The organism is Salmonella sp. SA15303 (genome assembly GCF_029962125.1).
Lineage (GTDB): Bacteria > Pseudomonadota > Gammaproteobacteria > Enterobacterales > Enterobacteriaceae > Salmonella > Salmonella enterica.
Genome location: NZ_CP123924.1, coordinates 4,025,579 through 4,140,921, shown reverse-complemented (window position 1 = coordinate 4,140,921; position 115,343 = coordinate 4,025,579). Strand labels below are relative to the sequence as shown.

General features: G+C 51.6%; 108 protein-coding genes, 3 tRNA genes, 3 pseudogenes and 1 other annotated feature (2 of these 115 running past the window's edge). Of the genes and pseudogenes, 53 read left to right on the top strand and 61 right to left on the bottom strand.

The genetic code is table 11. The annotated features are described in order from the left end of the window. From brxC to QEN31_RS20335, 7 genes are all read right to left on the bottom strand, one after another. Positions 1-1,709, bottom strand: the 5' portion of a protein-coding gene (gene brxC, locus QEN31_RS20365; protein ID WP_001019652.1) for a BREX system P-loop protein BrxC. 1,933 nt of this gene lie to the left of the window's left edge; the window shows 1,709 of its 3,642 coding nt (coding positions 1-1,709); it begins with the start codon at positions 1,707-1,709; the stop codon falls past the left edge of the window. 11 nt (positions 1,710-1,720) lie between these two features. Beyond that, entirely contained in the window at positions 1,721-2,323 is a 603-nt protein-coding gene (gene brxB / locus QEN31_RS20360; RefSeq protein ID WP_000566905.1) for a BREX-1 system protein BrxB, read from the bottom strand. Continuing rightward, the gene (gene brxA, locus QEN31_RS20355) at positions 2,320-2,922 is read right to left on the bottom strand and encodes a BREX-1 system protein BrxA (protein ID WP_001740084.1); all 603 of its coding nucleotides are present in this window, start codon (positions 2,920-2,922) and stop codon (positions 2,320-2,322) included. Before brxA ends, brxB begins: the two co-directional genes overlap by 4 nt. A gap of 192 nt (positions 2,923-3,114) precedes the next feature. Then, entirely contained in the window at positions 3,115-3,429 is a 315-nt protein-coding gene (locus QEN31_RS20350; protein WP_099949727.1) for a hypothetical protein, read from the bottom strand. 318 nt (positions 3,430-3,747) lie between these two features. Further along, positions 3,748-4,464, bottom strand: a complete 717-nt coding sequence (locus tag QEN31_RS20345; RefSeq protein WP_000532937.1) for a YebC/PmpR family DNA-binding transcriptional regulator — start codon at positions 4,462-4,464, stop codon at positions 3,748-3,750. 559 nt (positions 4,465-5,023) lie between these two features. Continuing rightward, on the bottom strand, positions 5,024-6,655 hold the full coding sequence (locus QEN31_RS20340; RefSeq protein ID WP_000979786.1) for a class I SAM-dependent methyltransferase: 1,632 nt from the start codon (positions 6,653-6,655) through the stop codon (positions 5,024-5,026). A gap of 4 nt (positions 6,656-6,659) precedes the next feature. Further along, on the bottom strand, positions 6,660-6,917 hold the full coding sequence (locus tag QEN31_RS20335; protein ID WP_001054380.1) for a YjhX family toxin: 258 nt from the start codon (positions 6,915-6,917) through the stop codon (positions 6,660-6,662). A 488-nt stretch (positions 6,918-7,405) separates the two neighbouring features. On the opposite strand from QEN31_RS20335, the gene QEN31_RS20330 reads away from it, so the two are divergent. From QEN31_RS20330 to QEN31_RS20315, 4 genes are all read left to right on the top strand, one after another. Further along, the gene (locus QEN31_RS20330) at positions 7,406-8,014 is read left to right on the top strand and encodes a DUF1062 domain-containing protein (protein WP_000864857.1); all 609 of its coding nucleotides are present in this window, start codon (positions 7,406-7,408) and stop codon (positions 8,012-8,014) included. A gap of 251 nt (positions 8,015-8,265) precedes the next feature. Then, positions 8,266-9,261: a hypothetical protein gene (locus tag QEN31_RS20325; RefSeq protein WP_099949726.1), complete on the top strand. Its 996-nt coding sequence runs from the start codon at positions 8,266-8,268 to the stop codon at positions 9,259-9,261. A 275-nt stretch (positions 9,262-9,536) separates the two neighbouring features. Continuing rightward, complete coding sequence (locus QEN31_RS20320) at positions 9,537-10,448, top strand: STM4504/CBY_0614 family protein (RefSeq protein WP_000556777.1); 912 nt, start codon at positions 9,537-9,539, stop codon at positions 10,446-10,448. Positions 10,449-10,652: 204 nt separating this feature from the next. After that, positions 10,653-11,114, top strand: coding sequence for a DUF302 domain-containing protein (locus QEN31_RS20315; RefSeq protein WP_001654330.1), 462 nt, complete (start codon positions 10,653-10,655; stop codon positions 11,112-11,114). On the opposite strand, the gene QEN31_RS20310 is transcribed toward QEN31_RS20315, so the two are convergent. Beyond that, positions 11,111-11,785, bottom strand: coding sequence for a dienelactone hydrolase family protein (locus tag QEN31_RS20310; RefSeq protein ID WP_000588691.1), 675 nt, complete (start codon positions 11,783-11,785; stop codon positions 11,111-11,113). The genes QEN31_RS20315 and QEN31_RS20310 overlap by 4 nt on opposite strands. A 349-nt stretch (positions 11,786-12,134) precedes the next feature. Here QEN31_RS20310 and uxuR point away from each other — a divergent pair, with 349 nt between their 5' ends. Next, a complete protein-coding gene (uxuR, locus tag QEN31_RS20305) occupies positions 12,135-12,908 on the top strand; it encodes a Uxu operon transcriptional regulator (protein WP_000841654.1) in 774 nt (257 codons plus the stop codon). Here uxuR and trpS read toward each other — a convergent pair whose 3' ends face one another. Continuing rightward, the gene (trpS, locus tag QEN31_RS20300; protein ID WP_001094622.1) at positions 12,909-13,922 is read right to left on the bottom strand and encodes a tryptophan--tRNA ligase; all 1,014 of its coding nucleotides are present in this window, start codon (positions 13,920-13,922) and stop codon (positions 12,909-12,911) included. A 717-nt stretch (positions 13,923-14,639) separates the two neighbouring features. On the opposite strand from trpS, the gene QEN31_RS20295 reads away from it, so the two are divergent. Then, on the top strand, positions 14,640-15,170 hold the full coding sequence (locus QEN31_RS20295; protein WP_000907671.1) for an Hcp family type VI secretion system effector: 531 nt from the start codon (positions 14,640-14,642) through the stop codon (positions 15,168-15,170). 238 nt (positions 15,171-15,408) lie between these two features. Then, complete coding sequence (locus tag QEN31_RS20290) at positions 15,409-16,143, top strand: aspartate/glutamate racemase family protein (protein WP_000683247.1); 735 nt, start codon at positions 15,409-15,411, stop codon at positions 16,141-16,143. A 5-nt stretch (positions 16,144-16,148) separates the two neighbouring features. Here QEN31_RS20290 and hypT read toward each other — a convergent pair whose 3' ends face one another. From hypT to mdtM, 7 genes are all read right to left on the bottom strand, one after another. Beyond that, positions 16,149-17,057 (bottom strand): hypochlorite stress DNA-binding transcriptional regulator HypT, encoded by a 909-nt coding sequence (gene hypT / locus QEN31_RS20285; protein ID WP_000383509.1) that lies wholly within the window; start codon positions 17,055-17,057, stop codon positions 16,149-16,151. A gap of 118 nt (positions 17,058-17,175) precedes the next feature. Then, the gene (gene iadA, locus QEN31_RS20280; RefSeq protein ID WP_001113069.1) at positions 17,176-18,348 is read right to left on the bottom strand and encodes a beta-aspartyl-peptidase; all 1,173 of its coding nucleotides are present in this window, start codon (positions 18,346-18,348) and stop codon (positions 17,176-17,178) included. Positions 18,349-18,360: 12 nt separating this feature from the next. Then, entirely contained in the window at positions 18,361-18,822 is a 462-nt protein-coding gene (locus tag QEN31_RS20275; protein ID WP_000211979.1) for a YjiG family protein, read from the bottom strand. Continuing rightward, entirely contained in the window at positions 18,819-19,490 is a 672-nt protein-coding gene (locus tag QEN31_RS20270; protein ID WP_000068750.1) for a nucleoside recognition domain-containing protein, read from the bottom strand. The genes QEN31_RS20275 and QEN31_RS20270 overlap by 4 nt, the downstream gene beginning before the upstream one ends. An 872-nt stretch (positions 19,491-20,362) precedes the next feature. Further along, the gene (locus QEN31_RS20265) at positions 20,363-21,547 is read right to left on the bottom strand and encodes an MFS transporter (RefSeq protein ID WP_000233260.1); all 1,185 of its coding nucleotides are present in this window, start codon (positions 21,545-21,547) and stop codon (positions 20,363-20,365) included. 219 nt (positions 21,548-21,766) lie between these two features. Beyond that, entirely contained in the window at positions 21,767-23,038 is a 1,272-nt protein-coding gene (locus QEN31_RS20260) for a DUF445 domain-containing protein (protein WP_001033021.1), read from the bottom strand. Between the two features lie 86 nt (positions 23,039-23,124). Next, a complete protein-coding gene (gene mdtM, locus QEN31_RS20255; protein WP_001188918.1) occupies positions 23,125-24,366 on the bottom strand; it encodes a multidrug efflux MFS transporter MdtM in 1,242 nt (413 codons plus the stop codon). A 478-nt stretch (positions 24,367-24,844) separates the two neighbouring features. Between mdtM and QEN31_RS20250 the strand changes: the two are divergent. Continuing rightward, positions 24,845-24,970: pseudogene (locus tag QEN31_RS20250) on the top strand (Rpn family recombination-promoting nuclease/putative transposase); the annotation flags it as partial. 558 nt (positions 24,971-25,528) lie between these two features. Beyond that, complete coding sequence (locus QEN31_RS20245; RefSeq protein WP_000331411.1) at positions 25,529-26,899, top strand: NAD-dependent succinate-semialdehyde dehydrogenase; 1,371 nt, start codon at positions 25,529-25,531, stop codon at positions 26,897-26,899. A 94-nt stretch (positions 26,900-26,993) separates the two neighbouring features. Here the strand turns inward: QEN31_RS20245 and QEN31_RS20240 are convergent, their stop codons facing one another. Beyond that, on the bottom strand, positions 26,994-27,137 hold the full coding sequence (locus QEN31_RS20240; protein WP_001595639.1) for a hypothetical protein: 144 nt from the start codon (positions 27,135-27,137) through the stop codon (positions 26,994-26,996). On the opposite strand from QEN31_RS20240, the gene yjiS reads away from it, so the two are divergent. Then, a complete protein-coding gene (gene yjiS / locus QEN31_RS20235) occupies positions 27,104-27,268 on the top strand; it encodes a DUF1127 domain-containing protein YjiS (RefSeq protein ID WP_000397917.1) in 165 nt (54 codons plus the stop codon). The genes QEN31_RS20240 and yjiS overlap by 34 nt on opposite strands. A gap of 74 nt (positions 27,269-27,342) precedes the next feature. Here yjiS and QEN31_RS20230 read toward each other — a convergent pair whose 3' ends face one another. Beyond that, positions 27,343-28,044 (bottom strand): hypothetical protein, encoded by a 702-nt coding sequence (locus QEN31_RS20230; protein ID WP_001237610.1) that lies wholly within the window; start codon positions 28,042-28,044, stop codon positions 27,343-27,345. A 211-nt stretch (positions 28,045-28,255) separates the two neighbouring features. On the opposite strand from QEN31_RS20230, the gene tnpA reads away from it, so the two are divergent. Beyond that, positions 28,256-28,714: an IS200/IS605-like element IS200F family transposase gene (gene tnpA / locus QEN31_RS20225; protein ID WP_000502119.1), complete on the top strand. Its 459-nt coding sequence runs from the start codon at positions 28,256-28,258 to the stop codon at positions 28,712-28,714. A 117-nt stretch (positions 28,715-28,831) separates the two neighbouring features. Here tnpA and symE read toward each other — a convergent pair whose 3' ends face one another. The 4 genes from symE to hsdR all read right to left on the bottom strand — a co-directional run bounded on the left by symE (position 28,832) and on the right by hsdR (position 36,053). Further along, positions 28,832-29,164, bottom strand: a complete 333-nt coding sequence (symE, locus tag QEN31_RS20220) for an endoribonuclease SymE (protein WP_001520547.1) — start codon at positions 29,162-29,164, stop codon at positions 28,832-28,834. A gap of 226 nt (positions 29,165-29,390) precedes the next feature. Beyond that, positions 29,391-30,800 (bottom strand): restriction endonuclease subunit S, encoded by a 1,410-nt coding sequence (locus QEN31_RS20215; RefSeq protein ID WP_000014001.1) that lies wholly within the window; start codon positions 30,798-30,800, stop codon positions 29,391-29,393. Continuing rightward, positions 30,797-32,386: a type I restriction-modification system methyltransferase gene (hsdM, locus tag QEN31_RS20210; RefSeq protein ID WP_001063190.1), complete on the bottom strand. Its 1,590-nt coding sequence runs from the start codon at positions 32,384-32,386 to the stop codon at positions 30,797-30,799. The genes QEN31_RS20215 and hsdM overlap by 4 nt, the downstream gene beginning before the upstream one ends. Before the next feature lie 157 nt (positions 32,387-32,543). Further along, positions 32,544-36,053 carry a type I restriction-modification system endonuclease gene (gene hsdR, locus QEN31_RS20205; RefSeq protein ID WP_001043484.1) on the bottom strand — a complete coding sequence of 1,170 codons (3,510 nt, stop codon included), beginning with the start codon at positions 36,051-36,053 and terminating at the stop codon, positions 32,544-32,546. A 197-nt stretch (positions 36,054-36,250) separates the two neighbouring features. On the opposite strand from hsdR, the gene QEN31_RS20200 reads away from it, so the two are divergent. From QEN31_RS20200 to QEN31_RS20190, 3 genes are all read left to right on the top strand, one after another. Beyond that, a complete protein-coding gene (locus QEN31_RS20200) occupies positions 36,251-37,165 on the top strand; it encodes a restriction endonuclease (RefSeq protein ID WP_000290512.1) in 915 nt (304 codons plus the stop codon). Positions 37,166-37,433: 268 nt separating this feature from the next. Then, positions 37,434-37,721, top strand: a complete 288-nt coding sequence (locus QEN31_RS20195) for a BrnT family toxin (RefSeq protein WP_001131963.1) — start codon at positions 37,434-37,436, stop codon at positions 37,719-37,721. Then, positions 37,708-38,010 carry a BrnA antitoxin family protein gene (locus QEN31_RS20190; protein WP_000063142.1) on the top strand — a complete coding sequence of 101 codons (303 nt, stop codon included), beginning with the start codon at positions 37,708-37,710 and terminating at the stop codon, positions 38,008-38,010. The genes QEN31_RS20195 and QEN31_RS20190 overlap by 14 nt, the downstream gene beginning before the upstream one ends. A 74-nt stretch (positions 38,011-38,084) precedes the next feature. Here QEN31_RS20190 and yjiA read toward each other — a convergent pair whose 3' ends face one another. From yjiA to btsT, 3 genes are all read right to left on the bottom strand, one after another. Next, entirely contained in the window at positions 38,085-39,041 is a 957-nt protein-coding gene (gene yjiA, locus QEN31_RS20185) for a GTPase (protein ID WP_000187839.1), read from the bottom strand. Positions 39,042-39,051: 10 nt separating this feature from the next. Further along, the gene (locus tag QEN31_RS20180) at positions 39,052-39,255 is read right to left on the bottom strand and encodes a YbdD/YjiX family protein (RefSeq protein ID WP_000460616.1); all 204 of its coding nucleotides are present in this window, start codon (positions 39,253-39,255) and stop codon (positions 39,052-39,054) included. A gap of 94 nt (positions 39,256-39,349) precedes the next feature. After that, positions 39,350-41,500 (bottom strand): pyruvate/proton symporter BtsT, encoded by a 2,151-nt coding sequence (gene btsT, locus QEN31_RS20175; RefSeq protein WP_000379927.1) that lies wholly within the window; start codon positions 41,498-41,500, stop codon positions 39,350-39,352. A 366-nt stretch (positions 41,501-41,866) separates the two neighbouring features. Between btsT and tsr the strand changes: the two genes are divergently transcribed. Further along, positions 41,867-43,528 (top strand): methyl-accepting chemotaxis protein, encoded by a 1,662-nt coding sequence (gene tsr, locus QEN31_RS20170; RefSeq protein ID WP_000919519.1) that lies wholly within the window; start codon positions 41,867-41,869, stop codon positions 43,526-43,528. 112 nt (positions 43,529-43,640) lie between these two features. Here tsr and QEN31_RS25475 read toward each other — a convergent pair. Continuing rightward, a pseudogene (locus QEN31_RS25475) lies at positions 43,641-43,715 on the bottom strand (GNAT family N-acetyltransferase); the annotation flags it as partial. A 136-nt stretch (positions 43,716-43,851) separates the two neighbouring features. Between QEN31_RS25475 and QEN31_RS20165 the strand changes: the two are divergent. From QEN31_RS20165 to QEN31_RS20135, 7 genes are all read left to right on the top strand, one after another. Then, positions 43,852-46,617 (top strand): sigma 54-interacting transcriptional regulator, encoded by a 2,766-nt coding sequence (locus QEN31_RS20165; RefSeq protein WP_001224211.1) that lies wholly within the window; start codon positions 43,852-43,854, stop codon positions 46,615-46,617. Positions 46,618-46,718: 101 nt separating this feature from the next. After that, positions 46,719-47,141: a PTS sugar transporter subunit IIA gene (locus QEN31_RS20160; RefSeq protein ID WP_000820693.1), complete on the top strand. Its 423-nt coding sequence runs from the start codon at positions 46,719-46,721 to the stop codon at positions 47,139-47,141. Between the two features lie 14 nt (positions 47,142-47,155). Beyond that, positions 47,156-47,617 (top strand): PTS sugar transporter subunit IIB, encoded by a 462-nt coding sequence (locus QEN31_RS20155; protein WP_000634729.1) that lies wholly within the window; start codon positions 47,156-47,158, stop codon positions 47,615-47,617. Positions 47,618-47,642: 25 nt separating this feature from the next. After that, entirely contained in the window at positions 47,643-48,422 is a 780-nt protein-coding gene (locus tag QEN31_RS20150) for a PTS mannose/fructose/sorbose/N-acetylgalactosamine transporter subunit IIC (RefSeq protein ID WP_000228865.1), read from the top strand. Then, positions 48,400-49,248, top strand: a complete 849-nt coding sequence (locus QEN31_RS20145) for a PTS system mannose/fructose/sorbose family transporter subunit IID (protein ID WP_000178065.1) — start codon at positions 48,400-48,402, stop codon at positions 49,246-49,248. The genes QEN31_RS20150 and QEN31_RS20145 overlap by 23 nt, the downstream gene beginning before the upstream one ends. 12 nt (positions 49,249-49,260) lie before the next feature. Beyond that, positions 49,261-50,322 carry an SIS domain-containing protein gene (locus QEN31_RS20140; RefSeq protein ID WP_000075429.1) on the top strand — a complete coding sequence of 354 codons (1,062 nt, stop codon included), beginning with the start codon at positions 49,261-49,263 and terminating at the stop codon, positions 50,320-50,322. Between the two features lie 17 nt (positions 50,323-50,339). Then, the gene (locus tag QEN31_RS20135) at positions 50,340-51,350 is read left to right on the top strand and encodes an SIS domain-containing protein (protein ID WP_000900307.1); all 1,011 of its coding nucleotides are present in this window, start codon (positions 50,340-50,342) and stop codon (positions 51,348-51,350) included. A gap of 133 nt (positions 51,351-51,483) precedes the next feature. Here the strand turns inward: QEN31_RS20135 and opgB are convergent, their stop codons facing one another. The 6 genes from opgB to QEN31_RS20105 form a co-directional block, all read right to left on the bottom strand. Then, a complete protein-coding gene (opgB, locus tag QEN31_RS20130) occupies positions 51,484-53,775 on the bottom strand; it encodes a phosphatidylglycerol--membrane-oligosaccharide glycerophosphotransferase (protein ID WP_001292726.1) in 2,292 nt (763 codons plus the stop codon). A 282-nt stretch (positions 53,776-54,057) separates the two neighbouring features. Then, positions 54,058-54,519: a DUF2501 domain-containing protein gene (locus QEN31_RS20125; protein WP_001090314.1), complete on the bottom strand. Its 462-nt coding sequence runs from the start codon at positions 54,517-54,519 to the stop codon at positions 54,058-54,060. Between the two features lie 57 nt (positions 54,520-54,576). After that, the gene (dnaC, locus tag QEN31_RS20120) at positions 54,577-55,314 is read right to left on the bottom strand and encodes a DNA replication protein DnaC (protein WP_000799924.1); all 738 of its coding nucleotides are present in this window, start codon (positions 55,312-55,314) and stop codon (positions 54,577-54,579) included. Positions 55,315-55,316: 2 nt separating this feature from the next. Then, positions 55,317-55,856: a primosomal protein DnaT gene (gene dnaT / locus QEN31_RS20115; protein WP_000098578.1), complete on the bottom strand. Its 540-nt coding sequence runs from the start codon at positions 55,854-55,856 to the stop codon at positions 55,317-55,319. A 92-nt stretch (positions 55,857-55,948) separates the two neighbouring features. Then, on the bottom strand, positions 55,949-56,422 hold the full coding sequence (locus QEN31_RS20110) for a threonine/serine exporter (protein ID WP_000511329.1): 474 nt from the start codon (positions 56,420-56,422) through the stop codon (positions 55,949-55,951). Further along, positions 56,413-57,189, bottom strand: coding sequence for a threonine/serine ThrE exporter family protein (locus tag QEN31_RS20105; RefSeq protein WP_001674846.1), 777 nt, complete (start codon positions 57,187-57,189; stop codon positions 56,413-56,415). Before QEN31_RS20105 ends, QEN31_RS20110 begins: the two co-directional genes overlap by 10 nt. 712 nt (positions 57,190-57,901) lie before the next feature. Here QEN31_RS20105 and QEN31_RS20100 point away from each other — a divergent pair. Both QEN31_RS20100 and bglJ read left to right on the top strand, forming a co-directional pair. Beyond that, positions 57,902-58,627: a response regulator transcription factor gene (locus QEN31_RS20100; protein ID WP_000936657.1), complete on the top strand. Its 726-nt coding sequence runs from the start codon at positions 57,902-57,904 to the stop codon at positions 58,625-58,627. Next, positions 58,588-59,262, top strand: coding sequence for a DNA-binding transcriptional activator BglJ (bglJ, locus tag QEN31_RS20095; RefSeq protein WP_000431550.1), 675 nt, complete (start codon positions 58,588-58,590; stop codon positions 59,260-59,262). The genes QEN31_RS20100 and bglJ overlap by 40 nt, the downstream gene beginning before the upstream one ends. A gap of 50 nt (positions 59,263-59,312) precedes the next feature. Here bglJ and QEN31_RS20090 read toward each other — a convergent pair whose 3' ends face one another. The 3 genes from QEN31_RS20090 to QEN31_RS20080 form a co-directional block, all read right to left on the bottom strand. Beyond that, positions 59,313-59,771, bottom strand: a complete 459-nt coding sequence (locus QEN31_RS20090; RefSeq protein WP_000058276.1) for a YbaK/EbsC family protein — start codon at positions 59,769-59,771, stop codon at positions 59,313-59,315. A 150-nt stretch (positions 59,772-59,921) separates the two neighbouring features. Then, positions 59,922-60,710, bottom strand: a complete 789-nt coding sequence (gene fhuF / locus QEN31_RS20085; RefSeq protein ID WP_000331539.1) for a siderophore-iron reductase FhuF — start codon at positions 60,708-60,710, stop codon at positions 59,922-59,924. A 120-nt stretch (positions 60,711-60,830) separates the two neighbouring features. Next, complete coding sequence (locus QEN31_RS20080) at positions 60,831-61,895, bottom strand: GGDEF domain-containing protein (protein ID WP_000211207.1); 1,065 nt, start codon at positions 61,893-61,895, stop codon at positions 60,831-60,833. 254 nt (positions 61,896-62,149) lie between these two features. Here QEN31_RS20080 and QEN31_RS20075 point away from each other — a divergent pair, with 254 nt between their 5' ends. Beyond that, on the top strand, positions 62,150-62,386 hold the full coding sequence (locus tag QEN31_RS20075; protein ID WP_000941876.1) for a DUF1435 domain-containing protein: 237 nt from the start codon (positions 62,150-62,152) through the stop codon (positions 62,384-62,386). Positions 62,387-62,417: 31 nt separating this feature from the next. Here the strand turns inward: QEN31_RS20075 and QEN31_RS20070 are convergent. From QEN31_RS20070 to rsmC, 4 genes are all read right to left on the bottom strand, one after another. After that, a tRNA-Leu gene (locus QEN31_RS20070) sits at positions 62,418-62,504 on the bottom strand. 31 nt (positions 62,505-62,535) lie between these two features. Further along, positions 62,536-62,622 (bottom strand) — tRNA-Leu (locus QEN31_RS20065). Between the two features lie 27 nt (positions 62,623-62,649). Then, a tRNA-Leu gene (locus tag QEN31_RS20060) sits at positions 62,650-62,736 on the bottom strand. A gap of 190 nt (positions 62,737-62,926) precedes the next feature. Beyond that, a complete protein-coding gene (gene rsmC / locus QEN31_RS20055) occupies positions 62,927-63,955 on the bottom strand; it encodes a 16S rRNA (guanine(1207)-N(2))-methyltransferase RsmC (protein ID WP_001272276.1) in 1,029 nt (342 codons plus the stop codon). A gap of 102 nt (positions 63,956-64,057) precedes the next feature. Between rsmC and QEN31_RS20050 the strand changes: the two genes are divergently transcribed. The 8 genes from QEN31_RS20050 to QEN31_RS20015 all read left to right on the top strand — a co-directional run bounded on the left by QEN31_RS20050 (position 64,058) and on the right by QEN31_RS20015 (position 70,542). After that, positions 64,058-64,495 carry a DNA polymerase III subunit psi gene (locus QEN31_RS20050; protein WP_099949725.1) on the top strand — a complete coding sequence of 146 codons (438 nt, stop codon included), beginning with the start codon at positions 64,058-64,060 and terminating at the stop codon, positions 64,493-64,495. Next, complete coding sequence (gene rimI, locus QEN31_RS20045; protein ID WP_064239833.1) at positions 64,440-64,886, top strand: ribosomal protein S18-alanine N-acetyltransferase; 447 nt, start codon at positions 64,440-64,442, stop codon at positions 64,884-64,886. Before QEN31_RS20050 ends, rimI begins: the two co-directional genes overlap by 56 nt. 21 nt (positions 64,887-64,907) lie before the next feature. Beyond that, positions 64,908-65,585 (top strand): pyrimidine 5'-nucleotidase, encoded by a 678-nt coding sequence (gene yjjG / locus QEN31_RS20040; RefSeq protein ID WP_000870686.1) that lies wholly within the window; start codon positions 64,908-64,910, stop codon positions 65,583-65,585. Between the two features lie 91 nt (positions 65,586-65,676). Further along, a complete protein-coding gene (gene prfC, locus QEN31_RS20035; protein ID WP_000175966.1) occupies positions 65,677-67,266 on the top strand; it encodes a peptide chain release factor 3 in 1,590 nt (529 codons plus the stop codon). Between the two features lie 401 nt (positions 67,267-67,667). Next, entirely contained in the window at positions 67,668-68,285 is a 618-nt protein-coding gene (gene osmY / locus QEN31_RS20030) for a molecular chaperone OsmY (RefSeq protein ID WP_000178963.1), read from the top strand. Between the two features lie 128 nt (positions 68,286-68,413). After that, positions 68,414-68,575: a DUF1328 domain-containing protein gene (locus QEN31_RS20025; RefSeq protein WP_000490276.1), complete on the top strand. Its 162-nt coding sequence runs from the start codon at positions 68,414-68,416 to the stop codon at positions 68,573-68,575. A 123-nt stretch (positions 68,576-68,698) separates the two neighbouring features. Beyond that, complete coding sequence (locus tag QEN31_RS20020; RefSeq protein WP_000531538.1) at positions 68,699-69,772, top strand: patatin-like phospholipase family protein; 1,074 nt, start codon at positions 68,699-68,701, stop codon at positions 69,770-69,772. Further along, positions 69,769-70,542, top strand: coding sequence for a metal-dependent hydrolase (locus tag QEN31_RS20015; RefSeq protein ID WP_099949724.1), 774 nt, complete (start codon positions 69,769-69,771; stop codon positions 70,540-70,542). The genes QEN31_RS20020 and QEN31_RS20015 overlap by 4 nt, the downstream gene beginning before the upstream one ends. Positions 70,543-70,574: 32 nt before the next feature. Here QEN31_RS20015 and QEN31_RS20010 read toward each other — a convergent pair whose 3' ends face one another. Beyond that, positions 70,575-71,438 carry a YjjW family glycine radical enzyme activase gene (locus QEN31_RS20010; RefSeq protein WP_001064945.1) on the bottom strand — a complete coding sequence of 288 codons (864 nt, stop codon included), beginning with the start codon at positions 71,436-71,438 and terminating at the stop codon, positions 70,575-70,577. Then, on the bottom strand, positions 71,410-72,960 hold the full coding sequence (locus QEN31_RS20005) for a YjjI family glycine radical enzyme (protein WP_064239834.1): 1,551 nt from the start codon (positions 72,958-72,960) through the stop codon (positions 71,410-71,412). Before QEN31_RS20005 ends, QEN31_RS20010 begins: the two co-directional genes overlap by 29 nt. A 259-nt stretch (positions 72,961-73,219) precedes the next feature. Between QEN31_RS20005 and deoC the strand changes: the two genes are divergently transcribed. The 4 genes from deoC (at position 73,220) to deoD (ending at position 77,649) form a co-directional block, all read left to right on the top strand. After that, the gene (gene deoC / locus QEN31_RS20000; RefSeq protein ID WP_001519713.1) at positions 73,220-73,999 is read left to right on the top strand and encodes a deoxyribose-phosphate aldolase; all 780 of its coding nucleotides are present in this window, start codon (positions 73,220-73,222) and stop codon (positions 73,997-73,999) included. A 123-nt stretch (positions 74,000-74,122) separates the two neighbouring features. Further along, complete coding sequence (gene deoA, locus QEN31_RS19995) at positions 74,123-75,445, top strand: thymidine phosphorylase (RefSeq protein WP_000477838.1); 1,323 nt, start codon at positions 74,123-74,125, stop codon at positions 75,443-75,445. A gap of 51 nt (positions 75,446-75,496) precedes the next feature. After that, entirely contained in the window at positions 75,497-76,720 is a 1,224-nt protein-coding gene (deoB, locus tag QEN31_RS19990) for a phosphopentomutase (protein WP_000816454.1), read from the top strand. A gap of 209 nt (positions 76,721-76,929) precedes the next feature. Next, positions 76,930-77,649, top strand: coding sequence for a purine-nucleoside phosphorylase (deoD, locus tag QEN31_RS19985; RefSeq protein WP_000224870.1), 720 nt, complete (start codon positions 76,930-76,932; stop codon positions 77,647-77,649). 37 nt (positions 77,650-77,686) lie between these two features. On the opposite strand, the gene QEN31_RS19980 is transcribed toward deoD, so the two are convergent. The 7 genes from QEN31_RS19980 to QEN31_RS19950 all read right to left on the bottom strand — a co-directional run bounded on the left by QEN31_RS19980 (position 77,687) and on the right by QEN31_RS19950 (position 84,896). After that, the gene (locus tag QEN31_RS19980; RefSeq protein WP_000841604.1) at positions 77,687-78,259 is read right to left on the bottom strand and encodes an outer membrane protein; all 573 of its coding nucleotides are present in this window, start codon (positions 78,257-78,259) and stop codon (positions 77,687-77,689) included. Beyond that, positions 78,256-80,664, bottom strand: a complete 2,409-nt coding sequence (locus QEN31_RS19975) for a fimbrial biogenesis outer membrane usher protein (RefSeq protein ID WP_000876250.1) — start codon at positions 80,662-80,664, stop codon at positions 78,256-78,258. The genes QEN31_RS19980 and QEN31_RS19975 overlap by 4 nt, the downstream gene beginning before the upstream one ends. A 13-nt stretch (positions 80,665-80,677) precedes the next feature. Beyond that, positions 80,678-81,385: a fimbrial biogenesis chaperone StjC gene (gene stjC, locus QEN31_RS19970; RefSeq protein ID WP_001112032.1), complete on the bottom strand. Its 708-nt coding sequence runs from the start codon at positions 81,383-81,385 to the stop codon at positions 80,678-80,680. A gap of 77 nt (positions 81,386-81,462) precedes the next feature. Continuing rightward, complete coding sequence (locus QEN31_RS19965; RefSeq protein ID WP_000722276.1) at positions 81,463-82,152, bottom strand: DUF1120 domain-containing protein; 690 nt, start codon at positions 82,150-82,152, stop codon at positions 81,463-81,465. Between the two features lie 47 nt (positions 82,153-82,199). Then, positions 82,200-82,889 carry a DUF1120 domain-containing protein gene (locus QEN31_RS19960; protein ID WP_000734706.1) on the bottom strand — a complete coding sequence of 230 codons (690 nt, stop codon included), beginning with the start codon at positions 82,887-82,889 and terminating at the stop codon, positions 82,200-82,202. A 312-nt stretch (positions 82,890-83,201) separates the two neighbouring features. After that, on the bottom strand, positions 83,202-84,218 hold the full coding sequence (lplA, locus tag QEN31_RS19955) for a lipoate--protein ligase LplA (protein WP_000209756.1): 1,017 nt from the start codon (positions 84,216-84,218) through the stop codon (positions 83,202-83,204). Positions 84,219-84,251: 33 nt separating this feature from the next. After that, positions 84,252-84,896, bottom strand: a complete 645-nt coding sequence (locus QEN31_RS19950; protein WP_000090067.1) for a YtjB family periplasmic protein — start codon at positions 84,894-84,896, stop codon at positions 84,252-84,254. Positions 84,897-85,012: 116 nt separating this feature from the next. Between QEN31_RS19950 and serB the strand changes: the two genes are divergently transcribed. From serB to nadR, 3 genes are all read left to right on the top strand, one after another. Beyond that, a complete protein-coding gene (serB, locus tag QEN31_RS19945) occupies positions 85,013-85,981 on the top strand; it encodes a phosphoserine phosphatase (protein WP_001132983.1) in 969 nt (322 codons plus the stop codon). Positions 85,982-86,064: 83 nt separating this feature from the next. Then, positions 86,065-87,447: a DNA repair protein RadA gene (radA, locus tag QEN31_RS19940; protein WP_001029709.1), complete on the top strand. Its 1,383-nt coding sequence runs from the start codon at positions 86,065-86,067 to the stop codon at positions 87,445-87,447. Between the two features lie 150 nt (positions 87,448-87,597). After that, positions 87,598-88,830, top strand: coding sequence for a multifunctional transcriptional regulator/nicotinamide-nucleotide adenylyltransferase/ribosylnicotinamide kinase NadR (nadR, locus tag QEN31_RS19935; RefSeq protein WP_000093829.1), 1,233 nt, complete (start codon positions 87,598-87,600; stop codon positions 88,828-88,830). A 117-nt stretch (positions 88,831-88,947) separates the two neighbouring features. On the opposite strand, the gene ettA is transcribed toward nadR, so the two are convergent. After that, positions 88,948-90,615, bottom strand: coding sequence for an energy-dependent translational throttle protein EttA (gene ettA / locus QEN31_RS19930; RefSeq protein WP_000046770.1), 1,668 nt, complete (start codon positions 90,613-90,615; stop codon positions 88,948-88,950). Between the two features lie 208 nt (positions 90,616-90,823). On the opposite strand from ettA, the gene sltY reads away from it, so the two are divergent. Both sltY and trpR read left to right on the top strand, forming a co-directional pair. Further along, positions 90,824-92,761 carry a murein transglycosylase gene (gene sltY, locus QEN31_RS19925; protein WP_000373268.1) on the top strand — a complete coding sequence of 646 codons (1,938 nt, stop codon included), beginning with the start codon at positions 90,824-90,826 and terminating at the stop codon, positions 92,759-92,761. A 57-nt stretch (positions 92,762-92,818) separates the two neighbouring features. Next, positions 92,819-93,145: a trp operon repressor gene (gene trpR, locus QEN31_RS19920; RefSeq protein WP_000192003.1), complete on the top strand. Its 327-nt coding sequence runs from the start codon at positions 92,819-92,821 to the stop codon at positions 93,143-93,145. Between the two features lie 101 nt (positions 93,146-93,246). Here trpR and yjjX read toward each other — a convergent pair whose 3' ends face one another. Then, positions 93,247-93,762 (bottom strand): inosine/xanthosine triphosphatase, encoded by a 516-nt coding sequence (yjjX, locus tag QEN31_RS19915; RefSeq protein WP_000554311.1) that lies wholly within the window; start codon positions 93,760-93,762, stop codon positions 93,247-93,249. A gap of 48 nt (positions 93,763-93,810) precedes the next feature. On the opposite strand from yjjX, the gene gpmB reads away from it, so the two are divergent. Then, positions 93,811-94,458, top strand: coding sequence for a 2,3-diphosphoglycerate-dependent phosphoglycerate mutase GpmB (gene gpmB / locus QEN31_RS19910; protein ID WP_000942363.1), 648 nt, complete (start codon positions 93,811-93,813; stop codon positions 94,456-94,458). Here gpmB and robA read toward each other — a convergent pair. Then, positions 94,455-95,324, bottom strand: a complete 870-nt coding sequence (gene robA, locus QEN31_RS19905) for an MDR efflux pump AcrAB transcriptional activator RobA (RefSeq protein WP_000371685.1) — start codon at positions 95,322-95,324, stop codon at positions 94,455-94,457. The genes gpmB and robA overlap by 4 nt on opposite strands. 211 nt (positions 95,325-95,535) lie before the next feature. Here robA and creA point away from each other — a divergent pair, with 211 nt between their 5' ends. Genes creA through creD form a run of 4 tightly spaced genes read left to right on the top strand, consistent with a single transcriptional unit; the run spans position 95,536 to position 99,542 of the window. Beyond that, positions 95,536-96,009 (top strand): protein CreA, encoded by a 474-nt coding sequence (creA, locus tag QEN31_RS19900; RefSeq protein ID WP_000875811.1) that lies wholly within the window; start codon positions 95,536-95,538, stop codon positions 96,007-96,009. A gap of 12 nt (positions 96,010-96,021) precedes the next feature. Then, on the top strand, positions 96,022-96,711 hold the full coding sequence (gene creB / locus QEN31_RS19895) for a two-component system response regulator CreB (RefSeq protein WP_001187047.1): 690 nt from the start codon (positions 96,022-96,024) through the stop codon (positions 96,709-96,711). Continuing rightward, positions 96,711-98,135, top strand: coding sequence for a two-component system sensor histidine kinase CreC (gene creC, locus QEN31_RS19890; protein WP_001219537.1), 1,425 nt, complete (start codon positions 96,711-96,713; stop codon positions 98,133-98,135). The genes creB and creC overlap by 1 nt, the downstream gene beginning before the upstream one ends. A 57-nt stretch (positions 98,136-98,192) precedes the next feature. Beyond that, positions 98,193-99,542 carry a cell envelope integrity protein CreD gene (creD, locus tag QEN31_RS19885; protein WP_064239835.1) on the top strand — a complete coding sequence of 450 codons (1,350 nt, stop codon included), beginning with the start codon at positions 98,193-98,195 and terminating at the stop codon, positions 99,540-99,542. A 57-nt stretch (positions 99,543-99,599) separates the two neighbouring features. Here the strand turns inward: creD and sthE are convergent, their stop codons facing one another. The 8 genes and pseudogenes from sthE to arcA form a co-directional block, all read right to left on the bottom strand. Next, positions 99,600-100,685 (bottom strand): fimbrial major subunit SthE, encoded by a 1,086-nt coding sequence (gene sthE / locus QEN31_RS19880; protein WP_099949723.1) that lies wholly within the window; start codon positions 100,683-100,685, stop codon positions 99,600-99,602. Positions 100,686-100,725: 40 nt separating this feature from the next. Continuing rightward, entirely contained in the window at positions 100,726-101,283 is a 558-nt protein-coding gene (locus QEN31_RS19875) for a fimbrial protein (RefSeq protein WP_001056984.1), read from the bottom strand. A gap of 17 nt (positions 101,284-101,300) precedes the next feature. After that, positions 101,301-103,838, bottom strand: coding sequence for a fimbrial outer membrane usher protein (locus tag QEN31_RS19870; protein ID WP_099949722.1), 2,538 nt, complete (start codon positions 103,836-103,838; stop codon positions 101,301-101,303). Between the two features lie 45 nt (positions 103,839-103,883). Further along, positions 103,884-104,567, bottom strand: a complete 684-nt coding sequence (gene sthA, locus QEN31_RS19865) for a fimbrial biogenesis chaperone SthA (RefSeq protein ID WP_000680512.1) — start codon at positions 104,565-104,567, stop codon at positions 103,884-103,886. A gap of 70 nt (positions 104,568-104,637) precedes the next feature. Then, a complete protein-coding gene (locus tag QEN31_RS19860) occupies positions 104,638-105,183 on the bottom strand; it encodes a fimbrial protein (RefSeq protein ID WP_000482241.1) in 546 nt (181 codons plus the stop codon). A gap of 338 nt (positions 105,184-105,521) precedes the next feature. Continuing rightward, positions 105,522-106,193: pseudogene (locus tag QEN31_RS19855) on the bottom strand (helix-turn-helix domain-containing protein). A 383-nt stretch (positions 106,194-106,576) separates the two neighbouring features. Next, positions 106,577-106,891, bottom strand: coding sequence for a hypothetical protein (locus tag QEN31_RS19850; protein ID WP_000749515.1), 315 nt, complete (start codon positions 106,889-106,891; stop codon positions 106,577-106,579). A 266-nt stretch (positions 106,892-107,157) separates the two neighbouring features. Continuing rightward, positions 107,158-107,874 (bottom strand): two-component system response regulator ArcA, encoded by a 717-nt coding sequence (arcA, locus tag QEN31_RS19845; protein ID WP_001194359.1) that lies wholly within the window; start codon positions 107,872-107,874, stop codon positions 107,158-107,160. A gap of 95 nt (positions 107,875-107,969) precedes the next feature. On the opposite strand from arcA, the gene yjjY reads away from it, so the two are divergent. The 6 genes from yjjY (at position 107,970) to thrC (ending at position 114,240) form a co-directional block, all read left to right on the top strand. After that, positions 107,970-108,110, top strand: coding sequence for a protein YjjY (yjjY, locus tag QEN31_RS19840; protein WP_001541509.1), 141 nt, complete (start codon positions 107,970-107,972; stop codon positions 108,108-108,110). Positions 108,111-108,509: 399 nt separating this feature from the next. Continuing rightward, complete coding sequence (locus tag QEN31_RS19835; protein WP_099949721.1) at positions 108,510-109,196, top strand: tRNA/rRNA methyltransferase; 687 nt, start codon at positions 108,510-108,512, stop codon at positions 109,194-109,196. A 213-nt stretch (positions 109,197-109,409) separates the two neighbouring features. Beyond that, a complete protein-coding gene (gene thrL, locus QEN31_RS19830; RefSeq protein ID WP_001575544.1) occupies positions 109,410-109,475 on the top strand; it encodes a thr operon leader peptide in 66 nt (21 codons plus the stop codon). Beyond that, positions 109,411-109,531: a sequence feature (Thr leader region), on the top strand. (Overlaps the previous gene by 65 nt.) Positions 109,532-109,556: 25 nt before the next feature. Beyond that, the gene (gene thrA / locus QEN31_RS19825) at positions 109,557-112,019 is read left to right on the top strand and encodes a bifunctional aspartate kinase/homoserine dehydrogenase I (RefSeq protein ID WP_001264677.1); all 2,463 of its coding nucleotides are present in this window, start codon (positions 109,557-109,559) and stop codon (positions 112,017-112,019) included. Position 112,020: 1 nt separating this feature from the next. After that, on the top strand, positions 112,021-112,950 hold the full coding sequence (gene thrB, locus QEN31_RS19820; RefSeq protein WP_000241685.1) for a homoserine kinase: 930 nt from the start codon (positions 112,021-112,023) through the stop codon (positions 112,948-112,950). Between the two features lie 3 nt (positions 112,951-112,953). Then, on the top strand, positions 112,954-114,240 hold the full coding sequence (gene thrC, locus QEN31_RS19815; protein ID WP_023197801.1) for a threonine synthase: 1,287 nt from the start codon (positions 112,954-112,956) through the stop codon (positions 114,238-114,240). Between the two features lie 93 nt (positions 114,241-114,333). Here the strand turns inward: thrC and yaaA are convergent, their stop codons facing one another. Next, positions 114,334-115,107 carry a peroxide stress protein YaaA gene (gene yaaA, locus QEN31_RS19810; protein ID WP_000906175.1) on the bottom strand — a complete coding sequence of 258 codons (774 nt, stop codon included), beginning with the start codon at positions 115,105-115,107 and terminating at the stop codon, positions 114,334-114,336. 78 nt (positions 115,108-115,185) lie between these two features. Continuing rightward, a protein-coding gene (locus QEN31_RS19805) for an alanine/glycine:cation symporter family protein (RefSeq protein WP_001748842.1) crosses the window boundary here: on the bottom strand, positions 115,186-115,343 show its 3' end. It continues 1,273 nt past the right edge of the window; only the last 158 of its 1,431 coding nucleotides appear in the window; its start codon lies beyond the right edge, outside the window; its stop codon occupies positions 115,186-115,188.

Below are 115,343 nucleotides of genomic sequence, written 5' to 3'. Positions count from 1 at the left end.
GCGGAGAAGTCGACTTCGACGTTACGGATCTCGTTCTCGATCTCTTTTTCTTCGTTGGTCAGAAACACGTATTTGTCTTCAACACGTGCAATCAACATTTCTCGTTCCAGCTTATTCAGGCTTTTTTCAACGCGACGGCGTAGTTCGACTTTATCGGTATCGATTTTGTCTATCGAAAGGGTAACCAGGTTATCTAATGTACTTTTCAGCACATCGACGTAGCGGATCAGGAACAGTGTTTTCAGTAAGTTGCCATCGAACTCATCAAGAATGCCATTCTGGCAGGCCTGAGTGATGGTGCGGCTGACGGCCGGCTCCAGGAAGCTTTCAATCGCGGCATAAAAACGCCAGAAGGGAACCAGAGAATCCAGACCCTGCGGGGAGATCTGCTGTGCCGCAGTCTGGAAGGCTTCTAACTGTGAGCGTTCACCCATGGCTAACTGTTTACCGGCGGCACCTTTGGTCCGGATAGACTCAAAAACCTTCTGCAGAATCTGGTAGTGCCACGGGACAAACGGGTAGTTATCAATAAATTCTTCTTCGCTGGTGTAGGGGCGCAAAGAAGCGGTGGTTGTGGGATCAAAAGCAAGCTGGTTACGTAGAATGTCGCCTTTTTCCTGCCAGACTTTCGCCAGCGCGGGTTTTGCGGCATCGGTTTTCACCAGCAAACGTTTTTGGATAACTTCGGAGGTGTTGGAGCTTGAAAGCTGCAAACGGGTAGAGAAACGGCCTTGAATTTTAGAGAAATCTTGTCCGTCACGGCTGCTCATCCCACCAATGGCCGCATTAATATCCGCCTGGGAAGTAACAATAACCCATGCGCGTCCACCACAGATAACACCCAGATTTTCAGTGATAGTCTGCAGCTTCAACATCATCTGCGTATTTTTACCGATGAACTGGCCGACTTCATCCACCATGAAGAGGATATTTTTGCCGTTTTCATCCAGCCACTCTTTGACCCACTGGCAAAAATTATTGATATCTAATGGGAAATTCTTATCCAGCTGTTCCACCCATTGACGCGAAGCGTCAACGCTTTGACCGGTGGCCTGGCTTAGGGCTTCTGCCATTTCATCGCTGATGAAATAGTAGGAATCGCGCTCTTTTTCCCAGCTTGAGTCAGTGATAGTGGCGAATGCGGTCTTAAACGCGTCGTATTGGCCGCGTTTAGCCAGCTCACGCTCCAGATGGGCGATGTGCGGAAAATCAGCACAGTAGCCAACCCGTTCGTTAAATACCTTCAGGAAGACTTTAAGGATGGCGTCTTCTTTGTCATCGACGTTAGCACGAGAATCAATATTGAACAGAATCACTTCCGTCGGATGATGGACCGCTTTGTTGATATCAGCGAGGAACAGAGCATCTTTGATTTTGTCTTCAAAGAAGGAGTAAGCATGACGTTCTGTACCGTTATGGCTGACTTTGCGGTTAGACAACAGATACGACAGAATCTTGATAAAGTGTGATTTACCTGAGCCAAAGAACCCTGACACCCATACGCCAATTTTGTTTTCCATGCGTATGCGATCCGGACCGGTTGCCGGAACATAAGATTCAAAGAAGTGGCGAAGATGCCCTTCCAGTTCCCGGGTGATGACGTATTCATCAAGCTCAATCCAGGCACTGGCATCGTCCGTCTGTTCGGCTTTCACAACGCCATTAATATTTCGGTCCAGACGTTTCTCAAAGATCTGTTCAATATTCATTGCTGTGCTCTTTAACGAGGATTCAATGTCGCCGCAGGCCCGCTTTCGGGTACCAGCCTGAAGGCGCGATAATAATTTCGGGAATCAATGCCCGCCAATGGGGAGAGATCGTGTCCGCTATAGGTTCCCGGATAAAACATCAGCAGGGGGGTAAAACCCATCACGTCCTGCAAGGCGCTCATCAGCTCATGGCCACGAACCAGCGGCCAGGCGTTACCCATTCCTGTCAGAATGACAAACTCTTGATTCTGAAGATCGACTTTTTTTGCTATGTAATCCGCGATCTTTTTCTGATTCAATAAGCCAACGAGTTGTTTTTTCAGCGCTTCGGTACCGACTTTCACTTCCTGCTGACAGACGCGGTCAAATAACCCACGTTCAGTGAGCATGTCGACGATGATCTGAAAGATGTTGAGGTGCGCGAACTTGTGGTCCTTTTCCAGATTACGCAACAGATACTTCAGGTGTTCACGCACCTGCAGCTCATTCTGAGCAGGATAATCAAAAATCCAGAACCCAATCTCATTACCGGAGCCGTTGTTTTTGAGAAAGCGCTCTTCGCTAATGCGGCTCTGAACCTGTGACAGGCGGTATTCAAGCACGGGATCGATCACCGTTGTCCCTCCAGAATAGAAACTAATTCTTGTTGTCCAAGGCGCTGCAAGGTCGCCTGAGTTTCTGGTAAAAGAAAGACCGACTGGAGATTACGCCGACGAGGTGTATCCAGATAACCAGCTTCAGCCAGTGCTTTGATCAAGTTGTTACCCATTTTTTTGATGGATGAATCTGAGTAACTGGTGAGTACGGGCTGCTGACGAAGATGGTTAGCCACAAACTCATCCCAGCTATCCATAGGGAGCTTTTCTTTAAATTGTCTGCACAGGTCGTTCACCACTTCAGCCAGGAAGTCTTTAACAACCGGTGAATGGAGGATCAGAGCGACGAACAGCAATTGCTGACGCTCGCGCTCGCTCCCTTCAGCAATAAGCGACCACGCCACTTTATCAAGCGTATTCAGGCGTAGTTTTATCGTTGTAGCATAGCGCTTCGCCGTATTGGCAGAGGAAGCCTGGAGAATGTTATGACCCACGATCTGCTCTTGCCAGGTTTGTTCATTGGGAGCGGTAAGCATGAGCTCAGCGATGATTCGACTTTCCCTGCTCATCAGCGGCCCGCCTAGCAGGTCTCCAATCCATGCCTTGTCGTTTTTCATCGTCATATCTACCCTCTGAAGACTGCTATGCAGCTCGCAAAAAAACAAACGATGATTGTAATGGGGGAAGGGGCGGGATGCCATGAGAAAAGGCAATTTGTGAGATGAAAGCCATTACGGAGACCGGTATTTATCCATCCCTTTGAAAAAATGATTTTTACAGTTTGTTCATTGAGTTACTGATTTGACAGATTATTCGGGACGGTAAGTCATATAAATCTTTTGTACTTCGGGGTCATCCAGGCTTTCATAAGAGATGTTCTTTTTATCTAAACCATCCAGCCCCTTGATCCCGCCAATAATAGCCAGCCAGGCACTCCGGTCTGTGATGCTCACAACGAATGGTTCCAGGTAACGATCAAGGTGCTTTTTGGATGGTTCTCCGATTTCGTCGCTGAGTGCCTTCAAATAGTAGGTAATCGGCCACGGTTCTCGCACTATGGTCTGTAGCGCGCTGGTGGAGTCACACCTGTAGTCAAGTGACGCGTAGAGCGCCAGATGAACCATTACGAGCGCAAGCAGAATTTATAAGGGCGGTGCCTTAAAGAGCACAGGGAGATTGTAAGTAGCCCGATATTGCTGGCTTTTGCTTAGCTTGCTGACGGGATTCGTCGTATGAAACATGAAAATTACCTCATGTTTTATATAAGGATTCGACACTATATCAAAACCGGTAACTCTCAATCTTTCAAAGCTATGTGTCAGATCAGGTCGTGATAAGACACATAAATTTAAAGATCTATATATCTGGCCAGATAGACTTTTTTATAACAGCTTTATAAATTAAACAAATCTGCCATAGAGACAGATTTGTTTAATTTATAATTAGAGGTTTGCAACGTTATGATATACTTTTTGCACATCATCATCATCTTCAAGGGCATCAACAAGTCCTTCAAAGATTTCTAAATCTTCTGGTGAAAGTTCAACTTCTGATTGAGCAATCATTTCTAATTCTGTTGTTGAAAATTCAGAAATTCCAGCTGCTTTTAGCGCTGCGATTCCTTTATGCAGGTCTGTAGCTTCAGTATAAATAACGATGTTTCCTTCTTCTTCGGTTACATCACGAACATCAACTTCAGCATCAAGCAAAATTTCAAAAATATGGTCAGGGTCTGTTCCTTTAAATACAATCACTCCAGTATTGTCAAACATATAGCTGACAGCACCTGCCGCTCCGATATTCCCGCCTTTTTTATTAAAAATTGTGCGGATATTAGCAATCGTACGGTTAACATTAGACGTCAACGTTTCAGCGATAACCATTGAACCATTGGGTCCAAAGCCTTCATAACGCCCTTGCACGAACGTTTCATCTCCGCCACCTTTGGCTTTATCAATAGCTTTATCAATAACATGTTTTGGAACCTGTGCTTGTTTCGCACGTTCAATAACGAATTTTAAAGCTGAGTTTGATTCCGGGTCTGGTTCACCTTGTTTAGCAGCAGCATAGATTTCTACACCAAATTTTGCATATACTTTAGACGTTGCACCGTCTTTAGCTGTTTTCTTAGCAACAATATTTGCCCATTTACGTCCCACTGGAAACATCTCCTCAAAAAATTATTTACATTAATGGCAGGTTAATAACCTGCATGTTTTTCTGCCGTATTATATCATAATATATAAATTCTCGTCTATGAGAAATAAAAACATCCAGCTTTTACGGGGGGTTACTTTGATTTTAACAATGGCTAATATGGTGGGTAAGCCATTTTTTAATTTTCTTCTGGTTCTTTTTTTATTTTTAATAATTGAATTGCAGCAATAACGTCTTATTGATGGTGGTGTCGCTCATCAGGTGAGGTGGAACGCTTGCACGTCTTGCGACATATTGTGGCAGAAACTTAATGGCGAAATTAAGAGCCTATCCCATTAGGGCTATTTTACTTGCCATTTTGGACCTGGGCAGTGCTCAAAATCCTCACGTACTACGTGTACGCTCCGGTTTTTGTGCGCTGTCCGTGTCCAAACTGGCTGCGCCAATAACGCCTGGTGGGATAGTCTCTAAGGCGATATATTCCCGCCTTGAGCCGTGTTAATTTGTTGGATACTTTTAAATGGAGGTATACCTCTTGTAGGCTATACCTCCTGCTTCACGTTATCGCGCGATTAACGCAAATACGCCCCAGCCAAAGTATTCTCGCGTCCAGGTGACGTGACGTTTGGGGGCTACCGTCAGTTCTGTTCGAACCTCTTGCGCAAACTCATCGTCAGGGTTTTCCTCCAGCCAGCGGCGCATGGTCATCCACTTCGCGGCTTCATATCTGTCCCAGCCTTGCGGGTCCGCCAGCACCATTTCCACTACGTCATAGCCGAGTTGGTCAAAAAAGGCGACCAGCTCGGGCAGGGGACGGAAATCGGCGACGGATGAGACGCCACAGGCGTGGGCGATCTCTTCCGTTGCGGGGATCCGACGCCAGTACGGTTCACCGATGAGAATGATCCCGCCAGGTTTGAGGCTTTTGGCCAGCAGATCTATTGTCCCCGCGACACCGCCCGCAATCCAGGTAGCGCCTACGCAGGCCGCCACGTCATATTTTTCCTCATCAATATAACCGGCCGCGTCGTTATGAATAAAATGTACATATTCACTGACGCCGAGCTCTTCTGCACGTTGTTTTGCCTGTGTGGTGAAGAGCGGGCTTATGTCAATGCCAGTACCTGTAACACCGTAATCGCGAGCCCAGGTGCAGAGCATCTCACCCGAACCGCTACCGAGATCGAGAATCCGCATGCCTGGTTTCATGCGTAACGCATGGCCCAGCGTGGCGTACTTTTCCGCTGTAAACGGATTATGGATACGGTGTTCGCTTTCGCTAATGGTAAAAATACGTGGGATATCCATTGGGTTATTCCTTTTACTGAGGGCAATACCCTCAGAAGTGGATACTTTTTCAACCAGCAGCGCAAACAGCTTGCCTGCAAAAGTCTCGCCGACCGGCCAGGTGTGACTGTCCGGGCGCTGCAACACAGTGAAGCCAGCATCACCAAGCAGGCTGATATATTCATCATCGCGCCAGGCCTTCATTTGACTGCCGAAACGGGTGGTACAGCCGTTTTCCGCTATCGCCCAGAACTGCGTTGAGCTGGTTTGGGCCTCTTCATCCCAGGCATTTTCCGTTAACAGCAGATGAGGCTCGGCAAGAAACAGGCCGTGCGGACAACGCTGCCAGCCTGGCTGCGCCATGCCCTGGCGTTTAACTTCATCGAAGGTATGCACTTCAACAAGCAGTTTGCCATCGGGTTTCAACCACTGAGCGCAATGACTGATGAGGCTTTGCGCATCAGCAGCGCTAAAGACATTCAGTTCCCCAAACGTCATCATAATGAAATCAAAAGGTTCCGTGGGGTGGTATGTACGAATATCCTGCTGAATGTAGTCAATATTCAGGTTTGCGGCTTGCGCCTGCTGGCGAGCCCATGTGATGGATGCCGGAGAGAAATCTACGCCTGTGCAGTGAAACCCACGCTCCGCTAACAGGCGGGTATAAAAACCGGGGCCACAGCCGAGATCCAGAATGCGGGCGCCAGCGGGTAACTGACGGGTAATCCATGTTACCTGTTGCTCAATCACGGTTAGCCGGCGGCTGGCCCAGTCGTGGTCCTGCGACAGATGATTTTCCAGCATGCGTTGGCTGAAGGCTGGCTCGTCCCAGGGGATTTTGCCTTCATCGGGTAATAGCCGAATGCGATGCGTTGCAAAAATAACGGCGCTGATATCCATCATCATCTCCTTAGCGATTGTCAGGCTGGGCGCGAACGTTGTTCAGCCCGGTTGTATTAATGCGGTAGGGCTGACCGTTAACGGATTTGATCAGCTTTTTGGTTTTGAGTTTTTTGAATACAGCGAGCGTGCAATCGGCGAGCAACAGCCCTTCGCGGCTATAGCACTCAACGGCGGTGACGCGGCCTGACGCATCGCGGATGTGCGTAATGCGTCCGCCTTTGGCGAGAACGTGTAAGGTACGTTGTTCCTGACGGGATAAATTCATACTGAAGAACCTGTTTAATCATCATAGGCTAAACGTGCAAACACACTGCGGTGTCCGCATTCGATTTCGGCGCATTGATAATCAGTCCGGCCTGAAAAGGTCGGGTAACTGATTATCAGATGATGACATTCTCCAGCATCAAAGCCTCGGGTTGAGTTGAAAGGTATTTACGTCGTGAATGATAACACCTGATTTCTGTAAGTGAATAACCGGGAGTGAAAAGTGTGATCTCAAAGGGAGGCTCATGACGTTTAGCGTATCAGATGAATAGCTCCCGCAATTACCATAATGAATATTGATTAAACTCATATACCCGATAATGACCGCTTTGATAGTCTCGGCGTATCTTTTTAGCCATTGACAGGGTTGTTGCGTTGGAAATCTTTTTTTAACCAACTGAAAAATATCACTTAAATATTTTTCATACATAAACATTTATGGTCCGCTGAGTTCGGATCCGGTTTTGTATGGGTTAAAAAAGGTACGTTATGAAAGTCATATGGACTGTCACTCCTGTGGGGTATCAGCGCATAGCGAAACGTTGCCCTTCATGTAGCGTAAAACGGGACTTCACGCCTTCTGGGGCATTTCGGGTTAATTCGCAAAAGAAGGTACTCGATGTCTGGAGTATCTATAAATGCACACACTGCGATTACACCTGGAATATCTCCCTGTTCTCACGCCTACCAGTCAGCAAAATTAACCGCGATCTTTATTGCCGGCTGATGGCGAATGATGCTGCCACGGTGCAATATTTTGCTTATGACAACGCGATCCTGAAGCGAAACAATGCTGAATTATCGGGGCAGCCTGATTTTCACATTCAGGAACGGTGGCTGGTCAGTATCGCCTCCCACAAGCAGGTCAGTGTTAGCGTCAGGATTTCCCGTTCTTTTCAGGTCAGCCTGCTGTCGATTTTGAAGAAGCAACTCCTGCTAAGCGCAGCCGAAATCAAGAGACGGATTGAAACAGGGCAAATAAGTGGCGTCACGATGAAAATGCTTAAATCGCGAAAACTGAAGAATGCGAAATATGATTTGCAGCTCTCAGTTGAAACACTGTATGACCGGCGAAGGATTGTTCTGACCTGTCGATAAAAATAATAAGCTCACCTTACGTTTAAGTGTGCTGGTATGGCAACGACGCAACGGAATGAAAGAAGGATTAAGGGACAGGTGAGCTTTAGTTGAATAACGCTTGTCTGTGGCATTCAGTGAAGGCTGAATGCCATGGATAATCCAGATTTTCGCACCAGTGATGATATTGTATGGATTCTTTGCGCAAGCCAGCAGAATGACAAAGGGCGATGGGTTACAATTATCTGTAGAGTAAACAAAAGGAATATAATGTGGCGCTATACAATATCTCTGAGAAAATACTGACTACCCTTGAAAAAACATCTTTCACCATCGAAAGGCTGCAGGAACGCTATGATCTTCAGGAGGCTATCAAGAAGAATATTGATATTGTCGCGCCGGGCTGCCTTGTCATATCCGAAGAATTCTCTGATTGGGAGGATAGTCGGCGGAGGATTGATTTATTAGCGATTGACAAGCAGGCCAATTTGGTTGTCATTGAACTGAAACGTGATGAAATCGGCGCGCATATGGAACTGCAGGCGCTAAGGTATGCGGCAATGATTTCAACGATGAGTTTTGCGAAAGCATGCGAATATTATCAGGCATATCTTTGGAAGCATGGGATCGATGAGAATGCAAAAGAGAAGTTACTGGATTTTGTGGAGTTAGAAGAAAACGAACTCGCTGATTTTGGTAAAGATATTCGCATCGTTCTGGCATCAGCGGATTTCAGTAAAGAATTAACGACAACCGCAATATGGCTAAGAGATAAAGGTGTCGATATTCGCTGTGTTCGCTTAACGCCTTACAACTTTAAGGGTGAAGTGCTGATTAATGCTGAACAAATAATACCAGTCCCTGAACTGGAAGAATATCCGGTCAGATTCAGAGAGAAACGCACGGAACAAATTATTAGCAGTCAAAAGTCGGAGAGGGATTATTCCTTATATAAATATAAAGGAAAAACCTTCAATAAACGGAAGCTTGCACTTGAACTTTTCACTGACTGGATTAATAAACATAATCCTGCGAATATAGATGATCTCAAGAATAAATTGAGTGAAGACTTACAGAAAAGAACAGTAGCACTGGTTGAGCAGATCCCTGAAAAAAGGAAAAACAGATATCATATGCAGGAAGATGCGTTGATTGAGTTGCCGTCCGGTGAGCGTATTGCTATATCGAATCAATGGGGGTTAGGGACTATAGAACTGCTTATTGATTTTGTTCGTCAGGATAATTTTGTAGTTGAAAAAGTGGGTTGACAGGAAGTAATAATAAAATAGATCCCATTCATTAATGGGATCTCACGTTTCATCCGATACGAAGACCATGGTCTCTTTGTCAGTAGCGTCATAATTACGCAAGCCTCTTTACTTTGCTTATCATTTATATTTAATGTAAATATTCACGCAACACCATTAAAAAATAAGAAAAAATGGCTCACTGTTGAACTGATATTAATACCTGAACCACTGAATTAGAGTAATGTGGCGCTATTCATAGCGTAATTTTTTCTGTTGCGGTTACAGGGGGAGGAATGCACACCTTTAGACCATACTCACTAAGGCATAGCGATCTGTTATATGAAGATATTCCGTTAGAAATACGCGAGCAAATAATCTTATTGATTATCAATACGCTAGGAAACTGCTCCTCTTTTTATGATATGACATTATACTGCTATCATAATAGTCATTCTGACGAAGTTTATCGAAGAATATGTAAAACGTTGCGCAAAGAGTATGGCTTATTCACCTTATATGCGCATTCAACGTCATATCTGGATGAAATGAGTAATCTGTTATTAAAAACAGATGATAAAAGAAAGCATATTGATACCATTGAGCTTGCTTTTAACTATATAGATACCTACCTTCGGACCTATGAAGTTACGCTTGGGTTAGAACCGGATAAGGCGATTAGTGAATTAAATAATATATTTCATGAGCATAGTTTAAAATATCGATATGAAAATGGTAGGATTGTAAGGTTGCGCAGAATAAAACGGCTTAAAAACATATGTTATTATTTGTACTCCCCTGGAGAGTATGGCTTTGTCGAATATGATCTTATGGAAGCGTATAATCGCCTGATGCTTAATGATTTTGCCTGTGTCGTAAAGGAATGTCATGCAGTCTTCAGAAGCGTTCTTCTCAGAATTCATGAGAGAAAAGGTATCGTATATCATGAACAAGATAGTTTAAATACCTTAATGACTAATCTGATGGCGAGAGGCGTTATATCTGCTGAATATGCACATAAATTTCATTTTTTAAGTAACGTGCTGGAGTCAGAAATATTTCTGCCGATGGCGCCAGAAAAATCGCATCATCACTACGCAATGATGCTCCGTATCTCTGAAGAGTTGGCCTGTAGTATCTATTATCTTACTGAGCGGAGTATATTTTTTCTTACCCAGCGGGCTGAAGAAGACAGTGTCGCGCCATAATAATGATCGCGCTGTCGCTCAGTCAGACTGGATCATCGTTATTTAAATTTGTTCAGACGTCGGAATTTTTTGTTCTGCCGTCTGTTTTTTTAGTGATGAGCTGTTCAGTGCAATAATAAGGGGTACAGTACGATGACTGATTTTTAAACTGCATATCATCTGTGTCGCATTTACTCATGGGTATTGGGTCAGGGAGAGAGAAGAATGAGCACTATTTTAAAGCCTTTTTTATTGGCGGTAACCCTGATGTTAATCTTAATAAGGCCTGGCTTTGCAACGGAGGATGGAGCGATAACCATGGTTAAAACCTACAGCGCTTATGACTATTTGCAGACCCGAGCGCGGTTGATGCACGCTGTCGCCGATCACGGTCTGGTGTTATTTGGGGAATTTGACCATGCCAGAGCGGCACAGAATGTTAACCTGAAAATGCCGCCGACAACGGTTCTGGTCTTTGGCAATCCTAAAGGCGGAACGCCTCTCATGCTGGCGCATCCCGAACTGGCGCTGGATTTACCGTTTCGGGTGCTCATTAGCCAGCAAGCCGATGGGCGAACGTTAGTCAGTTATCATCCCGCTGAAACGCTGCAACGTTATGGTCTTGATGCCGCAGACATACAGGCTTTGAAAAAACTGGAACAGCTCGTTGAAAAAAGTCTCCACTAAAGCTGAAAATCGGGCGATGTGTTTGCACAAGTGATGTCGCGAATAAATGCGGTCACATCGTCCATTACCTGATGCGATAAGGCGGCATCGAAGGTGGCGCTATCAGCATCACAGAACCCGTGCCGCGCATCGTACATTTTACACTGCACCCGGGGGCGCTTTTCCAGCGCCTGCCGCATGGCGAGGGGATCAAACGCTGGCTCATAACGCGCGACAATAACCAGTGTCGGACAGAGAGGCGCAAGATGAAGGTACTGGCGTATACGGGAACCGTAATAGCAAACGACGCCATCGCATAACCCACTGGCTGCACTTAGCCATGCGAGCGTTGCGCCGACGCTATATCCTACGACGATTAGCGTCTCGTACTGCGTTCTGAGATCGTGGAGTAATGTGGTAACGACGGCGGGATCAAAGCCGACATTTGCTGAAAAGTGACGGTAAGCCTCCTCCTGCTGTTCATAGCGAAAGGGGGTATGGTGAGGAAACAGCGCGGGAATATAGATGTCGAATCCGCGCGTCATCCATTCATGGCCTGCGCGTTGGATATGAGCGTTAATACCATAAATTTCATGCAGAATAATCGCTGCCCGGCGATGGCGGCTCGACAAACTGGAGGCGTTGCTTCCCCCGGATACGCCTGGGGCGAAAAACACGGTGTCTTTTATCATAACGCGTTCTTGATACAAAGAGAGCGGCTGGATTTTCGCCGATCACGCTATGTCAGAGGCATTATTCCTGTCAATGTACAGACACATTTTATGGCCTGATTTTTGGTTGATAAATTTTATATTGGTAAACCAATATGCTGTTCATATTCAGGCATCAGGGCTAAAGGTGGAACATCAGTCGTGTATTGTCTATTGCCTTTCCTTTCATCTGGCCTCACTAGCGAAACGGCGCGCATTATTATTTTGTTGGTTGACCAGTTTCGCGTTTTTGGTGTGCTACGCGTGCTATCCCTCTTTACAAATGCTATAGTCTGATACCGGGAAATCGCATCGGACGGGCACGACCAATATGAAATCAAACACTTCTCAGCAAAGACCTTACCAGGAAGTGGGCGCAATGATACGGGATCTGATTGTTCAGACGCCGTACCGCCCCGGGGAGCGCTTGCCGCCGGAAAGAGAGATCGCTGAGAGGCTCAATGTGACGCGTACCGTCGTGCGTGAAGCGCTGATCATGCTGGAAATTAAAGGTCTGGTTGAAGTCCGCCGCGGCGCCGGGATCTACGTGCTCGACAGCGCGGATAATAACGAGATGGAAGGCGCTGACGTCAATCACTGTAATGACGCCGGGCCTTTTGAACTGTTGCAGGCGCGTCAGTTGCTGGAAAGCAATATCGCTGAATTTGCCGCTCTGCAGGCCACCCGCGAAGACATCATTAAAATGCGCCAGGCGTTACAACTGGAAGAGCGAGAGCTCGCCTCCAGCGCGCCGGGCGGCTCAGAAAGCGGCGATATGCAGTTTCATCTGGCCATTGCCGAAGCGACCCATAACAGTATGTTGGTAGAGCTCTTCCGTCAGTCCTGGCAATGGCGTGAAAATAATCCGATGTGGCTCCAGCTTCATAGCCATCTGGGCGATACGCTTTACCGTAAGGAGTGGCTGGTCGATCATAAGCAGATCCTCGCGGCGTTAATTAAGAAAGACGCCCGCGCAGCGAAGCTGGCGATGTGGCAGCACCTGGAAAACGTGAAGCAGCGTCTGCTGGAGTTTTCCAATGTTGATGACATCTACTTTGATGGCTATCTGTTTGAGTCATGGCCGCTGGACAACGTTGATGCCTGATTATACCTGGAATAGCGTGGGCAGACCCAGTCCACGTTTTACTTCCTGTAGCGTCTTTTGAGTGACCTCATGGGCCCGCTCGCTACCTTTTTTCAGTAATTCCATTAGCATTCCCTTATCTGCAATAAAGGTTGCCCGTCGTTCGCGTATGGGCGCGATCAGTTCTTGCAGGCAGGTCTCCAGCTCATTTTTACAGACACGGTCGCCTAATCCGCCTTGTTGATAATGTGCTTTCATCGCCGCGACTTTGGCTTTATCCGGATGAAACGCATCCAGCCACGTAAAGACGACGTTACCTTCTATTTTTCCCGGATCGCTAATTTTTAAATGATTGGGATCGGTGTACATCGCGCTGACCGCACGGTGGATGGTCTCTTCGCTGGCGGAAAGAAGCAGGGTATTGCCGAGCGATTTCGACATCTTGGCGCTGCCGTCAATGCCGGGCAGACGACCCGTATCGCTCAGGAGCGCCTGACAGGGTCGCAATACCGGCGAGGAGAAAAGACTATTCATCTTATGAACGATCTCATTCGTTTGCTCAATCATGGGCAATTGGTCGTCGCCAACCGGTACCATTTCGGCCTTAAAGGCGGTGATATCTGCCGCCTGGCTAATGGGATACGCCATGAACCCGACCGGCAGGGAACGGGTAAAGCCTTTTTGGGCAATCTCATTTTTTACCGTAGGATTACGCTCCACTCGGGCGACGGTAACAATATTCATATACAGCACCGTTAATTCGGCGAGGGCGGGTAACGCGGATTGCAGGCAGATCGTCGTCAGCGTGGGATCGATGCCGACGGCCAGATAGTCAGCTAACACTTGCGGAATATTATCGCGGATTTTTTGCGGATTACTGCCGTTATCGGTGAGTCCCTGCAGGTCGGCAATCAGGACATACTGTTGGTGATCCTGCTGTAGCGCGACGCGCTGGCGCAGTGAACCGACATAATGGCCGAGGTGCAGCGAGCCGGTGGGGCGATCGCCAGTCAGAATGATAGGAAGGGTGTTCATTAAGGACTCCTTTATGCTTACTGTAAAGCCGAAAGACGTCCCGAAACGCAGTAGCCGCCTTTCGGCGGCTACTTAAAGAGGGATAGTGATCCGTGCCGCCTTCAGGAAGGCAGCCACCAGCGGAGATGACGTTGCGTAGCGTTGGATCGTTTCGTGTTCATGTGATCTAACGTATCACGACTAAACGTAAGGGTAAAGCGGCTGGCGTATCGTCCGGGCATAAAGTCATATCGCCTGAACAGATAACATCTCACTGACTTTGAAACGCGATTTTATAATTTGCTGCCCAAAAATACGTGGCGCTGAAAGGCGCATTTTTGATGCAAATCATTTATTACTGTGATAACACTGCGCGCGATAAAAACATTAAATATATTCACATAGTAAATATGTTCTATTGGAATGGTTGTTTTCGATATGACAAAAGTCTAAAAAACCCATTGATGTGAAAAGGAATAAGAATTGTCTATATTCCGATTCGGTGGAATTAAGTAATTTCTCGGATAAAAATAAGAAATGATATTGATATTTCTTTTTTGATATGGTTCTTATAGCGGCTATGGTTATTCAGGAAACGATGCTTGAATGCCTGGCGTAATAGATTTCAGGTCAGTAGCGCTATTGTAAAATGGATTGTTGATGGCAGAAGGTATTTAGCAAGAATCCAGTTATAGCAGATTGTCGGTATTTAATCTGGTATACAGAGACACCAACGAAATGGCTGGAAAATGGAACGTTCTTTCATTGTTGGCGTTCCGTCCTTGTCAGCCTGCTTTGCCGCATGATAATCACGGAGGGGGGATGGACGCCATCTATTTAAAACTGGACGGTATTGAAGGCGAAAGCCGGATCAAAGGTTTTGAAAACCAAATAAAACTTATTGCTTACAACCACAACCCGACAAAACGGGAGTCCGGCGAAGCGAGAGGGACATATATTGGAGGGTTGACGCTGACAAAGCCAGTCGATCTTGCTACACCAGGCCTCTATGAGCACTATTGTAACGGGAAAACGGTGAAAGAAGGCGTGCTGACATTATGCCGTCGTGATAAGGGCGCAATGCTGCCATTTATTATTTATACGCTCACCAATGTGCGAATTTCACGCATGAGCAATCATGGAGACGCCGAAGGCAGCGCCACGGAGACCGTGGATTTGGTTTATAGCCATATTCGCTGGGATATTCCCGCATTAGCGTCGAAAAGCAAAACACGGCGGCCTCTTCACCGACAGGCGCTGTGGCGATGAGGACAAAACAAGCTTGCGGACTCGCAGTGGGCGATGCTGTATAGCGAAATGGCATTTAGCGGCTTGCGAAGGCTGATGAGCGCTCATGTAACCAATCGATTGCCTGAAAAGGCGATAACGCGTGGCCCTTACACCCGTTATGATTTTTACGCATAGCCGCTAATAAAACGGCATTTTTTATATACACATCAAGTTGATAGTGTGTTTCTGACCTTGACGTAAATAAGCGGGAAAAGCGATGAAACACACCATTGGGATACTGGGGGGGATGGGACCTGCGGCAACGGCGGATATGTTGGAAAAATTTGTTGAATTGCGACATGCCAGTTGTGATCAACAACACATCCCGCTCATTGTCAGCTCTATCCCTGATATTCCCGATCGTACAGCATGTCTGTTATCCGGCGGGCCTTCGCCATACCGTTATCTGGAGCGTTATCTGCATATGCTGGAAGACGCCGGGGCGGAGTGTATCGTTATCCCATGCAACACTGCGCATTATTGGTTTGATGATTTACAGAACGTCGCGAAAGCGCGAATGATCAGCATCCTGGACGCTACCCTGGGGGATATTCCGCCATCGGCGCGGCACGTTGGGCTGCTGGCGACCAATGCGACGCTGGCGACCGGGTTATATCAAAAGAAAGCGCTGGCGCGGGGGCTGACGTTAATTCAGCCAGAAGACGCGGGGCAGGCGTTGGTAATGCAGGCTATTTATACGCTTAAACGTGGCGATAAAACTGCGGCGCAAGCGCTGCTGCTGCCGCAAATCGATAGCCTTATTGCCCGTGGCGCTCAGGCAATTATTATGGGGTGTACCGAAATTCCGCTTATTGTGGCCGGACATGAACGCGCGATAGCGTGCCCGATGATTGATTCCACAGCGTCGCTGGTGCGCGCGGCGATTCGTTGGTATGAGTCCTGGCCAGACACCCGCGCCTCTTTGACCGGGGAGCAACGCCTTACCGCCTGAGGTGTTTACAGCGCGGCCTGAAGCCCACGCAGGTCGCGCCAAAATGTTTCGGCTACCTGACTCATGCGGGTATTCATGCGATAAGCATAAGCCTGGATCGGGATAACCAGTTCGTCGGCATCAAGCACTATCAGGCGCCCGTCGGTAATCTCCTGACGGATAGCATACTCGGGCAACCAGGCGATTCCGCAGCCGTCCATCGCAACCTGTTTTAACAATTCACTCATCGAAGAGACGAAAAATGTACTGAAACTCAGTTCAGCATGGCGAGTCAGGGTACGATTTATCAATCGGCCCATATAGGAGTTCTGACTGTAATTAAGCAGGGGAAAGTGCGGCTGCTCAAGCGTATAGCGCGGCTCGCCCCGGCCATTGTTGGCGCAAACCGGAAACAGTCTCGACTCAAACAGGCGGATATTATCAAACGGCGCTTGTTGCAGGTTTTCATCGTGATAAGAAAAGATAAAATCGCTTTGCCCCTCACGTAACATATCCACCGCCTGGTCGACATCTATCGCCTCAACGGCGTAGGTAAACTGCGTAGGCATCTGCTTAACGATGGTCGGCAACAGGCCGAGGGAGAGCGAGTGGGCGGCGGCAATCTTGATTTTACGCAGCGTATAATCGCTGCCGCCGCGCAGTTCGGTCAGATTACTTTCCAGCTGCTGTAACAGGTGGCGAACCTGGGAGTGAAAGATTTTACCCTGTTCGGAAAGCTGTAGCGGCGAGACCTGTCGGTTAAACAGTTCAACGCCCACGGCATGTTCCAGGGCGCGAATCCGCCGGCTAAAAGCGGGTTGCGATACGTTGCGGATAATGGCGGCCTGAGAGAAATTGCGGCACTTTTCCAGCGTCAGAAAATCATATAGCCATTTTGTCTCAATATTGTGCAAACCTGCTCCAGTTACATCCATTTACCGTTATCCTGTCAGCCGCCCGAAGGGGCATTCTACGTCCATTCGGGCGGCTGACAACCGCTTATCCCATCCTCTTTCAGAATGCCGTGATGGGGCAGCCTGAAACTAGCGGGAATTACGCCGGTTCAAAGGTACCTTTTACGCAGGCTTTCCCCTCATTGACCATGCGTTTGCCGCGCGCATACACCTGCTCAATGCGTAAATCTGCGCTAAAGACGAGCAGATCCGCATCGTTACCGGGACGGATTTCGCCTTTGCCGTCCAGACTGAGGAAGGCGGCTACGCTGGTCGTCAGCGGACGCAGAGCATTGGCCAGGCTGAATCCGTAGTGGTTAACCAGCGTCTGCAACGTCTCCAGCAAACTTTCGAAGCCCGCGACGCCGATACCCGTCAGATTTCCGGCAGCGTCAAATAGCGGCTGGCTGCCGTTACCGTCTGAACTGAGCGTCACCCGGGAAAGCGGGACGCCGGCTTTTACCGCTCTGGCAATGCCCTCCGCCGGCGCGACGGGATCCGGAATACTGGTGGTAATGTCGATCACGCCGCCTTTAAGCGCAAACGCCAGCGCCTGCTCGAAAAGAGATTCGCTACGGTTGACGTGGGTAGGCAGCAGTTTACCGATCGGCACGTCGCTGTTTTCCAGGATGTCATACAGCGGCTGTAACCCTTTTTTGCTGCTGCCCATATGAAAAACGCTGACACCAGGTTTGCCCCCCAGCAGGCCGCCAACGCGTGATTCGGCGGCCATGCTGGCGAGTTGATTCCCGCTGGGCGCGGCGGAACGGTGGTCGGAGACTGCGCATTTCACGCCAATGACGCGGTCGATCAGCGCGACGTCTTTTTCTACCGAGCCAGTAATGGTCGGCGACGGAACGTGATAAGCGCCCGTGAGCATCCAGGCGGTGATCCCCTCCTCATTTAGCGCTCGCGTTTTGGCTAACAGCGACGCGGGATGACGGCTGACGGAGTCGGTGCCAAGCAGGCCGACGACCGTTGTTATCCCGGCTTCCGTCAGGCGGCTCAGAGAGACTTCCGGCGTCCGCGTCGTCGGCCCCGCTTCGCCGCCGCCGCCGATCAGATGAACGTGTTGGTCGATAAAGCCCGGGCACAGCATACGGCCGCTAAGATTAATCACCGTACAGTCCGGTACGATATCGCCGGGGATGCCAGCGCCGACGGCAATAATTTTGCCATTCGCGAGTAGAACATCGCAGATGCCCCGGTCTTCTGGCGCAAACAGGTGCGCACCCTGTAATAAGGTAAACTCCGCGGCGGATAAATCAGGCATGATAACTCCTTATTAAACAATAAGCTGCATGACCCAGATCGACAGCAGCGCATTGATGGCGCAGACTGCGATAATATGCGGGTAATATTTGGCGTTGACTTCGGCAGTACCGAGACAGCGGCCGACATTCTGTACCGGGTTTCCCATCAGGTAAATGGCTGGCAGTAGTACGGTAACATCGTGGCCGCTTAGCGCGCCGGCGGTAGCCAGACTGGCCGCCACGCCAACGGCGCCGCCCATACTCATCAGCGAAGCCAGAAGCACCGTAGCCGCTTCGCCGGGAAGCCCCCACAACGCCATCACGGGCTGGCAGATATGGCCTACCCAGTCGAGCAGACCGGTAATTTTCAGCGCCTGAATAATGACAAATGCCATGACCACATTGGGTAACAGGTTGGTCGTGGCGATGGTAAAACCGCGGCGTGCGCCATCGATAAACATATCCATGACATTCTTACGTACCTGAGTCGTCATGATTGGGCTCCTTGCGCAGGGTGACGGCGTTCTTCGATGTTAATCCAGATGCGCAAAAGGTTTGCGCCGATAAATTTGAATAGCAGAATGACCACCAGCGGAATGATGACTGACGTTCCCAGAAAGGCGAATACCGCAACGCCGGAGGAGAAATAGTTGGTGATAATAGCGCTGCCGCTGGTCTGCCAGGCGGCAAAAATCACTTTATCGCGTTCAGTGATTTCGCCTTCCTGCGCCAGTTCTTTGGTCATACCCGCCGCGGCGTCGGTATTTTGCAGGTTGGCGATCAGCGCCAGTGAGCAAATGCCAGGAATGCCAAGCAACGGTTTCAGGATGGGCGTCATCAGTTGCTGCGCCGCCCGCAGACCGCCCAGTCCATCCGTAATCGCGATGATACCCAGAGAAAGGATAACCGACGGTGCCAGCTCCAGCGCAAAAAGGAAGCCATCTTTCGCGCCCGTTCCGCCCGCGCCACGAAAGGTCTGCGTACCGGTCACATGACCGAATGACCCGTTGAGTACGGTAAAATCAAAAACGCGCCACCAGCCTTCGCTTCCGGAAAATACGCCGGAAAAGAAAATAATGGTGAGAAAAAACGCCAGGTATCCCTTTATCCCGACCTTTTCTGTATCAAGCGGCATGGCCGCCCCGTCCACTTGTTGCGCCATAGCGATCCCCGAATTTTTTTGATGATGTGTTGGTTGTAGCCACAGGCCAAAAAGCCCGAAACAGAAAGACCTTATCAGCCATAAGGGTAAGGACAAAATGCAAGTATGTATCGTGCTATGCGTTTCTTGCATAGCAGCGCGAAAAATCACCATCCTCGCTACTGCCGGAGGCGCGGGGAACCGTGGACGGTATAACGCGAGGTAAAAAAGCAAAGAAACAGGTGTTGACGCAGGCCGGAGCTGGGAGCAGGAAAAAAGGAGAAATAAATTTGACGTTAGTCAATTTCACGCCACTTAATTATCGTTGTTAAAAAATAGGATTTTTTAACCTAAATTTTACTTTTTTACTGTAATTTTTCACGCCTTAAGAGGAATTGTCACGGTCAGGTCAGTAGCCGCTGATAGGTCAGCTTGCGCCCTAAGAATCCTACGGGCAGGTAATAAAAAACGAATAATCGAATTAATTTCATGATGTGATTTATTTATAATTGTGATGATTTGAGAGGGAGCGATAATCATCATAATGGAATATATAGCCAAAATAATTCGAGTTGCTTAAAGGCGGCAAGGGAGTGAGTCCCCAGGAGCATAGATAACGATGTGACTGGGGTGAGCAACGGCCCGTCAGGGCGAGGCCCATGGATGGGCCGGGTAATCCGTAGCCAACACATAAGCCACTTGAAGTAGGAAGGGTATATAAAATAATAGGCAGATTAATAACACTAAAAACCATAGAATAAGTATAGTTTTTAGTGGCATCTTTACCTTGAAATAACGTGTTGAGGATGTGCTATTAAAAACAGATCCTCATTGCGCCGCGAATAGCATTAAAGATACAACCCGGTGCGGAGAGCGTGGGTTTACTCTACCGCTTATTCACGTATCACAAACCGTTTTTGTTTTATCTGCTGCACAGCGCTGATCAGCGCGGCAAAAAAGAGCGCCGCGGCGCCGCAAAGCGTGGCGTTGATAATTGCCGACGCGCCATTGCCTGACAGACTGGCGGCGAGCGGACCGAGAATTTGCCCAATACCATACGTTAGCGTCACCAGGCCTAACAAATTAATATTACCCGGCGCGCTGAGTTGTCGGGCAAGCGGCATCACCAGCGAGGTTGTGCCCATAAACGTGGCGCCAAAACCAATACTGCTCAGTATTAACAGCAACAACGAGTCGCTGGCGAGAGACAGCAGCACGCAGGCGCTCTGGATCAACAGGTTCGCGGTCAGGCATGGCAGGACGCCCCAATGTTTTGCCGCCCACAGCCAGCCGAAGCAGCCGGGAATGATCGCCAGGCCGACCAACGACCAAAGGTGCGCCGTGAGTAGCGGAGAGCCCGCGCTTTTCGCCATCAGCGGCAAATAGGTAGCGACAATGATGTAGCCGAATCCGGCGAAACCGTACAACAGCGCCAGTTGCCACCAGGGCATAGGCTGATTTTCGATTCTTGCTAAGGGCGCAGGCGGCAGCGCATGAGCGCGGGGGGGAATCAATATTGCCACGATTAATAGCAATATACCGGCGAGCGCCCCGGCCCCCAGCCATAGCGAATGGGCCGAAAGCGCATAATGTAAACCGCCAATGACATATTCGTTGCCCAGTGCAATCCCGGCCCCGACGCCGGAAAAGAGCGCGGCGATCACAAACGGATGGCGGGTATGATGCAACACAATCATTGATCCAAAAATCATCATTCCCGCGCTCGCGACGCCTGCCAGGAAGCGCACCAACATGACGACCGCGGGTTGGGTAAATATCGCCATGGCCAGAATAAGAATACCGGTGGCGACCGCCGAAGCCAGCAGCATGGGGCGTAGACGAGAGGGGAGATGAAAAAGGCCAAAGGAAAACAGTAAGCTTCCCGCCAGGTACCCTGCATAATTGGCGCTGGCAATCCAGGAGAGTTGGTTAAACGTTAGCTGCTTTTCCGCCAGCATTACCGGCAGCATGGGCGTATACAGAAAGCGGCCAACTCCCATCCCCAGCGTCAATACCATCATACCGAAAAGCGCCGTAAAAATGGGATGGCGAGGTGAAGCGCTCTGAGCATGAACCATGGTTTTTCTCTTTGCTAAAGTAAGGCAAGAATGCCTGATTGTTGTTGCAAATGATAATAAAAAGTAAAATTAATGTTTCAAATTTGCAAGAAAAGAAAGTGAAGCGCAGGCGAATAACGGATTGAGAAGAGGGGCATCGGTGGGAAATGGCATTAAATTAATGCCTCCCACGTGCGGGGTTTGGCAGTTAATCTGAACGAGAATTGCGCCTTCCCCTTCTTAGATACTGAGCAGTGCCGGTATTTGCGACAGTAAATATAACACCAGACCGATAGCGCCGCCGACCAGCGTGCCGTTCACGCGGATAAACTGCAAATCTTTACCGATATTAAGCTCAATCTGCTGCGACATATCGCGCGCATCCCAGCCTTTTACGGTATCGCTGATGTGGCGCGTCAGGAAGGCGGCGAATTCCGGCGCGACGCGGTGCGCGGCCTGTTCCAGATGACCGTTAAGCGAAGCGCGTAATGCGTCGTCGGCGATCAGCGTCTCGCCAAACCATTGTCCGGCATGGGCGATGCGCTGCTTCACCTTTGAGTCTTCGGCGTTGATATCTGTTTTTAACCACTGGCGTAGATCCGCCCAGATTTCGCCGAGATAACGGTTAAACGCCTCATCTTCCTTCAGGTAACTTTTAATGTTTTCTGCCCGGGCAGCCATTTCCGGATCATGTTTAAGTTTATCGATCAGCTTATACGTCGCGCGATCGAAGGCATGACGAATCTGATGCGCGCGGTCGTGACTGATATCATCCAGCAGAGAATTCACCGCGTCGGAGACCAGTTCAGCGCTGTGTTCTCCCAGCCATTCGGTCGGCAGAATCTTCGCTTTTAACGGATGTTCGGTCTCCAGCCAGCGTATGATCTGTCTGGCGATAAATGTTCGGGAGCTGTCACGCTGTAACAGGGCGATAAGCTGGGCGATCAGCGTATCGAGTAACACCTGGTGACGATCGTTTTTGGTCATGCTTTCCAGCATCAGGGCGCTGGTGCCGGAAAGATCCACTTTATCAATCGCCTTATGTACCGCTCGCTTGAGCAGCCGCTGAATACGGGCGTCATCGGTTAGTTCCAGAAAGCCGCTCATAATTTGCAGCAGATGCTGCCCGACCCGGCTGGCGTTGTCCGGCTGGCTGAACCAGTTTCCGATAAGCAGCGCGGGTTCATGGCGGCGGATTAGCGCGATCAGCGACTGCGTATCAAGGAACTTCTCCTGCACAAATTGCCCAAGATTTTCGCCGATTCGGTCTTTATTACGGGGAATAATCGCCGTATGTCGTGAAATAAACGGAATGGGAATGCGGCGAAACAGCGCCACCACGGCAAACCAGTCCGCCAGCGCGCCAACCATCGCCGCTTCGGCAATAGCTTTTGCGCCCAGCACCCAAAAACTGGGCGGCAGGAAAAGCGTGGTCACAAACGTCGCGGCGGCTATCAGCAACAGTGAGAGCGCCAGGCGTTTGGCGCGTTTGAGTTCGGCGATTTTATTCATAGGGTTAAGGATAGAGCCAGACGGCAGGAACGTGCAAAAAACATCAGATTATCCTGTGCCGGATAAGCCTCTATCCGGCAGAGTGTTTACTTCTCAGCGGCCAGTTCTGCCGCCTCATGCTGGCGCACGCGCTGTAATAGTGTCGCCAGAGTGAAGACCACAATCACCCCGGCCACCGCTGCCAGCAGGTGAAACGGCAGTCTCCCGCCGTGAAACCACAGCCAGCGGCCAACTTCGACCGACACCGCCATCACCGTCAGAATCACCATGTTCAGCGAGGCCGAAACCGTCCCTTTTGGCAAGTTGTTGGAAAAAAGCGTGAAGCGAAACAGCGTCGGGAAAATCATGCCAATGCCGAACGCGTACAGGCTGGTGCCCAGCACAGACCAAAGCCAGACGTGCGGCAGAAGAAGATTACCGAGGAGTAATGTCGCCAGCCCGCTTAACTGGATTGGTACGGCGCGCCAGATAAAACGCGGTCGGGTCGGATCTTTCACCAGGCGCACAACGATCATATTGGCCACGATCACCGCGCCGAATACGGGCACCTGCGCCCAGGCGAATTGCGAAGTACTCATCCCGCCAGCATCGATCAGGATCACCGGCGACACCGCCACCCAGCTCATCATCGGGATGTAGCTCAACGACAGCGTCGCCGCCCCGGTGAGAAAAATCGGGTTGCGAAACACATTACGAAAATCGCGCAGTACGCTCACCGCGCTGAACGGCACCGCGCCGCGTTGCACCGTTTCCGGCATCGCCAGCAGCAGGCCGCACAACGCCAACAGTCCCATCACCGCAATAATACCGAACAGCACCTTCCAGTGAACGAAGTGCATCAGCGCGGCGCCGGAGAGCGGGCCGATAACCGGAGCGACCAGCACAATGGAGGTAATAATCGCCATCAGCTTAATGGCTTTGGTTTGACCGAAGGCCTCCTGTACCGTGACGTAGCCGACCGTTGCGATAAAGCAAATGCTGGTGCCCTGCACAAAACGGGCAACCAGAAACTGCGTCATTGAGGTCGTCAACAGCGTTGCCGCGCAGGCGAGAGTAAAAATTAATGCCCCTGCAATCAGCACTGGCCGGCGGCCAATCCTGTCGGATAGCGGCCCCAGAAGCCATTGCAACGCCATTCCGCCCGCCAGATAGAGACTGACCGAGGCCGGCGCAAGACTGACGTCAGCATTAAAATCGCGCACGACGTTAATGATGCCAGGCTGAATCAGATCCGTCGTCAGATAGGCGGCAAAATCGTACAAAATCAGCGCCATCGGGAAAAATAACGTTGTGGCGCGTTGGGAGAAAAACTGAATAATCCGTTGCATAAAAAATGCGCTCCATGTCGGAGAACCCCATGATGGGATAGCGAAACTCAATACCGTCATCGTGACGTCAGGCAGGCGATAGAAACAGCGGCTGCGGATGTACTGAATTTCATGTAATCAAAAACGCTGCCGGTGAAAACACAGACAGGAAGAGACGCGTTCTGAATCTCGTCAGAACGTGTGGCGATTACAGATAACAATCAGCACATCACACCTCGGGAAATTTACGTTGCACGGAAAATATACACATTAAGTGTAATTAAATTTTGATGTTAATCAAAAGAGTTTGTCTGGTTAATAAAGATAAAGGCAGGGTGCGCAGGCTGGTATTTTGCGTGCTCAGTTCCGAAAATGCATGTGCATTACAGATAACAGGATTTATCTTCCGTCGCGCCTCGCAATGCTGAAAAGGTACGGATGAGAAAGGAATTTTCAGGAGGTAGAGTCGCAGCATCCTGGTTTGGGGGGACGGAGCGCCATGAAAAAATCGACGACCTCAACACCGCATGATGCGGTGTTTAAAACCTTTTTGCGCCACCCGGAAACCGCCCGCGATTTTATGGAGATTCATCTGCCGGTGTCGTTACGCCAGCTTTGCGACCTGCTGGGACTGGTTGAACGAATTGCTTCGCTGTTAGTTACTGGTTGCGCTAATGACAGGCAGCTTAAAGCGCTGTTTAATTATCTTATGATTCAGCACGGACATACGCCTCGTTTCACCACGTTTATTCGTGATGTGGTAGGGCATGTCCCGCACACTAAGGAGAGACTGATGACGCTGATAGAGAGGATCCGCGCAGCGGATCGCAGAAAAGGGGAACGGCAAGGAAGACAGGTTGGTCTGGAGGAAGGGCTGGAAAAAGGTCAGCGCGTTGCCGCATTGCGTATCGCCAAACAGATGCTGGCGGACGGACTTGACCGCGAGACTGTCCAGCGGTTCACCGGCCTTACGGCTGAAGAGCTTCAGGATGTTAGCCACTAACGCGGTTCCAGTCTGAATGTTGCAGGCCCGGTGCCCGCCGGGCAACGCTCTCTATAATTATCGCTGATAACCTCACGAATATACCGAACTTTACCGATAGCGCCAGCCATCTCTACTACCCTTATTGTTCTGAGCGGCATTTACGGCTGCCTTAATGACGATAACAAGGAGACATGTGATATGGCTTACCAGACAGTGAATCCTGCCAATAATCAGCTCATTAAAGAGTACCCCCCGCACACGGACGCGGATATTGAAGCCGCGCTGCAAAAAGCTGACGCGCTCTATCACTCCGATTGGTCCAAAGGAGAGATTGACCAACGTCTGCCGGTACTGCATAAGCTGGCTGACTTGATCGACAGCCGTGTTGAAGAACTGGCAAAAATCGCCAGCCAGGAGATGGGCAAGCTCATCGAGCAGAGCCGTGGCGAAGTCAAACTGTGTGCGCAGATCGCTCGCTATTATGCGGATAAAGCGAAGCAGTTTCTTGCCCCGGTGCCTTATAAAACCGAGTTTGGCGACGCGTGGGTAGAACATCATCCGATTGGCGTCATCATGGCTGTTGAGCCGTGGAACTTCCCGTACTATCAGTTGATGCGTGTGCTGGCGCCGAACCTGGCCGCAGGTAACCCGGTGCTGGCGAAACATGCCAGCATCGTACCGCACTGCGCCGAGACGTTTGCCCATCTGGTGCGTGAAGCCGGCGCGCCGGAAGGCGCATGGACCAACCTGTTTATTTCCTCCGATCAGGTGGCGAACATCATCGCCGACCCGCGCGTGCAGGGCGCGGCGCTCACCGGATCTGAAAAAGCGGGGAGCGCCGTGGCGGCACAGGCGGCGAAGCACATTAAAAAATCGACGCTGGAACTGGGCGGGAACGATGTGTTCGTCGTGCTGGACGATGCCGATCTTGAGAAAGCGGTGAAAATTGGCGTGCAGGCACGGCTCACTAATGCGGGGCAGGTATGTACGGCGGCGAAGCGCTTTATCCTGCATGAGAAAATCGCCGATCAATTCCTCAGCCAGTTCACCGAGGCGTTCAGGAAGGTGAAGGTGGGGGATCAGATGGACGCTTCTACCGAACTGGGGCCGCTGTCGTCGAAAGATGCGCTGGAAACATTGACCAGACAGGTCGAGGAAGCGGTGAAAAATGGCGCGACGCTGCACGTTGGTGGCAAGCCGCTGGAAAGCAAAGGCAACTTCTTTGAGCCGACCATTCTGACCCATATTACGCGTGACAACCCGGCGTACTTTGAAGAGTTCTTCGGCCCGGTGGCGCAGATGTATGTGGTGAAAGACGATGACGAGGCGGTAAAACTCGCCAACGATTCCCACTACGGCCTGGGCGGTGCGGTGTTTAGTCAGAATATCGAACGCGCTAAACGCATGGCCTCCCGGATTGAAACCGGGATGGTTTATATCAACTGGCTGACCGACACCGCAGCGGAGCTGCCGTTCGGCGGCGTTAAGCGTTCGGGCTTCGGACGCGAGCTATCGGATCTGGGGATTAAGGAGTTTGTGAACCAGAAGCTGGTAGTGGTGCGCCGCTAATCCCTGTTGCCCCTCTGAAATCGGGAGGGGCCTGGCTTTTTGCAGCGAAGGACGCGGATCTTAAATCAGAACGAAATAAGCGAACAAAACCCCCTCAATTGCCCTCCTTATTTATCCACGTTGCACTAACCGTGCTTTTTATCCCGGTATTGTTTGTACAGACATTCATGATGCCCGCATTTTCTGTTCTATGCGGAGGCCGGTATGGAATTTTACGAGAACCGCCCCAGACAACCATTCATTGGCTTTGTGCAGCTCAGACGGGCGCTAAAAAGGTGGTGGCTGCGTAAGCGGGCCTGTCAGGCGCTGCGACGAATGAGTGACGAGCAGTTAAGGGATATCGGGTTGGAAAGGAAGGATGTGGAATAGTGAATCTATTCAAGGGCAATAGTAATTAAAGGATTTTATGATATATTACTATGCCCTTATGTTATGCGTGCTCACTATTTTATATCATTTATATTAATATCATTAATCTTTTTCTCAATGTATTTTTCTGGTTTTATTTTGGTTTTTTGCTCAATCGCATGATATTTTTCCTTATCAATGGTTATAGTCATTTTTTCTTTTTTGTTAAATATGCCAGGGATGATAATCGCTGCTGCAATTATCAATAATATTATTATTGCTGCATGAATTTTGTGTTTGGGAAATGCTTTTAATAGAGTACACAGGATTGTTATACCCTTATGTATAAGATAAGGAAAAGATAGAAATAAAACAAATGGGCAAGCAAAATTTATGACATGTTTCCCATAGTAATTATTATTTATTGTTAGCGAACCAATACAGAATGCCATCACACAAAATAGAAATATTCCGAAGCATAAGAAGGATATAATGAAAGAACCTTGCATAATTCTTTTATGCAACTCTTGCAAAATACTATTTGTGATCTTTTCCAGTTTAGTGTTATGACAAATAACTACCAACATCGCAAAAAAAATCTCAGATAAAGCAAGCGAAAATAACGTATTGAAGGCCATGTAGCTCATCAGCGTTTCGAAAAATATACTTTGCTGAAGATAGTATGGTAATAGAGCGTTGACCTCCATAAAAAAAGTACATAGAAATCCAAGGGCGACATAAGCAATTAAACCTTCATTTCTCCAAAGCGTAATGTTTTCTTTTACTTTTAGCCGCATGATTTTCCTTCACTCATTGATATGAATTATAATTAAAGCTGGCAAGGGTTCTTTGCCAGCTTATTGTTGTCTATGGAAAACCCCCAGCTAGGCTGGGGGTTCCGGAAAGCTTTCAGCTTTAAGCCAGTTATTAAAACCCCTTTTGATTTGTTAAAACATCTTGCGGTCTGGCAACTGCAAAAGTTCAACAAGAAATCAAAAGGGGGTCCCAATGGGGGACGAAAAGAGCTTAGCGCACACCCGATGGAACTGTAAATATCACATAGTTTTCGCGCCCAAATACCGAAGACAAGCGTTCTATGGAGAGAAGCGTAGGGCAGTAGGCAGCATATTAAGAAAATTGTGTGAATGGAAAAACGTACGAATTCTGGAAGCAGAATGTTGTGCAGATCATATTCACATGCTTCTGGAGATCCCGCCGAAGATGAGTGTGTCGAGTTTCATGGGATATCTGAAGGGTAAAAGTAGTCTGATGCTTTACGAGCAGTTTGGGGATCTAAAATTCAAATACAGGAACAGGGAGTTCTGGTGCAGAGGGTACTATGTCGATACGGTGGGTAAGAACACGGCGAAGATACAGGACTACATAAAGCACCAGCTTGAAGAGGATAAAATGGGTGAGCAATTATCGATCCCGTATCCGGGCAGCCCGTTTACGGGCCGTAAGTAACGAAGTTTGATGCAAATGTCAGATCGTATGCGCCTGTTAGGGCGCGGCTGGTAAGAGAGCCTTATAGGCGCATCTGAAAAACCTCCGGCTATGCCGGAGGATATTTATTTTATGCGTTTACTTAGAACCTGCCATCACGTCGATAAACGCCTGCACCTGCTTTTGCTTACGCGCCGATAGCTTGCTCACCTGGCGCAGCGACTGCATCAACTCGCTTTCTTCTGGTTGCGGCTGCTGTGCCGTCAGCACAATACAGCCGTTCATCACCCTCACATCCACCTCGGTACCGGTGGCGAAACCGGCGGCTTCCAGCCACTGGCCCTTCATGGTGAGGGCGGGAATGCGGGTATAATCCGGATAACGACTCGCATAACTCACGGTAAGGTGACGGTTATTTGTTGGGGAGACTTCTGGATCGCACGGATCTGCAATAGAATGGACGGTAGTCATGATGGCTATTCCCTAAAATAGTGATTGTGATGAGCGATATGGCCGTGTTCCCGCACGGCCATATCGCGCTAAATACCTGTACATAACATCAGTAAATAAAAGAAAAGTCCAGCTGAAAATAGACTGTAATGGGAATGTTCAGGAATAAACTGGATATATTTTTGATGGTTATGATTGCGGGGAAATAATAAAAAGCGCACCGGGAAGGTGCGCTTGAAAATAAAGGTCAGGCTTTTTTACGCGAGGTTTTTTTACCGCCGCTGGCGGCGCGTTCGGCCTTAATTTTTTCCAGCAGGGCGGCGGCGCTGTTTTCACCGCTGATAAGTTCAGGGTTTTCCGCACGCCACTGGGCGGTCAGCTCGCCGCGGAAGGCCTTCGCCAGGATCGACTGGGTGAGGCTGTTGACGCGGGTCAGGGCGTTGTTGACCTGCTTTTCAATGGTGTCGGCGTAGGCGAAGAGTTGTTCGACGCGGCGGACGATTTCGTGTTGTTCTTGGAGTGGTGGTAGTATCAATGGGAGTGATTTTATCCTTGCCAAAGCCAACTTCCCTTGAGCTCCTGATTTTATTTCTGAATTGATAATATCCTGAAGATAACTACTTCTCAGCCATAAAGAAAGAAATCTATTGAAAATATTTTCGTTTAAATTACATATCTTGGCAGCATTTTCAGTTAAATTTGCATTATTATAAACATCTGGAATTATACCAGCATCACCAATACATGCACCAACAATAGTTATATAAAGATCTCCAGATGAGACTGTATATCTAGAAATACTTTTTTGTATATATTCTTCTAAGTATAGTTGTCCTTCAGGAAGAACAGTTCCATTTTTTAGCTGCCCTGCTCTAATATATGGAAACCCTGTATTCTCAGCTATTAATGATTCACCTTTAGGTAATCTCTTGCCACCTTTGACATCAGCAAATTGACCAATCTCACTGATTTTCCATAAAGATGGAATAGAAATATTCAATTCTGTTAACTTGAATTTATTTTTTTTATGAAGTTCTTTTGTCAGTTGCCCGTTTACTGCTGCAACTATCACTGATTGGCGAAAACGTTTCAGGATTTGTGGGATTTGCTCAAGACGTGCTTTGGTGCTGTCTACCTGCGCCAGCAGCGTATCGAGTTTTTCGGCGATGACTTTTTGTTCGGCAAGAGGTGGGACAGGAACACCATAGTTCTCAAGAAATTCTTTAGTAACACGTTTATGTCCGACTGAACCGGACATATTAAGTGCTCCATTAGTTAAAAAATCTTTAGTTTTAACTAAAGCAAACAACCAATGGGGATTAATTAACCCATTAATAGACCGAAGAACATAATATTCAGTGCTACCGGCACCATAGCCGTTAGGGAATTCTTTGATTACAACAGCTTTTCCATTTTCGAAGCATGGCGTGATTTTGGCAAAAATAACATCATCGTTCTGAAATTGAGTAAATCCTTTTTTTACTTCACTCCACTTTTTGGTTTCAAAGTTACATTTACCTAAATAGGTTGTTGGAACACCGGCCATCGGCATAAATCCAACATCTAAATCATCATCAAGTTTAAGTTTGGGATTGAGGTTGCACATTTCATTGATTGTGCTTGTAGCCCACCCCTCCGGCAATTTCCCCCCACTCATGCCTTCACCTCGCCAAACGCTTCATTCAGCAACTGACGCTGAGCATCCGCTTCATCGCCCGCGCCCAGCTCGCGCATCAGCGCATCCAGTTCGCCCAGCGCCTGTACCAGCTCGCCCATCGCTTCTGCCGCCAGCACGTCCGGCTCCGGCAGACTGTCGGCGTCGATGCTGTCTTTATCCTTCAGCCAGGAGATATCCAGCGAATCGGATTTTGCGCTGCGGATCCACTCGCGGCTGAACTTGCGCCAGCGGCTGGTGGCCTGGTGCTGGTCAGTGTTCTTGTTCTCTTCGCTGTCGGCGACTTCGCTCTCTTCGGCGTTAAAGCTCCACTCCCCTTCTTCACGCGGACTTAAGCCGTGTGGATCTTCGCCGTAGACAGTTTCAAACGGCTGCAGATGCTGCTCGGTAAACGGCGTGCGCTTGCCGAAGCTCGGCATATTGGTCCGCAGGTCATACACCCACACGTCATCGGTGCAGTTTTTATCCTGATGCGGATTGGTGACCGTGCCTTTGGTAAAGAACAGCACGTTGGTTTTGACGCCCTGGGCGTAAAAGATACCGGTCGGCAGACGCAGGATGGTGTGCAGATGGCATTTGTCCATCAGGTCGCGACGAATATCGGTGCCCTTACCGCCTTCAAACAGCACGTTATCCGGCACCACCACCGCCGCGCGGCCGCCGGGGTGCAGGGTTTCAATAATATGCTGCATAAAGCACAGCTGTTTGTTGCTGGTCGGGTGCACGAAGGTACGGGTAATGTTGGTGCCCGCGGCGCTGCCAAACGGCGGGTTGGTGGCGACGATATGTGCCTTCGGCAGGTTTTCACCGTCGCTGCCCAGCGTGTTGCCCAGACGGATAGCGCCGCCGTGGTCGAGGTTGCCTTCAATATCGTGCAGCAGACAGTTCATCAGCGCCAGACGGCGGGTGCCGGGCACCAGTTCGAGGCCGATAAACGCGCGGTGGATCTGGAAATCCTGAGTGTCGCCATCAAGGTCATCCAGATCGTTAGTCTGTGATTTCACGTAACGGTCAGCTTCAATCAAAAAGCCCGCCGTACCCGCCGCCGGGTCCTGCACCACTTCACGCGGCTGCGGTTTCAGCAGATGGATAATGGTTTTGATCAGCGGGCGTGGGGTGAAGTACTGGCCCGCGCCAGATTTGGTTTCGTTGGCGTTCTTCTGCAGCAGCCCTTCGTACATATCGCCGAAGTCGTCGCGGGATTTCCCGTGGTTGCCATTGTACCAGTCCAGCGCATCCATATAGCTGACCAGCTCAGTCAGCTGTTTGGGTTGCTCAATGGTGGTGCTGACATTATGGAATACCGCCTGCACCAGCTTTTTCTCATCTGAGCCTAACTGAACCAGCAGGTTGCGGTAGAACTGCATCTGATCCTGGCCAATACGCGATTTCAGGTCATCCCAGCGGTAGCCTTCCGGCAGGTAGTCCGCTTCCTGGCCGGTCTCTTTGCACATTTTCAAAAACAGCAGCGAGGCGAGTTCATTGACGTAGTTTTGATAGGAGACGCCGCCGTCACGCAGGTTGTCGCACAGTTTCCACAGCTTGGCGACCAGATCGTTATTGTTCATTGAAGATCCTATTTGACATGGCGACCACCATTGTGGGTCGCAAAAGTGATTGAGCGTTTCAGATGCCTGATGGCGCTTCGCTTATCAGGCCTACAGGGTTAGGTGTAGGCCGGATAAGGCATCGCCGCCATCCGGCGAAAACGGGGATGATACCCTCTTAAGCCAGTTCGTCCCAGATGTAATCGCTGAACTTATCCAGCACGCTGTCGAGGTTGTCATCAAAGGTGCGCTGTAACATTGGCTTACCGCCTCGACGGTGGAAATTGCCGGTTTTGAAGACGTCGTCGTCGAGCACCACTTTCTCTTTCAGCGCCTGCGCTAAACGGTCGAGCCAGTTTATCTGCTCGTCGCTCCAGTCGTTCTCGGCCTTGATACGCGCCAGCGCGTGATCGACACGCTCGTCAAACGGTTTGAGCGCATCGCCCACCGCCGCGCGGCGGATATGGCCGATCAGGCGGGCGGCAATATCTTCGTTGCGCGTCGCTTTCCACGCGCTGCGCAGGGACGACTCTTCAAAATGCTGGCGGTCAAACCACTCCTGCAATTCCACCAGCCCTTTACGGGTGAGGTCACGCGGGCGATTGATCACCGCCTGCAACGCGGGCTGGGCGTTCGGGGCGTGCTGCACCAGCGCATCGAACGCTTCGAGGAAATCCTGCGGTGTGTCGTAGTCGCCGTACAGCGATTTGACGCTTACCACCTCATCGTCAATATCGAGGAAAATGGGGGCCTCACGCAGGGCGTTGATATCGGTTTTCAGCCTTTCGAGACGGGCGATAAAGCCGGGAAGCTTATTGAAAATCTCGGCGCTCCAGTGCGGCCCTTTTTCCCGCAGGCGCGAAGCCAGACCACCAAAGTTAACGCCCGCGGCATCCAGGCACAGTTCGTCCAGACGGCGGACCTGCTTATCTACCGCTTCGCTGCGATCGCGGTTATAGATGGCAAGACCGATAATCCGCTGCAGCTTAGCGACCAGCTGTTCATGGCTGTGTTCGGCAAAACTGCGGCCATCCGCTTCGATGGTTTTGTAGGTTTCTGAGTCGGTAATTTCGTTGACCAGCGTTTGCAGCTCCACCTGCGGACGCACAACCACCGGGCGCATGGTATCGACGCTTTCCAGCGAGCTGTAGATATCCACGCAGTCGAAAATCTTAAAGCTGGTTTTCCCTACTGACGGACACAGACGCGTGGCGCGGCCCTTCATCTGCTCGTAGAGAATGCGGCTTTTGACTTTGCGCAGGAACACAATATTACAGATAGACGGGATATCCACGCCGGTGGTCAGCAGGTCGACGGTGACTACGATATTGGGCAGCCGCTCTTTGTTAAAGCGGACGATCATGCTTTGCACTTTCTTCGCGTCTTTATCGGCATCACCGGTGATCTTGATGATCGCGTCGTGCTCAAGCTGCGGATACTTTTTCTTAAACGCGCTACGCAGCTCGTCAACCACCATATCGGCATGGGCGTTGGTGACGCAGAACACCAGCGTTTTTTGCTGCCCGGTGGGATCCAGGTATTTGGTGAGCTCGCCGCATACCGCGCGGTTAAACGCCGGGATCACCAGGCCACGGTTAAAATCGGCGACCTCAAAATCCTGATCGTCGGCCAGCGTGTCGTTGATCAGCTCGCCCTGTGGGTTCAGGCGTTCCACCTGTTCACCCTCGGAAAGATAGACCCCGTCCTGTGCGTTGCGGGTGACGATCTGAATAGGGGGATCCTGATCGATCAGGTAACCGTCGATTACCGCCGTACGGTAGGTGTAGCGGTAAACCGGCTCGCCGAAAATATCCACCGTGTGCAGCGCTGGCGTGGCGGTCAGGGCGATTTTTACCGCGTCGAAATGATCGAGAATGCGACGGTAGGCGGAAACGTAATCCAGCTGGCTACGGAACTGCAGCTCGCCTTCGGTCTGCTCTTTATCGAGAATGTAGCCACGGTGCGCTTCATCGACCACGATACAGTCGTAGCGGCCAACCGGCATCGGTTCATCGGATTGCAGCGTGCGCTTGACCAGTGACTGCACCGTGGCGACGTGAATTTTGGTGCTGTCTTCCGGGAATTTGTCGGTTAACCCTTTGATATCAAAAATGCTGTTAAAGGTGTCGCCGTTAATGCGCGTGTCTTCAAACGCCCCCAGCGCCTGTTCGCCGAGCGAGCGACGGTCAACCAGGAACAGCACGCGTTTGAAACGCTGCGACTGGATCAGGCGGAACATTAAAGCAATGGCGGTACGGGTTTTACCGGTACCGGTCGCCATTGCCAGCAGGATGTGTTGCTGACCGTTTACGATAGCCTGTTCCACCGCGCGGACGGCATCTTCCTGGTAATAGCGCAGGCCGAGTTCGCTCATTCCGGGATTTTCGGCAAACCACTGATTTTGTTTCTGCGGATCGCTGCCCAGCATATCCAGCAGCTCTTCCGGGCGATGCCATTCCGGCAGCGCTTTCGACATGTTGGTGGTGTGGCGGACGTCGCGATACCAGATACCGCTCTTGGTCTTCATCGCCGCGCGGTATTCGCGCCCGTTGGTGGAGTAGCAGAAGGGGATTTTAAAGCGCTGTTTACCGCTGGTGTCCTGCCAGCTGATTTCATACTCCGGCACGGCGTCATGCACTTCGTCGGGAGCGTAGTGCTCCAGCAGCGTGTCGCGTAAAAATCCGTTATCGAAGTATTTACTGTAGCGGTAAGACTCGTTGAGCTTGCTGGAGACATCGGTATTTTTGCGTTTCGCTTCAACGACGGCGATGGGCTTCAGGCCAATGAACAATACGTAATCGGCAAAGCCTGTTTTTCCCGTTTCATCTGTACCTGTTGGCCATTCGGCAATCGCTTTATTGACGCCGGGTTCCGGGCGAGCGCCTTTGGCAAAGCGTAACGTTTTGCTATCTGCCTGCCAGCCCGCTTTACGCAACTGGGCGTCGATCAGGAAGCGACTCTCTTCTTCATTGAGTTCCAACGTGCGTTTGACAGCCTGGTCGGTGATTTCTTTATGATAGGCCTTACGTTCCTGTTCGGTTTGCTTCGCCAGTTCGGCATCTTTTGCTGCAAGCTGTGCCTCCAGCGCGGCCAGACGCGCTTTGGTCTGGGCTTCGGTTTCCTGCTGTTTGCCCTCAAGGATGGCAATGTAGCCGTTGAGCGCAACCAGTCTTTGCTGCTGAGCTTCCAGTTCGGCCTGGCTTTGTACTTTCTCTTGCGCCTGACGTTCCAGCTGTTGTTTCAGCGTCAGCACTTCCTGGTGATAAAGATTCTCGCCGTGTTCTGGCAGAACAAACATCGGCACCGGGAAATCGTAATCTTTGGTCACCAGCCGGTAGTACCAGACGCTGAGGCGGAACCCGAGCCGCAGGCACATCTGGGCATCGTCCAGATCGTTATGAAATTCGTGGACGGCCAGGTTACCGATACGGCGCAGCTTATGGAAAACAGAAAGGATGCTGTCATCAATAAACGCAATCTTGCCCAGTTCGCGCAGCAGGTCATGCTGGTTTTCGCAGGCCGGTATATCCAGCAACTGGCCGAGATGTTTCGCGGTGGCTTCGCCAAACATGCGCATTTTTATCAGAGTGGTATTAGGATCGTCCGGATAGTTGTTTTCCGCCGCGCAGGCGATGGCGTAAATGAAGTCGTTGACGCCTTTGAGAAAGTCGAAGTTAGATTTGTTCATTTTTATCTATCCGGTTCCTGAGCGGGAAGACGTTATTACCCTGTGCCGTAAAGGGAAAATAACAGACCCATGGTAGACTTCATATTGTGTGTGATCAACGAACAATCAGAGAGTAACTGCTTCTTTCCTAATGTTTTCCTGAAGAGTATCGTTCTCCGGCGGGGTATCTAATCTATATCAATAGCAGGGATGGATTTATGGCTGTTCCAACATATGACAAATTTATTGAACCAGTGTTGCGTTTTCTGGCCACTCGACCCGAGGGCGCTTTGGTCAGAGAAGTGCGTGAAGCTGCAGCCGAAATGCTTGGGTTAGATGAGCAGCAGCGTGCAGAGGTGATTACCAGTGGACAACTGACGTACCAGAACCGCACCGGTTGGGCGCACGATCGTCTCAAACGCGCCGGGTTATCGCAGAGCCTATCCCGGGGAAAATGGTGTTTAACACCAGCGGGAATGAGCTGGGTTGCCTCGCATCCGCAGCCGATGACCGAGCTGGAAGTGAGTCATTTTGCTTGTGATTTTAACGGCGTAAAGCTCAGTAAGCTGGCAGATGCGGTGGCGTTAGATCCACAGCCAGAATCGATTGAGGATGATGAGCTTGCCAGAAGCAGCCCGGACGATCGCCTGGAGCAAGCGCTCAATGAGATTCGTGAATCTGTTGCCGAAGAATTGCTGGAGAACCTGCTTCAGGTTTCGCCGGCGCGTTTTGAAGTGATTGTGTTAGATGTGTTGCACCGCCTGGGATATGGCGGCCATCGCGGTGATTTGCAGCGCGTAGGGGGAACCGGCGATGGCGGCATTGACGGTATTATCTCTCTCGATAAGCTCGGGCTGGAAAAAGTCTACGTTCAGGCCAAACGCTGGAAAGGCACCGTCGGGAGCGCTGAAGTCAGGGGCTTTTATGGCGCATTGCCTGAGCAAAAAGTGAAACGTGGCGTCTTTATTACCACCTCAGGTTTTACGGCGCATGCCAGAGACTATGCTAACAAAGTTGAAGGTCTGGTGCTGGTGGATGGCGACAGGCTGGTGCATCTGATGATTGATAATGATATTGGCGTATCCTCACGTTTACTCAAGTTGCCAAAGCTCGATATGGATTACTTTGAGTAGTGGTAACGCTGGAACCTGATTGCGGGTAATTGAGATGGACCACGTTGTGGGCACCTGTGTTTCCTCTCGCCCAGAAATCACGTGACTTTCTATGGCTGCGTATCAGCCTAAACCCATGCCGGATAGCGGCTGCGCCTTCTGCGGCCTACTCTTCTGGTCAATTTCCTTTTATCTCGAATACACAAATTGTGAAGCTATTTCCAACAATCCAGGTATAATCGTAAGATAATTGTATATACATTTTTGTATGTACAATTAGGGAAAACACATGCCGATGGAGTTTGAATGGGATGCGAACAAGGCTAAAAGCAACCTGAGGAAGCACGGTGTCCGTTTTGAGGATGCGGTACTGGTGTTTGACGATCCCCGACACCTGTCACGTCAGGAGCGTTATGAGAATGGAGAATATCGTTGGCAGACCCTCGGCCTTGTTCATGGCATTGTGGTCATTCTGGTTGCTCATAGCGTTCGGTTCGAAAGTGGTTTTGAAGTTATCCGTATCATCAGCGCCCGCAAGGCAGACAGAAAAGAGAGGAATCGTTATGAGCATGGTTAAACATAAACGCGGCAACGCATCCGCGCTGAGTGCTCAGCATGAGGCTGAACTGAAGGCGCTGGCGAAAAAATCAGATGATGAGATTGATTACAGCGACATTCCCGCTTCGGAGGATGGGCAGTGGTCTGAAGCAGTGCGTGGTAAGTTTTTTCGCCCGTTAAAAACTCAGGCCTCGGTGCGTATTGACGCCGATGTGATGGAGTGGCTGAAACGGCCAGGAAAAGGCTACCAGACGCGGCTCAATGCCATTCTGCGCGAGGCGATGCTGCGCGAGCAAAATAAGAAATAGCCCGAAGATGCCGGATGGCGGCTGCGCCTTATCCGGCCTACAAATTCCCGCCAGGCCAGATAAGCGCTTAATGGTTACTTCCTTAACCCCACAAATGCCGCTCTGATCTCGTCTTCCGGCAACTGGATCCCGATAAATACCAGCGTGCTGTGCGGCGTTTCGTCGCCCCACGGTCTGTCCCAGTCGGCGCTGTAGAGGCGCTGCACGCCCTGGAACAGCAGGCGGTTGGGTTCGCCGTCGATCCACAGCATCCCTTTGTAACGCAGCAGTTTATCCGCTGATTCCAGCAGCAGGTTTTCCATCACCCGCGACACCTCGCTGATATCCACCGGGTAATCCAGTTCCACCACAATTGACGATACATCGTTCTGTTTATCGGCAATAAAGTGGAAACGCGGTTGGCTTGCCAGCACGTTCTCTTCCAGCATAAAGCCGCTGGTATTAAACAACTGACTCAGGTCAATATCGCCGTGTACCACGGTGTAAACCGGGGCGCGGGCGTTGATACGCGCCAGCCGCTCGCGCAGTTTCTCGCTGTCGCCTGCCACGTCGGTTTTGGTCAACAGAATGCGGTCGGCGTAGCCTATCTGCGACTGGGCTATGGTGAACTGATTCATCTGCTCGTTAGCGTGCACCGCGTCGACCAGCGCAATCACGCCGTCTAACAGGTAGCGTTCGCATAATACGTCATGGGAGAAAAAGGTCTGAATAATCGGGCCGGGGTCAGCCATGCCGGTGCATTCAATCACCAGGCGGTCGAAAGCAATATCGCCGCGGTCGCGGCTGTCGAGCAGGTCTAATAGCGCATCTTCCAGCTCGTTGGAGCGGGTACAGCAGATGCAGCCGTTAGTCAGGGTTTTGATCTGTGTGGCGCGATCGCCAATCAGTTGATCGTCAACGGAGACTTCGCCAAATTCGTTTTCGATAACGGCGATTTTAAAACCATGTTGTTCGTTGAGGATATGGCGTAGTAGGGTGGTTTTGCCGGCACCAAGAAAACCGGTAAGTAGGGTAACTGCAATCGGGGTCATAGTCTCTCCATTAACAACAGCGCATACCGCCTTTGCCATCGCCGCCGTAACGTGCTTGCTGACGTTCGCGGAAGAACTCTTCATAGGTCATGTACGGCTTGTCGGGATGGTTGGTTTTCATGTGCTCGACATAGTTGTCGTAGTCCGGAATACCAATCAACATTTTTGCCGCCTGGCCGAGATATTTTTTTGCCTGACCTAAAGTATCAAACATTCTGCCGTCCTGTTAATGAATAAAGCCGGATGGCGGCTTGCGCCTTATCCGGCCTACACTAGCCGGGGTCGCTGTGCGCTACCCGGCATCAGTTTTAGTGGTGTGAAGAGATCTTCACGCCGCCTTCCGGCACAGGCACATACGGGGTTTCTTTGTCGGTACGTTTATCGCTGTTGCGTACCTTCATCCAGGTGGTGAAACCGTAGAAGATAATACTGTACACCACCACCAGGAACAGAATACTCAAACCAGCGTTAGTGTAGTTGTTCACCACGATATGGTTCATGTTGGCAATCTGCTGCTCGGTCAGGTTGGCGCCGTTGGCAATCTTCTCTTTATACAGGTTTGCCATGTAGAAGAAACCTTCCATCTGTGGGTTGGCGCTGAACAGTTTCAGGCCCAGCGCCCAGGTGGTGCAGATCAGCAGCCATACCGCCGGAATTACCGTCACCCAGATGTATTTGGTGCGCTGCATTTTGATCAGTACCACGGTGCTCAACACCAGCGCCACGGCGGCCAGCATCTGGTTAGAGATACCGAACAACGGCCACAGGCTCTTCACGCCGCCCAGCGGGTCGACCACGCCCTGATACAGCAGATAGCCCCACAAACCGACGCAGCCTGCGGTACCGATGATACCCGCGACCAGAGAATCGGTTTTTTTCAGGAACGGGACGAAGTTACCCAGCAAATCCTGCAACATAAAGCGGCCGGAACGGGTACCCGCATCCAGCGCGGTCAGGATAAACAGCGCTTCGAACAGAATACCGAAGTGATACCAGAAGCCCATATCCGCCATCGGCAGGACTTTGTGGAACACATGCGCGATACCTACTGCCAGCGTTGGCGCGCCGCCTGCGCGGTTCAATACTGACGGTTCACCGATATCTTTCGCAGTTTGCAGGATTTGTTCCGGGGAAATCACAAAGCCCCAGGAGCTGACGGTCGCCGCTGCATGTGCGGTAACGTCTTTCAACTGCGCCATAATCAGCGGCGCGTTCTCGCCGCCCATCTCGTGCAGGTTTGGCATGGTAATGCCCAGACCTGCCGGCGGGGTGTTCATCGCGAAGTAGAGACCCGGTTCAATGATCGAGGCCGCCACCAGCGCCATCACCGCAACAAAGGACTCCATCAGCATCGCGCCGTAGCCGATAAAACGCGCATCGGTCTCACAGGCCAGCAGTTTCGGCGTGGTGCCGGAGGAGATGAGCGCGTGGAAGCCAGAGACGGCGCCACAGGCGATGGTGATGAACAGGAACGGGAACAGAGCGCCTTTCCACAGCGGGCCGGTACCGTCGACATACTGCGTCAATGCCGGCATTTTTAGTTCCGGGTTGAGGATCACAATCCCCAGCGCCAGACCGACGATCACGCCGATTTTCAGGAAGGTAGCGAGATAGTCGCGCGGGGCAAGGATCAGCCATACCGGCAGCAGCGCGGAAACAAAGGCGTAGCCGATCAGCGCGAAGGTAATGGTGGTGTCTTTAAAGGTCAGCGCCGGGCCCCAGTAAGGGTCGTGGGCAATCACGCCGCCGAAGTAAATAGACGCCACCAGCAGCACGATACCAATAACGGAGACTTCGCCTACGCGTCCCGGACGCAGGAAGCGCATGTAGATGCCCATAAACAGCGCAATCGGCACCGTGGAGCAGACGGTGAAGACGCCCCACGGGCTTTCGGCCAGCGCTTTAACCACGATTAATGCCAGCACCGCGAGGATGATGATCATGATTAAGAAGCAGCCGAACAGCGCGATGGTGCCTGGAACGGTACCCATCTCTTCTTTGATCATCTCGCCAAGAGAGGCGCCGTTACGGCGGGAAGAGATGAACAGCACCATAAAGTCCTGCACTGCGCCCGCGAGCACCACGCCCGCCAGTAACCACAGTGTCCCCGGCAGATAGCCCATCTGCGCGGCCAATACCGGCCCGACCAGCGGACCTGCGCCAGCGATGGCGGCGAAGTGGTGACCAAACAGCACGTAGCGGTTAGTCGGCACGTAGTTCAGGCCGTCGTTATTGATAACCGCCGGCGTCGCGCGCGTCGGGTCGAGTTTCATGACCTTCTGGGCGATGTACAGGCTGTAGTAGCGGTAAGCCACCAGATAGACGGAAACGGAAGCGACCACGATCCACAGGGCGCTCACGTGTTCACCCCGACGTAGGGCAACGACCGAGAGGCAGAAAGCACCGATGATTCCGAGAATCACCCAGGGTATGTGCTTGAATATCTTTTTCGTATCCATAGTAAAACCTGGTTGTAAGTTTAATTATCAGCCGAAGCTGGGTGGACATTGAGTTCGTGTTTGAGGAGGTAGATTGACTGCTATGCTGAGAGGATCTTGCCAGATCATCGCGCGCGTAAAGTTAGGTAAATCAGTGAGTGGTTGTATGGCGGTTTAAGCGGTCGGACGTACCGGTAAGCGGTTTCGCGGAGGAGGGCGTGGGCTATTTTATGTGATTGAGATCACGATATAAAATGGGACGATCCTTGTTGCGCGGGGCGTCATAACGACTTCACTGAGCTAATCGTGATATTAATGGCGCGCATCCCATAAAGTTTTCCCTTTCCAGGCCGAAAATTCTGTATCTGTCTAGCGGAAAGAGAAAACATGTTAAAGCGAATTAAAATTGTTACCAGCTTACTGCTGGTATTGGCGCTATTTGGCCTTTTACAACTGACATCCGGCGGGCTGTTCTTCAACTCGCTGAAGAATGACAAAGAAAACTTCACCGTATTGCAAACTATTCGTCAGCAGCAGTCTGCCCTGAATGCAACCTGGGTGGAGCTGTTGCAAACGCGTAATACCCTGAATCGCGCGGGTATCCGCTGGATGATGGACCAGAGCAATATTGGCAGCGGCGCAACTGTCGCTGAACTGATGCAGGGGGCGACCAATACGCTGAAGCTGACCGAAAAAAACTGGGAGCAGTATGAGGCGTTACCGCGCGATCCACGTCAGAGTGAAGCGGCTTTCCTTGAGATCAAACGAACCTATGATATCTACCACGGCGCGTTGGCGGAGCTTATTCAGCTTCTTGGCGCGGGTAAGATTAACGAGTTTTTTGATCAACCGACTCAAAGCTATCAGGACGCTTTTGAGAAGCAGTACATGGCCTATATGCAGCAAAACGATCGTCTGTACGATATTGCTGTTGAGGATAACAACAGTTCCTACAACCAGGCGATGTGGGTACTGGTCAGTGTGCTGATTGCCGTTCTGGTGGTCATTATCGCCGTCTGGTTCGGCATCAAACTGTCGCTTATCGCCCCGATGAATCGTCTGATTGAAAGCATTCGTCATATCGCCAGCGGCGATCTGGTGAAGCGTATCGACGTGGAAGGCTCCAACGAAATGGGGCAGTTGGCTGAAAACCTGCGTCATATGCAAAGTGAACTGATGCGTACCGTGGGCGATGTACGTAACGGCGCGAATGCGATCTATAGCGGCGCCAGCGAGATTGCGATGGGCAACAACGATCTCTCTTCCCGTACTGAGCAGCAGGCAGCGTCTCTGGAAGAGACCGCCGCCAGTATGGAACAACTGACCGCCACCGTGAAACAGAACGCCGAAAACGCCCGTCAGGCCAGTCACCTGGCGCTGAGTGCGTCAGAGACAGCGCAAAAAGGCGGCAAAGTGGTGGATAACGTCGTACAAACAATGCGCGATATCGCCTCCAGTTCGCAGAAAATCGCCGATATTATCAGCGTAATCGACGGTATTGCTTTCCAGACCAATATTCTGGCGCTGAATGCGGCGGTAGAAGCGGCGCGCGCAGGCGAGCAGGGACGCGGGTTCGCAGTGGTGGCCGGTGAAGTCCGTAATCTGGCCCAGCGTAGCGCGCAGGCGGCACGGGAGATCAAGAGTCTGATTGAGGATTCCGTGAGCCGTGTTGATGTAGGTTCGACGCTGGTCGAAAGCGCCGGTGAAACCATGGATGAGATCGTCAATGCAGTGACCCGCGTGACCGATATCATGGGCGAGATTGCCTCGGCGTCTGACGAGCAAAGCCGTGGTATCGACCAGGTGGGCCTGGCGGTAGCGGAGATGGATCGCGTAACGCAGCAGAACGCCTCGCTGGTGGAAGAGTCCGCCGCCGCGGCTGCGGCGCTGGAAGAGCAAGCCAGCCGTCTGACCCAGGCCGTCGCGGTGTTCCGTATTCACCAGCAACAGCAGCGTGCGCGTGAAGTGGCTGCGGTAAAAACCCCGGCAGCCGTGTCGTCACCAAAGGCCGCAGTGGCCGACGGCAGCGATAATTGGGAAACATTTTAAGGGCGTAGTGGTGAACAGTCGGCCTACAGACGACCGTAGGCCGGATGAGATGTTCACACTTTTGCCTGATGGCGTAGCGCTTACCAGGCCTGGCAGTCCGCGCAGGCCGATTTTAAACCAGCATCAGGCGCATGGTGCAGCGTGATTCATACGCCAGGCCGTGCGCCGCTTCCTCCTCTCTTTTCTGATATCGCGCGCTAATCCAACGTTGAGTGAAGGTGTGCGGTGATCCACAAAAAATGAATAAAGCGAGAGAACGCACGGCAGGAGAGCCTTGTTTCGCGGCATCATAATTGCTGATGTGATAATCGTGAGAGGATACGATGCGCAAAGATGCCCTGCTTGCTTTCCTGATGAACCAAACGGATTTTTTTGATCCGGAAAATGTCAGTGAGGTGTTTACCGCGCGCTATCTGGCGCAGCGTTTTAATATGCAGCGCAATACCGCCAGCCATTATCTGAACCAACTGGTGGCGCAGGGCGTGCTCTGCAAAATCAATACCCGTCCCGTCTATTTCCTGCATAAGCAGGCATTTAGCCAACAGTTTTTTACCCTTTCGCGTAATGAATACGCCAGCGTCGCGGAGCTGTTAGCGCACGGGGAACAGGAGTGCGCGCCGGACGATCACTTTTCCCTGTTGATTGGCCATAACGAAAGCCTGAAGCGCCCGATTGAGCAACTGAAAACCGCGCTGTTTTATCCCGACGGCGGACTGCCGCTACTGATGACCGGCGAAAGCGGCACCGGGAAAAGTTATCTGGCGCAGCTCATGCACGAATATGCCATCGCCCAGGCGCTTCTGTCGCCGGATGCGCCATTTATCAGTTTTAATTGCGCCCAGTATGCGAGCAATCCCGAACTGCTGGCGGCGAATCTTTTTGGCTATGTGAAGGGCGCGTTTACCGGCGCGCAGAGCGACAGACCGGGCGCGTTCGAGGCGGCTGACGGCGGCATGTTATTTCTGGATGAAGTCCACCGGCTGAGCGCCGAAGGGCAGGAGAAGCTCTTTACCTGGCTCGATCGTGGTGAAATTTATCGGGTAGGCGACACCGCGCAGGGGCATCCGGTTTCGGTACGTCTGGTATTTGCGACGACCGAAGAGATACACAGTACCTTTCTGACGACATTTTTGCGACGCATCCCGATTCAGGTCAACCTGCCGGATCTCCAGCACCGTAGCCGCCAGGAAAAAGAGGCGCTGATCTTACTGTTTTTCTGGACGGAGGCGAAAAAACTTTCGGCCACGCTTATCCTCAAACCGCGTTTGTTGCAGATCCTCAATCAGTATGTTTATCGCGGCAACGTCGGCGAGCTGAAAAATGTGGTGAAGTATGCGGTGGCGACGGCATGGGCGAAAAAGCCTGGGCAGGAAACCGTTACCGTGTCGCTGCACGATCTGCCGGATGCCATGCTGTCGGCATTGCCGTCACTGAATGAACCGCTGGCGGACGACACGCCGGTGAGCATCTCGCCCGACACGAACCTTACCTGGCTGCTGCGCGCCCGCGACGAGATGCAGGGCATGATCCATGATACGCAGTGTCATGTGCTGGCGCTGTACGAGCTGGTACGTAGCGGGAAAGAGGGGTGGGAGACGGTACAAAAAAGAATGGGCGATGAAATTGAGACCCTCTTCGATCGCCTGATTTTTACCGGCGACGATAATGTGCACTCACAGCGGTTGCTGTTAATTACAAGCCAGGTGCGGGAAGAGTTTTATCGTCTGGAGAAGCGCTTCAATATGCAGCTTAACGGCAACTGTATTTACGCGCTTAGCCACTATTTAATCCATCGTACCGCACTGGCGCCTTCTCGTCTCAACAGCGAGCAGATCCGCCAACTGGACGCCTTCCTCGCCCAGAAATATCCGCTGCTGTACAGCTTCTGTTTACAAATTCTGGAGACGCTGGGCCAGAAGCTGGATCTGGAGCCGAGACGCATTGATATGCTGCTGCTGGCGCTTTGGCTGCATAAACAGGGGGCTAACAACCAAAAACAGGTGACGCATGCGGTGATTCTGGCGCACGGCTATGCCACCGCCAGCAGTATCGCCAACGTCGCCAACCGGTTACTGAAAAATACGATTTTTGAATCGTTCGATATGCCGCTGGACGTCACGCCGGAGGCGATAGCGCAGCAGGTGATGCGCTATCTGGAAGAGCATCCGCTCGCCTCCGGCCTGATGATTCTGGTGGATATGGGATCGCTCAAGGCCATTCATCGTCATTTTGATCGCGCGCTTTCCACGCCGGTGACGATTATCAACAACGTCTCGACCAGCATGGCCCTGTATGTAGGGGAGCGTATTTTACAGGGGCATTTTATTGAAGAGATCGCTCGCGATATCGCCCGGGATGTGCCGGTCGAGTATCAGCTCTACTGGCCGAAAAGCAACAAACCGCGCGCCATACTGACCACCTGCGCGACCGGTATCGGTGTGGCGACGAATCTTTGCGCATTACTGAGCGCCAGTATTCCGCAGGCGCTGGAGATTGACGTCGTCGCCTGCGATTATGCGATGCTGGCGAGCAATAAAACCCAGGAGCCGGTATTTATGCGCTACGACGTACTGGCGATAGTCGGCACGCTGGACCCGCACATCGCCAGCGTGCCGTGGATTTCGCTCGACTCGCTGATCTCCGGCGAGGGGAATCACTATCTGATGCGGCTGTTTGGTTCGCTGACCACGCCGGAGCAGGTGGCGGAGATCAACAACCTGCTGCTGAAAAACTTCTCGCTCCGACGAGTGATCGAATCCGTCACCATCCTCGACACCAGCAAAGTCATCAACCACGTTGAGCAGTTTCTGCTGCGCTATGAGCATCTGGCGGGCGTTACCGTCTCGAATGAAAGAAAGGTGGCGCTCTATGTGCATATTAGTTGCCTGATTGAGCGTCTGATCCGCCATGCGGGCATTACTGCCTGGAGTGGGCAACAGTGTCCGGAACAGGAACTGAATCGGCTACGGGAAGCGTTTAGTGTCATTGAGAGTAACTACAGTGTCAAAATCCCCACCGCCGAGCTTGGCTATATTCATAATATCCTGACCTTCGAAACAGAACTTATCGAGCAAGATCAACAGTTTTAACTATTTCCCTCTGTTAACCCGCATCTTTTTTCGGCGCGCCACTTTTTCTGGCACGCCGCTTGCTCTCTTTTATCACAGTGGAATGTGTTTTAGAGGTCAGGATGAAGAGACATTATATTTTCGCCAGCCACGGCACGCTGGCCAGCGGAGTTTTAAACTCCGTGGAGCTGATTTTAGGCAAACGGTCAAATGTCTGGACGCTGTGCGCTTACGTTGAAGAGAGCGTGGATTTAAGCCAGCAGGTAGATACGCTAATTGCCCGGATCCCGCCGGAAGATGAAATTATTGCGCTGACCGATATTTTTGCCGGCAGCGTGAATAACGAATTTGTCCGTTATTTATCACGGGAAAATTTTCATCTGCTGGCAGGGATTAACCTGCCGCTGGTTATCGATCTCTTTATGTCGGAAAACGATGGCAATACCACGCATACCATAATGACGGCGTTAGCGGATTCAAAAGAAAATATTCAGTACTGCAATCAAACTATCACCAGCGCCATGCAAAGCGATAAAGATTTTTAAGGGGAGGAAGCGTCATGATTGTTTTTTTACGGGTGGATCATCGTTTATTACATGGACAGGTCGCCTTTTCCTGGACGCAGTACGTTGGCGCAGACTGTATTTTAATTGCCAACGACAGCGTACCTAATGATGACCTGCGTAAAACCACCATTAAGATGGCGAAGCCGCCCGCGGTGAAGCTGGTTATTAAAAATATTGCCGATTCAATTGAAGCGATAAAAAGCGGCGTTACCGATAAATATAAACTTTTTATTGTTGTTGAATCCGTGGCGGATGCGTACCGGCTGGCGCGCGAATTACCCGACATTAAAAGTATTAATTTAGGCGGCACGAAGGTACGTGAAGGGAGCCAGAATATTGCTAAAGCCATCAATCTGTTAGCGGATGAAATGACTCAACTTCGGGAGCTGGCGGCTGGCGGAGTAGAGATAGAAATTCGGCTGGTGCCTAACGATCGTAAACAACTTTTTGCCTGAGCGGATACCCTCCTGAGGACATATTATGGTAGAGGCGCTTTTACTTGGACTGGTGGCGTTTATCGCCCAGTCTGAATATGCATTAGGGACGTCGCTGATTTCCAGACCTATCGTGACCGGACTTTTAACCGGACTGGTGCTGGGCGACATGGAAACCGGAATTGTGATGGGCGCGACGCTGGAGTTGGCGTTTATCGGTTCCTTTTCGGTGGGCGCGTCGCTGCCCCCGGATGTGGTCACTGGCGGTATTTTAGGTGTGGCCTTTGCGATTAATTCCGGCGCTGGGGCGGAAACCGCGCTGTTATTAGGTTTGCCTATCGCGACACTGGCGTTAATTGTGAAAAATATCTATAACGGAATGTTTATTCCGTTGCTCTGTCATAAAGCCGATGCTTACGCTGAGGTGGGGGATACCCGGGGCATTGAGCGTATGCATTTAATCTCCGGCATTGGGCTGTCGCTGATGCTGGGGATTATCGTCACGGTCTCTTATTTAGCGGGCGTGAATATGGTTAAAGGTTTTCTGGATGCCATTCCAGAATTTATTAAACATGGATTAAGCGTTGCCACCGGTATTATTCCCGCGCTGGGTTTTGCCATGCTGGCGCGCTTATTAATTAATAAAAAGGTCGCCCCCTATTTTTTCCTCGGTTTTGTTTTAATGGCGTATTTAAAAATTCCGGTGACGGGTATTGCGATTCTCGGCGCGATCGTCGCCGTCGTGATGGTCAATATGCCGAAATTTGCGGCCTCGCAACCGGCACCTGCGCAAGGAGCGTCTCATGACGATGAAGATGATTTCTGATAAAGACCGCCAGCAGGCGGAAACCACTGGTCTGGTCACCGCGCGTGATTTACGCCGCGTCTTCTGGCGGTCATTCCAGATGGAGTTTTCCTGGAACTATGAACGACAAATGAACCTGGCGTTCGTCTATACGCTCATTCCGGTATTAAAGAAACTGTATAGCCGAAAAGAAGATCTTGCCGAAGCGCTAAAACGCCATCTGGCTTTCTTTAATACCACGCCGCACATTGTGACGTTGATCCTCGGTATTACCGTGGCGATGGAGGAGAAAAATAGCCAGCAGAAAGAGATGGACGCCAGTTCTATCGATAACGTCAAAGCGTCGTTAATGGGGCCGCTGGCGGGTATTGGCGACTCTTTTTTCTGGGGAACATTGCGTCTTATCGCCACTGGCATCGGTACCAGTCTGGCGCTGAAAGGCAATATTCTGGGGCCGATTTTATTTCTGCTGGTGTTTAACGTACCGCATATTCTGGCCCGCTGGTTCTTTACCCGCTGGGGCTATGTGCTGGGAACCGGCGTACTGCAACGCATTCAGCAAAGCGGAATGATGGAAAGCCTAACCTATGGCGCCTCGATTATCGGTCTGATGGTGGTTGGCGCGATGACGGCCTCCATGATTGATATCACCATTCCCATTACGTTTGGTACGGGAGAAGCGAAAACCCATGTTCAGGACATTATTAACGACATCATGCCTTGTCTGCTGCCGTTAATTAGCTTCGCCATTGTGTACTGGCTGTTAGGGAAAAAAGTGAAACCGTTAACCATCATTGGCGGTATTGCGCTGGTGGGAATTTTCGGTTCCTGGATAGGGTTATTTTAAGAGGGATACACAATGTCACCAACCATGCTGACCTATATTAACGAAGAGTCTGACGTCCTGGCGAATATTATTCGCCGCCATCGCCAGTCTCTGGAAGAAGTATCGCGGTTCGCCAGCCAAAAAACGTTACGACGAATCCTGATATTAGCCACCGGATCGTCATTGAATGCCGCCTTTTGCGCCCGTTATTTCTTTGAGCGCTGCGGTATCTCTATCGATATTAAAGAGCCGTACACCTTTAGCCAGTATGAGAATAGCGATCCGCAAGCCGATATGGTTATTGCTATTTCCCAGAGCGGGAAAAGCGCTTCTACCCTGGAGGCGATGCGTAAAGTTCAGGCGCAGGGACGTCCGGTATTCGCTCTGACCGCCGATCCGCAAAGCCCTCTTGGCAAGGCCAGTGATTATCCACTGGATATTCTGACCGGGATTGAGTCCGTCGGCTTTGTTACCCGTGGATTTAGCGCGACGGTATTGAATCTGTTGCTTATCGCGTTGTTAATTGCCCGTCAGCAGCAGCGACTGACGGAATCGCAGGTCGAGGAGTATGTGGCGCAGCTTCAACGTATCGCGGCAACCCTGCCGTTGGTTATCGTGCGTACGGAAGCGTTTATTCACCAGCACCAGGCCGTTTTACGAAACGGGACGCGTTTTGTGGCGACAGGCTACGGCGCGCTGGTTGGGGTGGCAAAAGAGTTGGAAACTAAATTTACCGAGACGGTGCGTGTTCCCTCAAGCGGGTTTGAGCTGGAAGCCTATATGCACGGCCCGTATCTGGAAGCCAATGCGGAACACGTGATGTTCTTCTTTGAGGACCGGCCCGACGCGCGCTCCAGGGCGCTACGGGAGTATATGACGCCTGCGGTCGCCAAAACCTTTACTCTCACGCTGGCGAAGGCGGCGCAGGATGACCAGACGCTTGCGCTGGATGTAGCGGTTGATCACCATTTCTCGCCATTACTGTTGATTGTGCCGGTACAACTCATGGCGTTTCATATCGCCTCACTGAAAGGCATCGACCTTTCGGTACGCATTTTTGACGATTTCGATCGCGTTTTAAAAAGTAAAATCTGAACAATCAGGAGAAAAATATGTTGGGTTTTAATCAGGACGAGTACCTGACGAGTGCTCGTGAGATCATCGCTGCGCGCCAGAAGGCAGAACAGGTTGCTGACGAGATTTATCAGGCCGGGTTCAGTTCTTTATTTTTCGCCTCTGTTGGCGGTTCACTGGCGCCAATGATGGCAATTAATGAATTTGCCAAAGAATTAACAACGTTGCCGGTTTATGTTGAGCAGGCGGCAGAATTAATTCATAAAGGAAATAAGCGGCTGAATAAAGACTCTGTGGTTATTACGCTGTCTAAATCCGGCGATACCAAAGAATCGGTGGCGATCGCCGAGTGGTGTAAAGCGCAGGGAATACGCGTAGTCGCTATTACCAAAAATGCGGACTCTCCGCTGGCGCAGGCGGCGACATGGCATATTCCGATGCGTCACAAAAATGGCGTGGAATATGAATATATGCTGCTGTACTGGCTGTTTTTCCGCGTGCTGTCGCGCAATAACGAATTCGCCAGTTACGATCGCTTCGCCAGCCAACTGGAAATTCTGCCGGCGAATCTGCTGAAAGCGAAACAAAAATTTGATCCGCAGGCGGACGCTATCGCCAGCCGTTATCATAACAGCGATTATATGATGTGGGTCGGCGGCGCGGAGATGTGGGGCGAGGTCTATCTGTTCTCCATGTGTATCCTGGAAGAGATGCAGTGGAAGCGCACGCGCCCCGTCAGCTCTGCGGAATTTTTCCACGGCGCTCTGGAGCTGCTGGAAAAAGACGTTCCGCTCATTCTGGTGAAAGGGGAAGGGAAATGCCGCGCGCTGGATGAACGCGTTGAGCGTTTTGCCAGTAAAATTACCGATAACCTGGTGGTGATTGATCCGAAAGCGTATGCGCTGGACGGTATTGATGATGAGTTCCGCTGGATCATGGCGCCGTGTGTTGTTTCGACATTGTTAGTTGACCGACTGGCGGCGCACTTTGAGAAATATACCGGCCACAGTCTGGATATTCGTCGTTACTACCGTCAGTTCGATTATTAACAGAAAGGGGCGTGTAGCATATACAGTGCCTGATGGCGCTTCGCTTATCAGGCCTGTGCGCCAGTTTATGGATAAAGATGATGTGTAGGCCGGGTAAGGCGCAGCCGCCACCCGGCATATATGACATTCTCTTTTAACTTTCAACATTCACCACTTTGATCTCCACCATGCCAATCCCCAATTTGCGCGGCGAATGGCCCAAAATATTACCTTCGTTGGTGGAGACGGGAGCGGGCGGCGCAATGACTAAGGTATTCGCGTCCGTCGGGTTGTTGAAATGCAGCGTGATAGTGGACACATCGTGACCCAGCACCAGCGTCTGTTCTTCGTTGCCTACGCGTACCGGAATCGGTCGATTCGCGTTGTCGCCGAAGGCTTTGGCGGTGATCACCAGATCAAACTTTTTCGGCAGCGGCGCTTTATATTCGATTTTAACCTCATCGCCCAACTGCGCATTTGACCAGCGCCCCCAGGACTCCGGCCGGGAAATGCCGCTAAACTGCTTCACCTCCTCCGGGGCGCCCGCCACGTTAAAGATAAAGCTATCGGCTTTATAACGAATATCGTTATCGACAATCTTTAAGGTATCGACGTTGCCTTTGTAGCGCTCCATATCGATCATCGTGTCTTTAAACGCCGTCTTACCCTGCCACTGCGCTTTATCAACATGCTGTACGGTTTGCTGCCCGCCAAGCTGCCCCTGCGAGACGCACCAGTCGGTAGAGAGCGCCAGCGCCGGCGCCCATAGCTGCGCCATTTTGTAGCAGCGATCGATCCAAACGAAATTATCGCGCGGGGCGAAGTCGGCCAACTGGAACCGTAGCGGAGCGGAGTATTCACTTTCCGGTAACGGCTCGACGCGCTTATCCGATACGCGCAGTAGTAACGGCAGGCGGAAGTGGCTCCCGGAAAACGCGATCATGTTTTTGTCCCGATCGACGGTAAAATCTTTTATCTCTTTCGGGAAATTCCACAGGCGAATGATATCCGGCTTCATCGCCAGCACTTTCTCTTTTACATTCAGGAACACTTCCGACAGCGACTGCCCGGAAAGGCTGCTACGTCCCAGACCGATAAAATTATCGCCGCCGAGAATATCCAGCACCGTTGCGCCGTTGTCCATCGTGTTGCGTTTGACCGCCAGAGTCTCCTGCTGTGGTTTATCGCCGCGCAGAATGAAAAACAGATTGTTGCGATCTTGCTTATTCAGGTATTTCCAGGCCGTATTGTTCATCGCCAGATGGTCGGAAGAGACGACGATAACGGTATCTTTAAACCACGGCGACGCTTTGATTTTGTTGATAAACTCGGCGATGTTTTCCTGGCTGCAACTTACGGCGCTAAAGGACTGGTTGGGCTTGCCGTCGTAATCGTAGCGTTTGCGGTTGCAGGTGCGTGAGATAAACCCGTCCGGGTGGTGAGTATCTACGGTCAGCGTAAACAGCGAAAAACGCTGGCCTGAGCGGGAAAGCGCTTCAAATTTCTTCCATGCCTCATCAAGCACCGTATCGTCGTAGAAGCCCCAGTCGTTACGATAAGACGGGTCCGCCACCACCGTTTTTAGCTCTTCAGCGCCGTACAGATGATCAAATCCGTGTGATTTCAGGAACACGTCTTTCCCGGCAAAACGCAGGTTAGCGCCCTGCACGAAATAGTTCTGGTAGCCGGAGTTTTTCAGAATATCGCCGAGGCAGATATTCTGCGGGAAGAAGCTAGAAACCGACGCGGACGCATTGCCCTCAAACGGCGCAAACAGCGGAATACCGCACTGGGAAGCCACCATCCCGGCGATGGTGTAATCCGTTCCCGGCAGTTGCATGGTATGGCTGAAATCCAGCCCCTCATTTTTCAGCGCGCCCAACTCTGGCGTGAGATTGGGGAACGCGTCATTATCAAAATAGGTCCGTTCCAGGCTCTCGCCGTAGATATAGACCAGATTGAGCTTCGGATTAGGAATGGTTTTTGCTGGTTCTTTATAATAAACGGCAAAATCCGGATCGCCATCGCGCATTTGTGATTTTACCAGTTCGGTAATCTGGCGAAACGCCGGGCTGGCGTCGACCGAACCTAACGCCAGCAGTAACGCCAGCAGGCTGTAACCGACATGATGAGGATGGTGACGGCGGCGGCGTAGTACCCATCCCAGCGCGCCGAATACCGCCACTAACGCCAGGGCAATGCCGATTCCCGGCAGAATATATTTGCCGACTCCCGCTCCCGTCAGACTATTCGTGAGCGTATAAAGCACTGCGTCGTTGATCCCGTCGCCGGTAAAATAGTCGCTGGCATACAGGGTAATATTCAGAATGACAAAAAGTCCCAGCACCGTGAGAGTGGCGGCAAACCACCAGGTGTTACGGCCCGCCTTCCAGGCATATATCAGCACAGAGGCGAGAAACAGAGCGACAGAGAGCAACTCGGACAACTGACGATCCTCAATAAACCAGGCTTATCGCTGGCAGGAAAAAATTTCTAACAATGTAATAGCGATGTCACATTGCTGCAATTCTAATAACTTTACACGGCGCTGTTATTTAGAATGAGTTTAGAAAGTTGGTTTTTTGATCGGCATCACTTCCTGCCATAGCGGTTAATAACAGGAAAAGACGAAGAGAAAAATCGGGTTAATGCCGTGTTGGCGGGTAAAGGGCCAAAACACGGCGTTTATCAGGGCGTCCCGGCGTGGCGCACGGTCAGAAAAACGCAGTCAGGAGAGGAAATTCAGCCCTTGCTGCAACACCAGATCGCAAGCTTTGGTTTTCACCTTTTCCGCCAGCGGCGTACTGCCGATATTATTGAGGTTCAACTGCTGGCCGTCCTTCGTCTTGAGCAACCCTTGCAGGCCGTTCAGGTAGTTAGTGTCCTGCTCCTGCTGTGTGGTATCCAACCCCAACTTGTTCAGAATCTGATTTTTAACGTTTTCCACGTTGGTAGCGGACGCCAGTTTCTGTTTGGCGCAGTACTGCAAAATACCGGCGGCATTATTCATATTATCGGCGCTGAGCGACTGGGCACCTCTGCTGAGCAGACCGGTTAGCGCAGAAAGCGACATCCCGCCCTGCTGTGCGTTCGCGCCCTGAGCGCTTAACTGACTGGCGGCAATACCGCTGGTGGAAATCAGTACGCTGGCGATCGCCGCGCAGCACAGAACATGTTTCGCTGTATTCATGGTAATCACCTGTGTTATGCCAGTCAGGCGTCGTATCGCCCTGGCGCACGTTGCAATTTAATACTCTTTACCCGTCACCCGGCTGCGGTAACTGTCCCAGGTAAAATTAACCCATAAACTGTTGCCGAGACGCATACGGTCCATGACGCGTTCGCCAAGCATTTTCGTCATCTCTTCCATATTGCTGTTCGTCAACATGCCGGTGGGACGTTTTGACGAGGAACGACGATCGACAATTTGATTGATGATCACTTTTTCATAGCGGGATTCGGTCTGCACGCCGATCTCGTCGATCACCAGCAGATCAACGTTACTCAGATCGTTAAGCAACTGCTCTTCGCTGGTTTCCCGATTGCTGAACGTGTCTTTCATCGCTGACATAATATCCGCTACGGTGATAATCAGTACCGACTTTCCGCGCAGCAGCAGCTCGTTACAAATAGCCGCGGCGAGATGGTTTTTACCGGTTCCCGGCTTGCCGGAAAAGACAAAGCTGGCGATATTGCCGTCAAACTCATCAACGTACTGTCGGGCTTTGCTTAACGCGTTCATTTGTCCGTCGCACTCAACCCGATAGTTATCAAACGAACAGTTCTGATGCAGCGGTCGAATGCCGGAACGGTTAAAGGTGCGCTGCATTTTCATCGCCCGGTTTTCCCGCGCCAGCGCTGCCGCCCGGATCTCGCCTTGCTCTTTCTGCCACGCCAGCAATTCTTCGCCCGTTTTAAACGCCGGCGTAATATGCGCAGGCATCATTTTTTGTAGACGCTGCATCAGGTCGCCAACATTTTTCATCGTTACCCCCTAAAACCTGGTGGAATATGATTGTCAGGTTCGCTGACGCTATTGATGTCGCGCTGCGGCATTCCGCCATTGCTGGAACGGCTGATTTGCACGCTGCGCGCCAGCTTTTGCTGCCACTGGATATGGTGAAAAACCTTACCTTCCGCCTGCCAGTAGGCGATAAACGCCGCCAGCTCTTCTGCGGTGACCGGCTCCCGAAGCGCCACGCCCCAAAGGGCAGCCTGACGCTGAAAATCCGCATCCGGTTGCCAGGCGGGATACATGGCGAATTTTCCGCAGGGAATCGCAACGGGGGCGGCTTCGGGTTCTTCGTAAAATTGTGCGTCTAACGCCACATCGCTTCCCGGACGTGATAACTTTTCTTCAAGCGCCAGCAGTTCAGCCATGCGTGCAGGCGTCACGGCATAAAAGGCAGGCGCATTATTAGCGAATACCGCCACTGCGCCGCCCGTTGACTTCGCCAGCACAGCATGATGATCGTGTAAAAGGACGTCAATACCGATGACGTCCGACGTTAAAATTCTGGAAGACATAATGTTTCTCAATATGGAACAACAACCGAGAAGGGCGACTGTTTTTATAGTACCACACAGACCTGTAAGAACAGCAGGAGGCGTTCCACCAATCACACGCGGGGGCGTTTGCGGTACAGCCATAATCCCGGTACAGAGAGGCCAATTGAGAGGGCGCCAACAATGGAAGAGGCTTTCAGAAAATTGGTCAGCAGCGTAATCATCATCGGTTCGCTATAGCCCAGATGGCTAATTTTTACTGCGGAAATCATCGCGGTATAGGCGGAAATCCCCGGAAACATCGGGATCACGGCCGCGACGGTAAACACTTTAGGGTGAGCGAGATACCAGCGTGACCACTGAATACCAATACTGCCGACCAGCAGCGAAGCCATAAACGTTGACCATTCGATATTAAAACCAGCGCTCATCATCAGCATACGCGAGCCATGACCCAGCGCCCCCAGTAGCGCGCACCACGGAAGCGCCCGGTGGGGAACGTTAAAGACCATCGCAAACCCGACGGCGGGGATCGCAGACAAGATCATGTCCTGCATTAGCGCCAGTAAAAAGTCGATTATACCCATCCTCGTAGCCCCCATACTGTCATTGACATCACTACGCCCACACAGGTGGCCAGTGTCAACAGGCTGGCGATAGCCCAGCGCGCCAGCCCGGTATTAATATGTCCTTTAAACATATCTGCGACGGAATTAATCAGCGGAAAGCCCGGCACCAGTAGCAGTACGCTCGCCGCCATGGCGATAGTGGGCGTCTGGCTAAAGGCGGGAAGGGTGAGCATCAGCCCGGAAATCGTGGTAGCGACAAAGGCGGTAATGCAAAAATTGATCTGCGGATGTAAATGCCGCTGCGCCAGCATCTGGCGGATATACATGGCTATCATACTGGCGAAAAAGGTGATAACCGCGCCATCCCAGCCGCCATTATTCAGCTTACAAAAGCAGGAGCAGGAAAGACCGACCATAAACGCCACCAGCCAGCGCGGATAACGCAGCGGGCGGAGCTGGCTAAAGCGTTTTTCCACGCCTTTGTAATCCAGCAGACGATGTTCCGCGAGGATAACGATATGCTGAACCTCCGTGACGACGTGCATATTAATGCCGCGATCCTGGTTTTTACGTGTCGATGTCAGACATTGTCCGTCTTTAATGGTCGTCAGGACAATGGCGTTAGAGGAGATCGCGCTTTCGACGCTATCCATACCGAGCGCCAAACCGAGTCGGGTGGAAAGCTCATCAACCAGTGCGCTTTCCGCCCCGTGCTGCAATAAAAACAGCCCGCATTGAATACATAACCGTGTTACTGCTCGTTGAATTGATTGCTCTTCTTGCATGACTCGTCCTGTCCGAAAAGACATTCTATGCGCCGCCACTATGACAGAGGCTTCCTTTTTAACACGAAGCACAGGCATGATGGCGTTGGTTAAGATCAATTTCTTGTTGATAAAAACGTCAACCGCCAGACGCAACGCATAAGCTTCCTGAGACGTGCGCTTCGTCACAGGCAGGATATCCTTATGGGCGACGGTTCTCGTATGTCCGTTTCCAGAATAGAGGCATTATGCCAGCCTGGCCGCTCATTTTTGAATCAATGATGTGGTGAATTTTATCAACGATATGCATTAATGGTTTAACAACAATGGCGTGAGTAGCGGGCGTAAAATTAGGCATGACTTAGTATAATTCGCAGATATTACATGAGTTTTATGGATGGTAGACAGTATTGTTGGGCTTTTGTTTTAGGACTCAGCAATATGAATGAAGGGCGAACTCATATTTTAAATTTATTAATATGATGCGTTTTCGTTAGAATTACTAATGTGCAAATTTAGTTAATTTAATTGTCTTGCTTCTGGTTTTATGAGTAACTATGCGATAGTGATTTCATGTTTTTGTGCTATGTGGATTGTAGCGCAATCAATGTTATATTTTTAAAAATAAAACAAGGATAATTAATCCACTCGGCTTATATTTCTTTGCGCTCATTGTTAATAGTGTTTTTATTTATGGGGCAATGAAAAGTGGCGGCGTGGGTGCGGAGGAATTATGCTGCCAGGATGCTGCAAAAATGGACTTATTATCAGTAAAACCCCTCTTATACAGGAAGGCCTTAAAGGGGCTATAACAGGTAATTTCCCCGATTATAAACTGGCGTATTGTCGTACGATAGAAGAGCTAACGCTGCTACAGCTACGCCGAAGTAATTTAGTTATTGCTGATTTAGCAGTTAACAATGCCTCTCCCCGCGCTATCTGCGAATATTTTTATAGCTTACTCTCGCAATATCGCGACATACATTGGGTATTTCTGGTTCCTAAATCCTGCTATCCACATGCGGTTGATCTCCTGATGGGCCCCGTCAGCACCTTGCTTTCAGACGAAGAGCCAATCGAGAATCTTATTAGCGTTATCCATGCGGGAAACGCTCGCTCAGAAAGAATAAGCAAAACATTATTATCGCCTCAGGTACCGTCTGAAATTCAGCAGTCCCACGACAGGCCGATTGTCCTTACGCTGTCTGAACGAAAAGTATTACGCCTTTTAGGAAAAGGGTGGGGCATTAACCAAATTGCGGCGTTACTTAAAAAAAGTAATAAAACAATTAGCGCCCAAAAAAATAGCGCCATGCGACGCTTATCAATACACAGTAATGCAGAGATGTATGCATGGATAAACAGTTCTCAGGGAGCCAGAGAATTGAACCTACCTTCGGTATATGGAGAAACCATGGAATGGAAAACAGAATCAGCAAGAGAAATGTTGCGCTCGTAGAAAAATGCGTGATGAGCACCATTGGTATTAAAGGGCTATTTGATGCAATGCCGGATTGCCGACATACGCTTCATATTTTTTCAAAACCATCCGCGTTTTATAAGGCTGCGCTAACGACGCCGTTTTCTGCCGTTATTTTTTCTCTTTCTGCGTTAAGAACTGAACGCCGGACAGGATTATCCAGCCTGACGGAACTGGCGATAAATTATCCCCATATGCGGCGTCTGGTGATTGCCGATGATGATGCTGAAGCTCGCTTAATCAGCGCGCTATCCCCGCTGCCGCTGGATGGGGTCATCAGCAAAGCGTCGCCGTTGGATGTTTTACAGGATGCCTTATTTACATCGCTTAATAGCGCCCGACGGACAACGGAGCGTACAGACAATCTTTGGGAGCTTCACCAGAATTGTATGCTTAGTCCAACCGAGCGAGAGATTCTGCGTTTTATGTCGAACGGCTACTCAATGCCGCAAATTGCTGTCCAGTTAGAACGTAACATTAAGACTATCCGAGCGCATAAGTTTAATGTGATGTCCAAGCTGGGCGTGAGTTCTGATGCCGGGTTACTCGATGCGGCGGATATTCTGTTATATCTGCGCGCCGGCGATGCTACCGCGCTCCAGCATCGGGTATAGCCCGCGCCGGATGCGCCGTGCTTGTTCGGGGAATCAGGGTGCCAGGCACGTTATTGGCACACGTCTACCCAGGTCGCCGATGTCAGTTCAGCCATTCTTTCCGGCGTGATGCGTACCGCGCTGTGCGTGGCGCCTGCGGCAGGCAATACTTCGTTATACCCCTTCAGAGAGATGTCGCAATAAACGGGCAGCGGGTGCTCCAGCCCGAAAGGACATACGCCGCCGACAGGATGTCCGGTTGCATTGACCACTTCATCGCTGCTCAACATACGGGCTTTTGCGCCGAAAGTGGTTTTAAGCTTCTTATTATCCAGGCGGGCATCGCCTTTCGCGACCACCAGGATAATGGTGTCTTTTACTTTAAGCGAGAGCGTCTTAGCTATCTGCCCTGGCTCTACGTTGTGCGCTTTGGCTGCCAGTTCGACAGTCGCTGTACTTTGATTTAATTCGATAATTTCAATATCGGGAGCATGATCGGCCAGAAATTGCCGTACAGATTGCAGACTCATTCTTCTCTCCTGAGACCTTACCAATAGCCACGGTAGACCCAAAAATGGCAAAACGTAATTTGGCATACGGAGAGCGCCGCTGTAAATATAATAATGTGACAGGCCAGCAGCAGTAAGCCGTGACGATAACTGAAGGCAACGTAAAGCGGTTTACTTTAGCGTGCAGTCGCCGCACTGCTGTACGTCAGGTAAGCGGTAACGTTGGCAGCAGGTTCTGCGTACCAGAAGACCGTCGCGCATTACGACGGTCCGCCACAGCGGGTTATCCTGACCGTCGGATAGCTGCTTTTCAAAAAAACAGCGCTGGCGTAGCGTTGCCAGCAGGGCTTCGCCAAGCAGCGGTTTCATCTCAGTCAGATACCAGTTGATTAAATAACCGGTATTGCTCCAGATAAGTTTCGCGTTGATGTCGCCAGTCGCCTCCAGCGCCTGAATGACCGGCTGTAGTGCGGAGACTATTAGCGTTTCCATTCGTTCTTCCGGGGAACGCTCCGTTGCCAGGTTATCCTGATGCACATCAAGCCAGAAACACGCGGCGCGCCCGGTTTCATGAAATTCAACGTGAATATGTTCTGCCGAGACATTGATAGCGCGCGCTTGCGTCAGTAATGCCAGCATCAGCGGCGGCGTCATCAGCCCGATATACCATTGCGCCCATAGGGAGAGTAACGGCTTATTTTCACGTGGCAGGCCTGGCGTGTGCCGATAGATGTGATCGGAATAGGCGGCCAGCAATGAACGAAACGTCGCGGGGCGCGTCCACTGGGCAAGAGTCATCGCCGCTGGCGGCGGCGTTTCATCCAGCCGGATGAAGTCCAACAGGTGCTTACGGGTAGAGGCGATCGTCTCGCGTACTGCGTCCGCCAGCGAGGCGTCTTCCGGCTGGGGAGCAGCTCGCCAGATAATATCGTCAGCAATCGGTGCGGAACGGTAGGCCATAGCGCAGTTTAATGATGTTAATCTAAATGATAATGATTGCTAATCCTATCGATAGCGATAAACGATGGCAAGCGGTTTATGGTTAACGCTGTTGGCGTAGCACGATTACGCCAACAGGATTCATAGGGCGCGCATGTCGTCGCTGACCAGAATGTGGTTACGTCCAAGATGCTTGGCTTCGTAGAGCGCTTTATCCGCTTTTTCGATAGCGTCTCCGATATTGCGATCCGTCAGGGGCGCAATGCCGATACTGACAGTGACATTGGTGGCGACGCTTTCGTTAAACATATGCGGGATTTTAAGATCGTATACTTCCTGTCGGATACGTTCTGCGGTAGCGCGGGCTTGCTGTGGTTCGGCGGTGGTCAGCAACACCAGAAATTCTTCCCCGCCAAAACGGCAGACGACATCGCGCGATCGCACGGCGTCCCGAATTGCCGCTGAGACGCGAATTAACGCCTGATCGCCCATCATATGACCGTAGTGATCGTTATACGCTTTGAAATGATCGATATCCAATAGCAGGACGTAGTGTTCATGGCTGCCCGGCGCCTGTAACGTATCCAGCCGATTTTGCAGGCCACGGCGGTTATATAAGCCGGTTAATGGATCAAGCATACTCAGGCCATTGAGGGTTTCCCGCTCGGCCAGCAGCTTAAACATGAGCTGTTGGGCAAAATTATCGTAGCGTTTCTGGATAACATGTTGAATAGCGATTCCCACCATTGGCAGGGCCAGCAAATAGAGAATTCGCAAACCTTGTTCATTACCGTTCAGCCACAGGCAGACCGCGACTGGCGGTAGCGAATAGAGCGTAAACGCGACGATATTCGCGGCAAAGGCTATCGAGCCGATAAACAGAACGCTAAGCAGGGAAATCAGTAAAAAAGAGAAATCATAATGGCCTAACGCCGGATACTTTAGCGCAATATGCGCCGCCCATATTCCCCCAAAGAGTAGGGAGATAAAGGGGAGATTAATTCTTTTTTGTCCATATTTCCCATGCCATATCAACAGTAATACGCTCAGGACCACTATCCCGATCATTGGCGTGCAAAATACATTGATCTGATAAAGGGGGAAAACGAGAGTAAATAGCGCCGACACGGCGTTGAGAAACAAGAAAAGACGTAAAGAAAACTGATACTTCTTAATACGAAGCGACCGCCAGGATGGTGTTGTCATGGGTAATTGTCGTTATTTATCGGTGATATACACGGAATCGGGCGCCAACATGAAAATAACGTATGAGAAAAGGTCGCCTAAAGCGAGGTGTTGTTGTTTTTACGTTAACAGTCGGACAATTTATCTATCACCTTACTGAATACGTGTCATCAACCGTTAAGTAAAACTCATCTCTTTAGCTTTCTCCCTGGCTGACAAATGAGAAAATATATCATATGATATTGGTTATCATTATCAATTCCAGAGGTGAAACCATGTTGCAGCGGACGTTAGGCAGCGGATGGGGCGTATTATTGCCTGGAGTGATTATCGTTGGACTGGCGTTTATCGGCCTGTCAGCTGATGCGCTGAAGCTGTTGATTGTATCAGGATTGCTACTGTCTGCGCTGATGTTGTATCACAAACAATTACGGCATTTTGTACTGCTGCCATCGTGTATAGCGCTTATTGGCGGCATGATGTTGGCAATGATGAACTGGAATCAGGGATGAAAATGAAGAGACAAAGGAAGGATAAGATAATTGGTGCGAGGGGGGGGACTTGAACCCCCACGTCCGTAAGGACACTAACACCTGAAGCTAGCGCGTCTACCAATTCCGCCACCTTCGCACAGTTATCTTACTTTTTGATATCGCCTCGTTGGTGCGAGGGGGGGGACTTGAACCCCCACGTCCGTAAGAACACTAACACCTGAAGCTAGCGCGTCTACCAATTCCGCCACCTTCGCCCAGTGCGAGCAATATCAACGTGGTTTTGGTGCGAGGGGGGGGACTTGAACCCCCACGTCCGTAAGGACACTAACACCTGAAGCTAGCGCGTCTACCAATTCCGCCACCTTCGCATACCATCGATTCTTGAAAAGAATCACTACCACGGAGGCGCATTCTAGTGGTTTTCAGCTATTCGTCAATAGTTAATTGCATGGGATAGATTGATTGCTGCAAAAATGGACGCGAGACGTAGGTTGGATAAGACGCTTTGCGTCGCCATCCGGCACATGCAACCAGATGGCGCTGCGCTTATCAGGCCAACTATTTCTTCGCCTGACGGGTCATCACGGTACGATAAACCTTAAAGCGCCCGGTTTGCGCGATGACTTCATGGAAGCCAAAAGTCTCATCCAGAATCTTAGGATAGGGCAGAAAGGCGTTCGCCACGATGCGTAACTCTCCGCCGCTGTTCAGATGGCGCACTGCGCCGCGAATGAGCGTTTGCGCCGCATCGAGGCTGGTTTGCATTCCGTCGTGGAACGGCGGGTTGGAGATGATCATGTCAAAACGTCCTTTGACTTCCGAAAAGACGTTGCTGGCGAATACCTCGCCTTCAAGACCATTAGCGGCAAGCGTGGCGCGGCTGGCTTCCACCGCCGGAGCGCTGACATCACACAGCGTCAGGCGCACTTTCGGCGAATGGCTGGCCAGCGCGGCGGAAAGCACGCCAGCGCCGCAGCCGACATCCAGCACTTTACCTTTGGTGTGCGGCGTCAGCGTAGACAGCAGCAGTTGGCTACCAACATCCAGTCCGTCGCGGCTGAATACGCCCGGCAACGTTTTGATGGTCAGCCCGTCGATGTTGTACTCGGCCCACCAGGATTCAAGACTAAACTGCGGCTGCTTTTCCAGACGGCCATGGTAAAGGCCGCAACGTCGCGCGCTATCTACTTTGTTCAGCGGCGCATAGTCCGCCAGCATCGGTTCGGCGCTACGCACGCCGCTGCGGTTTTCTCCCACGACGAAAACATCGACGCCCGACGGCATCAGCGACAAAATATTCATCAACTGGAACTGCGCTTCGGGTTTATTTTTCGGCCAGTAGTAGATCAGCGTATCGCAGTCAGCGACATCGCTGGCTTGCGCGACCAGGCTAAAACGGACGTTATCGCCCATCTGGCGGCTTAATACCTGCCAGTGGTGAAACTGTTGCGTATGCGCGCGGCTGGCGGCGCATTCAAAGCGCGCGGGCAGGTCATCCTGCAAATCTCCGGCAAAAAGAATACGGCTTTGTTCGAAATCATCACTGTGGCGCAGCAAGACTTCACTTGCCGGGGTAAAAGCAGACATGGAATGCTCCTTAATTCAGACTGGCGGCGATTATAGTAGTTTGATGGCGCAGATTCGACAGATTTGCTATATTTGCGCCCCTGATTACAGGAGCGTTTCGCTATGACATCCCGACGAGACTGGCAGTTACAGCAACTGGGTATTACGCAGTGGGCGCTGCGACGTCCTGGCGCGCTACAGGGCGAGATTGCGATTTCCCTTCCCGCGCACGTTCGTCTGATCGTGGTTGCAGAGGAATTACCTGCGCTGAACGAGCCGCTAATGCGCGATATCTTACGCGCGTTGACCGTGAGTCCCGATCAGGTTTTACCGCTGACGCCTGAGCGCGTCGCCATGCTGCCGCAGGGCAGCCGTTGTAATAGCTGGCGGTTAGGAACTGACGCGCCGCTCCAACTCGAAGGCGCTCAGGTCACGACGCCGGCGTTTAATGGACTCCGGGCAAACCCGGCGGCACGCGCCGCACTATGGCAACAAATCTGCGAACATGAACACGATTTCTATCCTCAGCACGACCGATCTCCCCGCAGCCTGGCAGATTGAGCAACGCGCTCATGCGTTTCCGTGGAGCGAAAAAACGTTTTTCGGCAACCAGGGCGAACGGTATCTCAACCTTAAGCTGACCGCTGATGACAGAATGGCCGCGTTTGCCATTACACAGGTGGTGCTGGACGAAGCGACGCTGTTCAATATCGCCGTCGATCCGGATTTTCAGCGTCGGGGGCTGGGGCGTATGCTGCTTGAGCATCTGATTGATGAACTGGAAACGCGCGGTGTTGTAACGCTATGGCTGGAGGTACGCGCCTCTAACGCTACCGCCATCGCGCTGTATGAAAGTCTGGGGTTTAACGAGGCGACGATTCGCCGCAATTACTATCCCACGGCACAAGGGCATGAGGACGCCATCATCATGGCGTTACCGATAAGCATGTAATAAAAGAGGCAAGGTGTAATGATGAAGTGGGACTGGATTTTCTTTGATGCCGATGAAACGCTGTTTACGTTTGATTCTTTCACCGGCTTACAGCGGATGTTCCTTGACTATAGCGTCACCTTTACCGCTGAGGATTTCCAGGATTACCAGGCCGTGAATAAGCCGCTATGGGTGGATTATCAGAACGGCGCGATTACCTCATTACAATTGCAGCACGCGCGCTTTCAAAGTTGGGCTGAACGGCTAAACGTTGCGCCGGGGCTGCTGAATGACGCTTTTATTAGTGCGATGGCGGAGATCTGTTCTCCTTTGCCGGGCGCCGTTTCGCTACTTAATGCGATTCGCGGGCAGGCTAAAATCGGTATTATTACTAATGGTTTTACCGCGCTACAACAAACTCGTCTGGAGCGCACCGGGCTGCGCGAGTATTTCGATCTGCTGGTGATTTCCGAGCAGGTTGGCGTCGCGAAGCCCGATCCGAAAATCTTTAACTACGCCCTGGAGCAGGCAGGGAATCCTGACCGCTCGCGCGTATTAATGGTTGGCGATACCGCGGAATCCGATATTCTTGGCGGCATTAACGCCGGACTGTCGACCTGCTGGCTTAACGCGCATCATCGCGAGCAGCCCGCGGGTATCCATCCAACCTGGACTGTGGCGTCATTAAGCGAACTGGAGCAGCTCCTGTGTAAACACTGATTGCCTCCCCCAGGTTGATGGGTAAAATAGCCGCATTTTTCGTATTCAACATGCGTGGTCAAACGCCGCGCTTACTCAAGAAGATTTGACTATGACGTTGTCTCCTTATTTGCAAGAGGTGGCCAAACGCCGCACTTTTGCCATTATTTCTCACCCGGACGCCGGTAAAACCACCATTACCGAAAAAGTGTTGCTGTTCGGACAGGCGATTCAGACCGCCGGTACGGTAAAAGGCCGTGGCTCCAGCCAACATGCAAAATCTGACTGGATGGAGATGGAAAAACAGCGTGGTATCTCTATCACTACCTCGGTGATGCAGTTCCCGTATCACGACTGTCTGGTGAATCTGCTGGACACCCCGGGGCACGAAGACTTCTCCGAAGATACCTACCGTACCCTGACGGCGGTGGACTGTTGCCTGATGGTGATCGACGCCGCAAAAGGCGTTGAAGACAGGACCCGTAAGCTGATGGAAGTTACCCGTCTGCGTGATACGCCGATCCTGACCTTTATGAACAAACTCGACCGTGACATCCGTGACCCGATGGAGCTGCTGGATGAAGTGGAAAATGAGCTGAAAATCGGCTGCGCGCCGATCACCTGGCCGATTGGCTGCGGCAAGCTGTTTAAGGGCGTTTATCACCTTTATAAAGATGAAACTTATCTGTATCAGACCGGTAAGGGCCACACCATTCAGGAAGTGCGCATCGTTAAAGGGCTGAATAACCCGGATCTGGATGCCGCCGTCGGTGAAGATCTGGCGCAACAGCTGCGCGACGAGCTGGAGCTGGTGCAGGGCGCGTCTAACGAGTTTGATGAAGAGCTGTTCCTGGCAGGGGAAATTACCCCGGTATTTTTCGGTACCGCGCTGGGTAACTTTGGCGTTGACCATATGCTGGATGGTTTAGTGGCGTGGGCGCCTGCGCCGATGCCGCGTCAAACCGATACCCGCACAGTGGAAGCCTCGGAAGAGAAATTCACCGGTTTTGTTTTTAAAATTCAGGCCAATATGGACCCGAAACACCGCGACCGCGTGGCGTTTATGCGCGTGGTTTCCGGTAAGTATGAGAAGGGCATGAAGCTACGCCAGGTCCGTACCGGCAAAGATGTGGTGATTTCCGACGCGTTAACTTTTATGGCGGGCGACCGTTCGCACGTTGAAGAAGCGTACCCGGGCGATATTTTGGGTCTGCATAACCACGGCACCATTCAGATCGGCGATACCTTCACCCAGGGCGAGATGATGAAGTTTACCGGTATCCCGAACTTTGCGCCGGAACTGTTCCGTCGTATTCGCCTGAAAGATCCGCTCAAGCAGAAGCAGCTACTGAAAGGGCTGGTGCAGCTTTCTGAAGAGGGGGCGGTGCAGGTATTCCGTCCCATCTCCAACAACGATCTGATTGTCGGCGCCGTGGGCGTTCTGCAGTTTGACGTTGTTGTCGCGCGCCTGAAAAGCGAATACAACGTTGAGGCGATTTATGAATCCGTCAACGTGGCGACGGCGCGCTGGGTGGAAAGCACCGATGCGAAGAAATTCGAAGAGTTTAAGCGTAAGAATGAAACGCAACTGGCGCTGGATGGCGGCGACAACCTCACCTATATCGCCCCCACGATGGTTAACCTGAACCTGACCCAGGAACGTTACCCTGACGTTCAGTTCCGTAAAACGCGCGAACACTGATCCCTTTCCGGGCGCGGCATCCGCCGCGCCTTCGTACTTTCCCTGCCTTTTTAACCGCTTACGGAATGTTCTTAAATCCCGCGTTTTTTCTCCGATCTGCCTGTTTTTTATACGCACCGACAAGCGATTTTAAAATTGTGATCTATATTTAACAAAGTGATGACATAAATGTCGGCTTTAATGCCTGTTCAATGCGTGAATATGAGAGCTTAAAGCTGAGATTTGTTTCAGTCACGATATTAATAACTGAAACGGAAGGGTGGCAGGCGACGCGTCGTTACAAATTCACGAATGTGATGCCAGTCATTGACTTCAGAAACCGGTGAGTTTCACCGCATTCAGCAATGCAACCTCGTGTTGCCTGAGCTCAAATTACGAGCAAACTATACAGGACAAAATCGATGACTATGACAAGACTGAAGATTTCTAAAACTCTGCTGGCCGTAATGTTGACCTCTGCTGTTGCGACAGGTTCTGCCTTTGCAGAAAACGCAACAACGGACAAGGCGCAAAGCGGAACCGAAACCGCAGGGCAAAAAGTCGATAGCTCTATGAATAAAGTCGGTAACTTCATGGATGACAGCGCCATCACTGCGAAAGTCAAAGCTGCGCTGGTAGACCATGACAATATTAAAAGCACCGATATTTCTGTCGAAACCAATCAGAAAGTCGTCACCCTGAGCGGCTTTGTAGAAAGCCAGGCGCAGGCTGAAGCCGCCGTGAAAGTGGCGAAAGGCGTAGAAGGCGTGACCTCCGTTAGCGACAAACTTCACGTTCGCGACAATAAAGAAGGTTCCGTGAAAGGCTATGCCGGCGATACGGCCACGACCAGTGAAGTCAAAGCCAAGTTGCTGGCGGACGATCTCGTCCCTTCCCGTAAAGTGAAAGTGGAAACGACCGATGGCGTCGTACAGCTCTCCGGTACTGTTGAAACTCAGGAACAAAGCGACCGCGCTGAAAGCATCGCGAAAGCCGTTGATGGCGTAAAAAGTGTTAAAAACGATCTGAAAGTTCAGTAATTCGTCGTAATTCGTCCTCCCGACGTTTGTCGGGAGGCGTAATGTGCACCACACTAAAAATATCGCGAATGAGTAGCCTGAGCGCTCATATTTAGCGGTCGACATTAACTATGGTAAAGGAGAGGCTTATGTTTCGTTGGGGCATTATATTTCTGGTTATCGCGTTAATTGCCGCCGCATTGGGTTTTGGTGGACTGGCTGGTACGGCTGCCGGCGCGGCGAAAATCGTCTTCGTCGTCGGGATCGTGCTCTTCCTGGTCAGCCTGTTCATGGGCCGTAAACGACCCTAGCAGGCAGCTGTAAAGATATATTGCTATCAAGCCAGTCCAGCGGACTGGCTTTTACGGTTTTAGCCGTTAACGTTTTGCGTTACCTTGTCAGCCTGGAAAAAAATGAAAAACAGGAAGGCAGAGGTGGGCCAGCGAATACCGGTTACGCTCGGCAATATTGCGCCGTTATCATTAACACCGTTCCGGCCAGGCCGTATGGCGCTGGTCTGTGAGGGCGGGGGGCAGCGGGGTATCTTTACCGCAGGCGTGCTGGATGAGTTTATGCGTGCGCAGTTTAATCCTTTCCATCTCTACTTCGGCACATCAGCCGGTGCGCAAAATCTCTCGGCGTATCTCTGCAACCAGCCCGGCTACGGGCGTAAAGTCATTATGCGCTATACCACCAGGCGCGAATTTTTTGATCCGCTACGATTTGTACGCGGAGGAAACCTTATTGACCTCGACTGGCTGGTGGAATCCACCGCCGCCCGGATGCCGCTGCAAATGGATACCGCAGCGCGCCTGTTCGACAGCGGAAAATCCTTTTATATGTGCGCCTGCCGGGGGGATGATTACACGCCGGGCTATTTCTCGCCGACAAAACAAAACTGGCTTGATATCATTCGCGCCTCCAGCGCCATACCGGGTTTCTACCGTACCGGCGTTACGTTAGAGGGCATCAACTATCTGGACGGTGGCATTAGCGACGCCATTCCGGTTCAGGAGGCGGCAAAGCGGGGGGCGAAAACCATTGTGGTGATCCGCACCGTACCCTCGCAAATGTATTACACGCCGCAGTGGTTTAAGCGTATGGAGCGCTGGCTGGGAGAGAGCAGTCTACAGCCGTTGGTCAACCTGGTGCAGCATCATGAAACGTCCTACAGCGCGATCCAACAATTTATTGAAAAGCCGCCGGGTAAGCTGCGGATCATTGAAATTTATCCGCCGAAACCGCTGCACAGCATGGCGCTGGGCAGCCGTATCCCGGCGCTGCGTGAGGATTACAAAACCGGGCAATTATGCGGGCGTTATTTCCTTGCCACCGTTGGTAAATTGCTCGCCGCAACGCCGCCTCTCTTGCGCCATTCGTCGCGGATTGCCGTGCCGGAAACGGTGGTCGTGCCTCCGGCGCCGGTGGCCAATGATACGCATGTGGCGGAGGTCATTAGCGCGCCGCAGGCAAACGACACCACATTTACCGACGAGGATCTGGCGTGAGCTGGCGCTTTATCGATACGCATTGCCATTTTGATTTCCCGCCCTTTACGGGCGATGAGCGTGCCAGTATTCAGCGTGCCTGTGAGGCGGGCGTTGAAAAAATCATCGTGCCGGCGACCGAGGCGGCTCACTTTCCCCGCGTGCTGGCGCTGGCGGCGCGTTTCCCGTCGCTTTATGCTGCGCTGGGATTACACCCCATTGTGATTGAGCGTCATGCCGATGACGATCCTGATAAGCTGCAACAAGCGCTGGCGCAACAACAGAACGTCGTGGCGGTAGGCGAGATCGGGCTCGATCTTTATCGCGACGATCCGCAGTTTGCCAGGCAAGAGCGATTTTTAGACGCGCAACTGCAACTGGCAAAACTCTACGATCTGCCGGTGATCCTGCACTCGCGGCGCACGCATGACAAACTGGCGATGCGCTTAAAGCGCCAGAGTTTGCCGCGAACCGGCGTGGTGCATGGTTTTGCCGGCAGTCTGCAACAGGCCGAACGTTTTGTGCAACTGGGCTATAAAATCGGCGTCGGTGGCACCATCACCTACCCGCGCGCCAGTAAAACCCGTGATGTTATGGCGCGGTTGCCGCTGGACGCGCTGTTGCTGGAGACCGATGCGCCGGATATGCCGCTAAAAGGGTTTCAGGGGCAGCCGAATCGCCCGGAGCAGGCGGCGCGCGTATTTGATGCGCTCTGCGAATTACGCCCGGAGCCCGCAGAGGTGATAGCCGATGCGCTGTATCGCAATACCATTACCTTGTTTCGGCTCTGAGGGCATCGCAGCCGCCATCCGGCAGGTGACGCTTACAGATATAGCGCCGGCAAAATCAGCTTCGCCACCCCACGCGCGCGCAATCCGTCAGCCAGCCGTTCCACCTCTTGCGGCGTCGCGCCTGGCCAGGCCTTCGCTTCGCCATAGACGCCGTGCGCATGAAAGGCATTCAAACGCACCGGAACCTCGCCCAGCGAAGTAATAAACGCCGCCAGTGAATCGATATGCGCCGCATAGTCCACCTGACCCGGGATAACCAGTAACCGCAGCTCCGCCAGTTTTCCCCGCGCAGCAAGAAAGCGGATACTGTGCTTAATATGCGTGTTATCACGTCCGGTCAGACGGTGATGACACTCGCTCTTCCAGGCTTTCAGATCGAGCATTACGCCGTCGCAAACCGGCAGTAGTTTTTGCCAGCCGGTCTCGCTTAACTGACCATTACTGTCCACCAGACAGGTCAGCCGTTGTAACTGCGGATCGGCTTTGATCGCCGTAAATAGCGCCACAATAAACGGTAATTGCGTGGTCGCCTCTCCGCCGCTGACGGTAATACCTTCAATAAACAGCGATGCTTTACGAATATGACGCAGCACATCGTCAACGCTCATGGTTTGCGCCATTGGCGTTGCCTGCTGTGGGCACATTTTCAGGCAGGTATCGCACTGCTCGCAGACGTCCGACCGCCATACCACTTTCCCGCCATCAACGCTGAGGGCGTGATGCGGACACTGCGATACGCATTCCCCGCAGTCGTTACAGCGTCCCATCGTCCACGGGTTATGGCAATTCTTGCAGCGCAAATTGCAGCCCTGTAAGAATAATGCCAGGCGGCTGCCTGGCCCATCGACGCAGGAAAACGCAATGATCTTACTGACTAAAGCGCATCTGTTGTTCATGGCTGACTACGCGTGGCTGTCGTTCCAGGATGCGGGTATTACGTGCGGCTTCTTCTCCCAGCCAGGTGGTATTCGTGCGCGAGCCTTCGGCGCGAAATTTCGCCAGATCCGACAGGCGCACCATATAACCGGTGACGCGCACCAGATCGTTGCCGCTGACATTGGCAGTAAATTCCCGCATCCCGGCTTTGAACGCGCCAAGACAAAGCTGAACCAGCGCCTGCGGATTACGCTTGATGGTTTCGTCCAGCGTCAGAATGTCGCTGATCCCGGCATGGTAAAAGGCATGGTGCGGCGCGACGGTTTGCAGATGGGTGATAGGGTCCGGTTCATCGCCATACGGCAAACGTGCGCCCGGCGTAGTGCCAATATCGGAACTGATGCCAGACTGGGCATGGAGCAGCGCCCGTTGCTTCCAGCCATACTTCACTGGCGTATTTTCGACGAAATCCGCCAGTTGGGCGCTAATACGGTAGCCCAGCTCGTTTGCCGTTTCATTCTTGCCGTAACGGGCGTTCAGGCCCGCGTTTTCGCACAGCAGATTCACGGCTTCCGCCAGCCCGTACATACCGAACATCGGCGCAAAACGTTCGGGCTCGATCAAACCTTCCTGTACAAGAAAGCTATTCTCAAAGAAATGTGATTTTTCATAGAGGAATTCACATCGTGAATTAATGATGGCGATCTGCTGTCGGCAGTAGTGCGGTAGCGTACGTGAAAAGAAGTCATCGACAGACGTACTGCGTTCTGCCACGGCTTTCAGGTTGAGACGTACCAGCGTACTGCCGCCGCCGCCAAGCGGTAGCGAGTTATAACAACTGACGATGCCATAATGGCCTTTTGTGAAAATTTTATCATTTACAGGGCCATTGGAAATGTGTGGCTTACTGCATTCACAAATGTTTTTGGCGACCTCCAGCAGCAGATCGTCCGGCGTAATTTCCGCATCGTAGATAAACGTCAGGTTAGGCGCCACCTGCTTTAGCTCGGCATCGGCGCGCAAAATCGCTCGTGTGACAGGCGTATCGGCAGGGCCAATATTGGCATGCATAAAGGCGTCTGGCAGCGTTCTGTCGAGATAACGCCAGAAACGTTTTATTCGAATATCGATCGCATCTTGTGTTAGAATTCTAACATACGGTTGCAGCAACGCATCAAGCTGGCCGAGATAAACCGGCATGGACGTCACGGAAGGAACGTGATGATACAGAATGGTGAGTAGGGATAACGCATCATCCAGATCTTTCGCGCCTTCCAGTTCCAGCCACTGTGAACCGTTAGCCAGAAATCGGGCGTAATCGGGCAACACGTAGCGCGGTTTGAAGGGGGCGTGCCCCTCAAACATATCGCAAATGACGCCTTCATCCAGCGCCTGGCGGGCATCTTCCGGCAGGGTGGGATAAGGCAGGGCGTTTTCAGCTTCCAGCGCCAGAAAATGGCGTTTTTGTTCAGGCGTGAGCACCGGGCTGGTCACAATTTGCTGGCAACGCTGCTGGAGCGCAGTTTCGCATGAGGCAGGCATCTTCGTTTCCTCTTTATGCCGGGACGATGCGCTATTGTAGAAAATGGCGGCAAACCGACTTTGATCCTGATGCGCTTATCGCTCGAAGAACAGACGGTGACGGCGGGATAATTTGATTCAGATCTCATTACAGTAATGCAAATTTGTACGTAGTTTTCATTAACTGTGATGTATATCGAAGTGTAATCGCGAGTGAATGTTAGAATATTAACAGACTCGCAAGGTGAAATTTTATACGGCAATGCCGTTGGAGAATGTCATGACTGATTTAAAAGCAAGCAGCCTGCGTGCGCTCAAACTGATGGATCTGACCACTCTGAACGATGACGACACCAATGAAAAAGTGATCGCGTTGTGTCATCAGGCAAAAACTCCGGTCGGGAATACGGCGGCGATTTGTATTTACCCGCGTTTTATCCCGATTGCGCGTAAAACTCTGAAAGAACAAGGTACGCCGGACATCCGCATTGCAACGGTGACTAACTTCCCGCATGGCAATGATGACATCGATATTGCGCTGGCGGAAACCCGTGCGGCGATCGCCTACGGCGCTGACGAAGTGGACGTGGTATTCCCGTACCGCGCGTTGATCGCCGGTAACGAGCAGGTGGGTTTTGACCTGGTAAAAGCCTGTAAAGACGCTTGTGCCGCAGCGAACGTATTGCTGAAAGTGATTATCGAAACCGGCGAGCTGAAAGAAGAGGCGCTGATTCGTAAAGCCTCTGAAATCTCCATTAAAGCCGGTGCGGATTTCATCAAAACCTCTACCGGTAAAGTGCCGGTAAACGCTACGCCGGAAAGCGCGCGCATCATGATGGAAGTGATCCGCGACATGGGCGTTTCCAAAACCGTTGGCTTCAAACCGGCGGGCGGCGTACGTACGGCGGAAGACGCGCAGAAATTCCTCGCGATTGCAGACGAACTGTTTGGCGCTGACTGGGCAGATTCTCGTCACTACCGCTTTGGCGCATCCAGCCTGCTGGCAAGCCTGCTGAAAGCGCTGGGTCACGGCGACGGTAAGAGCGCCAGCAGCTACTAAGCTCTGATTTGCCGGATGGCGCTGCGCTTATCCGGCCTACAAATCCAGGCCTGTAGGCCGGATAAGGCGTTAGCCGCCATCCGGCGATGTAAGCCTTCTACTCTTTTCCCTCAGGAGGGTACCGTGTTTCTCGCACAAGAAATTATTCGTAAAAAGCGTGATGGTCATGCGTTGAGTGACGAAGAAATTCGTTTCTTTATTAATGGTATTCGTGACAATACTATCTCTGAAGGGCAGATTGCCGCCCTGGCGATGACCATCTTCTTCCACGATATGACCATGCCGGAGCGTGTTTCGCTGACCATGGCGATGCGGGATTCCGGTACTGTCCTTGACTGGAAAAGCCTGAATCTCAATGGCCCGATTGTCGATAAGCATTCGACCGGCGGCGTAGGGGACGTGACGTCTCTGATGTTGGGGCCAATGGTAGCGGCCTGCGGCGGTTATGTGCCGATGATCTCCGGTCGCGGCCTCGGACATACCGGCGGTACGCTCGACAAACTGGAAGCGATCCCGGGCTTCGATATCTTCCCGGACGACAACCGTTTCCGCGAAATTATTCAAGACGTGGGTGTGGCGATTATTGGGCAAACCAGCTCGCTTGCACCGGCGGACAAACGTTTTTACGCCACCCGCGATATTACCGCGACGGTGGACTCTATTCCGCTGATCACCGGCTCCATCCTCGCCAAGAAACTGGCCGAAGGGCTTGATGCGCTGGTAATGGACGTAAAAGTCGGCAGCGGCGCGTTTATGCCAACCTATGAACTTTCTGAAGCCCTTGCTGAAGCGATTGTCGGCGTGGCAAATGGCGCGGGAGTTCGCACTACGGCGTTGTTAACCGATATGAACCAGGTGCTGGCTTCAAGCGCCGGTAACGCGGTGGAAGTGCGTGAAGCCGTGCAGTTCCTGACCGGTGAATACCGCAATCCGCGCTTGTTTGACGTCACTATGGCGCTATGCGTGGAGATGCTGATCTCCGGCCAGCTGGCGAAAGACGACGCCGAAGCGCGTGCCAAACTGCAGGCGGTGCTGGATAACGGTAAAGCGGCAGAAGTCTTTGGTCGTATGGTGGCCGCGCAGAAAGGGCCAAGCGATTTCGTTGAGAACTACGATAAATACTTGCCGACCGCCATGTTGAGCAAAGCGGTATATGCTGATACCGAAGGGTTTATCAGCGCAATGGATACGCGTGCGCTGGGGATGGCGGTCGTCTCGATGGGCGGCGGCCGTCGTCAGGCGTCTGACACCATTGATTACAGCGTTGGCTTTACCGACATGGCCCGTCTGGGCGACAGCATCGACGGGCAGCGCCCGCTGGCGGTGATTCATGCCAAAGACGAAGCCAGTTGGCAGGAAGCGGCGAAGGCCGTCAAAGCGGCAATTATCCTTGACGATAAAGCGCCAGCAAGCACACCTTCGGTCTATCGTCGAATTACTGAATAGTTGTATACTGATCTGATCAATTATTTTTGAAGCACTAAGTACGGAGAAGATATGAAACGTGCATTTATTATGGTGCTGGACTCATTCGGCATCGGCGCTACTGAAGACGCGGATCGTTTTGGCGACGTAGGTTCCGACACTCTGGGCCACATCGCAGAAGCTTGCGCCAAAGGCGAAGCTGACAATGGCCGTAAAGGCCCGTTGAATCTGCCTAACCTGACTCGTCTGGGGCTGGTGAAAGCGCATGAAGGCTCTACCGGTAAAATTGCCGCCGGCATGGACGGCAACGCGGACGTTATTGGCGCATACGCATGGGCGCACGAACTGTCCTCCGGCAAAGATACGCCGTCCGGCCACTGGGAAATCGCCGGCGTGCCGGTGCTGTTCGACTGGGGCTATTTCAGCGATCACGAAAACAGCTTCCCGCAGGAACTGCTGGATAAGCTGGTGAAACGCGCTAACCTGCCGGGCTACCTCGGTAACTGCCACTCTTCCGGTACGGTCATTCTGGACCAGCTCGGCGAAGAGCACATGAAAACCGGCAAGCCGATTTTCTACACCTCCGCTGACTCCGTGTTCCAGATTGCCTGCCACGAAGAGACCTTTGGCCTGGATAAACTCTACGAGCTGTGCGAAATCGCCCGTGAAGAGCTGACCGAAGGCGGCTACAACATTGGCCGCGTGATCGCGCGTCCGTTTATCGGCGACAAGGCCGGTAACTTCCAGCGTACCGGCAACCGTCACGACCTGGCCGTAGAACCGCCAGCGCCGACTGTGCTGCAGAAACTGGTCGATGAAAAACAGGGCCACGTGGTGTCCGTCGGTAAGATTGCCGACATCTACGCCAACTGCGGCATCACTAAGAAAGTGAAAGCGACCGGTCTGGACGCGCTGTTCGACGCGACCCTCAAAGAGATGAAAGAAGCGGGCGATAAAACCATCGTCTTCACTAACTTCGTCGACTTCGACTCTTCCTGGGGCCACCGTCGCGACATCGCGGGCTACGCCGCAGGCCTGGAGCTGTTTGACCGCCGTCTGCCGGAGCTGATGGAGCTGGTGGGGGAAGATGACATTCTGATCCTGACCGCTGACCACGGCTGTGACCCGAGCTGGACCGGTACTGACCATACCCGTGAGCACATTCCGGTGCTGATCTACGGTCCGAAAGTCAAACCGGGCTCTTTAGGTCACCGTGAAACCTTCGCGGATATCGGCCAGACGCTGGCGACCTACTTTGGTACATCGCCGATGGACTACGGTAAAAACATGCTGTGATACCTGTTGTCTTTCGCGCTGTAGATGCGTTGACTTCATTCGCTCACCCCGGTCACATAGTTAATCTATGCTCCCGGGGATTCACGAATTCGTCGCCTTCCTACAACGCGAAATACTTAGGGTATTTCACTGTTTTGACACACGTTTTGTAGGCCTGATAAGGCGTAGCCGCCATCAGGCAATAACAACAAATTTAAAGGGAACTGAAGATGGCAACTCCACATATTAATGCAGAAATGGGTGATTTCGCTGACGTCGTATTGATGCCGGGCGACCCGCTGCGCGCGAAGCACATTGCTGAGACTTTCCTCGAAAATGTTCGCGAAGTGAACAACGTTCGCGGCATGTTAGGTTTCACCGGGACTTACAAAGGCCGTAAGATCTCCGTGATGGGCCACGGTATGGGTATCCCGTCCTGCTCCATCTACACCAAAGAGCTGATCACCGATTTCGGCGTGAAGAAAATCATTCGCGTCGGCTCCTGCGGCGCTGTGCGCATGGACGTCAAACTGCGCGACGTGGTGATCGGTATGGGTGCCTGCACCGACTCCAAAGTGAACCGTATCCGTTTTAAAGATCATGACTTCGCGGCTATCGCTGACTTCGACATGGTGCGTAACGCAGTTGATGCGGCAAAAGCGCTGGGCGTTGACGCGCGCGTAGGCAACCTGTTCTCCGCTGACCTGTTCTACTCTCCGGACGGCGAAATGTTCGACGTGATGGAAAAATACGGCGTACTGGGCGTAGAGATGGAAGCGGCGGGTATCTACGGCGTTGCGGCTGAATTTGGCGCGAAAGCGCTGACCATCTGCACCGTATCTGACCATATCCGTACCCACGAGCAGACCACTGCCGCTGAACGTCAGACGACCTTCAACGACATGATCAAAATCGCACTGGAATCCGTACTGCTGGGCGATAAAGAGTAAGATTGTGAAGGGGGCCAGAGCAGGCCCCCTTCATCGTTTATTTCGTCAGCACTTCCCACTGTAAATTGCTTTCTAGCATGACCGTATCGGTAGCATGCGTAAATTGATTATCGTTCAAGACAGGTGTTAATGTCAGCGTGACGTTCATCATTTTCCCACTGACCTGCTGGTTATTATCCATCGCGATGATACCGTTGTTATTATGTAGCAACAGACTATCCAGGGCACTGTCATTGGGAGCAAAGCTCACTCTATCAAGGGTGCTGGCAATAGGATAACTTTTACCATCTACTATCATCTGACTAACACGTACGGCGAGACCACCGTTATTTCCAAAATAAAATCGTCCCTTTTCCCCCGCTGAGGCCTGCACAAAAAGAGCAATATTCTGGCTTTCTGGGCAACTCACACTAACGTGAACCTCCTGTGAAGACATTTGATTCCAGCCTTGCTGAGAATTGACGATATCATCTTGCTTAAGCCAGCCAAAGCTGACGTTTGGCGAAGAAAACGTTATTTGGCAGTCATCGTCGGCCCGGGCTGATGGGGGGAGTAGTGCGGTGAAGATACAACATATAGCAATCCCCAACCATTTGCTGTTGGATTTCATTGACAGACTCCCTTTGCCGTTTCATAAAATGCCTCTTTATCCTGGGTTTTCTGCAGCGTGTAGTGGATGCGACACAGACGATTCATATCATCATCAGCGGCATATAACGCAGGATTATCCCCAACATCGGTGATAAATACGCGTCCGCTGTCGACAGCGCTGACCAAATAGTTATTTTTTTCATCTACAATGCTGGTGCCTTTAGGTAGCCATGAGCCATCCGGACGCTTTACTGCCAGCATCACACGGCGTGTATTCAGCACGTTGAAATCCAGTACCCGAAAAGCGCTGTGCGCGACGGTAATATTCTTAATACCGTTTGCCAGTTCCATACTCTTTGGTAGCGTATTCGCATTAACCTCTACGCGGGATTTCCGCCATTCAGTTAGCCCCGGAATGACGGCTTGCCCCCAGTGGTCAGTCCAGATTCGCCCCTGTGGCGTGGCGATTTCAATGCCGCTTTCTGGTTCACTCAGGCGTGCGATAGCAAAGGTATTTTTGATTGTATAAGGCGAGAACGTTATGCCATGTTCGTGTGCAGCGATGCCTCCGCTGAAGGTTGCGTTATAGTTGCGGTAATTATCGCCATCAGTGCCGCCGCCCACGCTGAGTTGAGTGTAATGAAGATTGCTATTGAGATTACCGTTGAAGCTATTTTGCTGGTTTTTTGCATCACGATCCGCAGAAATATAGTAATGTGTATCTTTACTCAGCGAACCATTATTTTGTAGCCCGTAGGTTGTTTTATCACCTTGATTACGCATATAAGCGCCGACGCGCTGCTCACCTAGTGGAATGCTGATGTTGATGTAAAACATATCATCATCATTACTGTCGTTATGATTCTCATCATCCTGATTAACAGCGTGCTGCCAGTTAGCGGTAATTGAGGCATATTTAAACGTTTTGCCCCAGGAAGCCATTATACTGCGAGAGTCGTTGTCATTATCCGTAGCCTGATAAGTGTAATAACCCAGAGAGAAGGTACCTAACAGATTATGGTTCCAGGCAATATTAGCACTGGAGCTACTTTGATATTCGTAAGCATCTTTATTGAGCGCATCCGTTAACTCACGATATCCGTCGCTGTAGCGGGCGGTACTGACGTCAAGTCTAATTTCCCCGGGCAGCGCCATGCTGGCGCGTAGTTCACTTTTCGCACCCTGCAGAGATTCGCCAAAGGACGCTTTACTGCCCAGCATTGAGCCGGAAAACGTCCATTTATTGGTTGGAAGCCATTGCAGCATCCCTCCTGCCGCTTGATAGTCTTGTGCCAGTACGCCAGACGCCTGCGCCAGCCAGTTTTCACTCAGTTTCCAACCATCGCTGATGTTATAGATCCAGGGGAGCGAATAGTCGCTGGTGGTATCACGTATGCGCCCTATGGACATTGTTAAGCCTGCGGGCGTGAGTTCGCGTAAATTAAAGGATACTGCCGGCACCGTGAAGGTTGTCGTTGAGCCATCGGTTTCAACGACGCTGACGTTAAGGTCGGTATTGCTGCGTATGATGGGGACATTTTCAAGGGTAAATGCCCCAGCGTTCACTGGTGCGGTATAAATAATCTGTCCGGACTGACGAACTTCAACGCGAGCCTGGTGGGTTCGGGCAATACCGTTAATGGTTACGCCTTGTGTATCCTGTGCCAGCCCTTGTTCAGGGATAAGCTGTACGCCGTTGATCGGCGCGCCACTGAATAGACTGGAGTTGACGTTGATCTGCCCAACTTGCGCACGCATTTTTTGTGCCTGAAATACGTGCTCCGCATAGGTATATAGACTATCGGTACGGTATTCTCCATCATTATTCGTCAGCATGTAGCGGCTGCGCAGCGTCCATTCCGCGAAGTTTAAGCCAGCTTCAAGGTTTGCCTGGGCATAGTTTCGGCTATCGCTACCGGATGACTCGCTGCGACTGGCGTACAGGTTATAGTTAAATAACCCGGCGGTGCCGCCTTTAATCACGTTGTTTAGCGATAGTAAGTTATTATCCAGAGCCTGTGCCGGAACAAAAAGCTCCAGCGATTCACTGTTTGGCAGTGGGGTAATAATCGCTGAGGGATAATCTTCTTGTAGGCTATGGCAGGTTTCTTTGGCGCTGATATTAAGCGAAACGAGCCCGCTGGCGCTGAGGAAATCGTCATCCACGCAAAGCTGGCCTTCTGTGTCGAAACGCGCGACCAACGACCCTCTATTTACGCCATTGATCTTTACCATGACGGTGTGGCTGCCTGGTAGAAAGCGCGGCGCGCGGGAAAAATATTGTGCGACGTTGGGGCTAATGCCTCTGGAGGTGAGAATACCCATGTCAAAATTCAGCTCCTCCGCCAGAGCTGAAAACGTCGTGGTTGCCAGTGAGCAATAAAGCGCAGTTTTGATGTATAGCGGCAGTTTTAAATACTTCACGTGCTAGCTCTCATTACGGCACCAGCGGTGAGGTAAAGCTGGGGACTTCAATGCCGTAACGGCTGGCAGGATAAAAACGTACGGATGTATCAGCAGCAAAGGGCGTTTTTATACTGACGTTCAATGTTTCGCCGGGCAGAATATAGGTTTTTTTAATCGTGCCTTCGCCCCCGGAAGGTAAGAAGGTAATATTTTGGGCTAAACGTACAACGTAGGGAGACGGATTTTTGACGTTGATTGTTTGTCCGTTTCTGGACCAGGTTAATAATTTCCAGGCATCAGTAACGACCGGTAGATTTTTAGGACGAATTAATACCGGCAAATCCTGGCGTAGATTAAAACCTATTTTCATTCCTTTATCGGTAGATTTCGGAGGAATACCTTCAAACGTGACGCGCTTATAGTGCTCGACGGTGAGCGGTTCCGTACTTTCCATAATAAAGCGTAGTTGCTGCTGCTGGCCTGCTTCAACGCGAACAACTGGTTGAGTGACATCCAGTTTCACACCATTGTCGTCAGGTAAATCAACGACGGTGGTATATAACAAAGCCGGATTGCTGTCGGTGTTTTTAACATTCATTACGCCGCTGTGTGTGGATTCTTCAATCACCAGTAGCGTAGTTTCCGGTACCATGCCGGCAGCGTTAGCCTGTGAAAAGAGTGTTGAAAAAACAAAGGGGACGCTGAGTAATAATAATGGAAGTTTAGTCACTGCTGGCATCAGAATTAGTCCTTTAATTTTAATCTGTCTCCCCATAATAAGGGAGACAGATCAATAACCTTTTTACACGGTCTGGATCAGAGATATTTAAGCGTGATGGTTGCCTGACCATCCAGATCAGTATCATCAGTAATGGCCAGCGTTGCAGTATTCTGAATAGCCAGTGAGGTTTTCAGCGGGAAAATGGCGAGGGTATACGGAACCGGTTCGGTGGTGCCTTTTGTAGCAACGGTAAACATTTCCATATTGCCGTTTTTGATAATCCCGGTGGAAGACTTCTGCCAGACTGGGCTATCAACGGTTCCTGAGATAGCGTCAGATTTTACACCATCAGCGGTAACGTTCGCGGTATCGGTATAAATAGAGAACGCGCCGATTTTTACACCTTCGGTTGTTTTGCCAACGCCGTAGGACATTGTGGTATCAGATACTATACTATTAGTCATATCGCCATTGGCTATGGAGATAACGGATGCGCCTGGGTGGGTGTCCGCACGGTCATCGGTAATAGTCCATGCTGCTTTGGTTGCAGACGGACAAGAGATACTCAGAGAGACATCTTTAGTACCCAGTTGGTTTACATCGGTTGCGGAAAGTGTGGCGAGGCGGATAGTACCGTAATCAACCACGCCGCCGCCGCTGAGTTCTGGGGTACAACCACCAACAACCAGTTGACCGGTGACTTTTAATACGGCAGTAGTGTCAGCATTCACGCTGGTTGTAGCAAAGGAAGCTGCAATTGCAGTAATAAGCAAAATTTTTTTCATTATAGTTCCATTAAAGAGGTGTTGAATATTCCATGTGAATGCTGGAGTTACAGATATACGAGTGTAAAGGTCGCCTGACCATCAAGCGTGGTGTTATCGGTAATAGCCAGTGTGTCCGTTCCCTGTATAGCGGCAGCTACGCGTATAGGAAATGTTGCGGTGGTAAAAGCAACGGGGCCATTTCCATCGCCGACACTATATGTAGTGCGGGTTGGAAATGTATTTGTAAGCGCAACGTATTCGTTTGATGCTAAAGCCCAGACACCAGGATTCGAATCATTTGACGCTACCATCTTCGTCTTAACTCCATCGGCGGTCGAATTATTCGCGTCTATGGAGAGGCCGTATGCACCAATCTTGATACCATCTGCTGTTGTACCCAGGCCTAGCTGATAGTTTGGTATTCTATTGTTCTGACCGCCAAATGTTGCGTTATCGATAGTCAGCGTTGTCGCCGAATCGCCATGATTGTCGGTAGCGACCCAGCCAACTTTTGCCGGTGCAAGGCACTGAATCGTGAGTGTTATATCTTTGTATCCCAGTTGATTCGTCTGAGTTGGCAGCAGATCGCTAACGGCCTTAGTACCGAAATCTACAACGCCACCATCACTTAACTCTGGTATACATGCGCCGTTGGTTAAAACGCCAGTCAGTTTTAATACAGCAGTGGATTCAACCGCTTGCGCTGAAGTTGATAATCCTATTATGACAGAGGTCGCTATTAATAATTTTTTCATCAGTAATCCCTAACGATTAAGTATATTTCCAAATGACATGTAATGCGCGGGTCGGGATTCTATGAAGATAATGATATGTTGTAAATTTAATAAAATTAAATCTTGGTTAAGAAAAACTTTAATCATCATTGGTGATGATAAATGGTTTATAATTCGCTGGGTTTATGAAGTGCGGGGAAATAATATTAATTTTAAAGAATATAGTAGTTAGTGAGTGTGTTTTAACTATTTGTGCTATTCACTCATTTTTCAGAATATGTTGTTATGTTTAAATAATATCAGAGACACATTCGTCTCTCTGATATTATTCATTTAGCGCACAGCTTCTGCAATCCACGCCGACAGTTCCCGCAGTTCTTTTTCCTGCTCCGGGAAATCAACCAGTAGCGCCTCGCACGTTTCCTGTAGTTTATCCGCGCGGTACAAACACCCTTGCAGCCGCTCGGCCAGCGCTTCCAGCGGTGCCGGGTTCAGGCTATCGGTAAATGCCTGTGCGCGGGTAATCACACCTTTCTCGACGTCAAAATGCAGCTCGACGCCGCCCCAGGTGAAACGCTCGTCCAGCAGATGGCTGAACGCTGGTGCCTGGCCGAAATTCCACTCCCAACTGCTCTGGCGCGCAAAGGTTTCGGCAAAATTCGGCAGATCCGGCGTTTTATCCGGTGAAATCACTTCCGCGTCGACGCGTTCGCCGTAATGGGCGAAAAAGGCTTCCGTGACCGCCTGGCAGACCTGTTCATGGGTGATACCCGGTAATAGCTCGGTAAGATTGGCCACGCGGGAGCGAACGGAGGTGATTCCTTTCGCCGCAAGTTTCTTTTTATCGGGATTCAGATAGTTTGCCAGACGGCTGAGGTCTGCATTCAGCAGCAGCGTACCGTGATGGAAGCCGCGATCTTTGGTTTCGCGATAGGCTGAACCGGAGACTTTGCGATCGCCGTCCGGCGTTTTTACGACCAGATCGTTGCGTCCCGAAGCATCGGCCATGACCCCCAGCGAATTCAGCGCCGCGAGCACAATATGGGTGGAGATGGTTTTATCGTATTCCGGTTTACCAGCCATAAAGGTAAAGCAGGTATTACCGAGGTCATGGAATACCGCGCCGCCGCCGCTGCTACGGCGGGCCAGACGGACATTATCTTCTTCCATACGCCGCGTATTACACTCTTTCCACGGGTTTTGCGCGCGTCCAATGACCACCGTATCCGCGTTGCGCCACAGGAACAGCACGCGCTGGGTGGCGGGCATCTGGCGGAAAATGCACTCCTCGACCGCCAGGTTAAACCAGGGATCGTAAGAGTCAGAAATAAGCAGGCGTAATGTTGTCATAGTGGTTTTCCTTACCTTTATTAAGCCGTCATTTTACTCTTTTTCCTCACGCTCTTCCTCTTCCGGAACAGGCTTGCTGGCCGTTAGCAGGAAGGGCGACTGCTGCCAGCGGGTGCGTTTACCTTGTAGCAAGGTGCGCGTCAGCACCACGCCTATCGCCAGCGAGAGTAGCAGCATCAGGCGTAGAATGTTGGTGGTGTTATCGACCTGCTTTGCTTCGGTGGCCAGCGTGTGGGTATCCAGCGTTAGACGCAGGTAGCCCAATGGGCCGTTTTTCCCCTGGATAGGCTCGACAATTTGTTGGTTAAAATAGCTGCCCGCTTTTTTGCCATCCAGCGCCAGCCTGTCGCGCACATTGACGCTTTCGCCAGCGCGAGTAATAAGATCGCCCTGTTCATCATAGACGCCGGCATCCAGAATACGGCTCTCTTGCGTGAGCTGACGCAGCACGGCGTTGATGCGATTTTCATCCGGTGTTTCGCTGCGCATCAGCGGGGCGATGTTGAGCGTCACCTGGCGCGCCAGCGTGCGGGCCAGCTCTTCCAGCTGCGGGTTGCGCTGTCGCTGGTGGTTTTGACTAAACCAGGACGCGCCCTGCATAAGCGCGACGAGCAGTGTGAGACAGAACAATACAATGACTGCACGATGCAGCCGAAATTTCAGTTTTGCGCGAGCCATATTCCACCTGCTGAAAATTTGAGGCTTAATGTTGCCAGAAGCGATGGTTACAAGGTAGCCTCATGCGTTATTTTCCGCGGGGCGGTTACCGGCCTGAACGATTTACAGGAGCTTTAATGCCTAACATTACCTGGTGCGATCTGCCTGAAGATGTCTCTTTATGGCCTGGTTTGCCTCTTTCTTTAAGCGGCGACGAGGTGATGCCTCTGGATTACCATGCAGGCCGCAGCGGTTGGCTGCTGTATGGGCGCGGGCTGGATAAGCAGCGTTTAACTCAATATCAGACCAAACTGGGCGCCGCAATGGTGATTGTCGCCGCCTGGTGCGTGGAGGATTATCAGGTCATTCGTCTGGCGGGGTCGCTGACGCCGCGTGCGACGCGGCTGGCGCATGAGGCGCAGCTGGATGTCGCGCCGCTGGGTAAAATTCCGCATCTGCGCACGCCGGGGCTGCTGGTGATGGATATGGATTCCACGGCGATCCAAATTGAGTGTATCGATGAAATCGCGAAGCTGGCCGGTACCGGTGAGAAGGTGGCTGAAGTGACGGAGCGCGCGATGCGCGGCGAGCTTGATTTTACCGCCAGCCTGCGCAGCCGCGTGGCGACGCTGAAAGGCGCGGATGCCGATATTTTGCGACAGGTGCGCGGGAATCTGCCGCTAATGCCAGGATTAACGCAGTTGGTGCTAAAACTGGAAGCGCTCGGCTGGAAAATCGCTATCGCCTCCGGCGGCTTCACTTTCTTCGCCGACTATCTGCGTGACCAGCTACGTCTGACGGCGGCAGTCGCCAATGAACTGGAGATCATGGACGGTAAATTTACCGGCCACGTTATCGGCGATATTGTGGATGCTGAGTATAAAGCCAATACCTTGCTTCGTCTGGCGCAAGAGCATGACATCCCGCTGGCGCAGACGGTGGCGATTGGCGACGGCGCTAACGATCTGCCAATGATCAAAGCGGCAGGGTTAGGTATTGCCTTCCATGCCAAGCCAAAAGTAAACGAAAAGACGGAGATTACGATCCGCCACGCTGACCTGATGGGCGTGTTTTGCATTCTCTCCGGCAGCATGAACCAGAAATGATTAACCTGCCCAATGGCAAGGCGACCGTAGGCCGGATAAGCGCCAGCGCCATCCGGCAACAGCGTTAACGAAAGAGGTAAAACGTGGCAAAAGCTCCCAAACGCGCCTTTGTTTGTAATGAATGTGGTGCCGATTACCCACGCTGGCAGGGGCAATGCAGCGCCTGCCATGCCTGGAACACCATTACCGAGGTGCGCCTTGCCGCGTCGCCGACGGTGGCGCGTAACGAACGTCTGAGCGGATACGCCGGCAGTGCGGGCGTATCAAAAGTGCAGAAACTGTCTGACATCAGTCTTGAGGAACTGCCGCGCTTTTCTACCGGTTTTAAAGAGTTTGACCGCGTGCTGGGCGGCGGGGTGGTACCCGGCAGCGCCATTTTGATTGGCGGTAACCCCGGCGCGGGCAAATCAACGTTGCTGCTGCAAACGCTGTGCAAGCTCGCCGAGCAGATGAAAACGCTGTACGTCACCGGCGAAGAGTCGCTACAGCAGGTGGCGATGCGTGCGCACCGTCTCGGCCTGCCGACCGCTAATCTGAATATGCTCTCCGAAACCAGCATCGAGCAGATCTGCCTGATAGCGGAAGAAGAACAGCCGAAACTGATGGTGATCGACTCTATACAGGTGATGCATATGGCGGATATCCAGTCGTCGCCAGGCAGCGTCGCCCAGGTCCGCGAAACGGCAGCCTACCTGACGCGCTTCGCCAAAACGCGCGGCGTGGCGATCGTGATGGTCGGCCACGTCACCAAAGACGGGTCGCTGGCGGGGCCGAAAGTGCTGGAACACTGTATCGATTGCTCAGTATTGCTCGACGGCGACGCTGATTCTCGTTTCCGCACGCTGCGCAGCCACAAAAACCGCTTTGGCGCAGTCAATGAGCTGGGCGTCTTCGCCATGACCGAACAGGGGTTGCGCGAAGTGAGCAATCCGTCCGCCATCTTTTTAAGCCGTGGCGATGAGGTCACTTCCGGCAGTTCAGTGATGGTCGTCTGGGAAGGCACGCGACCGTTGCTGGTGGAGATTCAGGCGCTGGTCGATCACTCGATGATGGCGAACCCCAGACGCGTGGCGGTCGGTCTGGAACAAAACCGTCTGGCAATCCTGCTGGCGGTGCTGCACCGACACGGCGGTCTGCAAATGTCGGATCAGGACGTCTTCGTTAACGTGGTCGGCGGCGTGAAAGTCACCGAAACCAGCGCGGATCTGGCTTTACTGCTGGCGATGGTCTCCAGCCTGCGTGACAGGCCGTTGCCGCAGGATCTGGTGGTGTTTGGCGAAGTGGGGCTGGCAGGCGAGATTCGTCCGGTGCCGAGCGGGCAGGAGCGTATTTCCGAGGCGGCGAAACACGGCTTTCGTCGGGCGATTGTGCCTGCCGCCAACGTACCGAAAAAGCCGCCGGAAGGAATGCTGGTGTTCGGTGTTAAAAAGCTCGCAGATGCGTTAAGCGTGTTTGACGACTTATAATTCTCTGTATGTAGTGATGTTGTATAATTTGCCGGATGGCGATGCAATGCGTCTTATCCGGCCTACGGATTGATACGGATTGATGTTGTAGGCCTGATAAGCGAAGCGCCATCAGGCAGTGTTATGCGATTTTTCCAGCAGGAGGCTCTTGTGTCATCGTTCGACTATCTCAAAACCGCGATTAAGCAGCAAGGTTGCACTCTGCAACAGGTGGCTGACGCCAGCGGTATGACCAAGGGATATCTGAGTCAGTTACTTAACGCCAAAATCAAAAGCCCCAGCGCGCAAAAACTGGAGGCGCTACACCGTTTTCTCGGGCTGGAGTTTCCCCGCCGACAGAAAAACATTGGCGTGGTGTTCGGTAAATTTTATCCATTGCATACCGGACACATCTACTTGATCCAGCGCGCCTGTAGCCAGGTGGATGAGTTGCACATCATTATGGGATATGACGATACGCGCGACCGCGGGCTGTTTGAGGATAGCGCCATGTCGCAGCAGCCCACCGTGTCGGATCGCCTGCGCTGGTTATTGCAAACCTTCAAATACCAAAAAAATATTCGCATCCACGCCTTTAATGAAGAGGGGATGGAGCCTTATCCGCATGGCTGGGACGTCTGGAGCAACGGCATTAAAGCGTTTATGGCAGAGAAGGGAATACAGCCGAGCTGGATCTACACTTCCGAAGAGGCTGATGCGCCGCAGTATCTTGAGCATTTAGGGATTGAGACGGTGCTGGTCGATCCTGAACGCACGTTTATGAATATCAGTGGGGCGCAAATCCGCGAAAATCCGTTTCGTTACTGGGAATATATTCCTACCGAAGTGAAGCCGTTTTTCGTGCGTACCGTCGCGATTCTGGGCGGGGAATCAAGCGGCAAGTCTACGCTGGTCAATAAGCTCGCCAATATTTTTAATACCACCAGCGCCTGGGAATATGGCCGCGACTATGTCTTTTCGCATCTGGGCGGCGATGAGATGGCGTTACAGTATTCCGACTACGATAAAATTGCGCTGGGCCATGCGCAATATATTGATTTCGCAGTGAAATATGCGAATAAAGTGGCGTTTATCGATACCGATTTCGTCACCACCCAGGCATTTTGCAAAAAATACGAAGGACGCGAGCATCCCTTTGTCCAGGCGCTGATCGACGAGTATCGCTTCGACCTGGTGATTTTGCTGGAGAATAATACGCCGTGGGTAGCTGACGGACTGCGAAGCCTGGGCAGTTCAGTGGATCGCAAAGCGTTCCAGAACCTGCTGGTCGAGATGCTGAAAGAGAACAACATTGAGTTCGTTCACGTTAAAGAGGCTGATTACGATGGTCGCTTTTTGCGCTGTGTGGAACTGGTGAAAGAGATGATGGGCGAGCAGGGATAAGAACCAATGCCTGATGCGACGCTTACCGCGTCTTATCAGGCCTACAGTTTCACAACGTACTGGAATCGCTGGGTTTGTAGGCCGGGTAAGCGCAAGCGCCACCCGGCATTCAGACATTTATTTGGCAATACGCTTGTACTTGATACGCTTCGGCTCCAGCGCCTCGGCGCCCAGCGTGCGTTTCTTGTACTCTTCGTATTCGGTAAAGTTGCCTTCGAAGAATTCCACCTTACCTTCATCCTGATAATCCAGAATGTGGGTGGCGATACGGTCAAGGAACCAACGGTCGTGCGAGATAACCATCGCGCAGCCAGGGAACTCCAGCAGGGCGTTTTCCAGCGCGCGCAGGGTTTCGATATCCAGGTCGTTCGTCGGTTCGTCGAGCAGCAGGACGTTGCCGCCCACCTGCAGCAGCTTCGCCAGATGCAAACGACCGCGCTCACCGCCGGACAGTTCGCCAACGCGTTTGCCCTGATCGACGCCTTTGAAGTTGAAGCGGCCTACATAGGCGCGGCTTGGCATTTCAGTGTTGCCGATCTTCATGATATCCAGCCCGCCGGACACTTCTTCCCAGACGGTTTTGCTGTTGTCCATCGCGTCGCGGAACTGATCGACCGAGGCCAGCTTGACGGTTTCACCCAGCGTAATGGTGCCGCTATCGGGCTGCTCCTGACCGGACATCATGCGGAACAGGGTCGATTTACCCGCGCCGTTTGGCCCGATGATCCCGACGATAGCGCCTTTCGGCACCGAGAAGCTCAGGTCGTCGATCAGTACGCGGTCGCCGTAGGATTTACGCAGGTTGCTGACTTCAATGACTTTGTCGCCCAGACGCGGTCCTGGTGGAATAAACAGTTCGTTGGTTTCGTTACGTTTCTGATACTCAACGCTGTTCAGTTCTTCAAAGCGAGCCAGACGCGCCTTACCTTTCGACTGACGGCCTTTCGCGCCCTGACGCACCCACTCCAGCTCTTTCTCAATGGATTTACGGCGCGCCGCTTCGGCAGACGCTTCCTGCGCCAGACGCTGATCTTTCTGCTCCAGCCAGGAGGAGTAGTTGCCTTCCCACGGAATACCTTCGCCGCGGTCAAGTTCCAGAATCCAGCCGGCGACGTTATCGAGGAAGTAACGGTCGTGGGTAATCGCCACGACGGTACCTTCGAAGTCGTGCAGGAAACGTTCCAGCCACGCAACAGATTCGGCATCCAGGTGGTTGGTGGGTTCGTCGAGCAGCAGCATGTCCGGCTTTTCCAGCAACAGACGGCACAGCGCCACGCGACGGCGCTCGCCGCCGGACAGTTTTTCGACTTTGGCATCCCAGTCCGGCAGACGCAGAGCGTCAGCAGCGCGCTCAAGCTGCACGTTCAGATTATGACCGTCGTGCGCCTGGATAATCTCTTCAAGTCGGCCCTGCTCTGCGGCCAGCTTGTCGAAGTCGGCATCCGGATCGGCATACAGCGCGTACACTTCATCCAGACGTTTGAGGGCGTTAACCACTTCCGAAACGGCCTCTTCAATCGACTCGCGTACCGTGTGTTCCGGGTTTAGCTGAGGTTCCTGCGGCAGGTAGCCAATCTTAATGCCGGGCTGCGGGCGCGCTTCGCCCTCGATATCTTTATCGAGCCCCGCCATGATGCGCAGCAGGGTAGACTTACCGGCGCCGTTAAGGCCCAGCACGCCGATTTTGGCGCCAGGGAAGAAGCTCAGCGAGATGTTTTTCAGAATATGACGTTTCGGCGGAACCACTTTGCCGACACGATGCATGGTATAAACGAATTGAGCCACGTTGGACTTCGCCTCTATGTTTATCGTGATGGTGAATAGATGTCAAAGGCGAAGTGTAGCCTTTTTCCCTGCCTAAGCCCAGCCAGCAGATCGCACTCGCAATAAAAGTAAAAAAGTGTCCGTAACGTGGCGCAAATGGCTATGACTGGTTAGCATAAATTCATTACGCGGCATGATGCTGCATTGGATAACAATTGAGGAAGTGCTTGTGGATAGAGCCAAACCATTTGTCTGGCGTCTCGTCGCCGCCAGCGTATGCCTGCTGACCTTTTGTCACCTCGCGCGGGCCGACTCACTGGAAGAGCAGCGTAACCGCTATGCGCAGATTAAGCAGGCCTGGGACAACCGCCAGATGGATGTGGTAGAGCAGATGATGCCGGGTCTGAAAGATTATCCGCTCTACCCGTATCTGGAATACCGTAAGATCACCGACGATTTGATGAACCAACCGGCGATTGCTGTCACGCAGTTTGTGCGCGCCAATCCTACGCTTCCGCCTGCGCGTACGCTGCAATCACGCTTCGTCAATGAGCTGGCGCGTCGTGAAGACTGGCGCGGCTTGCTGGCGTTTAGCCCGGAGAAACCCGGCACCACGGAAGCGCAATGTAACTATTACTACGCGAAATGGAGTACCGGGCAAACGGAAGCGGCCTGGCAGGGCGCGAAAGACCTTTGGCTGACCGGCAAAAGTCAGCCGAATGCCTGCGATAAACTGTTCAGCGTCTGGCGGGCCTCCGGCAAGCAAGACCCGCTGGCGTATCTGGAACGTATTCGGCTGGCGATGAAAGCCGGAAATACGGGGCTGGTTACGGTGCTGGCCGGACAGATGCCGGCGGAATATCAAACGATCGCCTCAGCGATCATTACCCTCGCTAATGACCCTAATAACGTGTTGATCTTTGCACGCACCACCGGCGCCACCGATTTTACCCGCCAGATGGCGGAAGTCGCGTTTGCCAGCGTCGCCCGCCAGGACGCGGAAAATGCGCGTCTGATGATCCCCTCGCTGGTACAGGCGCAGAAACTTAATGAGGAACAAACGCAGGCGCTGCGCGATATCGTTGCCTGGCGACTGATGGGCAACGATGTGACCGATGCGCAGGCGAAATGGCGCGATGACGCGATTATGCGCTCGCAATCGACGTCGCTTATCGAGCGGCGCGTGCGTATGGCGCTGGGGATGGGCGATCGTCGCGGTCTCAATACCTGGCTTGCCCGCCTGCCAATGGAGGCGAAAGAGAAAGACGAGTGGCGTTACTGGCAGGCGGATTTATTGCTGGAGCGCGGTCGTGACGCCGAAGCGAAAGAGATCCTTCATGCTTTAATGCAGAAGCGCGGTTTTTATCCGATGGTTGCGGCGCAGCGTTTAGGCGAAGAGTACACGCTTAAAATCGATAAAGCGCCCGCCAACGTAAACAGCGCGTTGACGCAGGGGCCGGAGATGGCGCGTGTACGGGAGCTGATGTACTGGAACCTGGATAACACGGCGCGCAGCGAATGGGCGAATCTGGTAAAAAGCCGTAGTAAATCTGAACAGGCGCAGTTGGCGCGCTATGCGTTTAACCAGCACTGGTGGGATCTGAGCGTACAGGCGACGATCGCCGGAAAACTGTGGGATCATCTGGAGGAGCGTTTCCCGCTGGCGTATAACGATCTTTTTACCCGCTATACCCGCGGAAAAGATATCTCACAAAGCTATGCCATGGCGATTGCCCGCCAGGAGAGCGCCTGGAACCCGAAAGTAAAATCGCCGGTAGGGGCCAGCGGCTTAATGCAGATTATGCCGGGAACGGCCACCCATACGGTGAAAATGTTTTCGATTCCGGACTACCGCGGCCCCGGCCAACTGCTGGAGCCGGAGACCAACATCAACATTGGCACCAGCTATTTGCAGTATGTCTATCAGCAGTTTGGTAATAACCGTATTTTCGCCTCGGCGGCGTATAACGCCGGGCCGGGGCGCGTGCGCACCTGGCTTGGCAATAGCGCCGGGCGTATCGATGCCGTAGCGTTTGTCGAAAGCATTCCCTTTTCGGAAACGCGCGGCTACGTGAAAAACGTTCTGGCCTATGACGCTTACTATCGCCACTTTATGGGGCAGAAAGAGGCCTTAATGAGCGACTCTGAGTGGCAGCGACGGTATTAATGCAGACGGGTTATGTTATCATTTGTACTCGTGTAACAGTACAAACGGCGGTATAACATGACCCAGCATTCCCCTTATTCATCGGCTATCGCCGAACAACGTAATCAGGAGTGGCTTCGTTTTGTGGAGTTACTCCGTCAGGCATATGCAGAGGATCTGCATCTGCCTTTATTACAACTGATGCTTACGCCGGACGAGCGTGAAGCGCTGGGAACGCGCGTGCGCATTATTGAGGAGTTGTTGCGTGGCGAAATGAGCCAGCGCGAGTTGAAAACCGAGCTGGGGGCGGGCATCGCCACCATCACGCGCGGGTCAAACAGCCTGAAATCCGCGCCGGTTGAACTGCGTCATTGGCTTGAGAACGTACTGCTGAAAAACGCCTGATTTGCTCGTAGGCCGGATAAGGCGAAGCGGCCATCCGGCAACATCGCCGCGAAATGCCTGATGGCGCTGTGCTTATCAGGCTTACAATATAGCGCAAATAATTATCGATACACCGCGTTATGAAACGGGCTGAGCGCCAGGATCACCGCCTGGTAGTAAACGCTGGAGCGCGTTAATTTTCCGGCGGTAAATACGCCAATGGCGCCCTCTTTACGACCAATCTCATCAATACCTGTGTACTGCGACATTACCGGGCCAAGCGCTTCTCCCTGGCGGACTCTGTCGAGAATGACGGCGGGCAGCGGTAGCGTGGCCGATCGCGCTTCACCGCGCTGAACGCCGTTATCAATCACCACCCAACTGAAGGTGGCGTCATCGTCAATTCCGGCTTCAATGGCTACCCAGAAATCAGCTTGTGGATGCAGGCGTCGCGCATTATCCACGCGATTTCGTGCGCCAGCACGCGTTTCCTCGCTTCCGAAGGGCTGCTCCGGTACGCCGCTCTCGACGGCGACGGGCGTAATATGGCACGATCCTTCGCCGAAAATCTCTTCAAATGCCTGTAGAATTGCCTGAATTTTGGCAGGATTGGTGGTCGCAGAGATAACCTGGTGCATAATTAAGCTCAGTTTTAAAAATTTATCGCAGTATAACGGAAAAAAAACATGTTACAGGTATACCTTGTTCGCCACGGTGAAACGCAGTGGAACGCCGAGCGACGTATTCAGGGCCAATCGGACAGTCCCCTGACAGCAAAAGGCGAGCAGCAGGCCATGCAGGTAGGAGAACGCGCCCGTAGCCTCGGCATCACCCATATCATCAGCAGCGATTTAGGCCGCACAAAACGCACGGCGGAGATTATCGCCCAGGCGTGCGGGTGTGATATCACCTTTGACTCCCGCCTGCGCGAGCTGGATATGGGCGTGCTGGAAAAGCGCCAGATCGATTCGCTGACGGAAGAAGAAGAGGGCTGGCGTCGTCAGCTGGTCAACGGCACGCAGGATGGCCGCATTCCCGGCGGGGAATCGATGCAGGAGTTGAGCGATCGCGTTCATGCCGCGCTGGCGTCCTGTCTGGAGCTACCGCAGGGCAGCCGACCTTTATTGGTCAGTCACGGTATCGCGTTGGGCTGTCTGGTCAGTACTATACTGGGACTACCCGCCTGGGCGGAACGCCGGTTACGTTTGCGCAACTGCTCTATTTCCCGCATCGATTACCAGGAAAGTCAGTGGCTGGCGTCTGGCTGGGTGGTAGAAACCGCAGGGGACGTTTCGCATCTGGACGCCCCTGCATTGGATGAGCTACAGCGTTAACGGCGAATCGGGATCAGAAATTCGCAGCGCAGGTTGATAGGGCGATCGCCGGTTTTGGTATCTTCTGACGGGTAGTATCGCTCTATATCCTGTCCTTTACGACGGGTCAGATTCAGCATTGGCATACAGGTGCCGTAAACGGTCAGGATAAAATCCTGCACGCCGGTTCCTAACCCTTCATAGGTGAACATGACGTATTCACCACCCTGCAACAGCACGGGATGCGCCGACTGAACATAGCCATCGGCCTGCTCTTGCGGCAGTGCGGTGGTATAGAATACTTCCTGCTCATCGTCTTTCTCCATGCTGGGGCGCGTTTCATTAAGCCCATAAAGCACTGGCGGAATAGTTGGCGAATGACCGAGGAAATCATGCCAGAATTGCACGCGCATTTCGTGGCGGAAGTCGGAAATCTGTTCCAGCGAGCAGGAATAGCTCTGCGTGACGCCAAGGAGCGGCGTATCTTCCAGCGTAACGAACTGATGTTCCGGCACGGTAAACTCGCCCAGCCGTAATGGCGGGCGAATGCCAAAGGCGCTCCATTCCGAGGAGCGGCGATACAGCGCTGGCGTCTGGGAAAACTGTTTCTTAAAGGCGCGCGTAAAGGTTTGCTGAGAATCGAAGCGGTACTGAAGAGCAATATCCAGAATTGGACGCGCGGTCAAACGCAGCGCCACTGCTGATTTCGATAAACGACGGGCGCGGATGTAAGCGCCAATGGCGTGGCCCGTCACGTCCTTAAACATTCTCTGCAGGTGCCACTTGGAATAGCCTGCTTTTGCCGCCACATTGTCAAGTGACAGCGGCTGATCCAGATGACCTTCCAGCCAGATTAACAGGTCGCGAATTATGCCAGCCTGATCCATAAAATATCCCCATCCTTTCAACAACGAGCACCCGATATCAGGTAAGAGGATAATAGCATTTTTTGTTCTTTTAGCATTCAGTGTTTTTTTTGAGCTTAAATGCTTTTTTTAGGCAACGTGACAGGTAATTATTCTAATCCTGTGATCTATAACCATTTTATTTTAGAATGTCTAATAATTACGCAACGTAACTTTTATGAATGGTAACAATATGAAATACAAGAGCTTAGTACTTTTCTCAATTTTGTTGCTGCTGGGGCAGAGCGCCCGCGCGGAACAAATTGGTTCAGTCGATACGGTATTTAAAATGTTCGGTCCTGACCATAAAATCGTGGTGGAAGCTTTTGACGATCCTGATGTCAAAAACGTGACGTGCTATGTTAGCCGGGCGAAAACGGGCGGCATAAAAGGCGGATTGGGGCTGGCGGAAGATACGTCTGACGCCGCTATCTCTTGCCAGCAGGTCGGGCCTATTGAACTGAGCGACAAAATTAAGAACGGCAAGGCGCAGGGAGAGGTGGTGTTCAAAAAACGCACCTCATTGATATTTAAGTCATTGCAGGTCGTGCGTTTCTATGATGAGAAACGCAACACGCTGGCGTATCTGGCCTACTCCGACAAAGTAGTCGACGGGTCGCCGAAGAACGCCATCAGCGCGGTGCCGGTCATGCCGTGGCGACAATAACAGGGAAAGAGTATGCAGCAACCGCAGGTCTGGTTAGTCGAGGATGAACAGGGAATCGCCGATACGCTCATCTACACCCTGCAACTGGAAGGGTTTACCGTTGAGCTATTCGCTCGCGGGCTGCCCGCGCTGGAAAAAGCGCGTCAGCAACGGCCGGATGCGGTGATTCTCGATGTGGGACTACCGGATATCAGCGGCTTTGAGCTGTGTCGGCAGTTGCTGGAACGCCATCCTGCGCTGCCGATTCTTTTCCTGACTGCCCGTAGCGATGAAGTGGATCGATTGCTTGGTCTGGAGATTGGCGCAGATGATTATGTCGCCAAGCCGTTCTCGCCGCGCGAAGTGAGCGCCCGCGTGCGCACGCTGCTGCGCCGGGTGAAAAAGTTTGCTGCGCCGTCGCCGGTGGTGCGTACCGGACATTTTGAACTCAATGAACCGGCGGCGCAGATCGCCTGGTTTGGTACGCCGCTCTCGCTGACGCGTTATGAGTTTCTGCTCCTTAAAACCCTGCTGCTGTCGCCGGAGCGCGTGTACTCGCGCCAGCAATTGATGGATATTGTCTGGTCTGATGCCCAGGAGACCTTCGATCGGACGGTCGATACACACATCAAAACCCTGCGCGCTAAACTACGCGCGATCAATCCGGAGCTCTCGCCAATTAACACGCATCGTGGAATGGGATACAGCCTGAGGAGCGTCTGATGCGCATCGGAATGCGTTTGCTGCTGGGCTACTTTCTTATTGTCGCCGTCGCCGCCGTGTTTGTGCTGTCTATCTTCGTTCAGGAGATAAAGCCGGGCGTCCGCCGCGCGACGGAAGGGACGCTGATTGACACCGCAACGCTGCTGGCGGCGCTGGCCCGCGACGATCTCCTTTCCGGCAACCCGACTGACGGCCAGTTGGCGAAGGCATTCGCCCAACTGCAACATCGCCCGTTTCGCGCCAATATCAGCGGGATCGTCAAAGTGCGCAATGAATACCATGTCTACATGACGGATGCGCAGGGGAAGGTGTTGTTTGATTCGGAAAACAAAGCGGTGGGGCAGGATTATTCTCGCTGGAATGACGTCTGGCTTACGCTGCGCGGACAGTATGGCGCCCGCAGCACGGCAAAAGATTCTGCCGATCCCAATAGCACCGTGATGTACGTAGCCGCGCCGATAATCAGCGATGGACGGATTATCGGCGTCCTGACTGTCGGTAAACCGAATGCGGCAATGGCGCCGGTGATTAAGCGCAGCGAACGGCGCATTCTGTGGGCCAGCGCCGTTTTACTGGGAATTGCGCTGGCGATTGGCGCGGGGATGGTCTGGTGGATTAACCGCTCCATCGCCCGGTTGACGCGCTATGCGGATTCCGTCACCGAAAACCGCCCGCTTGCGTTACCTGCATTAGGCAGCAGCGAGCTGCGTAAACTGGCGCAGGCGCTGGAGAGTATGCGCATTAAGCTGGAAGGCAAGAATGAGATTGAGCAGTACGTGTATGCGTTGACTCATGAGCTGAAAAGTCCACTGGCGGCGATACGCGGCGCGGCGGAGATTCTGCGTGAAGGACCGCCCGCGGATGTGGTTACCCGCTTTACAGAGAATATACTGGCGCAAAATACGCGAATGCAGGCGCTGGTAGAGACCCTGCTGCGCCAGGCGCGGCTGGAAAACCGGCAGGATATCCCTCTCGCGCCGGTTGCTGTTGATGAACTATTTACGCAGCTTAGCGAGGCACGCAGTATTCAGTTGGCGGCAAAAAAGATCACCCTTACTTTACGGCCTTCCTCGCTGGTTGTCGTCGCCGACGCGGAGCTTCTGGCGCAGGCGCTGGGCAATGTGTTGGACAATGCCATCGACTTTACGCCTGAAAATGGCGTTATCACATTAAGCGCTCAGCCGATGGGAGAGAAAGCGATCCTGCAGGTGACGGATTCCGGCTGTGGTATTCCTGATTTTGCGCTGCCGCGCATTTTCGACCGATTCTATTCGTTGCCCCGTGAAAACGGACGTAAAAGCAGCGGGCTTGGGCTGGCGTTTGTCAGCGAGGCGGCGCGACTCCTCAACGGTGAGGTGACGTTGTGCAACCGTCCCGAAGGCGGCGTGCTGGCCTCGTTGACACTTCACCGTCACTTCACATAACTTCAAATTCTCCCCACATCGCGTTCTTACACTGCTGGCATTGCAAAGGAGAACGCTATGTTGAAATCCCCCCTGTTGTGGAAAATGATTACGTTAGGCGGCGCCATGATCCTGCTGTTAATTCCCCTGATGATGGTACGGCACACCATCGTGGAACGTGCTGATTATCGAAGCCATGTAGAAGCCGCTATTCGTCAGAGTACCAGAGGCCCACAAAAGGTTGTCGGCCCGCTGGTGGCGGTTCCGGTGACAGAGCTCTATACCGTGCTGGAAGAGGAGAAAGAGGTCCAGTATAAGCGCAGCTATCTCTATTTTTGGCTGCCGGAGTCGCTATTGGTCGAAGGCAATCAAAACGTTGAAGCGCGAAAAATAGGTATTTATCAGGGGCAGGTGTGGCATACCGATATGGCGATAAAGGCGGAGTTTGATGTGGCCCGTCTGCATGAGCTGAACAGACCGAACATTACCCTTGGAAAGCCCTTTATCGTCGTGGGCGTCGGCGATGCGCGCGGTATCAGCGCAGTAAAAGCGCCGCAGGTGAATGGTGAAACGCTCACTGTAGAACCGGGGACCGGCTTACCGGAAAGTAGAGAGGGCATTCATATCCCGCTGCCGGACAGTCAGTGGGCGACGCGCAACCTGACGTTGGCGATGTCGTTAAATTTAAGCGGAACCGGCAGCTTTTCACTGGTTCCCGTCGGGCGTAGCAGTGAAATGACCCTGACCAGTAACTGGCCGCACCCAAATTTTGTGGGGGATTTTCTTCCCGGTAAACGCGAAATCAGCGGTTCAGGATTTCAGGCCCAGTGGCAAACCAGCCGGTTTGCCACGAATCTCGGCGAACAGTTTGCTGATGCGCAAAAGGTGGATTGGGACAACTTACCGGCGTTTAGCGTCGCTGTATCGACGCCAGCCGATCAGTATCAACTGACGGACAGAGCGACGAAATATGCCATTTTGTTGATTACGCTAACGTTTATGGCTTTCTTTGTCTTCGAAACCCTGACGGGGCAGCGGTTACACCCGATGCAGTATCTGCTGGTGGGGTTATCGCTGGTGATGTTCTACCTGCTGTTGCTGGCACTGTCGGAACATATCGGTTTCACGCCAGCCTGGATCGCCGCAAGCCTGGTGGGCGCGTTGATGAATAGCGTTTATTTGCAGGCGGTGCTGAAAGGATGGCGCAATAGCGTACTGTTTACGTTAGCGTTATTGGCGCTGGATGGCGTGATGTGGGGATTGCTGCGTTCGGAAGATAGCTCGTTGCTTCTGGGGACCGGCGTTCTGCTACTGGCGCTTGGCGGCGTGATGTTCCTGACGCGCCATCTGGACTGGTATTCGCTCTCTTGTCAGCAACGTAAGTCATTACCGCCAGTAAAAGATGACGAATTACGTTTGTGGAAATAAATTTTACGGGCGCGCGCGTTAACGTTTTCCCGCGCAGCGCCAGAAAATGTGATGCCGTTAGTTATAGGTCAGGTTTAATGTTGCCGTGGCATTCGCTTGCCCGGCCGTTACCGTGGCGGCGGTTTTATAGTAGCGCGCGCTAATTTTCAGGGTGGTGGACATATTCATGGTTCCGCCGTTAACCGTCTGGCTGCCATCGGCATTGGTGGTAATCGTGTGAGTAAAGAAATCAATTTTTTGATTAATTGGCAAACTGTCGGTAAAGAAACCGGCGTCCGGCGCCTGAATACCCAACTGTACGCCAACGCCGGTTGCGCTGGTTGGCGCGCTCGCATTGCTCAACTGGATGACTGAATTATCAGGGTTATTTCCGCTGGCCGGTTGGGCGCTTAACGATGCGGAGATAGCGGTGCCTTGTTCGCAGGTCAATAAGATATCCTGCTCGCCTGTGCCCGCAGTTTGACTGTTAGCGAAACTGCCTAAATTGACGCTGCCTAAATCAACGGTGATGGCAGGTGTTTCTACCCGACATCCCATCGCTTTCATAATCAATTGCGTATTCCCCAAATACAGATGGGTCAGGATATCGCCGCCGGAGTCTTCCGTTGCGCTATCGCGAAAAGATACGCGCGCCAGTGGGCTTTGGAATGTCGCGGTACCGGAGGTGATCGGACCGCCTAAGGCGGCCAGTTCAACATTGTAGGCGGGAGCCATCGCATGGTGTGTTTTATTGCCATCGCCATTATGGTAGGTATTATCGATTGGCATGACATTATCGTAAGGGCCAGCATTCGTTTGGGTTTTAATCGCAATGCCCACGCCGGAAATGCCGGTGCTAAATACCGGTGTGTTGTTCCCGTCATTCGCATTGATTGTCGCTGATGTATTTGACTGCGCGCTACCGGGTTCATATAAAAAACCGACCTTATAATCGCGACTACAGCCATCCATTGTGACTTCGGAGGTGGAAACCCAGCCCGATTGCCACAACACTTCGCCTGCGGTATAGGCGTGGCTATCCACCACAAGCTGCGACGGCGGGGTGATAGTGATCGCGCCTTCATTTCCGGAACGTTTACAGGAGGCGTAACCATGACCGGAATACGCGAACAGCAGAATAAGCGCCAGATATAACCTTCTCATGAAAAATTCCTGCTTTTATACCAGGTGAAATAGAAAGATGTTATTGCCATGCGATAGTGATCGTCACAACGGACGTGAAATCCCCTGCCGTGACTTTTCCATACGGGGTATACATCCTTGCGGCGACAGGCAAATTGGCTTCATGGGTATTACTGTTGATATCCACCGTGTAAGTGACGTTGTTGGCCAGATTGACCAGACTTTTACCGTCCAGGTTAAAAAGCTGTAATCCTAAATCCTGCGCCGGATTGGCCGCGCTGTTTGCATAAATCGCAGAAGCATAATTTGGATCGGGATAAGGTACGCCGTTAAATGAAATCGCGGCTTTTGTGGTCGTTGCCGGGCAATTCGTCATTTTTATGGTGAAAGGAATGGTGGCGGTATTGCCGCCGGCCACGGCGATATCCGCCCGGGCATATTGTCCAAGAGAGAGCGTGTCGGGGACCGTCACGGTACACGGATCGGCATAAATTAATCCCGTAACGTTAATGTCTACGGCATCTGCGGTATTGTATGCCGCGCTGATCGATGGCGACCATAATGCCAGACCCGTGAACGTTAACAGGGCGGCTAATGCAGCAAATCTGTTCATATTCATCTTTTATCCCACCAGAATCACTGGCATTGCTCGTGTAAGATTTCTACGCCAGAAGCGGAGGGGGAGCTCGGTATACGATAAGAGACCTGACACCGGTCTGCTGCTGTTGGCCCCCACTTCACTAATAACCGCCCTTGTTTTTCCAGTCCGGTTAACCAGGCTTGCCCCGCATCACCAACAAAACTGCTGTGATTGTCTGGTTTTGTTAAAGACGAGACGGTCGCGCCAAAAGGAACAGGAAGATTGTTTATGCGGGTTAATACCATCAATGCCTTGTAACCAATATTGGTTTTATATTCAGCCCTGACCACCGCGCCACGGGTAGGCACCAGCGTTTTACTGGTATCAATGAGCTCAATATTTTTTCTAATGCCCGTCGTATCTAAAGAGACTTCATTACGATGGTAAGGCGAAGCATAAGGTACAACGGCATAACCCCGAAAATCGGTGTCCACGCCCGTTTCGTTATTCACGGGGACACCCGCTGCGCCAGGGGCTTTAACCAATATGATGGTGTCGTCCATTGGCTGGGATAGTGTCAGGCCATTTCGATGTAACAGTACGCCGCCCTGAACGCCATAATTCAGGCGACGCATATGATTATCGTAGCTATATCCGCCGTTAATATCCGCATACGTCCCGTTATAGGTTGCGCTCACATTACCGCTGGTGGCTTTCTCTTGAGAGGAATAACCTTCCTGAACGCTCCATGAGAGATTTTTCTGTGCCAGCGCTGTTCCGTTTAAACCGACAGTATGCGTGGTATCGCCGTCTTTCGCGGAGTTCATATTGTAGGTGGCATACGTTGACGGCATAAAGGCATCTAACGGAATACTAATATTGATTGAAATTTGCTGGTCATTACTGTCTTCCGTATCGTCGTCTTCATCCTGAGAATTATCGGCGTTCAGCGTATAAGAATAGTTAATGCCATAGCTTACGTTATGCCATGTGTTGTTATAGCCAATACCTAATGATGTGGTATGAGTGTCATTCCAGTAATCTTCATTATATAAAGTGAGTGAAATGGAACCGTAGATAATGTCTTGCGACAACGACAGGTCGGTGCGATTGCGGACATGATCATAGTGACTATTATCGCTATAGGTATCCAGCACATCCTCAAGAGCGTAGTAATCTTTGGTCGAATAACGGTAGCCAGCGACAGTAAAATTGGTGCCTGTTGACTGAATATCTTTGCTGTAACGAATACGCCAGGATTGTCCGGTAAGCGTATTGCTAACCACATCGCCTGCTTTAATTTTTGACCATGAGTTGGTGACATCTAAAGACAATGCGCCCAGATCGCCAAGGTTTAAGCCTGTCCCGATGAGCGCCGCATGATAAACATCATTGCTCAGCGTACTCTCTATTCCGCCATAGGCGGTTATGCCGCCTGCTAATCCGTATAAGGCCGTCAGTTCAGCGAAGTTCTGTTGCGCGGAATGCGTATCTGATGAACGCGTGCGGCCTACCGTCAGGTCGTATTTCAGGTGGCCTTCACGCTGTAATACCGGAACGCTGGCGTAGGGCACAATGAAATGCTGTTCAGAACCATCGGATTCTTTGATGGTGACGTACAGGTCGCCCGAACCGCCGGTTGGATAAAGATCGTTGATGGCGAATGGGCCCGCCGGAACGTTAGTTTTGTAGATGGTATAACCGTTTTGTTCAACGGTTACCTGCGCGCTGCTTTTGGCTACCCCGCGAATGACCGGGGCGAACCCTTTCATACTGTCCGGCAACATATCGTCATCAGAAGAGATCTGTACGCCTTTAAATGAAATACTGTCAAAGACGTCCGCGGGCGTGTTATTTTCCCCGGCGATCAGCTGTCCTTTTAAAAATTCGATATCGCGAGAAACATAGGTGTAGGCAGAATCCCAGCTATTTTGCCCATCGCTATCATGATTCCAGGTTGAGTAGTTACGAAAACGCCATGCGCCAATGTTAATACCAGGGCGCAGGTTAGCGTATTCGCTATTTTCCGTCCGGTTTTCATCAATATCGTGATCCTGCGATCCGGTAAAACTGTAGTTCAGCAAAAAAGCATTAATGCCTTCATCCCATTCGCTGGTAGGGACGAATTCTCGCGGGTCGGCGATCAACGCGATTTGAGGGATCGCTAAATCCAGCCGGTTACCGATGACATTAAACTTTGCTACAGCGCCAGCCAGCAGACTAAGATCGGTACACCCGTTTGGGTCATTTTTAAGCTCGGGGAAGTTTTCTGTTTTTACGCCCCACTGCTTGAGTTGTTCAACGCTAAGACATGGCTGTAGGGAGAGCTTATTATCTGCTGATTTTTTATTTTTAAAGGCAATATTTTTTGTTTCAACACTAGTGTTATTAATATAAATATCAACATTATAGGTGCCTTCTGCCTGCCCCCCCTTTTCGAAAACCGATAGATCGACATTCTCCACGCCCGGTTCATCATTTTCCAACGATAATGGATTAAAATGATCATGCGCTAACGCTGGTTTTATGGAACAGCATATAAAGAGAAACGATAACGCTAATTGAGAACGGGGCTCTACTCTGGAGAATTGCACAGTAAAAGTCCTGAAAGGGTAAAAGTAAAATGAAGTCGTTAATGGCTAGAATGAACCGGAATGCGGCTCTAAACTCATCCCATAATCGCTGATTAATCGCCACGTTACCGTGCCATGAGGGGCGGCAGTAGAACCCAATTTAAATGACGCTGATGATTTTGGCGGAACGAAGGTCGCTGATTTCACTTCATGGCTGTTAAGCGTCACACTGGCAAAGTTCATATAATAGGGAGTGGGGTTATTTACGGTAATAACATCACCTGCCGTCTGCCATTTTAATTGTTGGCTCTGGCTATCAGGCGTTGATTTTGTTAATGCTGGCGGTCGATAAATAAGCTTTATTTGGGTATTAATGGAGATTTCCACGCGGTTCGCGGAGGCATTATCATCAATAGAAGGAATACCCTTAATATTGAGCCAGTACATAGACTCCCGATCTGCAGGTAGAGGGGCGCCAGAGCGAATAACCCGAATGCTGTTCTTTTGCCCGGCATCAAGGCGAAAAAGAGGCGGGGTGATAATAAACGCCTGCTTATTTGTGACCTGGGGATCGGCAACCGATAACCATGACTGAACAAGATTCGCTTTGCTGTCTTTATTCTCTACATTGATTGACGACTCATCATTATTGCCGTCGAAAACCAGTCGGGTTCCGCCAACAACAATGCTGGCATGGGCAACATGGCTTGTCAGTAATACGGCCAACACGGATTTCTTTATGTGTTTCATTTTTTACTCTGTAAAGATGTTTTACGCTATGGACTGGCATCCTGCCTGTCCACATCAGGATGAGAATGCCTTACTGATACGAAACGGTATACGTAACCTGAGTGCTAACATCTCCACCGGTTACGGTTGCGGAACCATCGTTTGCCATGGCGGCGTAATAGGTAAAGTCTGCTGTCGAGCCGTCGGTTGGCAGGTTTACTGCGGCATCATTCGTGTTATCTGTCACATCGCTATGTGAAGCGTTCTGAATAGAAATACCGACACCCGCGGCGCCCGTTTCCGATCCTTCGTCCGCGTTTTTGAAGTACGTTGGGTTAGAATCATCTGTTGCGCCGTGGAAGCGGAACATGGCCTGGGTTGGTACGCCAGTCCCTGCTTCCGGGCAGCTAACCAGGCTTACGGTAAACGGCACGTAATCGGTTGTGGCGCCTTTTTCCGCGATGCGTTCTTTGCTGTAATTACCCAAATCAATGGTGGTATCCGTGGAGCCATTCACCTGAACCGTACACGCCTGATCGTAAATTTTGCCATTGAACGTAATCGTGTTCTGGGCAAATACCGGTGTGGATGCTACGGCAGTTAACATTGCCAGGATGATAATTTTCTTATTAAACATATTAATTGTTGCCTGATTCTATTCGCTGAAAAATAAAGATAGCCATATAAAATAAAATATTATATTTTACTCTGTATGCGCTTCTTTCTGTTCTGTAGATAAGCAGGCGGCTATTCTACGTATATCAACTATGAACTCAATAAAAATTCTGATGCAATATTGAACGGCAGTCCAGTTTCGGACCCGGTAACAAAGTTTAATAAAATACCACTAAAGAAGTATGGTTGATGACTGGATTTATAGAGCAAGATCTCTTTTTTGATAATAGTTATTATTTCCTGGAGGATTTATTTAACTCTATATTGCTTTATTTTTAATAATATACGACGCTTGTCCGTTTAAAATGAAACCGGCAGGTTTCGAAGCTCTAACAGTCTTCCATGCAGTATTTTTATATAGTCCCCCGCTTTTAGTTCTGAAAGTACCTGCATGATACGGCTGCGTGAAAGCCCGGTTCTCTGCTGTATGAAGTTCTGTGCATTGATCTCAAATCGTGAGCTTTCAGGATACGACCACAGTTCAAGTAACAGCGCTTTTATCTGGCTATAGGCGTCCTGCCCGATAAGATTTCTGTCACGGTTAGTCATGAAAGCAATGCGGTACATCAGGATGTTCGAAATGTCACGCCAGAGATGCTTTTCATCAGCTATTTACACAAAATCTTTTACTGGGACAGGATAATATTCACAGGTGGTTTCGGCGATAAAAAAGACGTCTGAATTCTCTTCTAACTGGTATAAGTCAGCATAGGCATCTACAAGGCCTAAAATCATTGGTGAGACACCGCAGCCCATTACAATGCTGTCGATACGCCGACATACTTTAATAGCGCCTTTAGTGATTAACAGGATGTGGGATTGATTATCAATCTTGATATCCAGTGTTTTACCGGCCGTAATAGTGACAGGGGAGATGTTTTGAATAACGTGCCGATGAATATTTAAAATGGCTTGCAGGTTTTTTTCTTTCCCTGTGGGACGATACACATTCCCGCCGTTTAACTGCTTCATATCTTCCCCATTATTATGGCTGATAAAGTGGTTGACTATTAAAAGGTAAACATAAATTTAATATTTACTTAAATTATAATTAAGTAAATTAAAATAGCCAACAAGAATATTTAAGTCAATGTATTCACCTTATCAATGCATGAGCGACAACGCTGTTTTTAAGGTTAACCATAGTAAATGTGATGATTTTATTTGCAATCATTTTATGACAGCTATCATAGGTACCGTGCTTAACGAGCACGTAGAGCGTACAGGATAGCGAAGCGATGAACATCGCTGTTGTAGGATACGAATGAGAGAAAAGTACAAAATGCAGGCGGGCGGCGTTTTACTGAGCGAAATCGCCGCCTGCCGGAACTCCTCCCGGCGGGAGCCATAAGCGGTTAGCGGTACTGGACGATCAGACTTTGAATCTCCGGATGATCTTTTAACGACACGTGCCGTACCGTGGCGATTCCATTCATCAACGAAATAGCGTTTCCAGACGGTGTGGCGACTGTCTGTAAATGGGGGATATTATTCCGCAAACATGATACCTCGATATTGCGATCGTGAGGCGCAAGATTACAACCATATTCGACAATCTGGCCTTTGAAATGAATAACGCCTGCGGAGACCGGCGCGGTAGCAGCCAGCGCGGCTGATGAAGCTGACATCGCTGCACAAAACAGGTAGCAGCATAATGGTGATTTTTTCATCCTTTGAAACCTCACGTCCTGTGAGCATCCCCTTATTTTTTGGGGACTAACAAATCCCGTGTATTACTCTTTAATGTAAATACACAAACTACCTTAACTTTCGCAAGCTGAGATAAACAGCGCTATACGACAATTTTTATGTAAAAGAGTACGTCATAACGGCAGGTCAGGAGGGAAAGCGAGGCCGCTTAGCGGAAGGGGGACATAAGAAACAGCCAGTAAGAATAACTTACCGGCTGTTTTTACGGTTTGGCGCCTGGGCCGAATTAATCCTGCAGGTCGCCGCAGAAGCGATAACCTTCGCCGTGAATGGTGGCGATGATTTCCGGCGTATCCGGCGTGGATTCGAAATGCTTACGAATACGACGAATGGTAACGTCAACAGTACGGTCATGCGGCTTCAGCTCGCGCCCGGTCATTTTCTTCAACAGCTCTGCGCGTGACTGAATTTTGCCAGGGTTTTCGCAGAAGTGAAGCATCGCGCGGAACTCGCTGCGCGGTAGTTTATACTGCTCGCCGTCCGGGCCGATCAGTGAACGACTGTTGATATCCAGTTCCCAACCGTTGAACTTGTAGCTTTCAACGCTACGACGCTCTTCGCTGACGGTACCCAGGTTCATGGTACGGGACAGCAGGTTGCGGGCACGGATGGTCAATTCGCGTGGGTTAAACGGTTTGGTGATGTAATCATCCGCGCCGATTTCGAGGCCGAGAATTTTGTCGACTTCGTTATCGCGGCCCGTCAGGAACATCAGCGCAACGTTAGCCTGTTCACGCAGTTCACGCGCTAACAGGAGACCGTTTTTCCCTGGCAGATTGATATCCATGATCACCAGGTTGATGTCATATTCAGAGAGGATCTGATGCATTTCCGCGCCATCTGTCGCTTCGAATACATCATAGCCTTCCGCTTCGAAAATACTTTTCAACGTGTTGCGTGTTACCAACTCGTCTTCAACGATAAGAATGTGCGGGGTCTGCATGTTTGCTACCTAAATTGCCAACTAAATCGAAACAGGAAGTACAAAAGTCCCTGACCTGCCTGATGCATGTCGCAAATTAACATGATCGGCGTAACATGACTAAAGTACGTAATTGCGTTCTTGATGCACTTTCCATCAACGTCAACAACATCATTAGCTTGGTCGTGGGTACTTTCCCTCTGGACCCGACAGTGTCAAAAACGGCTGTCATCCTAACCATTTTAACAGCAACATAACAGGCTAAGACGTACCGGACACCTAATAAAACTACGCTTCGTTGACATATATCAAGTTCAATTGTAGCACGTTAACAGTTTGATGAAATCATCGTAGCTAAATGCTAGCTTTCATCACAAATTTGCAATATTCCAACTAGTTACGTAAGCCAACTAATAAATGTGATGAATCCAAAGAACAGGATCTATTTTAAATTAAATTATCCTAAATAAACAGCAGGATAACGATGTTCTGTTAACATAAACAGCAATAGTACAGATACGCAATAGTGTAGCGTCTTTTACGAAATCAAAAATGCTTTTTCAGTGATATCCGTTAAAATTTTGTAAATTTGCGAAGCGTAATATGCTTACAAACGCCAGCTAATTTCCTGTAAATTAGTCAAAAAGAGTAATGAAATGCGTGTAACAATCGTTCTTGTCGCTCCCGCCAGAGCGGAAAATATCGGCGCAGCCGCCCGGGCTATGAAGACCATGGGATTTACTGACCTGCGTATTGTCGACAGCCAGGCGCACCTGGAGCCCGCCACCCGTTGGGTCGCACATGGATCTGGAGATATTATTGATAATATTGAGGTTTTCCACACCCTTGCCGACGCACTCTACGATGTGGATTTTACCGTAGCGACGACAGCCCGCAGCCGGGCAAAATTTCATTACTACGCTTCGCCCGCTGAACTGGTTCCCTTATTACAGGAAAAATCACGCTGGATGCGTCATGCCGCGCTGGTTTTTGGCCGTGAGGATTCCGGTCTGACCAATGACGAGCTGGCGCTGGCGGATGTATTGACCGGCGTGCCGATGGCGGCGGATTACCCTTCGCTCAATCTGGGTCAGGCGGTCATGGTGTATTGCTATCAATTAGCAGGTTTAATGCAACAGACCACTGAATCCGTTGATATTGCTGATGAATCGCAGTTACAGGCGTTACGCGCGCGCCTTTTACGTCTGTTAACGACTCTGGAGGCGGCCGATGACCACAAATTAACCGACTGGCTACAACAGCGAATCGGCCTGCTGGGACAGCGAGATACGGTAATGTTGCACCGTTTGGTTCATGATATTGAAAAAAAACTAACAAAATAACGTGCTGTAATTTTTAAAATAATAAGAGATTACGTCTGGTTTCAAGAGATCATAACAGGGGGAATTGGTTGAAAATAAATATATCGCCAGCAGCACATGAACAAATTTCGGAATGTGATCAATTTAAAAATTTATTGACTTAGGCGGGCAGATACTTTAACCAATATAGGAATACAAGACAGACAAATAAAAATGACAGAGTACACAACATCCATGAACCGCATCAGCACCACCACCATTACCACCATCACCATTACCACAGGTAACGGTGCGGGCTGACGCGTACAGGAAACACAGAAAAAAGCCCGCACCTGAACAGTGCGGGCTTTTTTTTCGACCAGAGATCACGAGGTAACAACCATGCGAGTGTTGAAGTTCGGCGGTACATCAGTGGCAAATGCAGAACGTTTTCTGCGTGTTGCCGATATTCTGGAAAGCAATGCCAGGCAAGGGCAGGTAGCGACCGTACTTTCCGCCCCCGCGAAAATTACCAACCATCTGGTGGCGATGATTGAAAAAACTATCGGCGGTCAGGATGCTTTGCCGAATATCAGCGATGCCGAACGTATTTTTTCTGACCTGCTCGCAGGACTTGCCAGCGCGCAGCCGGGATTCCCGCTTGCACGGTTGAAAATGGTTGTCGAACAAGAATTCGCTCAGATCAAACATGTTTTGCATGGTATCAGCCTGCTGGGTCAGTGCCCGGATAGCATCAACGCCGCGCTGATTTGCCGTGGCGAAAAAATGTCGATCGCGATTATGGCGGGACTTCTGGAGGCGCGTGGGCATCGCGTCACGGTGATCGATCCGGTAGAAAAATTGCTGGCGGTGGGCCATTACCTTGAATCTACCGTCGATATCGCGGAATCGACTCGCCGTATCGCCGCCAGCCAGATCCCGGCCGATCACATGATCCTGATGGCGGGCTTTACTGCCGGTAATGAAAAGGGTGAACTGGTGGTGCTGGGCCGTAATGGTTCCGACTATTCCGCCGCCGTGCTGGCCGCCTGTTTACGCGCTGACTGCTGTGAAATCTGGACTGACGTCGATGGCGTGTATACCTGTGACCCGCGCCAGGTGCCGGACGCCAGGCTGCTGAAATCGATGTCCTACCAGGAAGCGATGGAACTCTCTTACTTCGGCGCCAAAGTCCTTCACCCTCGCACCATAACGCCTATCGCCCAGTTCCAGATCCCCTGTCTGATTAAAAATACCGGTAATCCGCAGGCGCCAGGAACGCTGATCGGCGCGTCCAGCGACGATGATAATCTGCCGGTGAAAGGGATCTCTAACCTTAACAACATGGCGATGTTTAGCGTCTCCGGCCCGGGAATGAAAGGGATGATTGGGATGGCGGCGCGTGTTTTCGCCGCCATGTCTCGTGCCGGGATCTCGGTGGTGCTCATTACCCAGTCCTCCTCTGAGTACAGCATCAGCTTCTGTGTGCCGCAGAGTGACTGCGCGCGTGCCCGCCGTGCGATGCAGGATGAGTTCTATCTGGAGCTGAAAGAGGGGCTGCTGGAGCCGCTGGCGGTTACTGAGCGGTTGGCGATTATCTCTGTTGTCGGCGACGGTATGCGCACGCTACGCGGCATTTCAGCGAAATTCTTCGCCGCGCTGGCGCGGGCCAATATCAATATCGTGGCGATCGCTCAGGGATCTTCTGAGCGTTCCATTTCTGTGGTGGTGAATAACGACGATGCCACCACCGGCGTGCGGGTAACGCACCAGATGCTGTTCAATACCGATCAGGTGATTGAAGTGTTTGTCATTGGCGTCGGCGGCGTCGGCGGCGCGCTACTGGAACAGCTTAAACGTCAGCAAACCTGGCTGAAGAACAAGCACATCGATCTACGCGTGTGCGGCGTGGCGAACTCAAAGGCGTTGCTAACCAATGTGCATGGCCTGAATCTGGACAACTGGCAGGCGGAACTGGCGCAAGCGAACGCGCCGTTCAATCTGGGACGCTTAATTCGCCTGGTGAAAGAATATCATCTACTCAATCCGGTGATTGTTGATTGTACCTCCAGTCAGGCGGTGGCCGACCAATATGCCGACTTCCTGCGTGAAGGGTTCCATGTGGTGACGCCAAACAAGAAAGCGAACACCTCGTCGATGGACTACTACCATCAGCTACGTTTCGCCGCCGCGCAATCACGGCGCAAATTCTTGTATGACACCAACGTCGGCGCCGGTTTGCCGGTAATCGAAAATCTGCAAAACCTGCTGAATGCCGGTGATGAACTGCAAAAATTTTCCGGCATTCTTTCCGGGTCGCTCTCTTTTATTTTCGGTAAACTGGAAGAGGGGATGAGTCTCTCACAGGCGACCGCCCTGGCGCGCGAGATGGGCTATACCGAACCCGATCCGCGCGACGATCTTTCCGGTATGGATGTGGCGCGGAAACTGTTGATCCTCGCCCGCGAGACGGGCCGCGAGCTGGAGCTTTCCGATATTGTGATTGAACCGGTGTTGCCGGACGAGTTTGACGCCTCCGGCGATGTGACCGCCTTTATGGCGCATCTGCCGCAGCTTGACGACGCGTTTGCCGCCCGTGTGGCGAAAGCTCGTGATGAAGGTAAGGTATTGCGCTATGTGGGCAATATCGAAGAGGATGGCGTGTGCCGCGTGAAGATTGCCGAAGTTGATGGTAACGATCCGCTCTTCAAAGTGAAAAACGGTGAAAACGCGCTGGCGTTCTACAGCCACTATTATCAGCCCTTGCCGTTGGTGCTGCGCGGCTACGGCGCAGGCAATGATGTGACGGCGGCGGGCGTGTTTGCCGATCTGTTACGGACCCTCTCATGGAAGTTAGGAGTTTAACATGGTGAAAGTGTATGCCCCGGCTTCCAGCGCGAACATGAGCGTCGGTTTCGACGTGTTGGGCGCAGCCGTCACACCCGTTGACGGCACGTTGCTGGGCGATGTGGTATCCGTTGAAGCAGCGGACCATTTCCGTCTGCATAACCTGGGGCGATTTGCCGATAAACTGCCGCCGGAGCCGCGTGAAAATATTGTTTATCAGTGCTGGGAACGTTTTTGCCAGGCATTGGGGAAAACCATCCCGGTGGCGATGACGCTGGAAAAAAATATGCCGATTGGTTCCGGGTTAGGGTCCAGCGCCTGTTCCGTCGTCGCTGCGCTGGTCGCGATGAATGAGCACTGCGGCAAACCGTTAAACGACACGCGTCTGTTGGCGCTGATGGGCGAGCTGGAAGGCCGTATCTCCGGCAGCATCCATTACGATAACGTCGCGCCGTGCTTTCTTGGCGGTATGCAGTTGATGATTGAAGAAAACGGCATTATTAGTCAGCAGGTGCCGGGCTTTGATGAGTGGCTATGGGTACTGGCTTATCCGGGCATTAAAGTTTCTACCGCAGAAGCACGGGCCATTTTGCCTGCGCAGTATCGCCGTCAGGATTGCATTGCGCATGGACGGCATCTGGCCGGTTTTATTCACGCCTGTTACTCGCGGCAGCCGCAGCTTGCCGCCGCGTTGATGAAAGATGTTATTGCCGAACCATACCGCGCGCGTTTACTGCCGGGCTTTAGCCAGGCGCGACAGGCGGTGTCGGAGATCGGCGCGCTGGCGAGCGGGATTTCCGGGTCGGGGCCGACGCTGTTTGCGCTATGCGATAAACCGGAGACGGCGCAGCGCGTCGCGGACTGGCTGAGCAAACATTATCTGCAAAATCAGGAAGGCTTCGTTCATATTTGCCGGCTGGATACGGCGGGCGCACGAGTAGTGGGATAATCAATGAAACTCTATAATCTGAAAGACCATAATGAGCAGGTCAGCTTTGCGCAGGCCGTCACGCAAGGACTGGGCAAACAGCAGGGACTTTTTTTTCCGCACGAACTGCCGGAGTTTAGCCTGACGGAAATTGATGAGATGCTCAACCAGGACTTTGTCAGCCGTAGCGCAAAGATCCTCTCGGCATTTATTGGCGATGAAATACCGCAGCAAATTCTGGAAGAGCGCGTCCGCGCGGCGTTTGCGTTCCCGGCGCCGGTAGCGCAGGTAGAAAGCGATGTCGGCTGCCTGGAGCTGTTCCATGGTCCGACGCTGGCCTTTAAAGACTTCGGCGGGCGTTTTATGGCGCAAATGCTGACGCATATCAGCGGCGACAAACCGGTGACGATTCTGACTGCAACGTCAGGCGATACCGGCGCGGCGGTGGCTCACGCGTTCTATGGCCTGGAAAATGTGCGGGTCGTCATTCTCTACCCGCGCGGTAAGATCAGTCCGTTGCAGGAAAAACTGTTCTGTACGCTGGGCGGCAACATTGAAACCGTGGCGATCGACGGCGATTTCGACGCGTGCCAGGCGCTGGTGAAACAGGCATTTGATGACGAAGAACTGAAAACGGCGCTGGGGCTGAATTCGGCTAATTCGATTAATATCAGCCGCCTGTTGGCGCAAATTTGCTACTACTTTGAAGCCGTGGTGCAACTGCCGCAGGGGGCGCGTAACCAACTGGTGATCTCCGTCCCCAGCGGCAACTTTGGCGATTTGACGGCAGGGCTGCTGGCGAAGTCGTTAGGCCTACCGGTGAAACGTTTTATCGCCGCCACCAACGTCAACGACACTGTGCCGCGTTTTCTGCATGACGGAAAGTGGGCGCCGAAAGCGACGCAGGCGACCCTGTCGAATGCGATGGATGTCAGCCAGCCGAATAACTGGCCGCGCGTGGAGGAGCTATTCCGCCGTAAAATCTGGCGCCTGACTGAGCTGGGCTATGCGGCGGTGGATGATACTACGACACAGCAGACGATGCGCGAGCTGAAAGCGAAAGGTTATATCTCGGAACCTCATGCGGCGGTAGCGTATCGGGCATTACGCGACCAGTTAAACCCTGGCGAGTATGGCTTGTTTCTCGGAACGGCGCATCCGGCGAAGTTTAAAGAAAGCGTGGAGTCCATTCTGGGAGAAACGCTGGCCTTGCCTGAAGCGCTCGCCGAACGCGCCGACCTGCCGCTGCTTTCACATCATCTGCCTGCGGATTTTGCCGCCCTGCGTAAGCTGATGATGACCCGCCAGTAACCATTGTGCCCGGTGGCGCTGTCGCTTACCGGGCCTATGGGGTGGCGCCGATTTGTAGGCCGGATAAGGCGTAACCGCCATCCGGCGATGTCGTTACTGCTCGTAGCGTTTAAAGACCAGCTCGTCTTGTGTGGAGGTTTCTTCATCAAAGAAATACCCTTCACGGTCAAACGCGGTAAGCTGTTCCGGCTTCGTTAAGCGGTTTTCAATAATAAAACGGCTCATCAGTCCGCGCGCTTTTTTGGCGTAGAAGCTTACCACCTTAAACTTGCCGTTTTTCTCATCAAGGAACACGGGCTTAATCAGTTCGGCATTCAGTTTCTTCGGCTTCACCGATTTAAAATATTCCTCAGAGGCCAGATTCACCACCACCCGATCGCCCTGCGCCTCAAGCGCTTCGTTGAGCTTATCGGTAATGATATCGCCCCAGAATTGATAAAGATCTTTGCCGCGCGGATTCTCCAGGCGAATCCCCATCTCCAGACGATAAGGCTGCATTAAATCCAGCGGGCGCAATACGCCATACAAGCCAGAGAGCATACGCAGATGTTGTTGAGCAAAATCAAAATCCGCGTCGTTGAACGTTTCCGCCTGTAGGCCGGTATAAACATCGCCTTTGAACGCCAGAATCGCCTGGCGTGCATTATCCGGCGTAAAATGAGGCTGCCAGTCATGAAAACGCGTGGCGTTGAGATCCGCCAGTTTGTCGCTAATTCCCATCAGCCTGGAAATTTGCGGCGCCGAAAGCTGGCGGGCCTGTTGAATAAGCTGCTGGCTGTGATCCAACAGCTCCGGCTGGGTATAGCGGGTCGTGGCCAGCGGGCTTTGATAATCAAGCGTTTTTGCAGGTGAAATCAGAATCAGCATATTCAGTCCTTGCAGGGAATTTTCTGCGACTTTAGCAAAAAAACGCCGCAGAGTTGACCGATGGTTGCGATTGTCGGCTTAATCGCGCGATGCCGCCTCCCAGGTATCTGGCGCCAGTTGTGGTTCGATATCCGGGAAGCGCCGCGGATCAAACTGCGGTCTTACGCCCAGTTTCCGTTGTCGCAGATAATCGCCGGCGAGGGTATACACCACCGGTGAGAGCAACAAAATCGCTG

Coding starts and splice junctions, on each gene's coding strand:
- trpR (WP_000192003.1), top strand. CDS start 92,819: ATGACCCAGCATTCCCCTTATTCATCGGCTATCGCCGAACAACGTAAT.
- creC (WP_001219537.1), top strand. CDS start 96,711: ATGCGCATCGGAATGCGTTTGCTGCTGGGCTACTTTCTTATTGTCGCC.
- QEN31_RS20270 (WP_000068750.1), bottom strand. CDS start 19,490: ATGGCGCAACAAGTGGACGGGGCGGCCATGCCGCTTGATACAGAAAAG.
- robA (WP_000371685.1), bottom strand. CDS start 95,324: ATGGATCAGGCTGGCATAATTCGCGACCTGTTAATCTGGCTGGAAGGT.
- QEN31_RS20010 (WP_001064945.1), bottom strand. CDS start 71,438: ATGAACAACAGATGCGCTTTAGTCAGTAAGATCATTGCGTTTTCCTGC.
- thrC (WP_023197801.1), top strand. CDS start 112,954: ATGAAACTCTATAATCTGAAAGACCATAATGAGCAGGTCAGCTTTGCG.
- QEN31_RS20145 (WP_000178065.1), top strand. CDS start 48,400: ATGACGATGAAGATGATTTCTGATAAAGACCGCCAGCAGGCGGAAACC.
- QEN31_RS20310 (WP_000588691.1), bottom strand. CDS start 11,785: ATGATAAAAGACACCGTGTTTTTCGCCCCAGGCGTATCCGGGGGAAGC.
- stjC (WP_001112032.1), bottom strand. CDS start 81,385: ATGCCAGCAGTGACTAAACTTCCATTATTATTACTCAGCGTCCCCTTT.
- QEN31_RS20330 (WP_000864857.1), top strand. CDS start 7,406: ATGAAAGTCATATGGACTGTCACTCCTGTGGGGTATCAGCGCATAGCG.
- QEN31_RS20245 (WP_000331411.1), top strand. CDS start 25,529: ATGGCTTACCAGACAGTGAATCCTGCCAATAATCAGCTCATTAAAGAG.
- sthE (WP_099949723.1), bottom strand. CDS start 100,685: ATGAGAAGGTTATATCTGGCGCTTATTCTGCTGTTCGCGTATTCCGGT.
- creA (WP_000875811.1), top strand. CDS start 95,536: ATGAAATACAAGAGCTTAGTACTTTTCTCAATTTTGTTGCTGCTGGGG.
- yjjG (WP_000870686.1), top strand. CDS start 64,908: ATGAAGTGGGACTGGATTTTCTTTGATGCCGATGAAACGCTGTTTACG.
- QEN31_RS20005 (WP_064239834.1), bottom strand. CDS start 72,960: ATGCCTGCCTCATGCGAAACTGCGCTCCAGCAGCGTTGCCAGCAAATT.
- QEN31_RS20335 (WP_001054380.1), bottom strand. CDS start 6,917: ATGAATTTATCCCGTCAGGAACAACGTACCTTACACGTTCTCGCCAAA.
- QEN31_RS20080 (WP_000211207.1), bottom strand. CDS start 61,895: ATGACAACACCATCCTGGCGGTCGCTTCGTATTAAGAAGTATCAGTTT.
- symE (WP_001520547.1), bottom strand. CDS start 29,164: ATGACTACCGTCCATTCTATTGCAGATCCGTGCGATCCAGAAGTCTCC.
- QEN31_RS19960 (WP_000734706.1), bottom strand. CDS start 82,889: ATGAAAAAATTATTAATAGCGACCTCTGTCATAATAGGATTATCAACT.
- QEN31_RS19850 (WP_000749515.1), bottom strand. CDS start 106,891: ATGAAAAAATCACCATTATGCTGCTACCTGTTTTGTGCAGCGATGTCA.
- QEN31_RS20160 (WP_000820693.1), top strand. CDS start 46,719: ATGAAGAGACATTATATTTTCGCCAGCCACGGCACGCTGGCCAGCGGA.
- QEN31_RS20320 (WP_000556777.1), top strand. CDS start 9,537: ATGCACACCTTTAGACCATACTCACTAAGGCATAGCGATCTGTTATAT.
- osmY (WP_000178963.1), top strand. CDS start 67,668: ATGACTATGACAAGACTGAAGATTTCTAAAACTCTGCTGGCCGTAATG.
- QEN31_RS19875 (WP_001056984.1), bottom strand. CDS start 101,283: ATGAATATGAACAGATTTGCTGCATTAGCCGCCCTGTTAACGTTCACG.
- QEN31_RS19835 (WP_099949721.1), top strand. CDS start 108,510: ATGCGTGTAACAATCGTTCTTGTCGCTCCCGCCAGAGCGGAAAATATC.
- thrB (WP_000241685.1), top strand. CDS start 112,021: ATGGTGAAAGTGTATGCCCCGGCTTCCAGCGCGAACATGAGCGTCGGT.
- rsmC (WP_001272276.1), bottom strand. CDS start 63,955: ATGTCTGCTTTTACCCCGGCAAGTGAAGTCTTGCTGCGCCACAGTGAT.
- hypT (WP_000383509.1), bottom strand. CDS start 17,057: ATGGATGTAACTGGAGCAGGTTTGCACAATATTGAGACAAAATGGCTA.
- QEN31_RS19965 (WP_000722276.1), bottom strand. CDS start 82,152: ATGAAAAAAATTTTGCTTATTACTGCAATTGCAGCTTCCTTTGCTACA.
- QEN31_RS20150 (WP_000228865.1), top strand. CDS start 47,643: ATGGTAGAGGCGCTTTTACTTGGACTGGTGGCGTTTATCGCCCAGTCT.
- yjiA (WP_000187839.1), bottom strand. CDS start 39,041: ATGACCCCGATTGCAGTTACCCTACTTACCGGTTTTCTTGGTGCCGGC.
- QEN31_RS20240 (WP_001595639.1), bottom strand. CDS start 27,137: ATGGTTGTCTGGGGCGGTTCTCGTAAAATTCCATACCGGCCTCCGCAT.
- serB (WP_001132983.1), top strand. CDS start 85,013: ATGCCTAACATTACCTGGTGCGATCTGCCTGAAGATGTCTCTTTATGG.
- iadA (WP_001113069.1), bottom strand. CDS start 18,348: ATGCCTGATTTATCCGCCGCGGAGTTTACCTTATTACAGGGTGCGCAC.
- fhuF (WP_000331539.1), bottom strand. CDS start 60,710: ATGGCCTACCGTTCCGCACCGATTGCTGACGATATTATCTGGCGAGCT.
- QEN31_RS20295 (WP_000907671.1), top strand. CDS start 14,640: ATGGCTGGAAAATGGAACGTTCTTTCATTGTTGGCGTTCCGTCCTTGT.
- QEN31_RS19950 (WP_000090067.1), bottom strand. CDS start 84,896: ATGGCTCGCGCAAAACTGAAATTTCGGCTGCATCGTGCAGTCATTGTA.
- brxA (WP_001740084.1), bottom strand. CDS start 2,922: ATGAAAAACGACAAGGCATGGATTGGAGACCTGCTAGGCGGGCCGCTG.
- trpS (WP_001094622.1), bottom strand. CDS start 13,922: ATGAACACCCTTCCTATCATTCTGACTGGCGATCGCCCCACCGGCTCG.
- uxuR (WP_000841654.1), top strand. CDS start 12,135: ATGAAATCAAACACTTCTCAGCAAAGACCTTACCAGGAAGTGGGCGCA.
- lplA (WP_000209756.1), bottom strand. CDS start 84,218: ATGACAACATTACGCCTGCTTATTTCTGACTCTTACGATCCCTGGTTT.
- deoB (WP_000816454.1), top strand. CDS start 75,497: ATGAAACGTGCATTTATTATGGTGCTGGACTCATTCGGCATCGGCGCT.
- tnpA (WP_000502119.1), top strand. CDS start 28,256: ATGGGGGACGAAAAGAGCTTAGCGCACACCCGATGGAACTGTAAATAT.
- QEN31_RS20165 (WP_001224211.1), top strand. CDS start 43,852: ATGCGCAAAGATGCCCTGCTTGCTTTCCTGATGAACCAAACGGATTTT.
- QEN31_RS20230 (WP_001237610.1), bottom strand. CDS start 28,044: ATGCGGCTAAAAGTAAAAGAAAACATTACGCTTTGGAGAAATGAAGGT.
- sthA (WP_000680512.1), bottom strand. CDS start 104,567: ATGAAACACATAAAGAAATCCGTGTTGGCCGTATTACTGACAAGCCAT.
- QEN31_RS20105 (WP_001674846.1), bottom strand. CDS start 57,189: ATGCAAGAAGAGCAATCAATTCAACGAGCAGTAACACGGTTATGTATT.
- QEN31_RS19860 (WP_000482241.1), bottom strand. CDS start 105,183: ATGTTTAATAAGAAAATTATCATCCTGGCAATGTTAACTGCCGTAGCA.
- QEN31_RS20180 (WP_000460616.1), bottom strand. CDS start 39,255: ATGTTTGATACTTTAGGTCAGGCAAAAAAATATCTCGGCCAGGCGGCA.
- dnaT (WP_000098578.1), bottom strand. CDS start 55,856: ATGTCTTCCAGAATTTTAACGTCGGACGTCATCGGTATTGACGTCCTT.
- QEN31_RS20100 (WP_000936657.1), top strand. CDS start 57,902: ATGCTGCCAGGATGCTGCAAAAATGGACTTATTATCAGTAAAACCCCT.
- QEN31_RS20190 (WP_000063142.1), top strand. CDS start 37,708: ATGAGCATGGTTAAACATAAACGCGGCAACGCATCCGCGCTGAGTGCT.
- mdtM (WP_001188918.1), bottom strand. CDS start 24,366: ATGCAACGGATTATTCAGTTTTTCTCCCAACGCGCCACAACGTTATTT.
- QEN31_RS20290 (WP_000683247.1), top strand. CDS start 15,409: ATGAAACACACCATTGGGATACTGGGGGGGATGGGACCTGCGGCAACG.
- QEN31_RS20025 (WP_000490276.1), top strand. CDS start 68,414: ATGTTTCGTTGGGGCATTATATTTCTGGTTATCGCGTTAATTGCCGCC.
- QEN31_RS20200 (WP_000290512.1), top strand. CDS start 36,251: ATGGCTGTTCCAACATATGACAAATTTATTGAACCAGTGTTGCGTTTT.
- hsdM (WP_001063190.1), bottom strand. CDS start 32,386: ATGAACAATAACGATCTGGTCGCCAAGCTGTGGAAACTGTGCGACAAC.
- creD (WP_064239835.1), top strand. CDS start 98,193: ATGTTGAAATCCCCCCTGTTGTGGAAAATGATTACGTTAGGCGGCGCC.
- QEN31_RS20340 (WP_000979786.1), bottom strand. CDS start 6,655: ATGATGATGGATATCAGCGCCGTTATTTTTGCAACGCATCGCATTCGG.
- deoD (WP_000224870.1), top strand. CDS start 76,930: ATGGCAACTCCACATATTAATGCAGAAATGGGTGATTTCGCTGACGTC.
- QEN31_RS20125 (WP_001090314.1), bottom strand. CDS start 54,519: ATGAATACAGCGAAACATGTTCTGTGCTGCGCGGCGATCGCCAGCGTA.
- prfC (WP_000175966.1), top strand. CDS start 65,677: ATGACGTTGTCTCCTTATTTGCAAGAGGTGGCCAAACGCCGCACTTTT.
- QEN31_RS20265 (WP_000233260.1), bottom strand. CDS start 21,547: ATGGTTCATGCTCAGAGCGCTTCACCTCGCCATCCCATTTTTACGGCG.
- QEN31_RS19980 (WP_000841604.1), bottom strand. CDS start 78,259: ATGAAATCCAACAGCAAATGGTTGGGGATTGCTATATGTTGTATCTTC.
- yjjY (WP_001541509.1), top strand. CDS start 107,970: ATGACTAAAGTACGTAATTGCGTTCTTGATGCACTTTCCATCAACGTC.
- gpmB (WP_000942363.1), top strand. CDS start 93,811: ATGTTACAGGTATACCTTGTTCGCCACGGTGAAACGCAGTGGAACGCC.
- tsr (WP_000919519.1), top strand. CDS start 41,867: ATGTTAAAGCGAATTAAAATTGTTACCAGCTTACTGCTGGTATTGGCG.
- thrA (WP_001264677.1), top strand. CDS start 109,557: ATGCGAGTGTTGAAGTTCGGCGGTACATCAGTGGCAAATGCAGAACGT.
- QEN31_RS20275 (WP_000211979.1), bottom strand. CDS start 18,822: ATGACGACTCAGGTACGTAAGAATGTCATGGATATGTTTATCGATGGC.
- QEN31_RS20215 (WP_000014001.1), bottom strand. CDS start 30,800: ATGAGTGGGGGGAAATTGCCGGAGGGGTGGGCTACAAGCACAATCAAT.
- yaaA (WP_000906175.1), bottom strand. CDS start 115,107: ATGCTGATTCTGATTTCACCTGCAAAAACGCTTGATTATCAAAGCCCG.
- QEN31_RS20155 (WP_000634729.1), top strand. CDS start 47,156: ATGATTGTTTTTTTACGGGTGGATCATCGTTTATTACATGGACAGGTC.
- QEN31_RS20090 (WP_000058276.1), bottom strand. CDS start 59,771: ATGAGTCTGCAATCTGTACGGCAATTTCTGGCCGATCATGCTCCCGAT.
- creB (WP_001187047.1), top strand. CDS start 96,022: ATGCAGCAACCGCAGGTCTGGTTAGTCGAGGATGAACAGGGAATCGCC.
- QEN31_RS20050 (WP_099949725.1), top strand. CDS start 64,058: ATGACATCCCGACGAGACTGGCAGTTACAGCAACTGGGTATTACGCAG.
- QEN31_RS20140 (WP_000075429.1), top strand. CDS start 49,261: ATGTCACCAACCATGCTGACCTATATTAACGAAGAGTCTGACGTCCTG.
- QEN31_RS20110 (WP_000511329.1), bottom strand. CDS start 56,422: ATGGGTATAATCGACTTTTTACTGGCGCTAATGCAGGACATGATCTTG.
- QEN31_RS20260 (WP_001033021.1), bottom strand. CDS start 23,038: ATGAATAAAATCGCCGAACTCAAACGCGCCAAACGCCTGGCGCTCTCA.
- QEN31_RS20195 (WP_001131963.1), top strand. CDS start 37,434: ATGCCGATGGAGTTTGAATGGGATGCGAACAAGGCTAAAAGCAACCTG.
- bglJ (WP_000431550.1), top strand. CDS start 58,588: ATGGAAAACAGAATCAGCAAGAGAAATGTTGCGCTCGTAGAAAAATGC.
- hsdR (WP_001043484.1), bottom strand. CDS start 36,053: ATGAACAAATCTAACTTCGACTTTCTCAAAGGCGTCAACGACTTCATT.
- QEN31_RS20350 (WP_099949727.1), bottom strand. CDS start 3,429: ATGGTTCATCTGGCGCTCTACGCGTCACTTGACTACAGGTGTGACTCC.
- deoC (WP_001519713.1), top strand. CDS start 73,220: ATGACTGATTTAAAAGCAAGCAGCCTGCGTGCGCTCAAACTGATGGAT.
- QEN31_RS20075 (WP_000941876.1), top strand. CDS start 62,150: ATGTTGCAGCGGACGTTAGGCAGCGGATGGGGCGTATTATTGCCTGGA.
- btsT (WP_000379927.1), bottom strand. CDS start 41,500: ATGGATACGAAAAAGATATTCAAGCACATACCCTGGGTGATTCTCGGA.
- dnaC (WP_000799924.1), bottom strand. CDS start 55,314: ATGAAAAATGTTGGCGACCTGATGCAGCGTCTACAAAAAATGATGCCT.
- QEN31_RS20315 (WP_001654330.1), top strand. CDS start 10,653: ATGAGCACTATTTTAAAGCCTTTTTTATTGGCGGTAACCCTGATGTTA.
- QEN31_RS20135 (WP_000900307.1), top strand. CDS start 50,340: ATGTTGGGTTTTAATCAGGACGAGTACCTGACGAGTGCTCGTGAGATC.
- yjiS (WP_000397917.1), top strand. CDS start 27,104: ATGGAATTTTACGAGAACCGCCCCAGACAACCATTCATTGGCTTTGTG.
- arcA (WP_001194359.1), bottom strand. CDS start 107,874: ATGCAGACCCCGCACATTCTTATCGTTGAAGACGAGTTGGTAACACGC.
- rimI (WP_064239833.1), top strand. CDS start 64,440: ATGAACACGATTTCTATCCTCAGCACGACCGATCTCCCCGCAGCCTGG.
- yjjX (WP_000554311.1), bottom strand. CDS start 93,762: ATGCACCAGGTTATCTCTGCGACCACCAATCCTGCCAAAATTCAGGCA.